General features: G+C 58.8%; 93 protein-coding genes and 1 tRNA gene (2 of these 94 cut by a window edge). 61 read left to right on the top strand and 33 right to left on the bottom strand.

All coding sequences use genetic code 11. The features are described from left to right. Positions 1 to 283 carry the 3' portion of a PH domain-containing protein gene (locus tag ASE98_RS20165; protein WP_060543090.1) on the top strand. The gene continues 86 nt to the left of window position 1, outside the view, so 283 of the gene's 369 nt are visible here — the last part of the coding sequence; its start codon lies beyond the left edge, outside the window; its stop codon occupies positions 281 to 283. Between the two features lie 263 nt (positions 284 to 546). Here ASE98_RS20165 and ASE98_RS20170 read toward each other — a convergent pair whose 3' ends face one another. Continuing rightward, positions 547 to 858 carry a DUF3077 domain-containing protein gene (locus tag ASE98_RS20170; protein ID WP_060543091.1) on the bottom strand — a complete coding sequence of 104 codons (312 nt, stop codon included), beginning with the start codon at positions 856 to 858 and terminating at the stop codon, positions 547 to 549. Positions 859 to 1,370: 512 nt separating this feature from the next. Here ASE98_RS20170 and ASE98_RS20175 point away from each other — a divergent pair. The 3 genes from ASE98_RS20175 to ASE98_RS20190 all read left to right on the top strand — a co-directional run bounded on the left by ASE98_RS20175 (position 1,371) and on the right by ASE98_RS20190 (position 6,711). Next, on the top strand, positions 1,371 to 4,514 hold the full coding sequence (locus ASE98_RS20175) for a metallophosphoesterase (protein ID WP_060543092.1): 3,144 nt from the start codon (positions 1,371 to 1,373) through the stop codon (positions 4,512 to 4,514). A 753-nt stretch (positions 4,515 to 5,267) separates the two neighbouring features. Then, positions 5,268 to 5,768: a hypothetical protein gene (locus ASE98_RS20185; protein ID WP_060543094.1), complete on the top strand. Its 501-nt coding sequence runs from the start codon at positions 5,268 to 5,270 to the stop codon at positions 5,766 to 5,768. 256 nt (positions 5,769 to 6,024) lie between these two features. Beyond that, positions 6,025 to 6,711 (top strand): hypothetical protein, encoded by a 687-nt coding sequence (locus ASE98_RS20190; RefSeq protein WP_060543095.1) that lies wholly within the window; start codon positions 6,025 to 6,027, stop codon positions 6,709 to 6,711. Between the two features lie 163 nt (positions 6,712 to 6,874). On the opposite strand, the gene ASE98_RS20195 is transcribed toward ASE98_RS20190, so the two are convergent. Both ASE98_RS20195 and ASE98_RS20200 read right to left on the bottom strand, forming a co-directional pair. After that, entirely contained in the window at positions 6,875 to 7,204 is a 330-nt protein-coding gene (locus tag ASE98_RS20195) for a hypothetical protein (protein ID WP_060543096.1), read from the bottom strand. Between the two features lie 161 nt (positions 7,205 to 7,365). Continuing rightward, a tRNA-Leu gene (locus ASE98_RS20200) sits at positions 7,366 to 7,450 on the bottom strand. A gap of 106 nt (positions 7,451 to 7,556) precedes the next feature. Between ASE98_RS20200 and queA the strand changes: the two genes are divergently transcribed. The 6 genes from queA (at position 7,557) to ASE98_RS20230 (ending at position 13,658) form a co-directional block, all read left to right on the top strand. Continuing rightward, entirely contained in the window at positions 7,557 to 8,621 is a 1,065-nt protein-coding gene (queA, locus tag ASE98_RS20205) for a tRNA preQ1(34) S-adenosylmethionine ribosyltransferase-isomerase QueA (protein WP_060543097.1), read from the top strand. Positions 8,622 to 8,635: 14 nt separating this feature from the next. Continuing rightward, entirely contained in the window at positions 8,636 to 9,751 is a 1,116-nt protein-coding gene (gene tgt / locus ASE98_RS20210; RefSeq protein WP_160387208.1) for a tRNA guanosine(34) transglycosylase Tgt, read from the top strand. Positions 9,752 to 9,794: 43 nt separating this feature from the next. Then, the gene (gene yajC / locus ASE98_RS20215) at positions 9,795 to 10,130 is read left to right on the top strand and encodes a preprotein translocase subunit YajC (RefSeq protein ID WP_007956696.1); all 336 of its coding nucleotides are present in this window, start codon (positions 9,795 to 9,797) and stop codon (positions 10,128 to 10,130) included. 64 nt (positions 10,131 to 10,194) lie between these two features. After that, complete coding sequence (gene secD / locus ASE98_RS20220; protein WP_060543099.1) at positions 10,195 to 12,063, top strand: protein translocase subunit SecD; 1,869 nt, start codon at positions 10,195 to 10,197, stop codon at positions 12,061 to 12,063. 9 nt (positions 12,064 to 12,072) lie between these two features. Further along, complete coding sequence (gene secF, locus ASE98_RS20225; protein ID WP_060543100.1) at positions 12,073 to 12,987, top strand: protein translocase subunit SecF; 915 nt, start codon at positions 12,073 to 12,075, stop codon at positions 12,985 to 12,987. Between the two features lie 119 nt (positions 12,988 to 13,106). Further along, positions 13,107 to 13,658 carry a glycine zipper 2TM domain-containing protein gene (locus ASE98_RS20230; RefSeq protein ID WP_060543101.1) on the top strand — a complete coding sequence of 184 codons (552 nt, stop codon included), beginning with the start codon at positions 13,107 to 13,109 and terminating at the stop codon, positions 13,656 to 13,658. A 242-nt stretch (positions 13,659 to 13,900) separates the two neighbouring features. On the opposite strand, the gene suhB is transcribed toward ASE98_RS20230, so the two are convergent. Next, positions 13,901 to 14,719 carry a type III secretion system regulator SuhB gene (suhB, locus tag ASE98_RS20235; RefSeq protein ID WP_016984379.1) on the bottom strand — a complete coding sequence of 273 codons (819 nt, stop codon included), beginning with the start codon at positions 14,717 to 14,719 and terminating at the stop codon, positions 13,901 to 13,903. A 146-nt stretch (positions 14,720 to 14,865) separates the two neighbouring features. On the opposite strand from suhB, the gene trmJ reads away from it, so the two are divergent. The 21 genes from trmJ to ASE98_RS20340 all read left to right on the top strand — a co-directional run bounded on the left by trmJ (position 14,866) and on the right by ASE98_RS20340 (position 34,325). Next, positions 14,866 to 15,636 (top strand): tRNA (cytosine(32)/uridine(32)-2'-O)-methyltransferase TrmJ, encoded by a 771-nt coding sequence (trmJ, locus tag ASE98_RS20240; protein ID WP_060543102.1) that lies wholly within the window; start codon positions 14,866 to 14,868, stop codon positions 15,634 to 15,636. Positions 15,637 to 15,638: 2 nt separating this feature from the next. Next, entirely contained in the window at positions 15,639 to 16,415 is a 777-nt protein-coding gene (cysE, locus tag ASE98_RS20245; RefSeq protein WP_060543103.1) for a serine O-acetyltransferase, read from the top strand. A gap of 238 nt (positions 16,416 to 16,653) precedes the next feature. Beyond that, the gene (gene iscR / locus ASE98_RS20250; RefSeq protein ID WP_003227911.1) at positions 16,654 to 17,145 is read left to right on the top strand and encodes a Fe-S cluster assembly transcriptional regulator IscR; all 492 of its coding nucleotides are present in this window, start codon (positions 16,654 to 16,656) and stop codon (positions 17,143 to 17,145) included. Between the two features lie 50 nt (positions 17,146 to 17,195). Beyond that, positions 17,196 to 18,410 carry an IscS subfamily cysteine desulfurase gene (locus tag ASE98_RS20255; RefSeq protein WP_060543104.1) on the top strand — a complete coding sequence of 405 codons (1,215 nt, stop codon included), beginning with the start codon at positions 17,196 to 17,198 and terminating at the stop codon, positions 18,408 to 18,410. A gap of 101 nt (positions 18,411 to 18,511) precedes the next feature. Beyond that, entirely contained in the window at positions 18,512 to 18,898 is a 387-nt protein-coding gene (gene iscU / locus ASE98_RS20260) for a Fe-S cluster assembly scaffold IscU (RefSeq protein WP_007974006.1), read from the top strand. Between the two features lie 34 nt (positions 18,899 to 18,932). Next, positions 18,933 to 19,256 (top strand): iron-sulfur cluster assembly protein IscA, encoded by a 324-nt coding sequence (gene iscA, locus ASE98_RS20265; protein WP_003227904.1) that lies wholly within the window; start codon positions 18,933 to 18,935, stop codon positions 19,254 to 19,256. Positions 19,257 to 19,264: 8 nt separating this feature from the next. After that, the gene (gene hscB, locus ASE98_RS20270; protein WP_060543105.1) at positions 19,265 to 19,786 is read left to right on the top strand and encodes a co-chaperone HscB; all 522 of its coding nucleotides are present in this window, start codon (positions 19,265 to 19,267) and stop codon (positions 19,784 to 19,786) included. Between the two features lie 51 nt (positions 19,787 to 19,837). After that, complete coding sequence (gene hscA / locus ASE98_RS20275; protein WP_060543106.1) at positions 19,838 to 21,700, top strand: Fe-S protein assembly chaperone HscA; 1,863 nt, start codon at positions 19,838 to 19,840, stop codon at positions 21,698 to 21,700. 2 nt (positions 21,701 to 21,702) lie between these two features. Then, complete coding sequence (gene fdx / locus ASE98_RS20280; protein WP_060543107.1) at positions 21,703 to 22,044, top strand: ISC system 2Fe-2S type ferredoxin; 342 nt, start codon at positions 21,703 to 21,705, stop codon at positions 22,042 to 22,044. 14 nt (positions 22,045 to 22,058) lie between these two features. Further along, on the top strand, positions 22,059 to 22,259 hold the full coding sequence (iscX, locus tag ASE98_RS20285) for a Fe-S cluster assembly protein IscX (RefSeq protein WP_060543108.1): 201 nt from the start codon (positions 22,059 to 22,061) through the stop codon (positions 22,257 to 22,259). Positions 22,260 to 22,347: 88 nt separating this feature from the next. After that, on the top strand, positions 22,348 to 22,773 hold the full coding sequence (ndk, locus tag ASE98_RS20290; RefSeq protein WP_024014216.1) for a nucleoside-diphosphate kinase: 426 nt from the start codon (positions 22,348 to 22,350) through the stop codon (positions 22,771 to 22,773). Positions 22,774 to 22,801: 28 nt separating this feature from the next. Then, positions 22,802 to 23,950 (top strand): 23S rRNA (adenine(2503)-C(2))-methyltransferase RlmN, encoded by a 1,149-nt coding sequence (rlmN, locus tag ASE98_RS20295; RefSeq protein WP_060543109.1) that lies wholly within the window; start codon positions 22,802 to 22,804, stop codon positions 23,948 to 23,950. A 12-nt stretch (positions 23,951 to 23,962) separates the two neighbouring features. Beyond that, complete coding sequence (gene pilW, locus ASE98_RS20300; RefSeq protein WP_060543110.1) at positions 23,963 to 24,721, top strand: type IV pilus biogenesis/stability protein PilW; 759 nt, start codon at positions 23,963 to 23,965, stop codon at positions 24,719 to 24,721. Then, the gene (locus tag ASE98_RS20305) at positions 24,721 to 25,770 is read left to right on the top strand and encodes a RodZ domain-containing protein (RefSeq protein WP_060543111.1); all 1,050 of its coding nucleotides are present in this window, start codon (positions 24,721 to 24,723) and stop codon (positions 25,768 to 25,770) included. The genes pilW and ASE98_RS20305 overlap by 1 nt, the downstream gene beginning before the upstream one ends. Before the next feature lie 3 nt (positions 25,771 to 25,773). Continuing rightward, on the top strand, positions 25,774 to 26,883 hold the full coding sequence (ispG, locus tag ASE98_RS20310; RefSeq protein ID WP_060543112.1) for a flavodoxin-dependent (E)-4-hydroxy-3-methylbut-2-enyl-diphosphate synthase: 1,110 nt from the start codon (positions 25,774 to 25,776) through the stop codon (positions 26,881 to 26,883). 39 nt (positions 26,884 to 26,922) lie between these two features. Then, positions 26,923 to 28,212 carry a histidine--tRNA ligase gene (gene hisS, locus ASE98_RS20315; RefSeq protein WP_060543113.1) on the top strand — a complete coding sequence of 430 codons (1,290 nt, stop codon included), beginning with the start codon at positions 26,923 to 26,925 and terminating at the stop codon, positions 28,210 to 28,212. Positions 28,213 to 28,253: 41 nt separating this feature from the next. Further along, the gene (locus ASE98_RS20320; protein WP_060543114.1) at positions 28,254 to 28,895 is read left to right on the top strand and encodes a tetratricopeptide repeat protein; all 642 of its coding nucleotides are present in this window, start codon (positions 28,254 to 28,256) and stop codon (positions 28,893 to 28,895) included. Beyond that, positions 28,888 to 30,039, top strand: a complete 1,152-nt coding sequence (bamB, locus tag ASE98_RS20325; protein ID WP_060543115.1) for an outer membrane protein assembly factor BamB — start codon at positions 28,888 to 28,890, stop codon at positions 30,037 to 30,039. Before ASE98_RS20320 ends, bamB begins: the two co-directional genes overlap by 8 nt. Positions 30,040 to 30,252: 213 nt before the next feature. Beyond that, positions 30,253 to 31,722 carry a ribosome biogenesis GTPase Der gene (gene der / locus ASE98_RS20330; protein WP_060543116.1) on the top strand — a complete coding sequence of 490 codons (1,470 nt, stop codon included), beginning with the start codon at positions 30,253 to 30,255 and terminating at the stop codon, positions 31,720 to 31,722. A 675-nt stretch (positions 31,723 to 32,397) separates the two neighbouring features. After that, positions 32,398 to 33,546, top strand: coding sequence for a pyridoxal phosphate-dependent aminotransferase (locus ASE98_RS20335; RefSeq protein WP_060543117.1), 1,149 nt, complete (start codon positions 32,398 to 32,400; stop codon positions 33,544 to 33,546). Further along, positions 33,534 to 34,325 carry an amidohydrolase gene (locus ASE98_RS20340; RefSeq protein WP_060543118.1) on the top strand — a complete coding sequence of 264 codons (792 nt, stop codon included), beginning with the start codon at positions 33,534 to 33,536 and terminating at the stop codon, positions 34,323 to 34,325. The genes ASE98_RS20335 and ASE98_RS20340 overlap by 13 nt, the downstream gene beginning before the upstream one ends. Before the next feature lie 189 nt (positions 34,326 to 34,514). On the opposite strand, the gene leuA is transcribed toward ASE98_RS20340, so the two are convergent. The 4 genes from leuA to ASE98_RS20360 all read right to left on the bottom strand — a co-directional run bounded on the left by leuA (position 34,515) and on the right by ASE98_RS20360 (position 39,834). Then, entirely contained in the window at positions 34,515 to 36,194 is a 1,680-nt protein-coding gene (leuA, locus tag ASE98_RS20345; protein ID WP_060543119.1) for a 2-isopropylmalate synthase, read from the bottom strand. Positions 36,195 to 36,696: 502 nt separating this feature from the next. Next, positions 36,697 to 37,518, bottom strand: a complete 822-nt coding sequence (locus ASE98_RS20350; protein WP_060543120.1) for a M23 family metallopeptidase — start codon at positions 37,516 to 37,518, stop codon at positions 36,697 to 36,699. Positions 37,519 to 37,521: 3 nt separating this feature from the next. Further along, the gene (gene xseA / locus ASE98_RS20355) at positions 37,522 to 38,901 is read right to left on the bottom strand and encodes an exodeoxyribonuclease VII large subunit (RefSeq protein ID WP_060543121.1); all 1,380 of its coding nucleotides are present in this window, start codon (positions 38,899 to 38,901) and stop codon (positions 37,522 to 37,524) included. Positions 38,902 to 38,943: 42 nt separating this feature from the next. Beyond that, positions 38,944 to 39,834 carry a LysR family transcriptional regulator gene (locus ASE98_RS20360; protein WP_060543122.1) on the bottom strand — a complete coding sequence of 297 codons (891 nt, stop codon included), beginning with the start codon at positions 39,832 to 39,834 and terminating at the stop codon, positions 38,944 to 38,946. 99 nt (positions 39,835 to 39,933) lie between these two features. Between ASE98_RS20360 and ASE98_RS20365 the strand changes: the two genes are divergently transcribed. After that, positions 39,934 to 40,701, top strand: coding sequence for a sulfite exporter TauE/SafE family protein (locus ASE98_RS20365; protein WP_060543123.1), 768 nt, complete (start codon positions 39,934 to 39,936; stop codon positions 40,699 to 40,701). A 193-nt stretch (positions 40,702 to 40,894) separates the two neighbouring features. Here ASE98_RS20365 and ASE98_RS20370 read toward each other — a convergent pair whose 3' ends face one another. Genes ASE98_RS20370 through ASE98_RS20380 form a run of 3 tightly spaced genes read right to left on the bottom strand, consistent with a single transcriptional unit; the run spans position 40,895 to position 43,278 of the window. After that, positions 40,895 to 41,290 (bottom strand): hypothetical protein, encoded by a 396-nt coding sequence (locus ASE98_RS20370; RefSeq protein ID WP_060543124.1) that lies wholly within the window; start codon positions 41,288 to 41,290, stop codon positions 40,895 to 40,897. Between the two features lie 8 nt (positions 41,291 to 41,298). After that, positions 41,299 to 41,727 (bottom strand): DNA polymerase III subunit chi, encoded by a 429-nt coding sequence (locus ASE98_RS20375; RefSeq protein WP_060543125.1) that lies wholly within the window; start codon positions 41,725 to 41,727, stop codon positions 41,299 to 41,301. A 60-nt stretch (positions 41,728 to 41,787) separates the two neighbouring features. Further along, entirely contained in the window at positions 41,788 to 43,278 is a 1,491-nt protein-coding gene (locus ASE98_RS20380; RefSeq protein WP_060543126.1) for a leucyl aminopeptidase, read from the bottom strand. Between the two features lie 393 nt (positions 43,279 to 43,671). Here ASE98_RS20380 and lptF point away from each other — a divergent pair, with 393 nt between their 5' ends. The 8 genes from lptF (at position 43,672) to pdxJ (ending at position 52,097) form a co-directional block, all read left to right on the top strand. Beyond that, positions 43,672 to 44,790 carry an LPS export ABC transporter permease LptF gene (gene lptF / locus ASE98_RS20385; RefSeq protein ID WP_060543127.1) on the top strand — a complete coding sequence of 373 codons (1,119 nt, stop codon included), beginning with the start codon at positions 43,672 to 43,674 and terminating at the stop codon, positions 44,788 to 44,790. Then, positions 44,783 to 45,844, top strand: coding sequence for an LPS export ABC transporter permease LptG (gene lptG / locus ASE98_RS20390; RefSeq protein ID WP_060543128.1), 1,062 nt, complete (start codon positions 44,783 to 44,785; stop codon positions 45,842 to 45,844). Before lptF ends, lptG begins: the two co-directional genes overlap by 8 nt. A 171-nt stretch (positions 45,845 to 46,015) precedes the next feature. Continuing rightward, positions 46,016 to 47,815, top strand: coding sequence for a translation elongation factor 4 (gene lepA / locus ASE98_RS20395; protein WP_060543129.1), 1,800 nt, complete (start codon positions 46,016 to 46,018; stop codon positions 47,813 to 47,815). A 5-nt stretch (positions 47,816 to 47,820) separates the two neighbouring features. Further along, the gene (gene lepB, locus ASE98_RS20400) at positions 47,821 to 48,675 is read left to right on the top strand and encodes a signal peptidase I (protein ID WP_060543130.1); all 855 of its coding nucleotides are present in this window, start codon (positions 47,821 to 47,823) and stop codon (positions 48,673 to 48,675) included. A 184-nt stretch (positions 48,676 to 48,859) separates the two neighbouring features. Continuing rightward, entirely contained in the window at positions 48,860 to 49,549 is a 690-nt protein-coding gene (gene rnc / locus ASE98_RS20405) for a ribonuclease III (protein ID WP_060543131.1), read from the top strand. Then, on the top strand, positions 49,542 to 50,444 hold the full coding sequence (gene era / locus ASE98_RS20410; protein ID WP_060543132.1) for a GTPase Era: 903 nt from the start codon (positions 49,542 to 49,544) through the stop codon (positions 50,442 to 50,444). The genes rnc and era overlap by 8 nt, the downstream gene beginning before the upstream one ends. A gap of 172 nt (positions 50,445 to 50,616) precedes the next feature. Beyond that, a complete protein-coding gene (gene recO / locus ASE98_RS20415) occupies positions 50,617 to 51,300 on the top strand; it encodes a DNA repair protein RecO (RefSeq protein WP_060543133.1) in 684 nt (227 codons plus the stop codon). A gap of 50 nt (positions 51,301 to 51,350) precedes the next feature. After that, entirely contained in the window at positions 51,351 to 52,097 is a 747-nt protein-coding gene (gene pdxJ, locus ASE98_RS20420) for a pyridoxine 5'-phosphate synthase (protein WP_060543134.1), read from the top strand. Between the two features lie 128 nt (positions 52,098 to 52,225). On the opposite strand, the gene mltF is transcribed toward pdxJ, so the two are convergent. Continuing rightward, positions 52,226 to 53,686, bottom strand: coding sequence for a membrane-bound lytic murein transglycosylase MltF (gene mltF, locus ASE98_RS20425; protein ID WP_082457595.1), 1,461 nt, complete (start codon positions 53,684 to 53,686; stop codon positions 52,226 to 52,228). A gap of 285 nt (positions 53,687 to 53,971) precedes the next feature. On the opposite strand from mltF, the gene purL reads away from it, so the two are divergent. Both purL and ASE98_RS20435 read left to right on the top strand, forming a co-directional pair. Further along, positions 53,972 to 57,868: a phosphoribosylformylglycinamidine synthase gene (gene purL / locus ASE98_RS20430; RefSeq protein ID WP_060543135.1), complete on the top strand. Its 3,897-nt coding sequence runs from the start codon at positions 53,972 to 53,974 to the stop codon at positions 57,866 to 57,868. 5 nt (positions 57,869 to 57,873) lie between these two features. Continuing rightward, positions 57,874 to 58,185, top strand: a complete 312-nt coding sequence (locus tag ASE98_RS20435) for a Nif3-like dinuclear metal center hexameric protein (RefSeq protein WP_060543193.1) — start codon at positions 57,874 to 57,876, stop codon at positions 58,183 to 58,185. Between the two features lie 94 nt (positions 58,186 to 58,279). Here ASE98_RS20435 and nagE read toward each other — a convergent pair whose 3' ends face one another. The 7 genes from nagE to ASE98_RS20470 all read right to left on the bottom strand — a co-directional run bounded on the left by nagE (position 58,280) and on the right by ASE98_RS20470 (position 67,085). Beyond that, on the bottom strand, positions 58,280 to 59,995 hold the full coding sequence (gene nagE, locus ASE98_RS20440; protein WP_060543136.1) for an N-acetylglucosamine-specific PTS transporter subunit IIBC: 1,716 nt from the start codon (positions 59,993 to 59,995) through the stop codon (positions 58,280 to 58,282). Between the two features lie 32 nt (positions 59,996 to 60,027). Next, positions 60,028 to 62,544 carry a phosphoenolpyruvate--protein phosphotransferase gene (gene ptsP, locus ASE98_RS20445; RefSeq protein WP_060543137.1) on the bottom strand — a complete coding sequence of 839 codons (2,517 nt, stop codon included), beginning with the start codon at positions 62,542 to 62,544 and terminating at the stop codon, positions 60,028 to 60,030. A 285-nt stretch (positions 62,545 to 62,829) separates the two neighbouring features. Beyond that, on the bottom strand, positions 62,830 to 63,840 hold the full coding sequence (locus ASE98_RS20450; protein WP_060543138.1) for an SIS domain-containing protein: 1,011 nt from the start codon (positions 63,838 to 63,840) through the stop codon (positions 62,830 to 62,832). Beyond that, a complete protein-coding gene (gene nagA, locus ASE98_RS20455; RefSeq protein ID WP_060543139.1) occupies positions 63,833 to 64,939 on the bottom strand; it encodes an N-acetylglucosamine-6-phosphate deacetylase in 1,107 nt (368 codons plus the stop codon). Before nagA ends, ASE98_RS20450 begins: the two co-directional genes overlap by 8 nt. Positions 64,940 to 64,953: 14 nt before the next feature. Continuing rightward, a complete protein-coding gene (locus tag ASE98_RS20460; RefSeq protein WP_060543140.1) occupies positions 64,954 to 65,685 on the bottom strand; it encodes a GntR family transcriptional regulator in 732 nt (243 codons plus the stop codon). A 295-nt stretch (positions 65,686 to 65,980) separates the two neighbouring features. Next, on the bottom strand, positions 65,981 to 66,484 hold the full coding sequence (locus tag ASE98_RS20465; protein ID WP_060543141.1) for a L,D-transpeptidase family protein: 504 nt from the start codon (positions 66,482 to 66,484) through the stop codon (positions 65,981 to 65,983). 49 nt (positions 66,485 to 66,533) lie between these two features. Continuing rightward, entirely contained in the window at positions 66,534 to 67,085 is a 552-nt protein-coding gene (locus tag ASE98_RS20470) for an NUDIX hydrolase (protein ID WP_060543142.1), read from the bottom strand. Between the two features lie 147 nt (positions 67,086 to 67,232). Here ASE98_RS20470 and ASE98_RS20475 point away from each other — a divergent pair, with 147 nt between their 5' ends. From ASE98_RS20475 to guaA, 8 genes are all read left to right on the top strand, one after another. Then, on the top strand, positions 67,233 to 67,832 hold the full coding sequence (locus tag ASE98_RS20475; RefSeq protein ID WP_060543143.1) for a CoA pyrophosphatase: 600 nt from the start codon (positions 67,233 to 67,235) through the stop codon (positions 67,830 to 67,832). Positions 67,833 to 67,901: 69 nt separating this feature from the next. Continuing rightward, positions 67,902 to 68,426, top strand: coding sequence for a gamma carbonic anhydrase family protein (locus tag ASE98_RS20480; RefSeq protein ID WP_060543144.1), 525 nt, complete (start codon positions 67,902 to 67,904; stop codon positions 68,424 to 68,426). Beyond that, positions 68,423 to 68,632 carry a DUF1289 domain-containing protein gene (locus ASE98_RS26165; RefSeq protein WP_082457596.1) on the top strand — a complete coding sequence of 70 codons (210 nt, stop codon included), beginning with the start codon at positions 68,423 to 68,425 and terminating at the stop codon, positions 68,630 to 68,632. The genes ASE98_RS20480 and ASE98_RS26165 overlap by 4 nt, the downstream gene beginning before the upstream one ends. A gap of 600 nt (positions 68,633 to 69,232) precedes the next feature. Next, a complete protein-coding gene (locus ASE98_RS20485) occupies positions 69,233 to 69,700 on the top strand; it encodes a VUT family protein (protein ID WP_060543145.1) in 468 nt (155 codons plus the stop codon). A 99-nt stretch (positions 69,701 to 69,799) separates the two neighbouring features. Next, a complete protein-coding gene (purT, locus tag ASE98_RS20490) occupies positions 69,800 to 70,981 on the top strand; it encodes a formate-dependent phosphoribosylglycinamide formyltransferase (protein ID WP_060543146.1) in 1,182 nt (393 codons plus the stop codon). 194 nt (positions 70,982 to 71,175) lie between these two features. Then, positions 71,176 to 71,724 (top strand): hypothetical protein, encoded by a 549-nt coding sequence (locus tag ASE98_RS20495; RefSeq protein ID WP_060543147.1) that lies wholly within the window; start codon positions 71,176 to 71,178, stop codon positions 71,722 to 71,724. Between the two features lie 230 nt (positions 71,725 to 71,954). Continuing rightward, positions 71,955 to 73,424, top strand: a complete 1,470-nt coding sequence (gene guaB / locus ASE98_RS20500) for an IMP dehydrogenase (RefSeq protein WP_060543148.1) — start codon at positions 71,955 to 71,957, stop codon at positions 73,422 to 73,424. Between the two features lie 99 nt (positions 73,425 to 73,523). After that, complete coding sequence (guaA, locus tag ASE98_RS20505) at positions 73,524 to 75,101, top strand: glutamine-hydrolyzing GMP synthase (protein ID WP_060543149.1); 1,578 nt, start codon at positions 73,524 to 73,526, stop codon at positions 75,099 to 75,101. Between the two features lie 260 nt (positions 75,102 to 75,361). On the opposite strand, the gene ASE98_RS20510 is transcribed toward guaA, so the two are convergent. After that, the gene (locus ASE98_RS20510; protein ID WP_162237407.1) at positions 75,362 to 79,708 is read right to left on the bottom strand and encodes a membrane-targeted effector domain-containing toxin; all 4,347 of its coding nucleotides are present in this window, start codon (positions 79,706 to 79,708) and stop codon (positions 75,362 to 75,364) included. Between the two features lie 32 nt (positions 79,709 to 79,740). Further along, entirely contained in the window at positions 79,741 to 82,755 is a 3,015-nt protein-coding gene (locus ASE98_RS20515) for a membrane-targeted effector domain-containing toxin (protein ID WP_060543151.1), read from the bottom strand. A gap of 209 nt (positions 82,756 to 82,964) precedes the next feature. Between ASE98_RS20515 and ASE98_RS20520 the strand changes: the two genes are divergently transcribed. Both ASE98_RS20520 and tadA read left to right on the top strand, forming a co-directional pair. Beyond that, the gene (locus ASE98_RS20520; RefSeq protein WP_060543152.1) at positions 82,965 to 84,341 is read left to right on the top strand and encodes a multicopper oxidase family protein; all 1,377 of its coding nucleotides are present in this window, start codon (positions 82,965 to 82,967) and stop codon (positions 84,339 to 84,341) included. Next, positions 84,341 to 84,838, top strand: a complete 498-nt coding sequence (gene tadA, locus ASE98_RS20525) for a tRNA adenosine(34) deaminase TadA (protein ID WP_060543153.1) — start codon at positions 84,341 to 84,343, stop codon at positions 84,836 to 84,838. Before ASE98_RS20520 ends, tadA begins: the two co-directional genes overlap by 1 nt. Before the next feature lie 131 nt (positions 84,839 to 84,969). Here tadA and cmoB read toward each other — a convergent pair whose 3' ends face one another. From cmoB to ASE98_RS20565, 8 genes are all read right to left on the bottom strand, one after another. Continuing rightward, a complete protein-coding gene (gene cmoB, locus ASE98_RS20530; RefSeq protein ID WP_060543154.1) occupies positions 84,970 to 85,926 on the bottom strand; it encodes a tRNA 5-methoxyuridine(34)/uridine 5-oxyacetic acid(34) synthase CmoB in 957 nt (318 codons plus the stop codon). Beyond that, positions 85,923 to 86,702 carry a carboxy-S-adenosyl-L-methionine synthase CmoA gene (gene cmoA / locus ASE98_RS20535; RefSeq protein ID WP_177336988.1) on the bottom strand — a complete coding sequence of 260 codons (780 nt, stop codon included), beginning with the start codon at positions 86,700 to 86,702 and terminating at the stop codon, positions 85,923 to 85,925. The genes cmoB and cmoA overlap by 4 nt, the downstream gene beginning before the upstream one ends. A 114-nt stretch (positions 86,703 to 86,816) precedes the next feature. After that, entirely contained in the window at positions 86,817 to 87,452 is a 636-nt protein-coding gene (locus tag ASE98_RS20540; RefSeq protein ID WP_060543156.1) for a lysoplasmalogenase, read from the bottom strand. Positions 87,453 to 87,454: 2 nt separating this feature from the next. Continuing rightward, on the bottom strand, positions 87,455 to 87,847 hold the full coding sequence (locus tag ASE98_RS20545) for a protease inhibitor I42 family protein (RefSeq protein ID WP_060543157.1): 393 nt from the start codon (positions 87,845 to 87,847) through the stop codon (positions 87,455 to 87,457). 180 nt (positions 87,848 to 88,027) lie between these two features. After that, entirely contained in the window at positions 88,028 to 88,486 is a 459-nt protein-coding gene (locus ASE98_RS20550) for a hypothetical protein (protein ID WP_060543158.1), read from the bottom strand. 445 nt (positions 88,487 to 88,931) lie between these two features. Next, complete coding sequence (gene lon / locus ASE98_RS20555) at positions 88,932 to 91,349, bottom strand: endopeptidase La (RefSeq protein WP_060543159.1); 2,418 nt, start codon at positions 91,347 to 91,349, stop codon at positions 88,932 to 88,934. Between the two features lie 316 nt (positions 91,350 to 91,665). After that, positions 91,666 to 94,074, bottom strand: coding sequence for a glucose/quinate/shikimate family membrane-bound PQQ-dependent dehydrogenase (locus tag ASE98_RS20560; RefSeq protein ID WP_060543160.1), 2,409 nt, complete (start codon positions 94,072 to 94,074; stop codon positions 91,666 to 91,668). 299 nt (positions 94,075 to 94,373) lie between these two features. Further along, positions 94,374 to 95,756 carry a carbohydrate porin gene (locus ASE98_RS20565; RefSeq protein ID WP_060543161.1) on the bottom strand — a complete coding sequence of 461 codons (1,383 nt, stop codon included), beginning with the start codon at positions 95,754 to 95,756 and terminating at the stop codon, positions 94,374 to 94,376. A 286-nt stretch (positions 95,757 to 96,042) separates the two neighbouring features. On the opposite strand from ASE98_RS20565, the gene ASE98_RS20570 reads away from it, so the two are divergent. Together ASE98_RS20570 and ASE98_RS20575 are read left to right on the top strand one after the other, a co-directional pair. After that, complete coding sequence (locus tag ASE98_RS20570; protein WP_007903672.1) at positions 96,043 to 96,273, top strand: VF530 family DNA-binding protein; 231 nt, start codon at positions 96,043 to 96,045, stop codon at positions 96,271 to 96,273. Between the two features lie 2 nt (positions 96,274 to 96,275). Then, complete coding sequence (locus ASE98_RS20575; protein WP_060543162.1) at positions 96,276 to 96,917, top strand: Pr6Pr family membrane protein; 642 nt, start codon at positions 96,276 to 96,278, stop codon at positions 96,915 to 96,917. Positions 96,918 to 97,191: 274 nt separating this feature from the next. On the opposite strand, the gene ASE98_RS20580 is transcribed toward ASE98_RS20575, so the two are convergent. Continuing rightward, entirely contained in the window at positions 97,192 to 97,977 is a 786-nt protein-coding gene (locus tag ASE98_RS20580; RefSeq protein ID WP_060543163.1) for a siderophore-interacting protein, read from the bottom strand. Then, complete coding sequence (locus ASE98_RS20585; protein WP_060543164.1) at positions 97,974 to 98,555, bottom strand: PadR family transcriptional regulator; 582 nt, start codon at positions 98,553 to 98,555, stop codon at positions 97,974 to 97,976. The genes ASE98_RS20580 and ASE98_RS20585 overlap by 4 nt, the downstream gene beginning before the upstream one ends. A 519-nt stretch (positions 98,556 to 99,074) precedes the next feature. Between ASE98_RS20585 and ASE98_RS20590 the strand changes: the two genes are divergently transcribed. From ASE98_RS20590 to ASE98_RS20620, 7 genes are all read left to right on the top strand, one after another. After that, the gene (locus ASE98_RS20590) at positions 99,075 to 99,560 is read left to right on the top strand and encodes a CS1 type fimbrial major subunit (protein WP_060543165.1); all 486 of its coding nucleotides are present in this window, start codon (positions 99,075 to 99,077) and stop codon (positions 99,558 to 99,560) included. A gap of 107 nt (positions 99,561 to 99,667) precedes the next feature. Beyond that, on the top strand, positions 99,668 to 102,190 hold the full coding sequence (locus ASE98_RS20595) for a TcfC E-set like domain-containing protein (protein WP_060543166.1): 2,523 nt from the start codon (positions 99,668 to 99,670) through the stop codon (positions 102,188 to 102,190). 17 nt (positions 102,191 to 102,207) lie between these two features. Beyond that, on the top strand, positions 102,208 to 103,446 hold the full coding sequence (locus tag ASE98_RS20600; protein WP_082457600.1) for a hypothetical protein: 1,239 nt from the start codon (positions 102,208 to 102,210) through the stop codon (positions 103,444 to 103,446). 51 nt (positions 103,447 to 103,497) lie between these two features. Further along, complete coding sequence (locus tag ASE98_RS20605) at positions 103,498 to 104,238, top strand: hypothetical protein (protein WP_060543168.1); 741 nt, start codon at positions 103,498 to 103,500, stop codon at positions 104,236 to 104,238. A gap of 45 nt (positions 104,239 to 104,283) precedes the next feature. After that, positions 104,284 to 104,769, top strand: a complete 486-nt coding sequence (locus tag ASE98_RS20610) for a CS1 type fimbrial major subunit (protein WP_060543169.1) — start codon at positions 104,284 to 104,286, stop codon at positions 104,767 to 104,769. 27 nt (positions 104,770 to 104,796) lie between these two features. Next, positions 104,797 to 106,059, top strand: coding sequence for a hypothetical protein (locus tag ASE98_RS20615; RefSeq protein WP_236707818.1), 1,263 nt, complete (start codon positions 104,797 to 104,799; stop codon positions 106,057 to 106,059). Positions 106,060 to 106,289: 230 nt separating this feature from the next. Then, positions 106,290 to 107,534, top strand: a complete 1,245-nt coding sequence (locus tag ASE98_RS20620) for a hypothetical protein (protein ID WP_060543195.1) — start codon at positions 106,290 to 106,292, stop codon at positions 107,532 to 107,534. A gap of 58 nt (positions 107,535 to 107,592) precedes the next feature. Here ASE98_RS20620 and ASE98_RS20625 read toward each other — a convergent pair whose 3' ends face one another. Continuing rightward, positions 107,593 to 112,641: an NEL-type E3 ubiquitin ligase domain-containing protein gene (locus ASE98_RS20625; RefSeq protein ID WP_060543170.1), complete on the bottom strand. Its 5,049-nt coding sequence runs from the start codon at positions 112,639 to 112,641 to the stop codon at positions 107,593 to 107,595. A 150-nt stretch (positions 112,642 to 112,791) separates the two neighbouring features. Beyond that, a protein-coding gene (locus ASE98_RS20630) for a transglycosylase domain-containing protein (RefSeq protein ID WP_060543171.1) crosses the window boundary here: on the bottom strand, positions 112,792 to 115,343 show its 3' portion. The gene runs 559 nt beyond the window's last position; only the last 2,552 of its 3,111 coding nucleotides appear in the window; its start codon lies beyond the right edge, outside the window — the gene reads right to left on this strand; it ends in the stop codon at positions 112,792 to 112,794.

Here is a 115,343-nt window from a genome sequence, read left to right on the forward strand (position 1 = left end):
CGAGCAAGTGATCGACGCCTACAAATCCATGCGCGATGGCGTAGTGTTCACCAACAAACGCATCATCGCCGTCAACGTCCAGGGCATCACCGGCAGCAAAAAAGACTTCACCTCGCTGCCCTACAAAAACATCGTCGCCTACTCCGTAGAAACCTCCGGCACCTTCGACCTGGATTCGGAACTGGAGATCTACTTCTCGTCCCTGGGCAAGGTGAAATTCGAATTCACCGGCAGGACGTCCATGGTAGAAATCTCAAAACTGATCTCCCAACACCTGCTCTGACCCGCTCTAATCGAAACCCCGAAACCCAGGGCTGACGCGCACCCCCCTGTGGGAGCTAGCCCTGCTGGCGATAGCGCCAGCCCAACCGCCCTCAATGCTGAGATGCACCGCAAACCCGCTCACACACCAGGGCTACCCGATGCCTGCCACTCACCACAACCCCTGTGGGAGCGGGCTTGCCCGCGATAGCGCCAGCCCAGCCAACACAAATGCTGGATCAGCCACCACCATCGCAAACAACCCACACCCCACAGGCCCAAACACTAAGCCTCAGCTTTCTCTCCCGCCTTTTTGGACACCAGCACACAAACCCGATCCCGCGTTAGCACCTTCACCGCGTCGTCCACCAACGCCTTGCTCATCGAAGTCAGATAATGCGCAGCCCAGGCATGGCGGTCGGTGTCTCTGGCGTAGGCAGCATCTTCAGTGAGCGTCTTGGCCAAGAACAGAAAATCGGAGGCCATGGACAACGCATCGCCGAGAGGAACCCCGCGAGTGACGTGGAACAGTGGTTGATCCGCACAGTAGATGGCGGGTGTCAGGCCGATGGTCTTGAGTTCGGGTTGTTCGGTCATTGGCCACCTCCGAGGATGGAGAGGCAATGGGGGAGGGGGTTACGCGATTGGGAATTGCGTAGAGGGGAAAGCCAAATTTCAAACGGATTGATACTGCGCATTATCCAACTCCTTGATATGAGGAGCTGCCACGTTCGTTACCACACGAATGGGTGAGAGCTGTGCGCAGGGTGGTAAACCGGGAATCAAGGAAACCGGCACGCCCGAGGGCGTCCCACGCACAGCCGCCATAACTCACGCCGCAGGCATAAAAAAAGCGCCTGATGACGTGATTGGGGCGCTGTAGCGCCTTGAATAACTCGGGTTACCACGCCCGGTCGCTGAATTGGCAGCGATATTGGAAGGGTATCGTGCGGACTTCTTTGCTGCAACCTTCGCAGGTTTCGAACCCAAACCCCCAAACGACAAAAAGTGACCTGTCCATTTTTTTTTAGTATCTGGATGCCTCTAGCGCTGACTCAACTCAAAATGGATAATGAGGGCATCTGGCCACCACGAAATCATGACGGAATATGAAAAAAATACTGCACATCTCAGATATTCACGCTAGTACCACTCCATTAAAAGGGCAGTCTCGACAGTTCCTAGAGAGATTGAAGGATGTTTTTTTGGATGATGTTGGATTTATTGAAAATTCAGATGCGCTAATAGTTTCTGGAGATCTAACCTACGCGGGGAAAAAAGAAGAATTTGAGTTGTGCAGGAATGAACTTATTGAACCTATTCGAGATGCTCTAAAGTTAAGAAATGAAGATATATTTTTTGTTGCTGGAAATCACGATACAGGTCGGGGGGAATTCAGCTTCTCAAATAAGAAAGCAATAAAAAGTCTGCGTAAAGATTACAGCGCTGACGAAATAAAAGAGCTTCAAGAGGAACTGCTGTCCAATCAGGAGAACCCTTGCACTAATTGGTTGGATTTCATAAGTAAGTTCTACAAGTACTCGCAGAATATTGTAGAAATAAAAGAACTCTATCAATGCTATAAGCATGGAAATGTTGGTATCGCCTGTTTGAATACAGGTTGGTCTGCGATTGGTGAACAAGATCGAGAGAATCTTTTTATTGGTGAGCACCAGATGGATGCCGCGCTAAAGAAAATTCGTGAATTTAAAGAGAAAATAATAATTATGCATCACCCTCTGGAATGGCTGCATCCAGAGGAGCGAAGGTTGCTTTCGGCAAAAATAACAAGTAATAAGATTTCCACTGTGTTTTATGGTCATATGCATGAATTTAATATTTTGCGAGAGTCGTCTTTCTCAGAAGACTTCGTAATGAAAATGCAGGCTGGTAGATTTGATCTGTCAGGAAAAGAGAAAAGTGGATACTCAATAGTAAGTGCTACACATACTGATAATCTTAAGTCAGGTAGGGTCTTATTTCGAAAATACGACGAAAGTGAAAAAAAGTTTTCGCCATGGATAGATAGATGCCCGAAAGGGCAGATGGATTATGAGGCGACACCCGCGGGAGGCTTCAATAGAGAAGCATTTGCTGAGGACTGTGGAAAAGCTTTAGATCGCTTTGATTTCGACTTGATGTGCAATACGGGGGTTGCTGAGTCTGAACGAAAACGCCTTTCGGACATATTTATTTGCCCTGCTATTAAACTCGGTGGTTATGAGATCGAAGAGGGCGGCGAAGAAAAGTATGTAGGGTTTGAAGAGTTAGCTAGATCTCGAGATAACTTCCTCTTGATTGGTGGCGAGAATTCTGGAAAGAGTACTATTCTAAAAAGCTTGCTCATGGACAAGCTTAAGAGTCAAGCAAGAGCGCAACTAGATGAAATTGCTTTTTATTTTGATTGTAAGGGTAAACAACTCCCATCAAAGCATCGCATCAAAACGACTTTGACGGAAATTTACGAATCTTTACCGAGCTCTAAGCTCTATATTGATACGCTGGGAAACAAAGTCATAACTGAGAATGCACTTCTGATCTTCGACGGAGTAGATGGGCTTTCTCAAAACTGCGTTGATGAGTTGATTTCCTTCCTTGCCGAGCATCAATCACCAAGATTTATCATTTCTTGCAAGCACGCTACAGCACAAGAGCTCGCAACAAAGTTGCGCACGAAAGTTTGCAGGAGGTTTGTGGAAGTAAATATTGGTGGAATGAAGCGCAGTCATCTAAAAGGCTTGGTTGGGAAGTGGTTGTCCAGTTCTACTAAGCAAAATTCTGTCGCAAAAGAGATTCTGAAAACTGTAGATAATGCAGGGATGCCTAACAATATTTTTGTGTATTCTATGCTTCTTTCTATATATGAAAGAAAGCAAGGTCACTTCTCGACTTACTTGCATGAGGCGGACCTTGTTGAGAACTTCATCGAGGTAATAATGCAAAAGCATTGTATTACAAGAGAGCGAGCTCCGCAGTACAAGGATTTGCTACGTCTTCTCGGTAGTATCGCTGATGTGATGGCCAAGAGGAAATTGTTTGCCCTAAAAGTATCTGAGGTAGACGCAATAATAGTTAAGTTTAATGGGGATATTGCACAAGACTTCCCCATTACAGCCTACTTGAATCCGATTCTGGCCAGTGGTGTGATAGAACTTTCTGAAGAGAAGTATCGATTTAGTCAGGCGTGCTTCTTTGATTACGTGTATGCGCGATACCTTAGTAATAAGAAAATATCGTACCCTGAGTTGCATGCGTCAATTAATTTTCTGCGTTTCAATAAGGTAATTGAATACATATCTGCTATTTCTAAAGAGGATACGGATCTTCTAGAATTTTGCCATCGGCTTACCAGTGATGCTTGGGCAATATGTGTTGAGTCAGAGAAAATTTCTAACCTGAAGACGGCAGGGGAAGAGCTTGAGGAAGCAGCTCAATCAGATATTCTCGACGAATTGAAAGAGGAGTCTATTGATAACGCTCTTAGTCATGAACCGCCTAAGGAACATGAGATTGATGAAAGAATGGATAGTGCAAGCCCTTTAAGAGAGTGCCCGCAAAACGGTGAATCCCGCGCAAACTGGGATGACCTGCACGGAGCGACACTGTTTCAGTCTTCACTTTCTCTCTATGCTCGTGTATTCCGAGCAGCGGAGCACGTAACTGATCGTTCGATAGCTGATCAGCATTTCTCCAGTGCACTCGATTTTTATCAGAAAACTATTGCGCTAAATACTCGGAAGTTTCAAGAGAAACTGCGCCCATTAGTCCTTAATAAACTAGTTGAGCATTCTAAGTATCAAGAGCTCCCGCAAGGGCATAGAAGAAAGGCTACGGAAAATATAGATGCCTTTCTTAATTTTCTCATTGCGACTTTTCCTAATTTTGCTGTGTCAATGATGGCTTCCGACCTAATAAACTCTAGGCAGACAGGTCGTCTCCGAGATAAGCGCTCAGGCTCATCCGACAACCTAGAGAGAATTATTATTACTTATGCACTCTGTGAGATTGACGGGGTTGATACTCTTAGTGAGATAAAGTCATTAGTCCCCGAAAAAAGCTATGAGTACTCTTCTGTTATTATGAAAATCATTGAGCTCTCTCATATGGACTTCACTCTTACCGATGAGGTAAGGGAAGATCTATTAAAGCATGCAAGGTCGCTCATGAAGAATAAAATCGCTAGGAAGCTAGTGAATGATCTTTCTGAGATATCGACAAAAATATCGGGTGAGCTCCTCGGAATAGATCCTTAAACCAGAATTCGACTTCACGGGGAGAAAAGGGGATGGATTTATTATTGGATGAGACGTGGTGACCAGCGCCGGTTTGTCCGTCGGGCACTCCGCTGTTTTTGGAAAAGGGGACAGATCTATTAGTGGATTAAGCTCGAAAATAAATCCGTCCCCATTTTTTCCCATTTTCTCATGTTTTCCTTGAGCTAGGATCACTATTGAATCTCGCCTGCTCCAGCCTGCTGTCAGGGGGGACTCAATGTATTTTTTGGACATTCGAAGATCCTAGACTAATGTCATGAGTGCAGTGCAATCCGTTGCTTTACTCATGAAATCACTTGCTCAAAGGAGCGACGATGGAACGCTATAGGAACCTGGGAGGAGACTCAAATGTGGCTGCATTTGAGATAGGGAATGGATCTATCACTGTCGAATTTATGGACCGGGCGCAGTACCTGTATACAGATCAGAGCGCGGGTCCTGGATCTATTGCAGAAATGCATCGATTGGCTAGAGCCGGTAGAGGGCTGAATAGCTACATTTCACGCGTAGTTAAGAAAGGCTACGCAAGGAAAATTCGCTAAGAACTGGTGTGCGCGACACGTTTTTCGAATCATGAAAACGTGTCCCGGAGTCGATAGCTAGGCAAAGCCGGATTGCTGCTTTAGTTCGGATGCTCAAATGTGAGCGAGGATCACAATTGAATCGTGCCTGCTCGAGCCTGCTGTCAGGCTACTTCGAACAATGGCATGAGGTAGTATTGCTACCTACTCAATGACCGTATTGGAACTCAAAGATTTGGATATCCCCTCACCATTTGCTGGCCTTCATCTTGATCGAGAGCTCGTTTGTGAGTTTTTCGCTGTTTTCTCACGGTTTGAGTTTTCGCTTAAGGAGACAGGGAATTGCCGGGAAATTCGACGTTTAGTTGAGCCCGCGTGGTGGGGGTATGCTGAAAAGGCGGCTGAGTTGGTGATCGTGGAACCGGGCTCGCCCCTTGAAGAAGCGATCAGTTATCTTTGTGACGATCCACCTTTGTTTCAGGTAAGCGCTCATCGGTGGGAGCACCGGGCTTTGCATGGTATTTGCAGGTTTGAGCAAGCTATAGATGCAGCAAAGCAAGTAAGGAACAATCTATTTCACGGTGGCAAACACACGCCACACTCACCACCAGGGCGGGATAATCGATTGGTGAAGTCATCCTTAACCATCCTGTATGCGTGCCTCGAGGCTGATGCGGAAATACGGGACGTGTACATACAAAATCAATTCTGAGCAGTTTAGAAGCTATAATTTTGCCGATCAGTGAGATCAAACCTTCACACGTAGCGATATTACACTGTGTGATCGAGGTATCGCAGAGGTTTACCTAGAAGTGAAAGATGTGCTCATAACTGAGTACATCCCGTTATTCGGCGATTTTACGGAAACTGTACGGAAACTGGGGCAGATTTATTATTCAGAAATGAAAACAAATCTTCCCCCATTCTTTTATTCATTCTTATTCAAGTAAACGGTGGCTAGAGGATACATGCGTAAACGTTTGGGTTTGATCGGTGGAGTCGTTACGGCCGTTTACTTGTTCGGGCTGGCTGCGGTGGTGTCGGGCCGCGTCTACACACTAATGATCATGCCTTTGAATGAGGTAGGTGATTTTCTTGCAGGTGCTTTTGGCCCGGTCGCGTTTCTCTGGCTTATTCTAGGCTTCCTGCAGCAAGGCAATGAACTGCGACAGGGCACCGAGGCGCTTAAGTTGCAGGCCGAAGAGCTCAGAAACTCTGTGGAACAGCAGTCGATTATGGCGGCGGCTGCCACCCAGCAGATCAATGCACAGCAGCAGGCGCTGCAACTGCAGTTGGAGGAAACAGAACGCACTTTTCGGGCGAATTTCGTTTTTGGCGGCGGGCCCTCGGTCAGCTCCAATCGCGGCGTAGGGTTCTATGCGGAAACAAGTATTGAGATCGGAGTCGCAAGGTCCGTTGCGCACGCAGTTGAGATAGCCATTGACCCACCTATTGGAGGAGTCAGTGAAGGAAAATTCGCAATTATTGACCTCAAACGCTCAATATCAATACCGGTAAAATTCATCACGTTGCCGGAAACGTCAGGGAATGTCTCAATTTCTTATGACGGTGCAGACGGAAAGCGTAGGAAAGAAAATTTCATATATACGACGTTGAATGGGCACCCTTGGGTCGCGATCAAGAGAGCAGATTAGCTGCGCGGCTTGAAGCAATATCTGATCCCCAAAGAACGGGATGCTGCCGTAATGCTTACGCTATCGTCTCGATATCAGGGAAAAGGGGACAGAATTATTATTGGACGGGCCCTGACGGCCGGCGCCTATCGGACGTTCCGGATTTTTAGGCAGTCCCTACAGTTCATTGAATGTCTTTCAGATAATCCTTGAGCACAACGAGCGGAGCATCAAGTAGCTCCATGGCCTGAACACTGGAAAACTCACCCGCCAACCTCCCCAACTCCCGCCCCAACGGCTTATCCACACCCCCAACAGCCTCCAACGCCAACCCCACACATTCACCCACCTTCACCTGAATCCCCTCAACATCCCCCCGCCGCACCAGCAGCTCAAACACATCCCGCTGGTAATCACTCATGACCAGGTCATCCCGCAAAATCGGGCTTGAACCTTCCGACTCATAAGCCAGCTTAAGGGAGAAGAGGGCGACGGTTTCCAGGTGCAATTCCATGGGGGGGAATCCTTGTGAAATGTTCCGGCGGTGCGGGTGGTGTGGAAGGGCAAGGGGCAAAAGCATCGCCAGCAGGCTGGCTCCCACAGGGTGTGTGGGGTGTCAGGGGCTTTATCGCAGGCGAAAAAAAAGGCCTTGCTAAGCAAGACCTTTCTTAATTTTGGTGCCCCGAGGGAGACTCGAACTCCCACTCCTTTCGAAAACGGATTTTGAATCCGCCGCGTCTACCAATTCCGCCATCAGGGCAATGGCCGCGGAGTATAGAGATGAGATAACCGTCGGTCAATCAGGTACATGGAGAATTTTTGATATTTCCGCTAGACTTCCCGGCCCTGCTAGACGACACCCCATCATGCGCGTTGCTGACTTTACTTTCGAGCTCCCTGATTCGCTGATCGCTCGCCACCCTTTGGCTGAGCGTCGCAACAGTCGCCTGTTGACCCTTGATGGGGTCAGCGGCGCCCTGGCACACCGTCAATTCACTGATTTGCTGGAGCATTTGCGCCCCGGCGACTTGATGGTGTTCAACAATACCCGGGTGATTCCGGCGCGGCTGTTTGGCCAGAAGGCTTCCGGCGGCAAGCTGGAAATCCTGGTGGAGCGGGTGCTCGACAGTCATCGCGTGCTGGCCCATGTGCGTTCCAGCAAGTCGCCCAAGCCTGGGTCGAAGATCCTCATCGACGGCGGTGGCGAGGCCGAGATGCTGGCGCGGCACGATGCGTTGTTTGAGCTGGGGTTCGCCGAAGAAGTGTTGCCGCTGCTCGACCGCGTCGGGCACATGCCGCTGCCTCCTTATATAGACCGCCCGGATGAAGGCGCCGACCGCGAGCGTTACCAGACCGTTTACGCCCAGCGTCTGGGCGCGGTGGCGGCGCCGACGGCGGGGCTGCATTTCGATCAGGTGCTGATGGAGGCGATTGCCGCCAAGGGCGTCGAGACCGCGTTCGTGACCCTGCACGTCGGCGCCGGCACGTTCCAGCCGGTGCGCGTGGAGAAGCTCGAAGACCACCACATGCACAGCGAATGGCTGGAAGTCGGCCAGGATGTGGTGGATGCCGTGGCTGCGTGCCGCGCTCGCGGTGGTCGTGTGGTGGCCGTGGGCACCACCAGTGTGCGCTCCCTGGAAAGTGCTGCGCGCGATGGCGTGCTCAAGCCGTTCAGTGGCGACACCGACATTTTCATTTTCCCGGGCCGGCCGTTTCATGTGGTCGATGCCCTGGTTACCAACTTTCATTTGCCTGAATCCACGCTGTTGATGCTGGTTTCGGCGTTCGCCGGTTATCCCGAGACCATGGCTGCCTACAAGGCCGCGGTCGACAACGGTTACCGCTTTTTCAGTTACGGTGATGCGATGTTCATCACACGTAATCCTGCGCCGACTGCCCCTAAAGAATCGGGCCCAGAGGAAACTGTATGAGTCGCACCTGTCGTATGTCTTTCGAGCTGCTGGCCACTGATGGCAAGGCTCGTCGCGGTCGTTTGACCTTCCCGCGCGGTACCGTCGAGACCCCGGCTTTCATGCCGGTGGGCACGTACGGCACGGTCAAGGGCATGCTGCCACGGGATATCGAGGCGACTGGCGCTGAAATCATTCTGGGCAACACCTTCCACCTGTGGCTGCGTCCGGGCACGGAAGTGATCAAGAAGCACGGCGACCTGCACGATTTCATGCAGTGGAAAGGCCCGATCCTGACCGACTCCGGCGGTTTCCAGGTGTTCAGCCTGGGCGCCATGCGCAAGATCAAGGAGGAGGGCGTTACCTTCGCTTCCCCGGTCGACGGCGCCAAGGTGTTCATGGGCCCGGAAGAGTCGATGCAGGTCCAGCGTGACCTGGGCTCGGACATCGTGATGATTTTCGACGAATGCACGCCGTACCCGGCGGATGAAGACGTCGCCCGCATTTCCATGGAGTTGTCCCTGCGTTGGGCCAAGCGTTCGAAAGAAGCCCATGGCGAGAACACGGCGGCGCTGTTCGGTATCGTTCAGGGCGGCATGCACCAGGACCTGCGCATGCGCTCCCTGGAAGGCCTGGACCAGATCGGCTTCGACGGCCTGGCCATCGGCGGCCTGTCGGTGGGCGAGCCCAAGCACGAGATGATCAAGGTGCTGGATTACCTGCCGGGCATGATGCCGGCTGACAAACCTCGTTACCTTATGGGCGTTGGCAAACCGGAAGATCTCGTGGAGGGTGTGCGCCGCGGTGTGGACATGTTCGATTGCGTGATGCCAACCCGTAATGCCCGCAACGGGCATCTGTTCATCGATACCGGCGTGCTGAAGATCCGTAACGCGTTCCATCGCCATGATGATTCGCCGCTCGATCCGACCTGCGATTGCTATACCTGCCAGAACTTCTCCCGCGCTTATCTGCATCACCTGGACAAGTGCGGCGAAATGCTGGGGAGCATGCTCAATACCATCCATAACTTGCGTCATTATCAAGTGCTTATGGCTGGTTTGCGCGAGGCTATTCAACAGGGTACATTGGCCGCCTTTGTCGATGCCTTCTACGCCAAACGCGGGCTTCCCGTGCCGCCTTTGGACTGAGTTTCCTGACCCCAAGATTCAACATTTGCAACTGGAGTGCTAAATGAGCTTTTTTATCTCTAATGCCATGGCTGACGCTGCTGCACCTGCGGCAGCCCCAATGGGCGGCGGCTTTGAGTGGATTTTCCTGGTCGGCTTCCTGGTCATCTTCTACCTGATGATCTGGCGTCCACAGGCCAAGCGCGCCAAAGAGCAGAAGAACCTGCTGAGCAGCCTGCAGAAAGGCGACGAAGTTGTGACCACCGGCGGCATCGCCGGCAAGATCACTAAAGTGGCCGACGATTTCGTCGTTCTGGAAGTTTCCGACACCGTCGAAATGAAATTCCAGAAAGGCGCCATCGCCGCCACGCTGCCAAAAGGCACGCTCAAAGCGATCTAAGTTTCAACTTCATATTCAATCGACGGGGCGCGCAAGGCGCCCCGCGTCATAAACGGGCGGCGTGATGCTGAACAAATATCCTCTGTGGAAATACATTCTGATCCTGGCGGTGCTGGCGGTCGGTCTGATTTATTCCGCTCCCAATCTTTATCCTGATGACCCGGCCATTCAGGTCAGCGGTGCAAGCACTGCGCTGCAGGTCAATCAGGCTGATCTGGACCGTGTGAGCGCTGCGCTCAAGGAATCCGGGATCAACGTCAAGGCTGCCACGCTGACTGCCGGCGGCAAGGGCGGGCTGATTCGCCTGACCAAGGCTGAAGACCAACTGCCGGCCAAGGACGTCGTGCGCAAGGCGTTGGGTGATGACTACGTCGTTGCACTGAACCTGGCACAAACCACCCCGCAATGGCTGCGTAACCTCGGGGCTCACCCGATGAAGCTCGGTCTGGACTTGTCTGGTGGTGTGCACTTCCTGCTGGAAGTGGACATGGACAAAGCCCTCGACGCACGCCTGAAAGTCTACGAAGGCGATGTGAAGAGCCTGTTGCGTAAAGAGAAACTGCGCTATCGCAGCCTGCCGCAACTCGACGGTGCCATTCAGCTGGGCTTCTCTGATGAAGCAACCCGCGAACAGGCCCGTACGATCATCCGCAAGAACTTCAACGATTTCGACATTGTTCCGGCCGACCTCAATGGTCAACCGGTGCTGCGTCTGGCGATGACCCCGGCCAAGCTGGCGGAAATCCGTGAATACTCCATCAAGCAGAACTTGACCACGGTACGTAACCGCGTCAACGAGCTGGGTGTTGCCGAGCCGATCGTTCAGCGTCAGGGCGCCAACCGCATCGTGGTTGAGCTGCCGGGCGTGCAGGACACCGCAGAAGCCAAGCGTATCCTCGGCAAGACGGCCAACCTGGAGTTCCGTCTGGCTGCTGAGCCTGGCGCTTCGAAGGCGACTTCCGAATCTTTCGAATTCCGTGAGGGCGGCCGTCCGGCAGCGCTGATCGAGCGTGGCCTGATCATCACCGGTGACCAGGTAACTGACGCCAAGGCTGGCTTCGGCGAGCAAGGCACGCCGGAAGTGAACATCCGTCTGGATGGTCACGGCGGCGAGCTGATGAACCGTGCGACCCGTTCCAACGTCGGTCGCAGCATGGCGGTGATCTTCATCGAGCAGCGTCCGGTCACCACTTACACCAAGCAAGTGGTCAACGGCGTCGAGAAAGACGTGCCGGTGCAGACGTTCAAGGAAGAGAAAAAGATCATCAGCCTGGCGACCATTCAGTCGCCGCTGGGTGCTCAGTTCCGCATCACTGGCCTGAACGGTCAGGGCGAATCGTCCGAACTGGCGCTGCTGCTGCGTGCCGGTGGTCTGGCTGCACCGATGTACTTCGCTGAAGAGCGCACCATTGGTCCAAGCCTGGGTGCCGACAACATCACCAAGGGTATCGATGCATCGCTGTGGGGCATGCTGTTCGTCTCGCTGTTCATCATCGCCATCTACCGCTTCTTCGGCATCATCGCCACTGTCGCACTGGCAGTGAACATGGTGCTGCTGCTGGCCCTGATGTCGCTGCTGGGTGCAACGCTGACCCTGCCGGGTATCGCCGGTATCGTATTGACCATGGGTATGGCGGTCGACGCCAACGTACTGATCTTCTCGCGTATCCGTGAAGAGATTGCGGCGGGCATGACCGTGCAACGGGCAATCAACGAAGGCTTCGGCCGGGCATTCACCGCGATTCTCGACGCCAACCTGACAACCTTGTTGGTCGGCGGGATTCTCTTTGCAATGGGCACCGGCCCCGTCAAAGGCTTCGCAGTGACCATGTCCCTCGGGATCTTTACCTCGATGTTCACGGCCATCATGGTGACCCGCGCGATGGTCAACCTGATCTTCGGCGGTCGTGACTTCAAGAAGTTGTGGATTTAAGGGGCTGCCATGTTACGTACAATCAACTTCATGGGCGTTCGCAACTTTGCGTTCGGCGTCACATTGTTCCTTACCGTGCTGGCCTTGTTCAGCGTCGCCACCAAGGGCATGAACTGGGGCCTGGACTTCACCGGCGGTACGCTCATCGAGCTGACCTACGAGCGTCCGGCCGACGTCTCCAAGGTGCGTGAGCAGCTGGTGAGCGCCGGTTATAACGATGCCATCGTGCAAAGCTTCGGTGCGACTACCGATTTGCTGGTGCGCATGCCGGGTGAAGATCCGCAGTTGGGCCACCAAGTAGCCGAAGCGCTGTTGAAAGTCGGCGGCGAAAACCCGGCGACGGTCAAGCGCGTCGAGTTCGTCGGCCCGCAAGTGGGTGAAGAGCTGCGCGACCAGGGCGGCCTCGGCATGCTGATGGCACTGGGCGGCATCCTGATCTACCTGGCTTTCCGCTTTCAGTGGAAGTTTGCGGTTGGCGCGATCGTGTCCCTGATTCACGACGTGATCGTGACCATCGGTATCCTCTCGTTCTTCCAGATAACCTTCGACCTGACGGTGCTGGCGGCGGTACTGGCGATCATCGGTTACTCGCTCAACGACACCATCGTGGTATTCGACCGGGTTCGTGAGAACTTCCGGGTGCTGCGCAAGGCCAGCCTGATCGAGAACATCAACATCTCGACCACGCAAACCCTGCTGCGCACCATGGCGACTTCGATCTCCACCTTGCTGGCGATCGCGGCACTGTTGTTCTTCGGCGGCGACAACCTGTTCGGCTTCTCCATCGCCCTGTTCATCGGTGTGTTGGCGGGTACCTACTCGTCGATCTACATCGCCAACGTGGTGCTGATCTGGCTGAACCTGAGCACTGAAGATCTGATTCCTCCGGTGAATACCGATAAGGAAGTTGACGACCGTCCTTGAAGGAAAATTCTCCTGGCGGTGTAGTCCAAAAAGGCGCGAGTTGAACTCGCGCCTTTTTTTGTGCTCCAAGGCTGGGAGAAGCGCGGACATGTTCCGCATGTGATGGTCAGGAGGTTCATGTGAACAAATCGATGCTGGTTGGTGCGGTTCTGGGTGCTGTCGGTGTGACTGCCGGGGGTGCTGTGGCCACCTACAGCTTGGTTAAAAGTGGCCCTGAATACGCGCAAGTGCTGGCTGTAGAGCCGGTCAAGACGCAAATCAAGACTCCACGTGAAGTGTGCAAGGACGTAACCGTCACCCGGCAGGCGCCGGTCAAAGATCAACATCAGATTGCCGGTACGGTGGTAGGTGCCCTGGCCGGTGGTCTGCTGGGTAACCAGGTCGGCGGTGGTAGCGGCAAGAAGATCGCCACGGTCGCCGGTGCTGTCGGCGGTGGTTATGCCGGTAACAAGGTTCAGGAAGGCATGCAGGAGCGTGACACCTACACCACGACCCAGACCCGTTGTAATACGGTGAACGACATCAGTGACAAGGTTGTAGGTTACGACGTGCGTTATTCGCTCGATGGCAAGGAAGGCAAGGTGCGTATGGATCGCGACCCGGGCAACCAGATTCCGGTGGACAAGGAAGGTCAGCTGATTCTGACGCAGAACGACCGGGTCACTAATTAACACCGCTTAAAAAGAAGCACCCTGCGGGGTGCTTTTTTGTGCCCGCAATTTATGGACCCCCCCAATCCCCTTGTAGGAGCGGGCTTGCTCGCGAATACGGTCCGTCATTCAAAATCCATGTTGGCTGACCCGCCGCCTTCGCGAGCAAGCCCGCTCCCACATTGGTTTTGTGGTGTGTCAGGGATTGAATCGCAGGCATAAAAAAAGCACCCCGCAGGGTGCTTTTTTCTGTCGCTGGAAGCTTAGCGCTTCAGCGAGGCCGGCAGGTGCGGCTGGATGGCCGTCAGGACTGCCTTGAAGCATTTGGTGTTGCCGGCAACGATGTGGCCTTTCTCAAGGAAATCGTGACCGCCGGTGAAGTCGCTCACCAGGCCGCCAGCTTCCTGGATCAGCAGGGCGCCTGCAGCCATGTCCCATTCGGACAGACCCGACTCCCAGAACGCGTCGAAACGACCGGCAGCCACGTAGGCCAGGTCCAGGCTGGCGGAACCGGCGCGGCGGATGCCGGCAGTCTGGCCAACCAAGGCGCGGAACATGCCCAGGTAGTTGTCGAGGTTATCCATCTGGTCGTCACGGAATGGGAAGCCGGTACCCAGCAGGGCGCCGTCCAGGCTGGTGCGGCCGCTGACGCGCAGGCGACGACCGTTCAGTTGGGCGCCGCGACCACGGCTGGCGGTGAATTCTTCCTGGCGAACCGGGTCCAGAACAACAGCGTGTTCCAGGCGACCGCGGTATTTGCAGGCGATGCTGACGGCAAAGTGAGGAATACCGCGCAGGAAGTTGGTGGTGCCGTCCAGTGGGTCGATGATCCACAGGTACTCTTCGCCTTCGATGCCGGTGCCAGCGTGCAGGCCGGTCTCTTCACCGCGAATCGAGTGATTCGGATAGGCCTTGCGCAGGGCGTCGATGATTTTCTGTTCGGCGGCGCGATCCACCTCGGATACGTAATCCTTGGCGTCTTTTTCGTCGACCTTGATGGTATCCAGGCGCTCGATGGAGCGGAAGATCAATTCACTGGCGCTGCGGGCGGCGCGCAGCGCGATATTCAGCATGGGCTGCATGGATGTGTCACCTAAGGTTGTTAAAGAAAGCCGGGCATTCTATCAGAAAGTTTCTACAGGAGAAGGACGACGTTCGCTTTCATGGCTTAACGGTAGCTCTCGCTGTAAGATTCTGCTCCCGATTATTGTGTTCGAGAGCGCCTCCCTTGCTGCAAAACATTCGTGTCGTGCTGGTCAATACCAGCCATCCGGGCAATATCGGCGGGGCTGCGCGTGCCATGAAGAACATGGGCCTGTCGCGGCTGGTGCTGGTCGAGCCCCGGCAATTTCCGCATCACGAGGCCGATGCCCGCGCCTCCGGTGCCGGGGATATCCTTGAAAACGCGCAAGTCGTCGCCACCCTGGAAGATGCCCTGGTGGGCTGCAATCTGGTGCTCGGCACCAGTGCGCGTGATCGTCGCATTCCCTGGCCGCTGCTTGATCCGCGCGAATGCGGGACGAAAGTGGTCGAAGAAGCCGCGGCGGGTGCGCAGATCGCGCTGGTGTTCGGTCGTGAAGATTCCGGCCTGACCAACGAAGAGCTGCAGCGATGTCATTATCACGTGCACATTCCATCAGACCCTGAGTTCAGTTCGCTGAATCTCGGGGCAGCGGTGCAGGTGTTGGGTTATGAAGTGCGTATGTCCTGGCTGGCCGCGCAAGGTCAGCCGACCAAGGTCGAGAAGGAAGAAGTGGCCTCCGTGAAAAGCGCCGAGCTGGCGACCATGGACGAGTTGGAGCGATTCTATGAGCACCTGGAGCAGACCCTGGTGGCCATCGAGTTCCTCGATCCGGAAAAACCACGGCACTTGATGGCGCGCCTGCGCCGGTTGTACGGACGCAGCTCGGTCAGCCGGGCGGAAATGAATATATTGCGTGGCATCCTCACGGAAACCCAAAAAGCGGCCCGTGGTGAGCTTCTAAAGCGGAAGGATTAATGATGTTCGAGCGTTTGCGTGAAGATATCCAAAGCGTATTCCACCGAGACCCGGCGGCGCGTAACGCTTTTGAAGTCCTGACTTGCTACCCCGGCATGCATGCCATCTGGATCCACCGTTTGTCGGCAATGCTGTGGCGCGCGGACCTGAAATGGCTGGCGCGGCTGGTGTCGAATTTCGGTCGCTGGTTGACCGGGATCGAGATCCATCCGGGGGCGAAGGTCGGTCGGCGTTTCTTCATTGACCACGGCATGGGTATCGTCATTGGCGAAACGGCCGAGATCGGTGACGACGTGACCATTTATCAGGGCGTGACCCTGGGCGGCACCAGCTGGAACAAGGGCAAGCGTCACCCAACCCTGGGTGACGGGGTGGTGGTCGGTGCTGGCGCCAAGGTGCTTGGTCCGTTCACTGTCGGTGCGGGTGCCAAGGTCGGCTCAAACGCCGTGGTGACCAAGGAGGTGCCGCCGGGCGCCACAGTGGTGGGGATTCCTGGGCGGATCATCGTCAAGCCTGACGAAGAGCTGGACGCCAAGCGCAAGGCCATGGCCGAGAAGATTGGTTTTGATGCCTACGGCGTGACTGAAGACATGCCGGACCCGGTGGCTCGCGCCATTAACCAGCTGCTCGATCATCTGCAGGCGGTCGATGGGCGTCTGGAGGGGATGTGCGGGGCGTTGAAGGATCTGGGCAGTAATTACTGTGCGAAAGATCTGCCTGAGCTGCGCGAAGAAGACTTCGCCTGTGTGAAGGACAAGGATCAGAGTCAGGCCAGCTAGACCGAGTCGACCCCTTCGCGAGCAAGCCCGCTCCCACATTTGAAATGCATTCCAATGTGGGAGCGGGCTTGCTCGCGAAGAACGATAACGCGCAATTGCTGGCTGTAACCGTCCAGCCTTTGCTATGATGCGCGCGCTCTTTTACGGGTAAACCTGACTAAAGTACTAGGTCTTATAGTTGACTTAAATACTCGGGAATTGCATACTCGTTTCATTCTGAACTCCGTGGTAATTGTCCATGCGACTGACTACAAAAGGCCGATACGCCGTGACCGCCATGCTAGACCTGGCGTTGCACGCGCAGCACGGGCCCGTGTCCCTGGCCGATATCTCCGAGCGCCAAGGCATCTCCCTGTCCTACCTCGAACAGCTTTTCGCCAAGTTGCGCCGCAGCAACCTGGTGTCCAGTGTCCGTGGTCCAGGCGGCGGTTACCAGTTGTCCCGCGACATGCAGGGCATCCAGGTCGCCCAGGTGATCGATGCAGTGAACGAATCGGTCGATGCCACCAAATGCCAGGGCCAGGGCGATTGCCATTCCGGCGACACCTGTCTGACCCACCACTTGTGGTGCGATCTGAGCCTGCAGATTCACGAATTTCTCAGCGGTATCAGCTTGGCTGACCTTGTCACTCGCCGTGAGGTACAAGAGGTAGCCCAGCGTCAGGATCAGCGCCGTTGCAACAGCAAGGCGCCACGCCTGGACAAGATTGAAGCGTCCGCCGTCGAATGACAGCCAAAGAGCTAGCGGCACGCCAGCCAGCCTGATTTAGGAGATAGTCCATGAAATTGCCGATTTACCTTGATTACTCTGCGACCACCCCGGTTGATCCGCGTGTAGCGCAAAAAATGAGTGAATGCCTGCTGGTCGACGGAAACTTCGGTAACCCGGCGTCCCGTTCCCACGTGTTCGGCTGGAAAGCCGAAGAGTCCGTTGAAAACGCTCGTCGTCAGGTCGCCGACCTGGTCAACGCCGACCCACGTGAAATCGTCTGGACCTCCGGTGCCACCGAGTCCGACAACCTGGCAATCAAGGGTGCGGCACATTTCTACGCCACCAAAGGCAAGCACCTGATCACCACCAAGATCGAGCACAAGGCTGTCCTGGACACCATGCGCCAACTGGAGCGTGAAGGCTTCGAAGTCACCTACATCGAGCCACGCACCGACGGTCTGGTCACCCCGGAGATGATCGAAGCCGAACTGCGCGACGACACCATCCTGGTTTCGGTCATGCACGTGAACAACGAAATCGGCACCGTCAACGACATCGCTGCGATCGGTGAACTGCTGCGTTCCAAGGGCATCCTGTTCCACGTCGACGCTGCTCAGTCCACCGGCAAGGTCGAAATCGACCTGTCGAAGCTGAAAGTCGACATGATGTCGTTCTCCGCCCACAAGACCTACGGTCCTAAAGGCATCGGCGCCCTGTACGTAAGCCGCAAGCCGCGCGTACGTATCGAAGCGACCATGCACGGCGGCGGTCACGAGCGCGGCATGCGTTCCGGCACCCTGGCGACCCACCAGATCGTCGGCATGGGCGAAGCCTTCCGTGTAGCCAAGGAAGACATGGCTGCCGAGAACTTGCGCATCAAGGCCCTGAGCGACCGTTTCTACAAGCAGGTCGAGCATCTGGAAGAGCTGTACGTCAACGGCAGCCTGACCGCCCGCGTTCCGCACAACCTGAACCTGAGCTTCAACTACGTTGAAGGCGAGTCGCTGATCATGGCCCTCAAGGACCTGGCAGTTTCTTCCGGTTCGGCTTGCACCTCGGCATCGCTCGAGCCTTCGTACGTACTGCGCGCCCTGGGCCGCAACGACGAACTGGCACACAGCTCGATCCGCTTCACCTTCGGCCGTTTCACCACCGAAGAAGAAATCGATTACGCCGCGCAGAAAGTCTGCGAGGCCGTTACCAAGCTGCGCGCTCTGTCGCCGCTGTGGGACATGTACAAAGACGGCGTCGATATCTCGAAGATCGAGTGGGCGGCACACTAAATATAGAAGCCGCCAGATACAGCTCCTGTAGCGACGCGGCGACTGACGCAAGCGTAGTTACAGGGCCTCAAGAGCGGCCCTGATGAGTGAGGATTAGAATCATGGCTTACAGCGAAAAGGTCATCGACCACTACGAAAACCCGCGCAACGTCGGCAAGATGGACGCGGAAGATCCTGATGTCGGCACCGGCATGGTCGGCGCTCCGGCGTGCGGCGATGTGATGCGCCTGCAGATCAAGGTCAACGACGCCGGCATCATCGAAGACGCCAAGTTCAAGACCTACGGCTGCGGTTCGGCTATCGCTTCCAGCTCCCTCGCCACTGAGTGGATGAAGGGCAAGACCCTGGATGAAGCGGAAACCATCAAGAACACCCAGCTGGCTGAAGAACTGGCCCTGCCGCCAGTGAAAATTCACTGCTCGGTACTCGCAGAAGACGCCATCAAGGCGGCGGTTCGCGATTACAAGCAGAAGAAAGGCTTGATCTGATTTTCGAGTTTTGGCGACGAGTAAGGAGTCACCGATGGCTATCAGCATGACAGAAGCGGCTGCCCGGCACGTGCGCCGCTCCCTCGACGGGCGCGGCAAAGGTGAAGGGATTCGTCTGGGTGTTCGCACCACGGGCTGTTCCGGCCTTGCCTATGTGCTGGAGTTTGTCGACGAGGTGGTCGCGGAAGACCAGGTGTTCGAAAGTCACGGCGAGAAAGTGATCATCGACCCGAAAAGCCTGGCCTACCTGGACGGCACCGAGCTCGATTTCGTCAAGGAAGGGTTGAACGAAGGCTTCAAGTTCAACAACCCCAACGTACGCGGTGAATGTGGCTGCGGCGAAAGCTTCAACATCTGAGGCTTGTCGTGGGTACTCCTTGTCATTTCGCTTTATTCGAGCTGCAACCGGGGTTCAATCTGGACCTCGACCAGTTGGCTACGCGCTACCGTGAGTTGGCGCGCAGCGTACATCCAGACCGTTTTGCCGACGCTTCCGAGCGCGAGCAGCGGCTGGCGCTGGAGCAATCCGCGAGCCTCAACGAGGCCTACCAGACGCTCAAGAATCCCCCCAAGCGCGCGCGTTACCTGCTCGCCTTGAAGGGTGGTGAGCTGCCCCTGGAGGTCACGGTGCATGATCCGGAGTTTCTGTTGCAGCAGATGCAATGGCGCGAAGAACTCGAAGACCTGCAAGACAGCGCCGATCTGGCGGGTGTTGCGGTATTCAAGCGCCGTCTGAAGGTCGCTCAGGATAAACTGAACGAAAGCTTCGCAGCCTGTTGGGATGATGCAGCGCAACGTGAGCAGGCCGAACGCCTGATGCGGCGCATGCAGTTCCTCGACAAGCTCACCTACGAAGTGCGCCAGCTAGAAGAGCGCCTCGACGATTAACCCAGTGCCGCTCCGGTCGCACGCCTGATATACAGATAAGACCTGATAACGATGGCCCTACTGCAGATCGCCGAACCCGGCCAAAGTCCTCAACCGCACCAGCGTCGTCTGGCTGTGGGGATCGACTTGGGCACTACCAATTCGCTGGTCGCTGCGTTGCGCAGTGGTCTTTCCGAGCCCCTGGCCGACGCAGAAGGGCGGGTCATCCTGCCGTCTGCCGTGCGCTATCACGCCGATCGCGTTGAGGTCGGCGAGTCGGCCAAGCTGGCTGCCGCCACTGATCCCCTGAACACCGTGCTGTCGGTCAAGCGCCTGATGGGTCGTGGTCTGTCCGACGTCAAGCAATTGGGCGAGCAACTGCCGTACCGCTTTGTCGGTGGCGAATCGCACATGCCGTTCATCGACACCATCCAGGGCCCGAAAAGCCCGGTGGAAGTCTCTGCCGATATCCTCAAGGTCCTGCGTCAGCGCGCCGAGGCTACATTGGGTGGCGAGCTGGTGGGTGCGGTGATCACTGTTCCGGCGTATTTCGACGATGCTCAGCGTCAAGCCACCAAGGACGCGGCCAAGCTGGCCGGCCTGAATGTGCTGCGCTTGCTCAACGAGCCGACCGCTGCCGCTGTAGCCTACGGTCTGGATCAGCATGCCGAAGGCCTGGTCGCAATTTATGACCTGGGCGGCGGCACCTTCGATATTTCGATTCTGCGCCTGACCGGCGGTGTCTTCGAAGTCCTGGCCACCGGCGGCGACAGCGCCCTGGGCGGCGATGACTTCGACCACGCGATCGCTGGCTGGATCATCGAGAGCGCCGGTCTGTCCGCCGATCTCGACCCGGGTGCGCAGCGTCAACTGCTGCAAACGGCCTGTGCCGCGAAAGAAGCGCTGACCAATGCCTCGTCGGTCGAAGTGGCTCACGGCGACTGGAAAGCCGAGCTGACCCGCGAAGCCTTTGATGCGCTGATCGAGCCGATGGTCGCTCGCAGCCTGAAAGCCTGCCGCCGTGCGGTGCGTGATTCCGGTGTCGAACTCGAAGACGTGCATGCCGTGGTCATGGTCGGTGGTTCGACTCGTGTGCCTCGTGTTCGCGAAGCCGTCGCTGAAGCCTTTGGTCGTCAACCTCTGACCGAAATCGACCCGGATCAAGTGGTGGCCATTGGTGCCGCGATCCAGGCCGATACCCTGGCCGGCAACAAGCGCGATGGCGATGAACTGCTGCTGCTCGACGTGATTCCGTTGTCCCTGGGGCTGGAAACCATGGGCGGCCTGATGGAGAAGGTGATTCCGCGCAACACCACCATCCCCGTCGCTCGCGCCCAGGACTTCACCACTTACAAAGACGGCCAGTCGGCCATGGCGATCCACGTGTTGCAGGGTGAGCGCGAGCTGATCAGCGACTGCCGCTCCCTGGCACGCTTTGAATTGCGTGGTATCCCGGCGATGGTGGCTGGCGCAGCGAAGATTCGCGTGACCTTCCAGGTCGATGCCGACGGTCTGCTCAGCGTTTCTGCCCGCGAGCTGGGTTCGGGCGTTGAGGCCAGCATCCAGGTCAAGCCGTCCTACGGCCTGACCGACGGCGAAATCGCCAAGATGCTCAAGGATTCGTTCCAGCACGCCAATGACGACAAGGTTGCCCGCGTACTGCGCGAGCAGCAGGTCGATGCCCAGCGCCTGATCGAAGCAGTGCAGGGCGCCCTGGAAGCCGACGGCGAGCGTCTGCTCGATGCCGAAGAGCGCATGGTCATTGAATTGCAGATGCAGGAACTGACCGAACTGATGAAAGGTTCCGATGGTTTTGCCATCGAGCAGCAGACCAAGCGTCTGTCGCAAGTGACCGACGCTTTTGCCGCCCGCCGCATGGACTTGACCGTCAAAGCCGCGCTGTCGGGACGCAACCTGAATGAGATTGAGGAATAACGATGCCGCAGGTCATTTTTCTGCCACACGAGAAGTTTTGCCCCGAAGGCATGGTTGTGGAGGCTGAGACCGGTACGTCCATCCTCGAACTGGCTCACGAACACCATATCGAGATGGAAAGTGCCTGTGGCGGCGTCTGCGCCTGCACCACCTGCCACTGCATCATTCGCGAAGGTTTCGACTCGCTGGAAGAGGCGGATGAGCTGGAGGAAGACTACCTTGATAAGGCTTGGGGTCTTGAGCGTGAGTCCCGTCTGGGCTGTCAGGCCAAGGTTGGTACCGAAGACCTGACCGTCGAAATTCCGAAGTACTCGCTCAACCACGCAGCCGAAGCGCCGCACTGATTCAAGGAATTGTCATGAGTCTGAAGTGGACTGATGTGCTGGAAATCGCGATCCAGCTGGCTGAAACCAAGCCTGATGTTGACCCTATGTCGGTCAACTTCGTCGATCTGCGTAAATGGGTGATGGAATTGCCCGAGTTCGACGACAAGCCTGAGCATTGTGGCGAAAAGATCCTGGAGGCCATTCAGGCCCACTGGATCGAAGAACGCGACTGAGCCACGCCGCAGGTTAGGCAATACCCGAGAACCCGCGTATAATTCGCGGGTTTAATTTTTCGTAAATTACCGTTTCTGGAGTTACACCATGGCTGTTCAACGTACTTTCTCCATCATCAAGCCTGACGCCGTTGCTAAAAACGTGATCGGCAAGATCACCACTCGCTTCGAAGACGCTGGCCTGCGCGTTGTAGCTTCGAAACTGAAGCAACTGTCCAAAGCCGAAGCCGAAGGCTTCTACGCTGAGCACAGCGAGCGCGGTTTCTTCGGTGACCTGGTTGCCTTCATGACTTCCGGTCCGGTTGTTGTTCAGGTTCTGGAAGGCGAAAACGCTATCGCTCGCAACCGTGAGCTGATGGGCGCTACCAACCCTAAAGAAGCTGCTGCCGGCACCATCCGTGCTGACTTCGCTGAATCGATCGACGCCAACGCCGTTCACGGTTCGGACTCCGAAGCCGCTGCCGCTCGCGAAATCGCATACTTCTTCGCAGCTACTGAAGTAACCACTCGCTAAGCATTGGCTTAAGAGTGAAGGTGAATCCATGACTACATCGACTGTAAAATCTAACCTGCTGGGGCTGACCCAGCTGGAAATGGAAAAATTCTTCGACTCAATCGGGGAGAAGCGTTTCCGAGCCGGTCAGGTAATGAAATGGATTCACCACTTTGGCGTCGATGATTTCGATGCCATGACGAACGTCAGCAAGGCCCTGCGCGATAAGCTCAAGGCCATTGCCGAGGTCCGTGGTCCGGAAGTGGTCAGCGAGGACATCTCCAGCGACGGCACCCGCAAGTGGGTGGTGCGCGTGGCGTCCGGCAGCTGCGTCGAGACCGTGTACATTCCCCAGGGCAAACGCGGCACCTTGTGCGTTTCGTCCCAGGCAGGCTGTGCCCTGGACTGCAGTTTCTGCTCCACCGGCAAGCAAGGCTTCAACAGCAACCTCACCGCCGCCGAAGTCATCGGCCAGGTGTGGATTGCCAACAAATCTTTCGGCAGCGTCCCGGCAACCGTCGACCGTGCCATCACCAACGTGGTGATGATGGGCATGGGTGAGCCGCTGCTGAACTTCGACAACGTCGTCGCGGCCATGCACCTGATGATGGACGACCTGGGCTACGGCATCTCCAAGCGCCGTGTAACCCTGTCGACCTCCGGCGTGGTACCGATGATCGATGAGCTGTCCAAGCACATCGACGTCTCCCTGGCGTTGTCCCTGCACGCACCCAATGACGCATTGCGTAACCAATTGGTGCCGATCAACAAGAAGTATCCGCTTAAGATGCTCCTCGAGTCGTGCCAGCGCTACATGTCCAATCTGGGCGAAAAGCGCGTGCTGACCATCGAGTACACCTTGCTCAAGGACATCAACGACAAGGTCGAGCATGCAGTCGAGATGATCGAGCTGCTCAAGAACATCCCGTGCAAGATCAACCTGATCCCGTTCAACCCGTTCCCGCATTCCGGGTACGAGCGACCGAGCAACAACGCCATTCGTCGGTTCCAGGATCAGCTTCATCATGCCGGTTTCAACGTTACCGTCCGCACCACCCGTGGTGAAGACATCGACGCCGCTTGTGGTCAGTTGGTAGGACAGGTGCTGGATCGCACCCGTCGCAGCGAACGTTATATTGCCGTGCGTGAATTGAACGCCGACAACGATATCGCTTCGAACGCTGCGAACAATAACTAAGAGAGGATCTCTATGTCCCTGCGCTTTGCGCTGCTGTTGCTGTTGGCCAGCCTCTGCGCTGGCTGTGTTCTTTCGGGTGATTACAACCCGCTCAAGACCAGCAAGGGCCGTGATGAAGCGCGCGAGGCATACGTGCAGCTCGGAATCGGCTATTTGCAACAGGGTATGACCGAGCGCGCCAAGGTCCCGCTGAAGAAGGCGTTGGAGCTCGATAGCGCCGACCCCGATGCCAACGCGGCACTGGCGCTGGTGTTCCAGGCCGAGATGGAGCCTGAGCTTGCCGACGAGCATTTTCGCAAGGCGCTGTCTTCACGCCCCGCTGATGCGCGTATCCTTAACAACTACGGCAGTTTTCTGTTCCAGCAGCAACGTTACAAGGACGCTTACCAGCGCTTTGAACAAGCGGCTGCCGATACCCTGTATCCTGAGCGTTCGCGGGTGTTCGAGAACCTGGGTATGACCGCGTCGAAGCTTGGGCAGCGTGATCTGGCCCAGTTGCAGCTGGAAAAAGCCTTGCGTTTGAATCGCCAGCAGCCACGTGCATTGCTGGAAATGGCTGAGTTGTCTTACGAAGACAGGCATTATGTGCCCGCCCGCGATTATTACGACCGTTTTAGCCTGCTTGCCGAACAAAATGCACGTAGTCTATTGCTCGGCGTTCGGCTGGCAAAAGTGTTTGAAGATCGCGACAAGGCCGCAAGTGCGGGCCTGCAATTAAAACGACTCTATCCCGGTACGCCGGAATATCAGCAATACCTGTCGGAGCAATGATGAAAGCGGCGCATCCCGAAGTTGTAGCAGCGAATCGCGTTAACCCAGGTGAAATCCTGCGCCAGGCCCGCGAAAGCAATGGCTGGTCGCTGGCCGAAGTGGCCCTCAAGCTCAACCTCACCACCACTTCCCTGAGCAATCTGGAAGCCGGCGCTTTCGACAAGCTGCCTGGGCATACTTTTGCCCGCGGTTATATTCGCGCCTATGCCAAATTGCTCGGCATGGACCAGGCCGTTCTGGTTCAGCAGTTCGACCAGTCCACCGGCACCGATTCCAAGGGCAGCAGTGTCCACAGCCTGGGCCGTATCGAAGAGCCTGTACGGGTTTCCCACACCATTTTGCGCATTGTCAGCCTGTTGCTGCTGATCGCGGTGATCGGTGGCGGGTTTGTCTGGTGGCAGGATCAGGCTTCGTTGCGCACCAAGGACCTGATCGGTCTGGCGCCGGAGCACGTCGAAGTCGAAGGCGCCGACGGCACTACCCAGATTCATCCGCTGGACGAGCCGGAAGACCAGGCCGTCGCGCAAGGTCAGGCAGAAGGCGAAACCTCGCTTGCCTTGCCGCAGGCCGAGACTTCCGAGCAGGCACCGGCCGACACTCAGGCTGCCGCACCTTCCACCGTGCCGACAGCACCGACCGCACCGGCTGCAGCACCTGTTGCGCCAACTCACAGCACCGCCCCGGTTGTGGCAACTCCGGCAGCCCCGGCTCCGGCAGTACCTGTGGTTCCGGCTCCGGTCGTGACTGCTCCTGTTGCTCCTGTTGCTCCGAGCACTCCGGCGCCTGCCGCGGCCGCCCCGGTTGCCGGCCAGGGCCAGGTTCAACTGCAATTCACCGCCGATTGCTGGACGCAAGTGACCGATGGCAACGGCAAGGTGCTGTTGAGCGGTCTAAAGCGTAAAGGCGATAGCGCTTCCCTCAGCGGCAAGCCACCGTTTGCCGTGCGCCTGGGCTTCGCCCGGGGTGCGCAAGTCAGCTATAACGGCCAGGCGGTCGATGTCGCTCCGTTCACCAGTGGCGAGACTGCTCGCCTGAAGTTGGGTCAATAAGTCATGCACGGCGAATCTCCAATCAAACGTCGCGAATCACGCAAGATCTGGGTCGGTAACGTACCTGTCGGCGGCGATGCGCCCATCGCTGTGCAGAGCATGACCAATAGCGACACCAATGATGTCGCGGCCACGGTTGCCCAGATCAATCGCCTGGAAGCGGCCGGCGTCGATATCGTGCGCATTTCCGTACCGGACATGGACGCTGCCGAAGCCTTCGGCAAGATCAAGCAACTGGTCAAAGTACCTTTGGTTGCCGACATCCACTTCGACTACCGCATCGCCTTGCGCGTCGCCGAGCTGGGCGTTGACTGCCTGCGCATCAACCCCGGCAACATCGGTCGCGAAGACCGCGTGCGTGCGGTGGTCGATGCCGCCCGTGACCGCGGGATTCCGATCCGTATCGGCGTCAACGCCGGTTCCCTGGAAAAAGACCTGCAAAAGAAATACGGCGAGCCGACCCCGGCCGCGCTGGTCGAATCCGCCTTGCGCCACGTTGAGCACCTCGAGCGCCTGAACTTCCAGGACTTCAAGGTCAGCGTGAAAGCTTCCGACGTGTTCATGGCCGTCGAAGCCTACCGCCTGCTGGCCAAGGAAATCGTCCAGCCGCTGCACCTGGGGATCACCGAAGCCGGTGGTTTGCGTTCAGGCACGGTGAAATCAGCCGTGGGCCTCGGTATGCTGCTTGCCGAAGGGATTGGCGATACTATTCGCATCTCGTTGGCGGCCGACCCGGTCGAGGAAGTGAAAGTCGGGTACGACATTCTCAAGTCCCTGCACCTGCGTTCCCGTGGTATCAACTTCATCGCCTGCCCGAGCTGCTCGCGGCAGAACTTCGATGTGGTCAAGACCATGAACGAGCTGGAAGGGCGCCTCGAAGACCTGTTGGTGCCGCTGGATGTTGCGGTGATCGGTTGCGTGGTAAACGGCCCGGGTGAAGCCAAGGAAGCCCATATCGGCTTGACCGGCGGCACGCCAAACCTGATTTACATCGACGGCAAGCCGTCGCAGAAACTGACGAATGACAATCTGGTGGATGAGCTTGAACGCTTGATCCGCGAGAAAGCGGCCGAAAAGGTCGAAGCTGACGCTGCCGTTATCGCACGTGGCTAAGCCGGGCTGAAAAGAGCCGAACGAATTTAAGGATTTAAAGTGAGCAAGTCTCTGCAAGCCATACGTGGCATGAACGACATCCTGCCCGATCAGACCCCCCTGTGGCGTCATTTCGAAGGCACCGTTTCGCGCCTGCTGGATAACTACGGTTACAAGCAGATCCGCATGCCGATCGTCGAGTTCACCGAGCTGTTCAAACGCTCCATCGGTGAAGTGACCGACATCGTCGAAAAAGAGATGTACACCTTCGACGACCGTAACGGCGACTCCCTGACCCTGCGCCCTGAAGGCACGGCGGCCTGCGTGCGTGCTGTGCTCGAACACGGCATCACCGGCGGTGGCCAGGTGCAGAAACTCTGGTACATCGGCCCGATGTTCCGCCACGAACGTCCGCAGAAAGGCCGTTATCGCCAGTTCCACCAGATCGGCGTCGAAGTATTCAACCTTGATGGTCCGGACATCGACGCCGAGCTGATCGTGCTGACCTGGCGCCTGTGGGGCGAGCTGGGCATCCGCGATGCGGTCAAGCTCGAACTCAACAGCCTGGGCACCAGCGAGTCCCGTGGCCGCTATCGTGAAGCGCTGGTCGAGTACCTCTCTGCACATCTGGACAAGCTGGACGAAGACAGCCAGCGCCGCCTGAAAACCAACCCGTTGCGGGTACTGGACACCAAGAACGCCGACACACAGGCGATCCTGGTCGACGCGCCGAAGATGGCCGACTACCTCGACGAAGAATCGCGCGTGCACTTCGAGGGCCTCAAGGCTCGCCTGGACGCTGCCGGCATTCCTTACGTGATCAACCCGAAGCTGGTTCGCGGCCTGGATTACTACAGCAAGACCGTTTTCGAATGGGTCACCGACAAGCTGGGTGCCCAGGGCACCGTCTGCGCCGGTGGTCGTTACGACGGTCTGGTCGAGCAGATGGGCGGCAAGCCGACTGCAGGCGTTGGTTTCGCCATGGGCATCGAGCGCCTGGTGCTGCTGCTCGAAACCCTGGAGCAGATCCCGCAAGAGATTTCCCGTCAGGTCGACGTCTACCTCTGTGCCTTTGGTGAAGAGGCCGAACTGGCCGGTCTGGCCCTGGCCGAGCGGGTACGTGATCAATTACCCAACCTGCGCCTGCAAGTGAATGCCGGCGCCGGCAGTTTCAAAAGCCAGTTCAAGAAAGCCGACAAAAGCGGCGCGCTGTATGCGCTGATTCTCGGTGACGACGAAATGGCCCAGCAAGTGGTAGGTTTCAAACCCCTGCGTGGCCAGGGCGAACAACAAAGCATTGCCTGGGATGCGCTTGCTGCACACCTGGCCACCTGCGTCGTGCAGGGTTGAAGCTGTCTGAACAGCCGATTTAGCGATTAAGGAGTATTGGGGTGTCGAGTACCGAAGACGAACATCTGGCGGATTTGAAGGATTGGTGGTCACGCAACGGCAAGCCCCTGGTCACTGGCGGCCTGTTGGCGCTGGTCATCGTGTTCGGCTGGCAGGCGTTCCACAAGTATCAGAACAATCAGGCGCAAGGCGCTTCGATTCTCTATCAGCAATTGCTGGAAACCACGCTGACGCCTGACGGCAAGCCTGATGCAGCGCGTGTCGCCGATCTGGCCGGCAAGCTCAACAGCGAGTTCGGCGGCAGTGCCTACGCGCAATACGGCAGCCTGTTCGTGGCCAAGGTCGCGGTCGACAGCGGCAAGCTGGACGACGCTGTCAGCCAGCTCAAAGCCATTGCCGACAAACCGGCCAACCCGGCGCTGGGCGAAATTGCCCGTCAGCGTCTGGCCCAGGTGCTGGGTGCCCAGAACAAGGCGGATGAAGCCCTGAAGCTGCTCGAAGGCGATGCCGACAAGGCATTCCTGGCCACTCGTGAAGAACTCAAGGGCGACCTGCTGGTGCAGTTGGGTCGTACTGAGGAAGCGAACGCGGCGTATCAAAAAGCCAAGGCGGCACTGTCGGATGAAGCGGCGGTCGGTGGCCTGCAAATCAAGCTGGACGATCTGGCCAAAGGGGATGCGTGACGTGATCCGTTGGAAACATGCAGCACTGCTGGCCCTGGCCATTTTGGCCGCGGGTTGCAGCAGCAACAGCAAAAAAGAACTGCCTCCGGCCGAGTTGACTGACTTCAAGGAAGAAGTGGTTCTGCACAAGCAGTGGAGTCGTTCGATCGGTGACGGTCAGGGCGAAACCTACAACATGCTGGTGCCGGCAATCGATGGCGAAACCATCTATGCCGCCGACGTCACCGGTGTGGTGATGGCGATGGATCGCAGCAATGGCGACGTCAAGTGGAAGAAAGATCTCGAACTGCCTGTGTCCGGCGCCGTTGGCGTGGGTTACGGTCTGGTCATGATCGGTACGCTGCAGGGCGAAATCGTTGCCCTGGACGCCATCAACGGTGAAGAGAAATGGCGCGCTCGCGTGTCCAGCGAAGTACTCGCACCGCCGGCCAACAACGGTGACGTGGTCGTGGTTCAGACCCAGGACGACCGTCTGATCGGCCTGGATGCGTCCACCGGTGATCGTCGCTGGATCTATGACAGCACTCCAGCGGTACTGACCCTGCGTGGCACCAGTGCGCCGATCGTGACCAACCGCCTCGCGGTGGCTGGCCTGTCGACCGGTAAAGTGGTTGCTTTGGATATCTCCAACGGCGTGCCGGTGTGGGAACAGCGTGTTGCGATCCCGCAAGGTCGTTCGGAGCTGGAGCGTGTGGTCGATATCGACGGCGGCTTGCTGCTGTCCGGCGGTACCTTGTACGTTGCCAGCTACCAGGGTCGCGTTGCGGCACTGGACCTGGAAAGCGGTCGCCAGCTCTGGCAGCGTGATGCTTCCAGCTATGCCGGTGTCGCCCAAGGGTTTGGCACCGTCTATGTGAGCCTGTCTTCGGGCACCGTTGAAGGCGTCGACGAGCGTTCCACCACAGCCTTGTGGAGCAACGACTCGCTGGCTCGCCGTCAACTGTCGGCTCCGGAAGTGTTTTCCAGCTACGTGGCAGTCGGTGACCTGGAAGGTTACCTGCACCTGCTGAGTCAGGTGGACGGTCGATTCGTCGGCCGCGAGCGCATCGACAGCGACGGCCTGCGTGCCCGTCCGCTGGTGGTGGGTGACACAATTTATGTGTATGGCAACAGCGGCAAACTGGAAGCCCTGACCATCAAGTAACGACTATGCTTGGGGTTTAACCCCAGGCAGCGGCTTTTCTGTAGGAGCGAGCAGGCTCGCGATGGACGTCAACGATAACGCTGGCAGTCTGATTAATCGCGGTGCCATGGCGTTTCTCGCGAGCATGCTCGCTCCTACAGATTGCTGCCCGAGCACCAGCCGCTGCCTAGCAGCGGCTTTTGTATTTTCTGAAATAACGAAGTGGAGAGCCGCATGGTTCCCGTAATCGCCCTGGTGGGCCGACCGAACGTCGGCAAGTCCACCTTGTTCAACCGCCTGACCAGGACTCGCGACGCCATCGTCGGCGACCTGTCCGGTCTGACCCGTGATCGCCAATACGGTGAGGCCAAATGGCAAGGGCGTTCCTACATTCTGGTCGACACCGGTGGTATCTCCGGTGACGAGCACGGTATGGACGAAAAAATGGCCGAGCAGTCACTGCTGGCCATTGAAGAAGCGGATGTTGTGCTGTTCCTGGTAGATGCCAAGGCCGGTTTTACCGCCGCCGACCAGATGATCGCCGAGCATTTGCGCAAACGTAACAAGCGTTCCTACGTGGTTGCCAACAAGGTCGACAACATCGACCCTGAAATGGCCCGCGCCGAATTCGCTCCGTTGGGCATGGGCCACGCGATTCCGATCGCAGGTGCTCACGGTCGTGGCATCACCCAGATGCTGGAAATCGCCCTGAGCGACTTCCCGAAAGACGAAGAAGAGCCGGAAGAAGGCGAGGAAGAGATCGTTGCCGAAGGCGAGGAAGCCAAGCGCATTCCTGGTCCGAGCGAAAAAGACGGGATCAAGATCGCGATCATTGGCCGTCCGAACGTCGGCAAGTCGACCCTGGTCAACCGTATGCTCGGTGAAGACCGGGTTATCGTGTACGACCAGCCGGGCACCACCCGCGACAGTATCTACATCCCGTTCGAGCGTAACGAAGAGAAGTACACGCTGATCGACACCGCTGGTGTGCGCAAGCGCGGCAAGATTCACGAAGAAGTCGAAAAGTTCTCCGTGGTCAAAACCCTGCAGGCGATCAAAGACGCCAACGTGGTGATCTTCGTGATGGACGCCCGCGAAGGCGTGGTGGATCACGACCTCAACCTGTTGGGCTTTGCCATTGAGTCGGGTCGTGCGCTGGTTATCGCGATCAACAAGTGGGACGGCATGACGCCGAGCGAGCGCGACTTCGTCAAGGTCGAGCTGCAGCGTCGTCTGTTCTTCGTTGACTACGCCGACATCCACTTCATCTCGGCCCTGCACGGCACTGGCGTGGGTAACCTCTACGCATCCGTACAGAACTCGTTCAAGTCTGCGGTCACCCGCTGGCCGACCAACCGCCTGACCCAGATTCTGGAAGACGCGGTCGGTGAGCACGCGCCACCGATGGTCAACAATCGCCGGATCAAGCTGCGTTATGCCCACCTGGGTGGCGCGAACCCGCCGATCATCGTGATTCACGGTAACCAGATCGAGAAGGTGCCGAAGTCTTACGTGCGTTACCTGGAAAACACTTACCGTCGTGTGTTGAAGCTGGTCGGTACGCCGATCCGCATCGAGTTCAAGGGCGGCGAAAACCCGTACGAAGGCAACAAGAACTCGCTGACCGACCGCCAGGTCAACAAGAAGCGTCGCTTGATGTCGCACCACAAGAAGGCCGACAAGAAGCGCCGCGACAAGCGCTGATTCAAGACCCACACTCCATTTTTGTGGTGGGGGGTATTGTGGTGAGGGGGCTTGTCGGACCGCCGCATCGCCCCGTTCGGCTGCGAAGCAGTCGTAAAACCTGCAATGCGGTTTTTTGACAGACCGCAGTGGATGGTTTCAGGGCGGCTACGCCACCCAACGGGGGCAAGCCCCCTCGCCACAAGGTGCTGATTYAAGACCYACACTCCATTTTTGTTGTGCGGGGTTATTGTGGYGAGGGGGCTTGCCCCCGTTCGGCTGCGAAGCAGTCGTAAAAGCTGCAATGCGGTTTTTTGACAGACCGCGTGGATGGTCTCAGGGCGGCTACGCCACCCAACGGGGGCAAGCCCCCTCGCCACAAGGTGCTGATTCAAGACCTACACTCCATTTTTGTKGTGSGGGGKTATTGTGGTGAGGGGGCTTGTCGGACCGCCGCATCGCCCCGTTCGGCTGCGAAGCAGTCGTAAAAGCTGCACTGCGGTTTTTTGACAGACTGCGTGGATGGTTTAGGGCGGCTACGCCACCCAACGGGGGCAAGCCCCCTCGCCACAAGGTTTTGTGTTTATCATCAGAAGGAGGGCGCCGGTTGGCGCCCTTTTTTTATGGGCGCCGGATGGGCTATCCTCGAACTCCCCCGCGCCGCCGTAGAGCCGGGTGTAGAGCAGGGAACCACCGATGATCACCAGTAAGCTGCCGAATGTCGGCATCACCATCTTCACTCAGATGTCTCAGCTCGCGGCACAAACCGGCGCGCTCAATCTGTCCCAGGGTTTCCCCGATTTCGACGCTCCGCAGGCCCTGTGTGATGCGGTCGGGCGGCACATTGCCAACGGCCATAACCAGTATTCGCCAATGACCGGTTTGCCGGCGTTGCGTCAGCAAGTGACGGCGAAGATCGCCCGCAACTATGGCGTCAATGTCGATGCCGACAACGAGGTGACGATAACCCCCGGCGCCACCCAGGCGATCTTCTGCGCGATCCAGGCGGTTATCCACAGCGGCGACGAAGTGATCGTGTTCGACCCGTGCTACGACAGTTATGAACCGGCGACTGAACTGGCAGGCGGGCGTTGCGTGCATGTGCAGCTCGGGCTCGATGATTTTTCCATCGACTTCCAGAAACTCGCTGATGCGATTACCCCGCGCACGCGGATGATTGTTCTCAACTCGCCGCACAACCCGAGCGGCGCGCTGATCAGCCGTGCCGAGCTGGATCAGTTGGCGGATCTGATTCGTAATCGCGACATCTATATCCTCAGCGACGAAGTCTACGAGCACCTGGTATTCGACGGTGTACCTCACGTCAGCGTGCTGAATCACCAAGAGCTGTATCAGCGTGCTTTCGTTGTCAGCTCCTTCGGCAAGACCTATCACGTCACCGGCTGGAAAACCGGCTACGTCGTCGCCCCACCGGCGCTGACGGCGGAGCTGCGCAAGGTGCATCAGTACGTCAGCTTCTGCGGCGTGACCCCGCTGCAATACGCCCTGGCCGATTTCATGGCCGAGCAGCCACAGCATGTCGAAGAGTTGCCGGACTTCTATCAGGCCAAACGCGATCTTTTCTGCGATCTGCTGGCGCCGTCGCGCTTCAAATTCACCCGTGTGACCGGCACCTACTTCCAACTGGTCGATTACTCGCAGATCCGTCCGGACCTCAATGATGTCGAGATGGCGCTGTGGATGACCCGCGAACACGGGGTGGCGAGCATTCCGATCTCGGTGTTCTACCAGACCCCGCCCGAAGGCCAACGCCTGGTGCGGTTGTGCTTCGCCAAGCGCGAGGAGACCCTGCGAGAAGCGGCGGAAAAACTATGCGTGATCTGAGTGCGTTACCCAACCTGACGGTCGCGTTGATCCAGACTTCCCTGGCCTGGCACGACCGCCAGGCCAACCTGGAGCATTTCGAGCCCCTGCTGGATGAAGCTCGTGGCGCGGACTTGATCATCCTGCCAGAGATGTTCACCACCGGTTTCTCCATGGAATCCGAGACCCTCGCCGAGGCGGAAAACGGCCCCACCAGCAAATGGCTGCGGGCCCAGGCGCTAAGGCTCGATGCGGTGATCACCGGCAGTGTCATCATTCAGGCCGCCGACGGCAGTCATCGCAATCGCCTGTTGTGGGCGCGCCCGGACGGCGAGGTGCTGCATTACGACAAGCGCCATCTGTTTCGCATGGCCGGCGAGCATAACCATTACACCCCCGGCGAGCGTCAGGTGCAGTTCGAGCTCAAGGGCTGGCGTGTACGCCCGCTGATCTGCTACGACCTGCGCTTCCCGGTGTGGAGTCGCGATGCCCAGGACACCGACCTGTTGCTGTACACCGCGAACTGGCCGGGCGCACGACGCCAGCACTGGAACCGCCTGTTGCCGGCACGGGCGATCGAGAACCTGTGCTATGTGGCGGCGGTCAATCGCATAGGCACTGACGGCAAGGGTTTTGCCTATACCGGCGACAGTCAGGTCCTGGATTTCCAGGGTGAGACGTTGCTCGGTGCCGGTGAGGCGGACGGGGTGTTCACGGTGGTGCTGAATGCGGCGGAGTTGGCGGCGTATCGCACGCGGTTTCCGGCGAACCTGGATGCCGATACCTTCGAGTTCACCTGATATTTTCACTGCCTGACAGGACCCCATCGCCAGCAGGCTGGCTCCCACAGTGGGCGGTGTTCACAACACAATACCCCTGTGGGAGCCAGCCTGCTGGCGATGGCGCCAGAACAGGCAACACAAAAATCCCAGACAAACAAAAAGGCCCCGAGATTCACATCCCGGGGCCTTTTGTGTTTCAGCGATGGCTTACGCCGCTTTAGCTTCCGGCTGGCTCAGCGAACGATTCAGCGCGCTGAACAGAGCCTTGAAGCTGGCGGTGGTGATGTTTTCATCGATACCCACGCCGTGGACCGCGCGTTCACCGTTCACCCGCAGTTCAATGTAGGCCGCAGCCTTGGCATTGGTCCCGGCACCGATCGCGTGCTCGTTGTAGTCCATGATTTCCACCGGGATCGGCAGGCCGGCCACCAGGGCTTCCAAGGCGCCGTTGCCCTTGCCGCGCCAGTGCAGGTTGGTCTCGCCCTGGCCTTTGCCGGCGACTTCGACTTCGACGGCACTGTTGCCGTTTTCTTCCTGCAGACGGTGGCTGACCAGCGCGTACGGGGTGTTTGCCTGCAAGTATTCGCTGTGCAGCAGTGCGTGGATCTGCTGGGCGGTCATCTCAAGGCCCAGGCGATCGGTTTCACGCTGCACGACCTGGCTGAACTCGATCTGCATGCGGCGCGGCAAGTTGATGCCGTATTCCTGTTCCAGCAGATAAGCGATGCCGCCCTTGCCCGACTGGCTGTTGACGCGGATCACTGCCTCGTAGCTGCGGCCAATGTCGGCCGGGTCGATCGGCAGGTACGGCACTTCCCACAGTGCATCCGGTTTCTGCTGGGCGAAGCCCTTGCGGATTGCATCCTGGTGCGAGCCGGAGAACGCGGTATGGACCAGGTCGCCAACGTACGGGTGACGCGGGTGCACCTGGATCTGGTTGCACTCTTCGACGACTTTGCGCACGCCGTCGATATCGGAGAAGTCCAGTTCAGGATGAACGCCCTGGGTGTAGAGGTTCAGCGCCACGGTCACCAGGTCAACGTTGCCGGTACGCTCGCCGTTGCCGAACAGGCAGCCTTCGACACGATCAGCGCCGGCCATCAGGCCCAACTCGGTGGCGGCTACGCCGGTGCCACGGTCGTTGTGGGTGTGCAGGCTGATGATCACGCTGTCACGACGGTTGATGTGACGGCCGAACCACTCGATCTGGTCGGCATAAATGTTCGGGGTCGCGCATTCGACGGTGGCCGGCAGGTTGAGGATCATCTTGTGCTCGGGCGTCGGGTTCCAGACTTCGATCACCGCGTCGCAGACTTCCTTGGCGAACTCAAGCTCGGTAGCGCTGAAGGTTTCCGGCGAGTACTCGAAAGTCCACTGGGTTTCCGGCTGCTGGGCGGCGTATTTGACGAACAGCTTGGCCGCGCTGACGGCGATTTCCTTGATCCCGTCCTTGTCCTGGTTGAAGACAATGCGGCGGAAGGAAGGGGAGGTTGCGTTGTACAGGTGAACGATGGCTTTCTTCGCGCCACGCAGGGATTCGAAGGTACGCGCGATCAGGTCTTCACGGCCCTGGGTCAGCACCTGGATGGTGGTGTCGTCCGGGATGTGGTTGCCTTCGATCAGGGTACGCACGAAGTCGAAGTCGGTTTGCGAGGCGGCCGGGAACGAAGCTTCGATTTCCTTCACGCCGACTTGCACCAGGGTTTTCCAGAAGCGCAGCTTCTTGACCGCGTCCATCGGCTCGATCAGCGACTGGTTGCCATCGCGCAGGTCGGAACTGCACCAGATTGGCGCGGCAGTGATGGTTCTCGATGGCCAGGTGCGGTCCGGGATATCGATGGTCGGGAACGCGCGGTATTTCGAAGACGGGTCTTTGAGCATGCTCATCGGGTAATCCTTATTGTGTGGGCCGAAAAAAGGCGGCCTGCCGGTGGATCAAATGTTCTTGGAATAACGCTTGGGACGAGGCACTGCGATTCAGCCCGGTAGTCGTGCGCTGACAAGGCACAGGCTGCGGTGCTGACGAAGCTGAATGAGGGTGTGAGAGGTTTTCATGCCTTCAACCCTAACCGCCGTGGTTGAGGATGGCAAGCAGTCGAAAAAAATTGAGAGGAATTCTCGTGGGCGAGTGTTTCTCGCGATTTTATTGCTTCAATTTTATTCGATTGTTGTGTTGTTTGCGCTAGGTTTGAGTGGTGCGCAATTAAGAAAAATGGGATTCAGGTCGGCGAGGCTGGGGGAACCTTGGATTTATCGGGTGATTCGACTGCCGTCTTCGCGGGCAAGCCCGCTCCCACAGTGGGCGATGGTGTTCATGGAATTTATGTACGCCTCCAGTCCCTGTGGGAGCGGGCTTGCCCGCGATCAGGCCATCAGTCTCACTAGAGATTTAAGGCTGGAACGCTCCGATAAAAATCGCCGGATCCACCCGCGCATCATTCAGGCTGATATTCCAATGCATATGCGGCCCGGTTGCCCGGCCGGTCGCACCGACTTTCCCCACCACGCCGCCACGGGCCAGTTGCTGGCCGACCTTCACGTCAATCTTCGACATGTGGCAGAACATGCTGATAAAGCCCTGGCCATGGTCGACAAACACCGTGTTGCCGTTGAAGAAGTAATTGCCGATCAGAATCACCTTGCCGGCGGCCGGGGTCTTGATCGGTGTACCAGCGCCCACGGCGAAATCCAGGCCTGAGTGAGGGTTGCGTTCTTCACCGTTGAAGAAACGGCGTACGCCGAACTTGCTCGACAGCGGGCCGTTGACCGGTTTGTCGAGCAACAGGTTGCTCGGAGTGTTCGGGCTGAAGGTGCGATAAGCGGCAACCTGCTCCGCCAATTCGCGCTCGATGCGCTTGAGGTTCTCCGGGTCCGGATTGACCTGCTGGGTGTTTTTCAGGGTGATGCGCTGTTCCGGGTATTTCTTGGCTCCGACCGTGAAACTCAGGTTGCGACCGCCGCTGCTGATGGACTGGGCACCCGGCTTGACCGTCAGCGGTACGCCGACAATCGCCAGCCAGTTGTTCTGTTCCTTGACCACCAGCACCGGTTTGCCCTGATAGCTGGCTTTCGGCGCTTGCACGGACGCGCCCAGGTCCACGACGGCCACGCCCCCCGGCACCGGCTTGTTCAACAGGCGGGTGATGTAGCTGTCGGCATGGGCGTTAAAGGTCAGGCACAGCAGTAGCAACGAAGCAAAAAAACGCGGCATGGATCAGTCCAGTAAAGAGAGGGTGACGGGCGTCAGGTGATTGTCTTCGACCCGCACCTGCAGTTCGCCTTCACCCAGCTTGGCCTTAAGGCGTTGGCCGGTATGAGTTTGGCCGGCGTTGCGGATTACGTTGCCGCGCTCGTCGAGCAAAATGCTGTAGCCACGGCCGAGGGTCGCCAGAGGGCTGACCACGTGCAACGTCTGCATCTGGCTTTGCAGTTGCAGGCGGCGGCTTTTCAAGCCCTCGCGGATAGCGCGGGGCAGGCGTTCGGCAAGGCTGTCGAGGCGTTGACGCAGCATCGCCAGTTGCCGACCGGGATGTTGCCCGGCCAGGCGGGTTTCGAGACGGATCAGCCGCTCGCGACGGGTGTTGAGACTGCGCTCGAAGGCGCGCCGCATACGCATGTCCAGATCGTCCAGGCGTTGTGCTTGCTGGCGCAGGCGTTCGCCCGGATGACGCAATCGGCGCGAGATACCTTCCAGGCGCAGGCGATCGCGCATCAGGCGATCGCGCATGCGCATTACCAGGCGCCGGTGCAAGCTTTCGACCCGGCGTACCAGATCGCTGGAGTCCGGAGCCAGCAGTTCGGCGGCGGCGGAGGGCGTTGGCGCACGTACGTCGGCTACGAAGTCACTGATTGAAACATCGGTTTCATGGCCGACGGCGCTGACGATCGGAGTCACGCAGGCATCCACGGCACGGGCCACGGCTTCCTCGTTGAAGCACCAGAGGTCTTCCAGGGAGCCGCCGCCCCGGGCCAGGATCAGTGCGTCAAAGCCACGGGCGTCGGCCAGTTTCAGGGCGCGGACAATCTGTGCGGTGGCTTCGCGCCCCTGTACGGCAGTGGGAATCAGCGTCAACTGCACCTGCGGTGCCCGGCGGCGGAACACGCTGATGATGTCGCGGATCACGGCGCCGGTGGGCGAGCTGATGATGCCGATGCGTTGCGGATGTGCCGGCAGCGGCACCTTGCGCTCGGCACTGAACAAACCTTCGGCGCTGAGCTTTTCCTTCAGCGCGTCGAAGGCCAGGCGCAACGCGCCGTCGCCGGCTGGCTCCACGGTATCGAGGATCAGTTGGTAATCGCCGCGGCCCTCGAACAACGAGACCTTGCCGCGCACCTTGACCGCCAGGCCGTCTTTCAACGCCTGGCGAACCCGTGCCGCGTTCTGCCGGAACAGCGCGCAACGCACCTGGGCGCCGCTGTCCTTGAGGGTGAAGTAGACATGGCCGGACGCCGGGCGGGCGAGGTTGGAGATTTCCCCTTCGACCCAGATATTGCTGAACACGTCTTCGAGCAGCACCCGCGCGCGGCCGTTGAGCTGGCTGACGGTGAGGACCTCGCGGTCGAGGCCGAGTCTCGCAAAGGGATCTTTAATCATGGGGCGCAGTTTAAAGGCATTTTCCAAGTGAATGCACGATCCCTATATGACCAAATGATCGATGAACTGTTGAACCAGCGTCGTTGGGTGTTTGCGGTATGCCAAGGCGACGCTGCTATGGCTGTCGGGGTCTGCCAGTGGCAGGAAATGGACGTCGGGTGGGGCAATGTCCTGCATTGATTCCGGCAAAAGGGCGATACCAAATCCCGCCTGGATTAATTGCAGTTGCGTGGTTTTACGCGACATCACCCGAGCTGCTTTGGGAAAGAAACCCTGGCGCATGCACAACTGGGCAGACAGGTAGCTAAGCCCTCCTCGTTGGGGGTGAGGGATGGAAATAAACGCTTCGTCACGCAACTGTCCCAGGTTGATTGGCTGCCCGGGTATGTCCCGGGCCAACCAGTGATCGGGCGGAACTGCTACCAGCAAAGGCTCCTCGTAAAGCCGCTCAATCTGTATTTCTTCGCACTGGCGGAGCACTGGCAAACGCAATAGCCCGATATCCAGTCGACCGTCTGCCAATTCTTGCAGCTGCGCTTCGGAAGACAACTGAGCGATGTCCATGGATACACCGGGATGATGTTCAAGATAATCGCTGACACTGCGTAACAGTCGGCCGCTCATGGGCACCGTGCTGGAATGACTCAGGCGTAAGGTACCGGTTTGGCCACTACCGATCTTGGTGGCCATTTCGCTGGCCTTGATCAGTTCGCTCAACAGATTTTTGGCTCGGGGTAAAAAAGCTTCCCCCGCAGGTGTGAGCTGGGGCCTGCGTGCAGTACGTTCAAAGAGCGGGGTTTGCAGGTGCGCTTCCATGTCCTTGATTTGTCGACTCAGCGCCGATTGGGCGATGAACAGACGCTCGGCTGCGGCCCCAAAACTGCCGCACTCAGCGATTTCTACGAAGTAACGCAGTTGCCGGATTGAAAGCACAAGACATGCCTTTTTGAGATGGGTGGGTGGCTTTGATGATATTAGTCGCAACGCTCGGCGATGGCTAAAGTCAGCGAACTTAAATAGAGGAACGCTGCAATGAGCGTATTGACGTTGCTGGGGCAATGGCCGTTCGGCGCCATGGACTGGCTGATCATCGGGGCGGGCATCGCCCTGGCTTACATCGTGTTCGGCATTGCCGGATTCGGCACTGCGCTGGTGGCCGGGCCGATTCTGATTCTGTTTATGCCGCTGTCGAAGATCGTACCGCTGCTGGTGTTGCTGGATTTCGTCGCGGCTTTCGGCAATCTGCTGCCTTCGCGGCGTGATGTGGCCAGGCCGGAGTTGCTGCGTTTGCTGCCGTGCATGGCGGTGGGCTGCACTCTGGGGGTGATTTTCCTGCTGAATCTCAAGTCGGATCTGTTGCTGTTGTTGATGGGGCTGTTTATCAGCGCTTATGCGATCTACAGCCTGGGTGTCAAAGCCCGGCCGACACAATTGTCCGCAGCATGGGCAGTGCCGATGGGTACGGTAGGCGGGATGTTTGGCGCGTTGTTCGGCAGTGGCGGTTTTTTGTATGCGATCTATCTGAACAGTCGTTTGTCCAAAGAGGCGGCGCGGGCGACCCAGAGTGCATTGATCAGTTGCAGCACCGTGGTGCGGTTGAGCCTGTTCGTGATAGCGGGTGTGTATGCCGATTTGCCGTTGCTGGCGCTGGCGTTGTGTCTGCTGCCAGCCATGGCGCTGGGGCTGTGGATCGGCCGACGGCTGACCATGAAGCTGTCGCGCGAGGCGTTCGTGCGCCTGGTGACCTGGCTGGTGCTGGCCAGCGGGATTGCCTTGATTGGGCGCTACTTGAGCACCTGAATACTATTTGTGGGTAGGGGGCTTGCTGTGGCGAGGGGGCTTGTCGGACCGCGGCACCGCCCCGTTGGGTGGCGAAGCCACCCCGGTTTTGTTTCAGTCAGATCAGGGTGCCTGAGTTTGCGACTGCTTCGCAGCCGAGCGGGGGCAAGCCCCCTCGCCACAGTAAGCCCCTCACTACAGTAGTTGCGTTCTGTCAGTCGTTGTACTGACTCAACAACCGCTCCAGCCGCGCATTGAGGCGGCGTTTGATCTCGGTTTCTATGTGCGGGGCGAAATCGTCGATCACGTCTTGCATGATCAATTGCGCGGCCGCGCGCAGTTCGCTGTCCAGATGCAGCAGGGCATCGGGATTCTGGCTGGCACCTGGCGCAGGTGCCGGTGCGGCCTCTGGTGCCGGGGCTGTCGGTACGACCGGTTGCGGCGGTTCGGTGACCGCATCGAACAACATGGGAATCTGTTCCTGGTCGCTGTCCTCGACCGTGTCGGTCAGCAGGGGCGGTTGCAGGTTGTCATCGCCGAGCAACTGGCGGATCGACTCGAGGTCGTCCAGCAGGTGCGCAGACTGTTGCAGCGGTTTTGGAGTGTCCATCGGAATGCTCAGAGTCGCTGTAGACGGTGATCTTGCAGAGGATAGCCCTGTTCGCGGTAGAAACGGAAACTCTCCCGCGCGGCCTGGCGAATCGCCGGATCTTCCACCACCACCTCCGCCACGCGGGCGAAACGCTGGGCGAAGGCCGGGACTTTCAGGTCAAGGTTGACCAGCAGGTCCTGGTGCTGACCGCAGTCGTCGCCAAAGCCCAGGCCGATCAAGCCCTCTGGTTCGCTTTCGACGGGACCATGGGGCACGAAGCTTTCGCCCTTGAACGCCCACAGACGTGCGTCGAGATCATCACGCTGGGTCGCGTCGCTGCAATGCAGGTAGATACGGTGGCCCATGCGCCAGGCTTTTTCGGTGAGCTTGCAGGCGAAATCGAGCCGCGCCGAAGGATCGGCGCTGGGCAGGATATAGAAGTCGACTTTGGTCATTGCGGTTCCTGAGCCCTGGGCGGCGTTGCTCGAACGCAACGCCGTCCAGGGTCATTGGTTTCAGGCTTTGGCGCGGTCCAGCAGGTACTGGGTCAGCAACGGAACCGGACGGCCAGTGGCGCCCTTGTCCTTGCCGCCACTGGTCCAGGCGGTGCCGGCGATGTCCAGGTGCGCCCAGTTCAGGTTCTTGGTGAAGCGCGACAGGAAGCAGGCGGCCGTGATGGTGCCGGCTTTCGGGCCGCCGATGTTGGCGATGTCGGCGAACGGGCTGTCCAGTTGCTCTTGGTACTCATCGAACAGCGGCAGTTGCCAGGCGCGGTCGTCGGCAGCCTTGCCGGCGCTGAGCAGTTGGCCGATCAGTTCGTCGTTATTGCCCAGCAGGCCCGACGTGTGGGAACCCAGGGCGACGATGCAGGCGCCGGTCAGGGTGGCGATGTCGATCACCGCTTGTGGCTTGAAGCGCTCGGAGTAGGTCAGGGCGTCGCACAGCACCAGGCGGCCTTCGGCGTCGGTGTTGAGGATTTCCACAGTCTGGCCGCTCATGGTGGTGACGATGTCGCCCGGACGCGAAGCGTTGCCGCTCGGCATGTTCTCGGCGCAAGCCAGGATGCACACCAGGTTGATCGGCAGCTTCAGTTCGAGCACGGCACGCAGGGTACCGAACACGCTGGCGGCGCCGCCCATGTCGTACTTCATTTCATCCATGCCGGCGCCGGGTTTCAGGCTGATGCCGCCGGTGTCGAAAGTGATGCCTTTGCCGACCAGTGCGTATGGCTTCTCGGATTTCTTGCCGCCGTTGTATTGCATGACGATCAGGCGCGGTGGCTGGGCACTGCCCTGGCCCACGGCGTAGAAGGAACCCATGCCCAGGTCCTTGATCTTCTTCTCGTCGAGTACTTCGACTTTCAGTTCCTTGAACTCTTTGCCCAGGCTCTTGGCTTGCTCGCCGAGGAAGGTCGGGTGGCAGATGTTCGGCGGCAGGTTGCCCAGGTTGCGGGTGAAGGCCATGCCGTTGGCGATCGCTGTGCCATGATTCACGGCGCGCTGCACTTCGGCCTGAGCGGCCTTGATGGTCACCAGGGTGATTTTCTTCAGGGCGCGCGGTTCGGCTTTCTGGCTCTTGAACTGGTCGAAGCTGTACTCGCCGTCTACCAGGGTTTCCGCCAGCAGGCGAGTCTTGCCATAGCTGTCGCGGCCTTTGACCACGACTTCATCCAGTGCCAGCACCGCATCGCTGCCGCCCAGGCCCTTGAGGGTGTTGAGGATGGCGGCGATGATTTTGCGGAAGGGGCGGTCACCCAGTTCATCGTCCTTGCCCACGCCCACCAGCAACACGCGCTCGGCCTTGAGGTTCGGCAGACTGTGCAGCAACAGGCTCTGGCCGACTTTGCCGGCCAGGTCGCCACGCTTGAGCACGGCGCTGATTGCGCCGCCGCTCAGTTCGTCGATTTGCCGGGCAGCGGCACCGAGCTTGCGGCCTTCGCTGACGGCCACTACCAGGGTGGCGGTTTTCAATGTTTCCGGGTTGACGCTTTTTACAACCAGTTCCATGTCCGGGTCCCTGCATTGTTGGTGAATGCGCAAGCGCCCGGCACTGGGTGTGCGTCGCTTGCTCATAAAATAGAAAGGCGCCAATGACTGTCGGCGACAAAGGCCGCAGTTTGAACCTCGCTACCGGCGCCTGACAACCCTCGGTTGTACTATTGTAGGAGCGAGCCTGCTCGTGAAGAACCCGAGACCGCTGCGGGGTTTCAGGTTCTACACATTATCGTTGGCGACATCTTGAGCAAGCTCGCGCCTGCGCCCGCACCAGTGCATTGCGCAGTGACAGGCGCGCTCAATCACAGGATAATGCGCAATCTTTTTCGGCGGCTCTGTCTTGTGGGCTGTCTGATACGTTTGCTTGTTTGGCCGCCTTAGCCTGACAACCCTGGAGTGTCTGGTTTGATTGTCTTCCGTTATTTATCCCGCGAAGTCCTGTTGACCTTGAGCGCCGTCAGCGCCGTGCTGCTGGTCATCATCATGAGTGGTCGCTTCATCAAATACCTCGCCCAGGCCGCTGCGGGCCTGCTGGATCCGGGCTCATTGTTCCTGATCATGGGGTTTCGTCTGCCCGGTTTCCTTCAGCTGATCCTGCCTCTGGGGCTGTTTCTCGGGATCCTGCTGTCTTATGGCCGGTTGTATCTCGAAAGCGAAATGACGGTATTGTCGGCCACGGGCATGAGCCAGCAACGCCTGTTTTGCATGACCCTGTTTCCAGCCACGCTGGTTGCACTGGTCGTGGCCTGGCTGAGCCTGAGCCTGGCGCCGCAGGGGGCGAATCAGTTTCAGTTGCTGCTCAACAAGCAGGACGCCCTGACCGAGTTCGATACCCTGGAGCCGGGCCGCTTCCAGTCCCTGCGTGACGGCACCCGGGTGACCTACACCGAGACCTTGTCGGATGATCGCATCAACCTGGGCAGTGTGTTCATTTCGCAGAAAAACATCAGTTCCGACAAGAAAGACCGGGGCATTTCCGTGCTGGTGGCTGAAAAGGGCCGTCAGGAAATCCGCCCTGACGGCAACCGCTACCTGATCCTCGACAACGGTTACCGTTATGACGGTAATCCCGGGCAGGCCGACTACCGGGCGATCAAGTACGAGGAGTACGGTGTCCTGCTGCCAAAACCGGATGTGAGCGACGAAGTCACCGATCGTGACGCGATGCCCACCAGTTCGCTGATTGGCAGCGATGACATTCGTTCCCACACTGAACTGCAATGGCGTCTGTCTCTGCCATTGCTGGTCTTCATCGTGACCTTGATGGCGGTGCCTCTGTCGCGGGTCAACCCGCGTCAGGGCCGATTCCTCAAGTTGCTGCCGGCGATTCTTCTTTATATGGCTTACCTGTCTATCCTGATTGCCGCTCGCGGCGCCCTGGAAAAGGGCAAGATCCCGACTTCGGTGGGGTTGTGGTGGGTGCACGGGATATTCCTGGCCATTGGCCTGGGCCTGCTCTACTGGGAAACCCTGTGCCTGAAGCTGGCGAGTCGTCGCAGCGCGCGGGAGGTGGCCCGTGGTTAAGCTCGATCGCTACATCGGTAGCAGCGTGTTCATGGCGATCCTGGCGGTACTGGGGATCATCCTCGGCCTGGCGACATTGTTTGCCTTCATTGACGAGATGAGCGAAGTCAGCGATTCCTACACCTTGGTCGATGTCCTGAGTTACGTAATGCTGACCGCACCGCGTCGTCTGTACGACATGCTGCCAATGGCGGCCTTGATCGGTTGCCTGATCGGCCTCGGCAGTCTGGCCAGCAACAGTGAATTGACCATCATGCGTGCCGCCGGCGTGTCGATCGGGCGAATCGTCTGGGCGGTCATGAAGCCCATGCTGGTGTTGATGCTGGTCGGTGTGTTGGTCGGTGAATATGTCGCGCCGGCCACCGAAACCGTGGCGCAGGCCAATCGCTCGCTGGCCCAGGGCAGTGGCGACGCACAAAGCGCCAGGCATGGCTTGTGGCACCGCCAGGGTGACGAGTTCATTCACGTCAACTCGGTGCAACCCAACGGTATCCTGTACGGCGTCACCCGCTATCGCTTCGATAACGAACGGCACATGTTGTCGGCGAGCTTCGCCAAGCGCGCGGAATTCGACACCGATCACTGGCAGTTGACGGATGTCACCACCACGCTGTTCCACGAAAAGCGTACGGAAGTGGTGACGGCGCCTGTCGAGCGCTGGGATGTTGCACTTAGCCCGCAGCTGCTGAGTACCGTGGTCATGGCGCCAGAGTCGTTGTCGATCAGCGGTCTCTGGGGTTACATCCACTATCTGGCAGACCAGGGGCTGAACAATGGCCGTTACTGGCTGGCATTTTGGGTCAAGGTGTTGCAACCATTGGTCACTGCCGCCCTGGTGTTGATGGCGATCTCCTTCATCTTCGGTCCGCTGCGCTCGGTGACCCTCGGCCAGCGGGTGTTCACCGGTGTCCTGGTGGGCTTCACCTTCCGTATCGTCCAGGATTTGCTTGGCCCTTCGAGCCTGGTGTTCGGTTTCCCGCCATTGCTGTCGGTGCTGGTTCCGGCCGGTATCTGTGCCTTGGCCGGGCTCTGGATGTTGCGTCGCGCCGGTTGATCCGGTGCTTTTGCGCCCTCGTTGTCGATAAAAAAACGCCCCTGCCGCAAGGCCGGGGCGTTTTTGTATGTGCCGTCTGACCTGTGAACGTGACGCTGGCACCGTGGATCAGGTACAATTCGCGGCTATTTTTCGGCGGGCTATGCCTGCAGCCTTTTTGAGTGTTGATCCGTGAGTGATTTGAGTCATATCCGCAATTTCTCCATCATCGCCCACATTGACCATGGCAAGTCGACGCTGGCCGATCGCTTCATCCAGATGTGCGGCGGCCTGGCCGAGCGCGAAATGGAAGCCCAGGTCCTGGACTCCATGGATCTGGAGCGTGAGCGCGGGATCACCATCAAGGCGCACAGCGTTACTCTGTATTACAAAGCCCGCGATGGTATCAACTACCAGTTGAACTTCATTGACACCCCCGGCCACGTTGACTTCACCTATGAAGTCAGCCGTTCGCTGGCGGCCTGTGAAGGTGCGCTGCTGGTGGTCGACGCCGGTCAAGGTGTTGAAGCACAATCGGTTGCCAACTGCTACACGGCGATCGAGCAGGGTCTGGAAGTGATGCCGGTGCTGAACAAGATCGACCTGCCACAGGCCGATCCGGACCGTGTGAAGGAAGAAATCGAAAAAATCATCGGCATCGATGCCACCGACGCGGTCACTTGCAGTGCCAAGACCGGTCTGGGCGTCGATGAAGTGCTCGAGCGCCTGGTCACCACCATTCCCGCGCCGACCGGCAACATCGAAGATCCGCTGCAAGCGTTGATCATCGACTCCTGGTTCGACAACTACCTGGGCGTTGTGTCCCTGGTGCGCGTACGCCACGGCCGCGTGAAGAAGGGCGACAAGATTCTGGTCAAGTCCACCGGCAAGATCCACCTGGTGGACAGCGTCGGTGTGTTCAACCCGAAACACACCGCCACCGTTGACCTGAAGGCTGGCGAAGTGGGCTTCATCATCGCCGGCATCAAGGACATTCACGGTGCGCCAGTGGGCGATACCCTGACCCTGAGCTCGACCCCGGACGTTGACGTACTGCCAGGTTTCAAACGCATTCAGCCGCAGGTCTACGCCGGCCTGTTCCCGGTCAGCTCCGACGACTTCGAAGACTTCCGTGAAGCGCTGCAAAAGCTCACCCTAAACGACTCGTCGCTGCAGTACACCCCGGAGAGCTCCGACGCCCTGGGCTTCGGCTTCCGTTGCGGCTTCCTCGGCATGCTGCACATGGAGATCATCCAGGAGCGCCTTGAGCGCGAGTACGACCTGGACCTGATTACCACCGCACCGACGGTAATCTTCGAGCTGCTGCTCAAGACCGGTGAGACGATCTACGTCGATAACCCGTCGAAACTGCCGGACCTGTCTTCGATCGAAGACATGCGTGAACCGATCGTTCGCGCCAACATTCTTGTGCCGCAAGAGCACCTGGGCAACGTCATTACCCTATGCATCGAAAAACGTGGTGTGCAGGTCGACATGCTGTTCCTCGGCACTCAGGTCCAGGTGACCTACGACTTGCCGATGAACGAAGTGGTCCTGGACTTCTTCGATCGTCTGAAGTCCACCAGTCGCGGCTATGCTTCGCTGGACTACCACTTTGATCGTTACCAATCGGCTAGTCTGGTGAAACTGGATGTGCTGATCAACGGTGACAAGGTCGACGCCCTGGCGCTGATCGTTCACCGTGACAATGCGCACTACAAAGGTCGCCAGTTGACCGAGAAGATGAAAGAACTGATTCCGCGGCAGATGTTCGACGTGGCAATCCAGGCCGCCATTGGTGGGCAGATTGTGGCGCGTACAACCGTCAAGGCGCTCAGAAAGAACGTATTGGCCAAATGCTACGGCGGTGACGTCAGTCGTAAGAAGAAACTGCTGGAAAAGCAAAAGGCCGGTAAAAAACGCATGAAGCAGGTCGGCAACGTGGAAATTCCACAGGAAGCCTTCCTTGCAGTGCTCAGGTTGGATAGTTAGGTCCTATGTCACTAAATTTCCCGCTGTTGCTGGTCATCGCCGTGTTCGTCTGCGGCCTGTTGGCGTTGCTCGATCTGCTTTTTCTGGCGCCGCGTCGTCGCGCCGCCATCGCCTCCTATCAGGGCAGCGTCAGCCAGCCTGATATCGTGGTGGTCGAAAAACTGAACAAGGAGCCGCTGCTGGTCGAATACGGCAAGTCGTTCTTTCCGGTGCTGTTCATCGTGCTGGTGCTGCGTTCGTTCCTGGTGGAACCGTTCCAGATTCCTTCCGGCTCGATGAAACCGACCCTGGACGTTGGCGACTTCATTCTGGTGAGCAAGTTTTCCTACGGGATCCGCTTGCCGGTGGTCGACAAGAAGATCATCGATGTCGGTGATCCGCAGCGCGGTGATGTGATGGTGTTCCGTTACCCGAGCGACCCGAACGTCAACTACATCAAGCGTGTGGTGGGCCTGCCGGGTGATCAGATTCGTTATACCGCCGACAAGCGTCTGTTCGTCAACGGTGAGTCGATCGCCGAGCAACTGGTCGGTAACGAGCCGGGTACCCTGGGCAGCGCCGCGCTCTACAAGGAAAAACTCGGCGTTGCCGAGCACCTGATCCGCAAGGAAATGACCCGCTACCGCGTCATGCCGGACCATTCGTGGACCGTGCCGGCCGGGCACTACTTCATGATGGGCGACAATCGCGACAACTCCAACGACAGTCGCTTTTGGGATGATCCGAGCATTCCCAAGGATCTGCTGGGCATGGTTCCCGACAAGAATATCGTCGGCAAGGCCTTCGCAGTCTGGATGAGCTGGCCGGAACCAAAACTCAGTCACCTGCCGAACTTCTCGCGGGTTGGCCTGATCAAGTAATCAAACACGGCGCTGTTGAACACAGCGCCGAATGCATTTCTGGAGTCGGCATATTCGGCGACAGAGGCATGAAAACAATGATATTCAGGAAGTAATTTTTGAACACAGCGTTAATTGTCCCAAGCCTGCGCCGCACCTCGGCGATGGCGGTGGAATCCAGCCACGAACTCAGCGTGGGTAAACCGTGAGCGCCTCCTTAAGCCGTCTCGAGCGTCAGCTCGGCTACACCTTCAAGGATCAGGAACTGATGGTCCTGGCCCTGACTCACCGCAGTTTTGCCGGGCGTAACAACGAACGCCTGGAATTCCTCGGTGACGCCATCCTCAACTTCGTCGCCGGCGAGGCTCTGTTCGATCGCTTCCCGCTGGCCCGCGAAGGCCAGCTGTCGCGTTTGCGCGCACGCCTGGTCAAAGGTGAGACCCTGGCCGTACTGGCCCGTGGATTCGATCTTGGCGATTACCTGCGCCTGGGCTCGGGCGAGCTGAAAAGCGGCGGTTTTCGCCGCGAGTCGATTCTGGCCGATGCCCTGGAAGCGTTGATCGGCGCGATCTATCTGGACGCTGGCATGGAAGTGGCCCGTGAGCGCGTGCTCGCCTGGCTGGCCGGTGAGTTCGAAGGCCTGACGCTGGTCGACACCAACAAAGATCCGAAAACCCGTCTGCAGGAGTTCCTGCAGTCTCGTGGTTGCGAACTGCCGCGTTACGAAGTGGTGGATATCCAGGGTGAGCCGCATTGCCGGACGTTCTTCGTCGAATGCGAAATCATCTTACTGAACGAAAAAAGCCGAGGTCAGGGTGTGAGCCGTCGTATTGCCGAACAGGTAGCGGCCGCCGCAGCACTGATTGCCCTGGATGTGGAGAATGGCAATGACTGATACAAACGCAACTCGCTGTGGCTATGTTGCCATCGTCGGCCGTCCCAACGTGGGCAAGTCCACGCTGCTGAACCACATCCTGGGTCAGAAGCTGGCGATCACCTCGCGCAAGCCGCAGACCACGCGCCACAACATGCTCGGTATCAAGACCGAAGGCGCTGTACAGGCGATCTACGTCGACACCCCGGGCATGCACAAGGGTGGCGAGAAGGCCCTGAACCGCTACATGAACAAGACCGCTTCGGCGGCGTTGAAAGACGTCGACGTGGTGATCTTCGTGGTCGACCGCACCAAGTGGACCGAAGAAGACCAGATGGTCCTCGAGCGCGTCCAGTACGTGACCGGTCCGCTGATCGTTGCGTTGAACAAGACCGACCGCATCGAAGACAAGGCCGAACTGATGCCGCACCTGAGCTGGTTGCAGGAGCAGTTGCCGAACGCGCAGATCATCCCGATTTCGGCGCAGCACGGCCATAACCTGGATGCGCTGGAGCGGGTGATTGCCGATCACCTGCCGGAAAACGATCACTTCTTCCCGGAAGACCAGATCACCGACCGCAGCAGCCGCTTCCTTGCCGCTGAGCTGGTGCGCGAGAAAATCATGCGCCAGATGGGCGCCGAGCTGCCGTACCAGATCACCGTCGAAATCGAAGAGTTCAAGCAGCAGGGCAAAACCCTGCACATCCATGCGTTGATCCTCGTCGAGCGTGATGGCCAGAAGAAAATCATCATTGGCGACAAGGGCGAGCGCATCAAGCGCATCGGCACCGAGGCGCGCAAGGACATGGAGCTGCTGTTCGACTCCAAGATCATGCTCAACCTGTGGGTCAAGGTTAAGGGTGGCTGGTCCGACGACGAACGCGCATTGCGTTCGCTGGGTTATGGCGACCTGTAACGCCGGTTTCTGATACACAGCAAAACCCTGTGGGAGCGGGCTTGCTCGCGAAGAGGATGTAACATTCAGCATTGATGTTGACTGGTACACCGCTTTCGCGAGCAAGCCCGCTCCCACATTGGTTTTGGGTTGCTTGTAAAACTGCGCTTCCCCATTGAGATCTGCGATTTCCATGTCCCAACCCATCCCCCAGCCCGCCTACGTCCTGCACTCCCGAGCCTACCGCGAAAACAGTGCGCTGGTGGATTTCCTGACGCCGCAAGGGCGGCTGCGGGCGGTGTTGCGCAGTGCGCGGGGCAAGGCCGGGACGTTGGCGCGGCCGTTCGTGCCGCTGGAAGTTGAGTTCCGCGGGCGTGGTGAGCTGAAGAATGTCGGGCGCATGGAGAGCGCCGGCATCGCGTCCTGGCTCAACGGCGAGGCGCTGTTCAGCGGTCTTTATCTCAATGAGCTGTTGATTCGCCTGTTGCCTGCCGAAGACCCTTTTCCTGCGGTGTTCGATCACTATGCCGCGACCTTGCTGGCCCTGGCCGAAGGCCGTCCGCTGGAGCCGTTGCTGCGGTCGTTCGAATGGCGCTTGCTGGATGATCTGGGCTACGGCTTTTCATTGATAACCGATATCCACGACGAACCCGTTGCGCCAGACGGCCTCTACCGTTTGCAGGTGGATGCGGGGCTGGAGCGGGTCTATCTGCTGCAGCCCGGGTTGTTCAATGGCGCCGAACTGCTGGCCATGGCTGAAGCCGACTGGAGCGCACCGGGTGCGTTGTCGGCGGCCAAGCGTTTGATGCGCCAGGCATTGGCCGTTCACCTGGGTGGTCGGCCTCTGGTCAGTCGCGAGCTGTTTCGCAAGCCGTAGTCTCCCCGTATGCTGTGCACCGAACTTTCTCTTCTTCTGGAGCGCTTTCCGTGACCACCAGCACCCGCATTCTTCTTGGCGTGAACATCGACCACGTTGCCACTTTGCGTCAGGCCCGAGGTACTCGTTACCCGGACCCGGTCAAGGCCGCGCTGGATGCAGAAGAGGCGGGCGCCGACGGCATCACCGTGCACCTGCGCGAAGACCGCAGGCACATTCAGGAGCGCGACGTGCTGCTGCTCAAGGACGTGCTGCAAACCCGCATGAACTTCGAAATGGGTGTCACTGAAGAGATGATGGCGTTCGCCGAGCATATCCGTCCGGCGCATGTCTGCCTGGTGCCGGAGACCCGTCAGGAGTTGACCACCGAGGGTGGTCTGGACGTGGCGGGGCAGGAGGCACGGATCAAGGCAGCGGTAGAACGCCTGGCGAAGATCGGCTGCGAAGTGTCGCTGTTCATCGACGCCGATGAGCGTCAGATCGAAGCGTCGCACCGCGTAGGCGCGCCGGCGATCGAACTGCACACCGGTCGCTACGCCGATGCGCAAACGCCGACCGAGGTGGCTGAAGAGCTCAAGCGCGTGGCTGATGGTGTGGCGTTTGGCCTGGCCCAGGGCCTGATCGTCAATGCCGGCCATGGCCTGCACTACCACAACGTCGAGGCGGTGGCAGCAATCAAGGGCATCAATGAGCTGAACATCGGCCATGCGCTGGTCGCCCATGCGCTGTTCGTGGGCTTCAAGTCGGCGGTGTCGGAGATGAAGGCGTTGATTCTGGCGGCGGCTGCCAAGGCTTAAAAACCAGCGCAAAAACCATGTGGGAGCGGGCTTGCTCGCGAAAGCGCAGTGTCAGCCAACAGAAATGTTGAATGTTGCACCGCATTCGCGAGCAAGCCCGCTCCCACATTTGATTTTGGTTGTCTGGACTAGAGCGGGGCAGGCTCTTGAGCCGGTTTGCTCTTGTCGATCCCCGGCACCAGCAGTTTGCCCTCGGCCACCTGATCGCCTTCCAGCTGTGGCTGCGTGACCCAGGTGAGGATGTCGTAGTAACGACGGATGTTCGCCACGAAATGCACCGGCTCGCCGCCGCGGGCATAGCCGTAACGGGTCTTGCTGTACCACTTCTTCTCGGACAGGCGCGGCAGGATCTTCTTCACGTCCAGCCATTTGTCCGGGTTCAGTCCTTCCTTGGCCGCCAGCTTGCGCGCGTCATCCAGGTGACCGCTGCCGACGTTGTACGCCGCCAGGGCAAACCAGGTGCGGTCCGGCTCCTGGATCGAATCGTCCAGCTGATCCTTCATATAGGCCAGGTACTTGGCGCCGCCCATGATGCTCTGCTTGGGGTCCAGGCGATTGGACACGCCCATGGCCTGCGCGGTGTTCTGGGTCAGCATCATCAGGCCGCGCACGCCGGTCTTGGAGGTCACTGTGGGTTGCCAAAGCGATTCCTGGTAACCGATGGCCGCCAGCAGGCGCCAGTCGACTTTCTCTTTCTTGGCGTAGGCCTTGAAGTGCTGCTCGTACTTGGGCAGGCGTTGCTGCAGGTGTTGGGCAAAGGTGGTGGCGCCCATGTAGCCAAGTACGTCGACATGCCCGTAGTAACGGTCCTTGAGGCGTTGCAGGGTGCCGTTCTTCTTGACCTTGTCGAGGTAGTCGTTGACCTCGTTGAGCAGGCTGTTGTCTTCACCGGGCGCTATCGCCCAGCTCTGGTCGCTGGCGTCACCGAGGTCGAAGGCGACGCGAATGTTGGTGAAGTACACCTGGTTCATCGCCACTTCGTTGGAATCGACCAGCGTGAGATCGATCTGACCTTCGTCGACCATACGAAGCAGGTCGACGACTTCGACTGCGTCGGATTCTTCGTATTCGATACCGGGATATTTCTGTTTCAGCTGCGCCAGTTGTTCGGCATGGGTGCTGCCCTTGAGCACCATGATTTTTTTGCCGACCAGATCCTTCGCATCGGTCGGGCGCGACTGGCCATTGCGATAAATGACCTGTGGGGTGACTTCCAGGTAGGAATGGGAAAACCGTACCTGTTTTTTCCGTTCCTCGCTGGTGACAAGGCCAGCGGCTGCCAGTACGGGGCCATTGGGCTGGCCTACCTGGTTGAACAGGTCGTCGAGGTTGTCGGCGGTCTCTATCTTGAGTTCGACCCCCAGATCGTCGGCGAAGCGCTTCACCAGCTCGTATTCGAAGCCGGTTTCACCGTTACGATCCTGGAAGTAAGTGGCGGGGCTGTTACGGGTAACCACCCGCAGCACACCATCCTCCTTTACACGCTCCAGTGTGTTGGGTTTATCAACACAACCCTGGAGCATCAGGAAGAGTCCGGTTGCGATCAGCCATTTGGCGTACCGCGGACGCAAAGCCGTTGGGGAAAACATCTGCGCAGTATACGCAAAGGACCACGGACGCCATATCTCGACAGTGAAGGGCCTATCTGCTAGCGATCGTAAAACAGGCCGAAACCCCGCAGGAATGGGCCTTTTATGCATTTTGATACAGTAAAAATAAGCTGTGGTGACACGCCCGGTTAACCTGACTCTCGGGGCAGAAACACAGATCGACACTCCAGTGCAACCGTGCGTAGCGTTTCGGGTGATGTCGCGGGCGGTTTAGGCTAGAATGCACGGCCTCAAAGCACACCCCTTCCCGAGGCTGTCCCGAAGATGTTGATCCTGCGCGGCGCTCCTGCCCTTTCTGCCTTTCGCCACAGCAAGCTCCTTGAGCAACTGAGCCAGAAGGTTCCGGCTGTCAGCGGCCTGTATGCTGAATTCGCTCACTTCGCCGAAGTTACCGGCGTCCTGACCGGCGACGAACAGCAGGTGCTTGCGCGCCTTCTGAAGTACGGTCCAAGCGTTCCGGTACAAGAGCCGACCGGTCGTCTGTTCCTGGTGTTGCCGCGTTTCGGCACCATCTCGCCGTGGTCGAGCAAGGCCAGCGACATCGCTCGCAACTGCGGCCTGGCGAAAATCCAGCGGCTTGAGCGCGGTATCGCGTTCTACGTGGCCGGCCAGTTCAGCGATGCTGACGCCCAACTGATTGCCGATGTACTGCACGACCGCATGACCCAGATCGTTCTGGGCAACCTCGAACAGGCTGCCGGCCTGTTCAGCCACGCCGAGCCAAAACCGCTGACCGCGATCGACGTGCTGGGTGGCGGCCGCGCCGCGCTGGAAAAAGCCAACACCGAGCTGGGCCTGGCCCTGGCTGAAGACGAGATCGATTACCTGGTCAACGCCTTCGTCGGCTTGAAGCGCAACCCGCACGACATCGAACTGATGATGTTCGCCCAGGCGAACTCCGAGCACTGCCGTCACAAGATCTTCAACGCCAGTTGGGACATCGACGGCGAGAGCCAGGAAAAAAGCCTGTTCGGCATGATCAAGAACACCTACGTGATGCACAGCGAAGGCGTTCTGTCGGCTTACAAGGACAACGCTTCGGTAATCGTCGGCTCCGTGGCCGGCCGTTTCTTCCCGGACCCTGAAACCCGCCAGTACGGCGCGGTGCAGGAGCCGGTGCACATCCTGATGAAAGTCGAGACTCACAACCACCCGACCGCGATTGCCCCGTTCCCGGGCGCATCCACCGGTTCCGGCGGCGAGATCCGCGACGAAGGCGCGACCGGCCGTGGTGCCAAGCCAAAGGCTGGCCTGACCGGTTTCACCGTGTCCAACCTGCAGATCCCTGGCTTCGAACAGCCGTGGGAAGTGCCGTACGGCAAGCCTGAGCGCATCGTTACCGCGCTGGACATCATGATCGAAGGCCCGCTGGGCGGCGCTGCGTTCAACAACGAATTCGGTCGTCCGGCCCTGACTGGCTACTTCCGTACCTTCGAACAATCGATCACCACCCCGCACGGTGATGAAGTCCGTGGTTACCACAAACCAATCATGCTGGCTGGCGGCATGGGCAACATCCGTGAAGAGCACGTCAAGAAAGGCGAGATCGTCGTTGGCTCCAAGCTGATCGTGCTCGGTGGCCCGGCGATGCTGATCGGTCTGGGTGGCGGTGCAGCTTCCTCCATGGCCACTGGCACCAGCTCGGCGGACCTGGACTTCGCTTCCGTACAACGCGAAAACCCGGAAATGGAGCGCCGTTGCCAGGAAGTCATCGACCGTTGCTGGCAGCTGGGCGACAAGAACCCGATCAGCTTCATCCACGACGTGGGTGCGGGCGGTCTGTCCAACGCCTTCCCGGAACTGGTCAACGACGGCGAGCGCGGTGGCCGTTTTGAACTGCGCAACATTCCAAACGACGAGCCGGGCATGGCCCCGCACGAAATCTGGTCCAACGAATCCCAGGAACGTTACGTTCTGGCGGTCGGCCCGGCTGACTTCGAGCGCTTCAAGGCGATCTGCGAACGTGAGCGTTGCCCGTTTGCCGTAGTCGGTGAAGCTACCGCAGAGCCGCAGCTGACCGTGACCGACAGCCACTTCGGCAACAGCCCGGTGGACATGCCGCTGGAAGTGTTGCTGGGCAAAGCCCCGCGCATGCACCGTTCGGTTGTTCGTGAAAACGAGCTGGGCGACGATTTCGATCCGTCGACCCTGAACATCGGTGAATGCGTCGAGCGCGTCCTGCATCACCCGGCCGTGGCCAGCAAAAGCTTCCTGATCACCATCGGCGACCGCACCATCACCGGCCTCGTGGCCCGTGACCAAATGGTCGGCCCGTGGCAGGTTCCGGTGGCCGACGTTGCCGTCACCGCCACCAGCTTTGACGTCTACACCGGTGAAGCCATGGCCATGGGCGAACGTACTCCGTTGGCTCTGCTGGACGCTCCGGCGTCGGGCCGCATGGCCATCGGCGAAACCCTGACCAACATCGCGGCGTCGCGCATCGGCAAGATCTCCGACATTAAACTGTCGGCGAACTGGATGTCGGCTGCCGGCCACCCGGGTGAAGATGCACGCCTGTACGACACCGTGAAAGCGGTCGGCATGGAGCTGTGCCCTGAGCTGGGCATCACCATTCCGGTGGGCAAGGACTCGATGTCCATGGCCACCCGCTGGAACGATGAAGGCGTCGACAAATCCGTCACTTCGCCAATGTCGTTGATCGTCACCGGTTTCGCGCCAGTGACTGACATCCGTCAGACCCTGACCCCGCAACTGCGCATGGACAAGGGCACCACCGACCTGATCCTGATCGACCTCGGTCGCGGCCAGAACCGCATGGGTGCCTCGATCCTCGCCCAGGTTCACGGCAAGCTCGGCAATCAGGCCCCGGACGTCGACGACGCCGAAGACCTGAAAGCCTTCTTCGCAGTGATCCAGGGCCTCAACGCTGACGGTCACCTGCTGGCTTACCACGACCGTTCCGACGGTGGTCTGCTGACCAGCGTGGTGGAAATGGCCTTCGCCGGTCACTGCGGCCTGAGCCTGAACCTCGACGGCCTGGCCGAAACCTCCGCCGATATCGCCGCCATCCTGTTCAACGAAGAACTGGGTGCCGTGATCCAGGTGCGCCAGGACTCCACTGCCGACATCCTCGCGCAGTTCAGCGCTGCCGGCCTGGGTGAGTGCGTGTCGGTGATCGGTCAGCCAATGAACAATGGCCAGATCAACATCACCTTCAACGGCGACACCGTGTTCGAAGGTCAGCGTCGTCTGCTGCAACGTCAGTGGGCCGAGACCAGCTACCAGATCCAGCGTCTGCGTGACAACGCCGACTGCGCCGAGCAAGAGTTCGACGTGCTGCTGGAAGAAGACAACCCGGGCCTGAGCGTCAAGCTCAGCTACGACGTCAACCAGGACATCGCCGCGCCTTACATCAAGAAAGGCATTCGCCCTCAGGTTGCCGTACTGCGTGAGCAGGGCGTCAACGGCCAGGTGGAAATGGCGGCGGCGTTCGACCGCGCCGGTTTCAACGCGATCGACGTGCACATGAGCGACATTCTGGCCGGTCGCGTCGACCTGAACGAGTTCAAGGGCATGGTCGCCTGCGGCGGTTTCTCCTACGGCGACGTACTGGGTGCCGGTGAAGGCTGGGCCAAGTCCGCGCTGTTCAACAGCCGTGCCCGCGATGCGTTCCAGGGCTTCTTCGAACGTAACGACAGCTTCACCCTCGGCGTGTGCAACGGTTGCCAGATGATGTCCAACCTCCACGAACTGATCCCGGGCAGCGAGTTCTGGCCGCACTTCGTGCGTAACCGCTCCGAGCAGTTCGAAGCGCGCGTGGCGATGGTACAGATCCAGGAGTCGAACTCGATCTTCCTGCAGGGCATGGCCGGTTCGCGTATGCCGATCGCTATCGCCCACGGTGAAGGTCATGCCGAGTTCTCCAGCGAAGAAGCCTTGCTGGAAGCCGATCTGTCCGGTTGCGTGGCGATGCGTTTCGTCGACAACCACGGCAAGGTCACCGAAAGCTACCCGGCCAACCCGAACGGCTCGCCGCGCGGGATCACTGGTTTGACCAGCCGCGACGGTCGCGTGACCATCATGATGCCGCACCCGGAGCGTGTGTTCCGTGCCGTGCAGAACTCGTGGCGTTCGGATGAGTGGAAAGAAGATGCTCCGCTGATGCGCATGTTCCGTAATGCTCGTGTGTGGGTGAACTAAGCACCGTGTACAAGCTCAGCTTTTTCGTTCCTGACAGTCATGTCGAGCGGGTTAAAAGCGCCGTATTCGCCGCCGGTGGCGGGCGGATCGGTGCTTATGACCACTGTTCATGGCAGGTGCTGGGCCAAGGCCAGTTTCGTCCAATGGATGGCAGCCAGCCGTTCATTGGCGAGGCAGGGCAGGTCGAACAGGTCGAGGAATGGAAGGTTGAGCTGGTGGTGGCGGATGAGTTGATTCGCCCGGTGGTGGAGGCTCTGAAGCAGAGTCACCCCTACGAGACACCGGCTTATGAGGTGTGGCGGTTGGAGGATTTCTGATTCCCTGGCTGCTGAAATGAAAAACCCGCTGAAAGTGATTTCAGCGGGTTTTTTCATGCCCAGGTTTTTTTGGGGCCCGCCAGGGAACCAGGATCTAAACCTTGGCGCTGACCTCACTGCGATTGATCAATGTTTCCAGCGTACCACTCAAAATCGGCGCCTTGTCGCCAATCAGCAGGTGCCAGATCCCTCCCTCCAGCTGAGTCACGCCATGGCAACCCAAGGCCTTCAACTCACTTTCGGACAAGGCTTTACCGTCAGCCAGTTGCAGACGAATGCGGGTCATTGCCACGCAATCCAGCTGCAACACATTGTCGCCACCGCCCAAGGCCTGCAGCCATTGTTGCGCTTCTGGAGTCGCGACGGCGACAGGTGTCGGTTCTTCGACCAGCGCCGCAGGCGTCGACACAATCGCCCGGTCCAACGCCGGCATCGCCAGGCGGATTTCATCGGCAATCGCATCGGCCATCGGCCCGACCACCACCTGCAAGCTTCCGCCCTTGCCCGGGCGCACCACGGCCATTGCGCCGAGTGCTTTCAATTCCGCGTCCGAGGCTTTGTTGCGATCCACCATGTCCAGACGCAAACGTGTGGTGCAAGCGCCGACGGTGATCAGGTTGGCAGCACCGCCCAATGCCTTGATGTAAGCACCGGCGCGCTCATTTTCGGTGACGGCTACCTGCTCGGTGGCAACGCTGCCTTCACGGCCCGGTGTCTTCAGGTCGAAGCGCCGGATGCAGAAATCGAACACCAGGTAATAGATCACCGCATACGCCAGGCCCACCGGGAACACCAGCCAGCCGTTGGTGGATCTACCCCAGCCAAGAATCATGTCGATAAAACCACCGGAGAAGGTGAACCCCAGGTGGATGTTCAGCGCATTGGTGACGGCCATCGACACGCCGGTCAGCAAAGCATGCAGCAGATACAGCAGTGGCGCGAGGAACATGAAGGCGAATTCGATGGGCTCGGTCACGCCGGTCAGGAAAGAAGTCAGCGCCATGGACAGGAAAATCCCGCCCATCACCTTGCGCCGTTCCGGCAAGGCATTGCGGTACATCGCCAGGCACGCGGCGGGCAGGCCGAAGATCATCATCGGGAACATGCCGGTCATGAACTGGCCGCCTTTCGGGTCGCCGGCAAAGTAGCGCGACAGATCGCCGGTCACCAGCGCGCCGGTGGTCGGGTCGGTGAAGTTGCCGAACACGAACCACGCCATGTTGTTGAGGATGTGGTGCAGGCCAGTGACGATCAACAGACGGTTGAACACGCCAAAGACGAACGCGCCGATACTGCCGCTCTCCATCATCAATGCGCCGAAAGCATTGATGCCGTGCTGGATCGGCGGCCAGATGTAACCGAAGACGACCCCCAGGCCCACCGCCGTGAAGCCGGTGACTATCGGTACAAAGCGGCGACCACCGAAGAACGCCAGATACTCCGGCAACTTTATGTCCTTGAAACGATTGTACAGCGCGCCGGCCATCAGGCCGCTGATGATCCCGGCGAGCATGCCCATGTTGATGCTCGAATCCAGCACCTTCAGGGTCGAGACCATCACCAGATAACCAATGGCCCCGGCCAGCCCGGCGGTACCGTTGTTGTCCTTGGCGAACCCGACGGCGATGCCGATGGCGAAGATCATTGCCAGGTTGGCGAAGATGACCTGGCCGGCGTCGTGGATGATCGCGATGTTCAGCAGATCGGTGTCGCCAAGGCGCAGCAGCAGGCCGGCAATCGGCAGGATGGCGATCGGCAGCATCAGCGCACGGCCGAGGCGCTGCAGGCCTTCGATGAAGTATTGGTACATGGCGGATCTCCCTGGATTCTTGTTGGCGTTGTTCAGCTCAGAGGCCAATGCTGGTGACAGGCGTGACGCACTGCAGCGGCGCTGCCGAGCTTGAGCAGACCCTGGCTGATGCGCCGGCATTCGCTGGCGTCGAGGTGCCGCACGCGATCCTTGATTTCACCGATTTGCACCGGGCTTACCGACAACTCGCTGACGCCCAGGCCGATCAGTACCGGCGTGGCCAGCGGGTCAGAAGCCAGCGCGCCGCAAACGCCAACCCAACGCTTGTGCACTGCGGCACCGGCGCAGGTCTGGGCGATCAGCCGCAGCAGCGCCGGGTGCAGCGCATCGACCCGCGAGGCGAGGCCGGCGTGGTCGCGGTCCATGGCCAGGGTGTATTGCGACAGGTCGTTGGTGCCGATGGACAGAAAGTCCGCGTGTTCGGCCAACTGCTCGGCAAGCAACGCGGCCGCCGGGACTTCGATCATCACGCCCAGCTCCGGGCGTTCACTCACGCCCAGCTCAGTGCACAAGGCCTCGAGGCGCTGGCGGATGTGCAGCAACTCGTCGACCTCCGTCACCATCGGCAACAGGATTCGGCAGCGAGACAGCGCACTGACGCGCAGCAGGGCGCGCAGTTGTTGATCCAGCAGTTCAGGTCGAACCTGAGCCAGACGAATGCCGCGCAGGCCCAGCACGGGATTGGCCTCGGCAGGCAGCGGCAGGTAATCGAGTTGCTTGTCGCCGCCGACGTCGATGGTGCGGATGATCACCGACTTGTCGCCCATAGCGTCGAGCACCGCTTGATAAGCACCACGTTGCTCTTCTTCGTCCGGCGCGGTGTTGCGGTCGACGAACAGGAATTCGGTGCGCAACAGGCCGACGCCATCGGCGCCATTGGCCAGGGCATCCGCTGCCTCGGCGCTGGACGCCACATTGGCAGCCACTTCGATCTGCACGCCGTCGAGGGTGAGTGCGTGGGTGTGTGCTTGAGATTGTTGCAGCGCGCGACGTTGCTGGCGGTCAAGTTGCGCTTGCTGCACGACGGCAATGCGCTCGTGGTCAGGGGCCAATTCGAGGCGACCGCCGTCGGCATCCAGCACCACGGCTTGGCCCTGTTGCTGATCAAGCAGCGTCGAGCCCAGCGCAACCAGGCACGGCAAACCTTTGCCACGAGCGAGAATCGCCACATGGGACGTCGCGCCACCTTCGGCCATGCACAGCCCGGCGACGCCTTGCTGGCTCAGTTGCAGCAGGTCGGACGGGGTCAGTTCCTGTGCGGCGACGATGGCGCCTGGCGGAACGTCGTAGTGCCAGGTTGCGCCGAGGAGGGCGCGCAACACCCGTTGCTTGAGGTCGCGCAGGTCGTTGGCGCGCTCGGCCAACAGCGCACTGCCGAGTTGCTGTAGCACCTCGCACTGCACGTCGATCGATTGGCTCCAGGCGTGAGTCGCGGCCATCCCCTGGTGGATGGAGGCGTTTGCGGCATCCAGCAACGCCGGGTCTTCGAGTAGCGCGAGGTGCGCAGCGAAGATGGCTTCTTCGTCGGTGTTCTTGTGTTTTTTCGCTTGGGCCAGGGTGGTGTCGATTTCACTGCGTACCACGCTCAGCGCGGTATCGAGGGCGTGCAGTTGTTGCTCTGGATCGTGGTTGCCGGCGTCTACCGGCAGGCTGATGGTGTTCAAGCGAAACAACTGACCGCCGACCAGGCCGGGCGCGGCGCAAACGCCGTGCAGCACGCCCGCTTCGGCGGCACGCGCACGCTGGGCAATCGGTGCCGGCGCGGCTGCGTGAGTGTCTTCGGCGAGCGCTGTGGATAAAGCTGAGAGTAACGCTTGCAGAGCGGCTTGGGCATCCGGGCCCTGGCAACTGACCTGAACTTCTTCCTGCTCGCCAATGGCCAGGCCCATCAACCCGATCAGGCTGTCGCAGGTTGCCGATTTGCCGGCGAAGTGCAGCTGCGATTTGCTCTTGAAGCCTTGGGCGGTCTGACGGATCAACGCGGCCGGCCGGGCATGCAAACCACCTCGATGGGCGATGCGGACATGTCCGTGGATCTCTTCGCCGCCCATGTCCACTTCGGCCTGGGCGCCAGATGTTTGTCGACGAATGATGTGCAGCAACGGCTCGCCGACCCTCACCGATTTCAGGGTGATTGGCCGTGCCTGGAATTGCTCGCTGTTGGTCAGGATCAGCAAGCTGACCAGGCTTTTGCACTGCTGCGCGACCTTGTCCAGGTCGTAGCGCAACAGCGGTTGGCCGTTGACCACGCGCGCGCCTTCCTTGACCAGCATCGAGAAGCCCTGGCCTTGCAGTTCGACCGTATCGAGACCCAGGTGCAACAACAGTTCCGCACCGTTGTCGGCACGCAACGTGACCGCGTGGCCGGTGCGCGCTACGTGCACCACCACGCCGGCGCAGGGGGCGTGAAGGGTGTCGTTCAACGGGTCGATGGCGATGCCGTCGCCCATGGCGCCGCTGGCGAACACCGGGTCCGGGACTTTGGAGAGCGTGAGCACCGGACCGCTGAGCGGGGCGCTTAAGGTCAGCTCTTTATTGTTGTTATGCATGGCTCGGTCTCATTAAAAAACAACAGTTCGGAACAACGCGCTTTTCTGTGGGGGCGAACCTGTTCGCGATGGATTCAAGAACGTCGCGGGGTGTCAGGTTTTCCGTGTAATCGTTAACGTCCATCGCGAGCATGCTCGCTCCTACAGGGGAATGCGGTTGACTGTAGGRGCGAACCTGTTCGCGATGGATTCAAGAACGTCGCGGGGTGTCAGGTTTTCCGTGTAATCGTTAACGTCCATCGCGAGCATGCTCGCTCCTGCAGGTCATTCAAATCGTCATTCGATTCAGTGGGTGCGCGTGACTTTGCTCAGGTGCCGCGGTTGATCCGGGTCCATGCCGCGAGCTACGGCCAGGCCGGCGGCCATCACGTAGAAACTCTGAATGGCCAGAATCGGGTCGAGGGCCGGGTGTTCGGCGCGGGTCAGGGTCAAGTCGCGCTCGAGCACATCGTCCGGTGCAGCCAGCAGGACTCGAGCGCCGCGCTGGCGCATGTCGGCGGCCAGGCTCAGCAGGCCGGCCTGTTCGGCACCCCGTGGGGCGAAGACCAGCAGCGGGTAGTTGTCACCGATCAAGGCCATTGGCCCGTGACGGACTTCGGCGCTGCTGAAGGCTTCGGCCTGGATCGCCGAGGTTTCCTTGAACTTGAGCGCCGCTTCCTGGGCGATGGCGAATCCGGCGCCACGGCCGATCACCATCAGCCGTTGGCAATCGCGCAAGGCCTCGATGGCCGGGCTCCAGTCCTGCTGCGCGGCATCGCGCAGGCCGGCAGGCAAGGCCAGTCCGGCTTCGAGCAATTCGGCGTCTTCTTTCCAGTGGCCGATCAAACGGGCGCTGGCGCTGAGGGTGGCGATGAAACTCTTGGTTGCAGCGACGCTGCTTTCGGTGCCGGCGCACAGCGGCAGGCTGAATTCGCAGGCGGCTTCCAGCGGCGAGTCTTCGGCATTGACCAGGGAAATGCTCAAGGCGCCACGCTTGCGCAGCAGACGCAAGCTGTTCACCAGGTCCGGGCTCTGTCCCGATTGCGAGAACGCGAACGCAACCTGACCGCTGACCTTCAAGGGTGCCTGCTGCATGGTGACCACCGACATCGGCAACGACGCCACCGGGATGCCCAGCAACTGCATGGTCAGATAGGCGAAATAGCTGGCGGCATGGTCCGAGCTGCCACGCGCCACGGTCATGGCGACTTGCGGAGGCTGTCGGCGCAGGCGCCCGGCGATCTCGATCATCTGCGGGTCGAGTTGTTGTAGCTGAGCCTGCACGGCCTGGAACGAGGACAGCGCCTCTTCAAGCATTTTTGAAGTCAATGTCTTCTCCTTCGACCATGACGGCGGTCAGTGTGAGTGAGCGATCGAGCCGCACGCAGTCGGCCCAGGCGCCTGGTTGCAGGCGTCCGCGATCGGTGATGCCGAGGTAGTCGGCGGGGAATTGCGACAGGCGTTGCGAAGCTTCGGCGATCGGCAGGCCGATCTTCACCAGATTGCGCAGGGCCTGATCCATGGTCAGGGTGCTGCCGGCCAGGGTGCCGTCGGGCAGGCGCACGCCGCCCAGACATTTGGTCACGGTGTGGCTGCCGAGCTTGTATTCACCGTCGGGCATGCCGGCGGCGGCGGTCGAGTCGGTGACGCAATACAGGCACGGGATCGAACGCAGGGCGACGCGGATGGCGCCGGGGTGCACGTGCAGCAAGTCGGGAATCAGCTCGGCGAATCGGGCATGGGCCAGGGCGGCGCCGACGATGCCCGGTTCGCGGTGGTGCAACGGGCTCATGGCGTTGTAGAGATGAGTAAAGCTGCTGGCACCGGCCTCCAGCGCGGCCACGCCTTCCTCGTAGCTGCCAAGGGTGTGGCCGATCTGCATACGCACGCCACGGCTGCTGAGGTTGCGAATCAAGGCATCGTGACCGGCGATTTCCGGGGCGATGGTGATCACCCGGATCGGCGCCAACGCCAGGTATTCTTCGACTTCGGCCAGCAGCGCGGTGTGGGCGAAATTCGGTTGGGCACCGAGTTTGCCCGGATTGATGTACGGGCCTTCCAAGTGGACGCCAAGCACCCGGGCGCAGCCTTTCGGCCGCTGTTCACAGAATTCGCCGACGGCCTTGAGCACGCCGCAAATCTCTTCGCTCGGCGCGGTCATGGTGGTGGCCAGCAGTGCCGTGGTGCCGAAGCGCACGTGGGTCCTGGTGATGGTTTCGAAGGCCGATGCACCTTCCATGATGTCTTTGCCGCCGCCACCGTGAACGTGCAGGTCGATGAAGCCCGGCAGCAGATAGGGCAGGTCGTTTTGCGCCGGATCGCAGGGCTCGCCTTCGATCGACACGACTTTGCCGTGTTCGTGGACCAGTCGGCCGCGAACCCAGCCGTGGGCGGTGAGGATGTTGTCTTCGGACATGATGGGCTCTCGGTTTAACGACGAAGCTCGGCAACGAAGTCGTAGTAGTCGTTGCGGCAATAAGTGTCAGTGACTTCGATCGGCGTGTTGTCTTCCAGATAGCCAACCCGGGTCATCAGCAGCATGGCGGTACCGGGGGCGATGCCGACCAGCGCGGCGAACTCGTCCGAGGCATTGATCGCCTGGATGTGCTGCAAGGCGCGAACCACGGGTTTGCCGATGCCGTCGAGGTATTCGTAGAGGGAGTCACCCACGGCTTGCGGTTTGGCAATGATCGAGGCGGGCAGGGTGCTCATCTCGATCGCCATCACCGTGTCATCGGCCTTGCGCAGGCGTTTGAGGCGCGCAACCTTGTCGTTGGGCGAAAGCCCCAGGCGGATCAGTTCTTCGTGGGTGGGCAGGGTGATTTGCCGCTCCAGCCATTGCGAGCCGGGTACGAAACCCTTGAGGCGGAGCATTTCGCTAAAGCCCGAAAGGCGTGACAGGGGTTGCTCCAGGCGCGGTGTGATGAAGGTGCCGGAACCCTGGTTGCGGCGGATCAGCCCCTGTTCGAACAGCACTTCCAGTGCCTTGCGGGCGGTAACGCGGGAAATGCCCAGCAACTCGCTGAGGTTGCGTTCCGAAGGCATGGCCTGTTCGGCTTTCCACTGGCCGGCATGGATCGCCGCTTCCAGATTGCGTGCCAGTTGCAGGTAAAGCGGCGTCGGTTGGGTGTCGTCGGGCTTTAGGGCCTGGAGGTCGTTCATGGCTGGTGTCCGCGGCGGATATTGGAGTGTTTTCGCCAGTGAGTGCAGCGAAAACTAATACCACTTGAATACCATGTCAACGCACCGGGCTAGCGGGTGGCGCAGTAAATCCGGCCTCATTTGGCTGCGTGGAAAGGTGTTGGTTTGAAGTGGTATTAGGGGAGGGGGTTTTTAAAGCAAATATCGCAGCCTTCGGCAGCTCCTACAGGGGGCAATGGTATTCACCCTGCAGGCGCTGCCGAAGGCTGCGATCTCTTGAATTATTTTTTTCGAGGGCGACCAACGGTCGTAAGCATTACGGTCGGATTTCGATCATCGTGCCGTCCGGCACCAGGTTCCAGACTTCGCGCATGTCCATGTTGCGCATGGCGATGCAGCCGTCGGTCCAGTCCAGGGTATGGAACAGGTCTTCAGGGGTGTCCTCGGTGTCCGGGGTACCGTGGATCATGATCATGCCGCCGGGCTCGACGCCTTCGCGGCGGGCGCGGGCAGAGTCGCTGATGTTCGGATAGGAGACGTGCATCGCCAGGTTGAAACGATCGCTGACCTTGCGCCAGTCAACCCAGTACAAACCTTCCGGCGTACGTTTGTCGCCCTCCATCAGCTTGGGGCCCTTGGGACGTTTGCCCAGGGAAATGCGATAGGTCTTGAGCGGCTTGCCGTCATTGATCAATTGCAATTGATGGGCGGACTTGAGAACCAGAATTTTCTCGATGACTTTGCCGTTGTAGGTTTCCGTGGCCGAAGCCTGGGTTACCGCAACGAACGACAAGCAGAGCAAGGCAAGCAACCAGCGCATTGAAACGATTCCCCAGAGGTGTCGCGACTATATATTTATAGGTGTTTTTTTAAGTGATGGCAGGCTGAGCGAGCGGCGGGATCGATTCGGACCGTACGGGATAGACCTCGGTCCGCCGGTCAGCGAAGAAGCATTCTAAGGTACGACCCACCGTGCGGAAAGCCAGGTCGGACCAAGGGATGTCGGCTTCTTCGAAAAGCTGCACTTCCAGGCTCTCGGGGCCGGCCGCAAAGTCCAGGTCCGCCAGTTCAGCCCGGAAGAACACATGCATCTGGCTGATGTGCGGTACGTCGATCAGGGTATAGATGCTCAGGTTGCGCACCCGGGCGCAGGCTTCCTCGGCGGTTTCGCGAATTGCCGCCTGTTCGATGGTCTCGCCGTTTTCCATGAAACCGGCGGGCAGGGTCCAGTAACCCCGCCGTGGCTCGATGGCGCGGCGGCACAGCAATACCTTCGAACCCCAGGTCGCCACGCAGCCGGCAACGATATTGGGGTTCTGGTAATGAATCACATGACAGCTGTCGCAGACGAACCGCAGGCGTGAATCGCCTTCGGGAATGCGCTGGGTCACCGGATTACCGCACTGGCTGCAAAATTTCATGCTTGGTTTCCTGAATGCTGCGCCTATCTTGGCGTGCACCGGTGTCTGTCGGCAAGTTGTCGTTTCGCGACATGCGCCTGTTCGGGGGCTTGGGCGAGCGCAATGATTGGTGCATGATGCAGGGTAAGGCACTGATCGAGAACACTCATGCTGGACGAGCTACTGCATCGGGTAAGCAACCACACTCCGCACACGCTGGAGACCGACCTGCGTTTTCCCGAGGCCGCGGTGCTGGTGCCCATCACCCGCAGTGACAAGCCCGAACTGGTGCTGACCCTGCGTGCCAGTGGGCTCTCGACCCATGGCGGCGAAGTCGCCTTCCCCGGCGGGCGTCGTGACCCTGAAGACCCCGACCTGGTCTTCACCGCCCTGCGCGAAGCCGAGGAAGAAATCGGCCTGCCTCCGGGCCTGGTGGAAGTGATCGGCCCGCTCAGCCCGTTGATTTCCCTGCATGGCATCATGGTCACGCCCTATGTGGGCGTGATTCCGGACTTCGTCGAGTACCGGGCCAACGATGCCGAGATCGCCGCGGTGTTCAGCGTACCGCTGGAGTTCTTTTGCAATGACCCGCGTGAACATACCCACCGCATCGATTACCAGGGCCGCAGCTGGTATGTGCCCAGCTATCGCTTCGGCGAGTACAAGATCTGGGGGCTGACGGCGATCATGATCGTCGAGTTGATCAACCTGCTGTATGACGCGAAAATCAGCCTGCACCAGCCTCCCAAAAGCTTTATCCATACTTGAGCCATCGTTCGAATGGCCTGAACCTGATCGCTACCAATAAAAGCCGGCCTGAGCCCTGAGGACAACGAGATGAAATACCGCCTGGGCGACGCCCGCGTCGAAACCCACCCACAGAGCTGGGTCGCGCCCAATGCCGTGCTGGTGGGCAAGGTCAAACTGGAAGAGGGCGCCAACGTCTGGTTCAACGCCGTGCTGCGGGGCGACAACGAGTTGATCCTGATCGGCAAGAACAGCAACGTCCAGGACGGTACGGTGATGCACACCGACATGGGCTTCCCGCTGACCATCGGCACCGGCGTGACCATTGGCCACAATGCCATGCTTCACGGCTGCACCGTCGGCGACTACAGCCTGATCGGCATTAATGCGGTGATCCTCAACGGCGCGAAAATCGGCAAGAATTGCATCATCGGCGCCAACTCGCTGATCGGCGAGGGCAAGGAGATCCCCGACGGTTCGCTGGTCATGGGCTCGCCTGGCAAGGTGGTGCGCGAATTGACCGACGGGCAGAAGAAGATGCTTGAGGCCAGTGCTGCGCACTATGTGCATAACTCCCAGCGTTATGCCCGGGATCTGGTTGAGCAGGAAGAATGAGCGCGACCGAACGACCGGTGCCATCGCCCTGTGTGAATATTTGTGCGTTGGATGACGATGATATTTGTACCGGTTGCCAGCGTACGGTTGAGGAAATCACCCGCTGGAGTCGAATGAATAATGACGAGCGGCGGGCGGTATTGGGGTTGTGTCATGAGCGGGCGAAGGCGAGTGGGCTGGTCTGGATGTTGCCTTCGAAGTCCTGACTCAACTGCAAAAGCCCCTCACCCTAACCCTCTCCCGGGGGGAGAGGGAACTGATCGAGTTGGATGCTGGGGTTACGCCGACCTGAGATATTGAGTCGAACTCAGGTTTGAGAAGCACAAAAAGCCCCTCACCCTAACCCTCTCCCGGGGGGAGAGGGAACTGATCGAGTTGGATGCTGGGGTTACGCCGACCTGAGATATTGAGTCGATCTCAGGTTTGAGAAGCACAAAAAGCCCCTCACCCTAACCCTCTCCCGGGGGGAGAGGGAACTGATCGAGTTGGATGCTGGGGTTACGCCGACCTAAGATATTGAGTCGAACTCAGGTTTGAGAAGCACAAAGAGCCCCTCGCCCTAACCCTCTCCCGGGGGGAGAGGGAACTGATCAAGTTGGATGCTGGGGTTACGCCGACCTGAGATATCAAGCCAAACTCAGGTTGGAACAGCACGAAGATCGGCTCCCTTTCCCCCTCTCCCCCTTGGGAGAGAGGGCTGGGGTGAGGGGGTGGCTCTTGATCTTTGCAATGCATCGCACCACACCGGGTATTGGTCCACCCCCACCCCCTGAAGTACCCTGTGCGCCAAATTGACAGGTACCCCCATGCTCTTCCTGATCGCTTACATCGGCAGCGTCGTGCTGATCAACTATGCCTTTTCCACAGCCCCGCACCTGGACATCATCTGGTCGGCCTGGGGCGGCCTGGTATTCATCTTGCGCGACATGGTGCAAACCCGCTTCGGCCATGGCGCCCTGGTGGCGATGCTGGCGGCGCTGGTGCTGTCCTATATCACCTCCGATCCTTCTATCGCCCTGGCCAGCGCCACGGCGTTCGCGGTGTCCGAGTGCATCGACTGGCTGGTATTCAGCATCACCAAACGGCCGCTGCACGACCGCCTGTGGATAAGTTCGGCCCTGAGCATCCCCATCGACACCTTCATTTTCTTCGGCATGATCGACGCGCTGACCCCCGGAGTGATCCTCACTGCCCTGGGGTCGAAGTTCGCCGGGGTCACGGCCGTATGGCTGATCATGGCCTGGCGCCTGCGCAAACAGGCCATCGTCAGCTGAAGCCAAACCCCGCGGTTCATGTAAAATGCCGCGCTTTCTCCCATGGGAAGTGTGCCAGGCGCCGCGTCCCTCGATGATCCGCTTCTTGAGGACCTTCAGATGACCCGTATCGGAACTCCATTGTCGCCCACCGCGACCCGCGTATTGATGTGTGGCTGTGGCGAGTTGGGCAAGGAAGTGGTGATCGAGCTGCAACGCCTGGGCGTTGAAGTGATTGCCGTGGACCGTTACGCCAACGCGCCGGCCATGCAGGTCGCCCATCGCAGCCATGTGATCAACATGCTCGACGGCGCCGCCCTGCGTGCGGTCATCGAAGCCGAGAAGCCGCACTTCATCGTGCCGGAAATCGAAGCCATCGCCACCGCGACCCTGGTGGAGCTGGAGTCCGAAGGCTTCACCGTGATTCCGACCGCGCGTGCTGCGCAGTTGACCATGAACCGTGAAGGCATCCGTCGCCTGGCCGCCGAAGAGCTGGACCTGCCAACCTCGCCGTACCATTTTGCCGACACCTTCGAGGACTACAGCAAGGCCGTCGAAGACCTCGGTTTCCCGTGTGTGGTCAAACCGGTCATGAGCTCATCGGGCAAAGGCCAGAGCCTGTTGCGCAGCATTGATGACGTCAAGCAGGCCTGGGATTACGCGCAGGAAGGCGGTCGCGCCGGCAAAGGCCGGGTGATCGTTGAAGGTTTCATTGATTTCGACTACGAAATCACCCTGCTGACCGTGCGTCACGTCGGCGGCACCACATTCTGCGCGCCGGTCGGCCATCGTCAGGAGAAGGGCGATTACCAGGAGTCCTGGCAGCCGCAGGCCATGAGCCCGATTGCCCTGGCCGAATCCGAGCGCGTGGCCAAAGCGGTCACCGAGGCCCTGGGTGGTCGCGGTCTGTTTGGCGTCGAGCTGTTCATCAAAGGCGATCAGGTGTGGTTCAGCGAGGTTTCGCCACGTCCACATGACACTGGCCTGGTCACCCTGATCTCCCAGGACTTGTCGCAGTTCGCCCTGCACGCACGGGCGATTCTGGGCTTGCCGATTCCCTTGATCCGTCAGTTCGCGCCATCGGCTTCGGCAGTGATCCTGGTGGAAGGGCAGTCGACCCAGACCGCATTCGCCAACCTGGGCGCCGCGTTGAGCGAGCCGGATACCGCGCTGCGACTGTTCGGCAAGCCTGAGGTCAATGGTCAGCGCCGCATGGGCGTTGCCCTGGCCCGCGACGAGTCGATCGAAGCCGCGCGCGCCAAGGCGACCCGTGCTGCGCAGGCGGTGGTTGTAGAGTTGTAAAAACCACTCTGGCGGGCCTATAACTTCTATGGGGCCGCCACAATTTACTGTAGGAGCGAGCCGGCTCGCGATGGACTCAAAAGCACCGCGGGGAACCAGCCCCCCGCGTTATCGTTAACGACCATCACGAGCCTGCTCGCTCCTACAGGGGTTGTTGATCGACTACCCTTTATGAAAGCCCCAGGCCTGTACCCATGAATTCCCAAAGCATCATCGTCCCTAAAATCTCCACCCTGCCGGTGCACGAACCCCGGGCTCGGGCTGTCGTGCGCTGGCTGGTGCGCAAGAACATCATCGAGGAAGAACTGAGCACCTGTGGCCGCACCGGCAATCGCATGGCCCACGCCATCGGCGACGGTGCCCGCGCGGTGGTCCTGCGCCCGGAGGCGTTGCCGTTCGGCGAGCCGGTCAACGGCCTGGAGATCGTCACCAAGCGCTGCATTTATACGCCGGCCAAAGGTTTTCTTGAGGAGGCGGGCTGCGCCGAGTGCCGCAAGGAAATCGGCGAGGCACTGTTCGAAAGCCTGGAAGACTGGATGCCGGGCCGCACGGACAACTTCACCTGCCCCGAATGCGGGCATGAAGATGACATCAACGGCTTTCTGTTTTTGCAGGAATGCGGGTTCTCCAACCTCGGGTTCATTTTCAATAACTGGGCCGAGGCCGGGTTCAAACAGAGCTTTATCGACGAGTTTGCCGATTGGCTCGATCAGCCCGTCAGTTGGGTCAAAGTCGAACTCTGATGATCTTGTGGGAGCGAGACTGCTCGCGATGGACGTGAACGATAACGCGTGTTGTCTGGAAACAAACGCCGCCTTCACGTTCATCGCGAGCAGGCTCGCTCCTGCATGTTATTTGGCGTCAGATACCCCGTCGATCACTGCATCGATAATAGATAGAGTTTTACATTGAACCCGAGAGGGTGTCTGACTATAATGGCGCGCTTCCATTTTCCCGCTCGGGAGCCCCCGCGATGCTGCGTATCAGCCAAGAAGCTCTGACATTCGACGACATTCTCCTAGTGCCCGGTTATTCCGAGGTGCTTCCTAACGAAGTCAGTCTCAAGACCCGCCTTACCCGTGGCATCGAGCTGAATATCCCCCTGGTTTCCGCTGCCATGGACACCGTCACTGAAGCCCGTCTGGCAATTGCCATGGCTCAGGAAGGTGGTATCGGCATCATCCACAAGAACATGACCATCGAGCAGCAAGCTGCCGAAGTTCGCAAGGTCAAGCGTTACGAAGCCGGTGTGGTCAAGGACCCGATCACCATCGAGGCCGATGCCACGGTGCGTGAACTGTTCGAACTGACCCGCATGCACAACATCTCCGGCGTTCCGGTACTGCACAATGGCGACCTGGTCGGCATCGTGACCTCCCGTGACGTGCGATTCGAGAACCGTCTGGAAGCCACTGTCCGTGAAGTGATGACGCCTAAAGAGCGTCTGGTCACGGTCAAGGAAGGCGCTGACAAGAACGACGTTCGTGAGCTGTTGCACAAGAACCGCATCGAGCGCGTGCTGATCGTCGACGACAAATTCGCCCTCAAAGGCATGATGACCGTCAACGACATCGAAAAAGCCAAGGCTTACCCGCTGGCCAGCAAGGACGATCAAGGTCGTCTGCGCGTTGGCGCTGCCGTCGGCACCGGTAAAGACACCGGCGACCGCGTTGCCGCCCTGGTCGCTGCCGGCGTTGACGTGGTGGTGGTCGACACCGCTCACGGTCACTCCAAAGGCGTGATCGACCGCGTTCGCTGGGTCAAACAGAATTTCCCTGAAGTGCAGGTGATCGGCGGCAACATCGCCACCGGCGCTGCCGCAAAGGCCCTGGCCGAAGCTGGCGCCGACGCAGTCAAGGTCGGTATCGGCCCTGGCTCGATCTGCACCACCCGTATCGTCGCCGGTGTCGGCGTGCCGCAAATCAGTGCCATCGCCAACGTTGCCGCTGCCCTTGAAGGCACCGGCGTACCGTTGATCGCCGACGGCGGCATCCGTTTCTCCGGTGACCTGTCCAAGGCCATCGTCGCCGGTGCCTCCTGCGTGATGATGGGCTCGATGTTCGCCGGTACTGAAGAAGCACCGGGCGAGATCGAACTGTTCCAGGGTCGTTCGTACAAGGCTTATCGCGGCATGGGTTCGCTGGGCGCCATGTCCCAGGCTCAAGGCTCCTCCGACCGTTACTTCCAGGACTCCTCGGCCGGTGCCGAGAAGCTGGTTCCGGAAGGCATCGAAGGGCGTGTTCCGTACAAGGGCACCCTGAGCGCCATCATTCACCAGCTGATGGGCGGCCTGCGTTCCTCGATGGGTTACACCGGCAGTGCCGACATCGAAGAAATGCGCACCAAGCCTGAGTTCGTGCGGATCACCGGCGCTGGCATGGCCGAGTCCCACGTTCACGACGTGCAGATCACCAAAGAAGCGCCAAACTACCGCGTAGGTTGAGCCTTCAAGCAACAAGCTAAGCAACCGGGGCTGTTTTATTCAGCCCCGAGTTGTTTCTGAATCACGACTGTTTCTGAATGACTTAGACGAGACTGAATCATGGCCCTCGATATTCACGCTCACCGCATCCTGATCCTCGACTTCGGTTCCCAGTACACCCAACTGATCGCCCGCCGCGTGCGCGAAATCGGCGTGTACTGCGAACTGCACCCGTTCGACATGGACGAAGATGCGATCCGCGAATTCGCGCCTAAAGGCGTCATCCTCGCCGGCGGCCCAGAGTCGGTCCACGAAGCCGACAGCCCTCGCTGCCCGCAGGCCGTGTTTGACCTGGGCGTACCGGTCTTCGGTATCTGCTACGGCATGCAGACCATGGCCGAGCAACTGGGCGGCAAGGTTGAAGGTTCCGAGCTGCGTGAGTTCGGTTATGCCCGCGTAGACGTAGTCGGCAAGAGCCGTCTGCTCGACGGCATCGAAGACCACATCGACGCCGATGGCCTGTTCGGCCTCGACGTATGGATGAGCCACGGTGACAAGGTCACCAAGATGCCGGAAGACTTCCACATCCTGGCCAGCACCCCGAGCTGCCCGATTGCCGGCATGTTCAGCGACGAGCGTCGCTACTACGGCGTGCAGTTCCACCCGGAAGTGACCCACACCAAGCAGGGCGGTCGCATCCTGTCGCGCTTCATCCTCGACATCTGCGAGTGTGAAGCCCTGTGGACTCCGTCGAAGATCGCTGAAGACGCCATCGCCCAGGTTCGCGCCCAGGTCGGCACCGACAACGTCCTGCTCGGCCTGTCCGGCGGTGTGGACTCGTCCGTGGTTGCCGCGCTGCTGCACAAAGCCATTGGCGACCAGCTGACTTGCGTATTCGTCGACAACGGCCTGCTGCGCCTGCACGAAGGCGAGCAGGTTATGGCCATGTTCGCCGAGAACATGGGCGTCAAGGTCATCCGCGCCAACGCTGAGGACCAGTTCCTCGACAACCTGGCCGGCGAAGCCGACCCGGAGAAGAAGCGCAAGATCATCGGCCGCACCTTCATCGACGTATTCGATGCCCAGTCCAACAAACTGGACAACATCAAGTACCTGGCGCAAGGCACCATCTACCCGGACGTGATCGAGTCGGCTGGCGCGAAAAGCGGCAAGGCTCACGTGATCAAGTCGCACCACAACGTGGGCGGCCTGCCGGAAGAAATGAACCTCAAGCTGGTTGAACCCCTGCGCGAGCTGTTCAAGGACGAAGTCCGTCGTCTGGGCCTGGAACTGGGTCTGCCGTATGACATGGTCTACCGTCACCCGTTCCCGGGCCCGGGCCTGGGTGTGCGCATCCTCGGTGAAGTGAAGAAGGAATACGCCGACCTGCTGCGTCGCGCCGACCACATCTTCATCGAAGAACTGCGCAAGGCCGACTGGTACCACAAGGTCAGCCAGGCATTCGTGGTGTTCCAGCCGGTGAAATCGGTGGGCGTGGTTGGTGATGGCCGTCGTTACGCCTGGGTCGTGGCCCTGCGTGCCGTGGAAACCATCGACTTCATGACCGCGCGTTGGGCACACCTGCCTTACGAACTGCTGGAAACCGTCAGCGGCCGAATCATCAATGAAATCGAAGGCATCTCCCGCGTGACTTATGACGTGTCGAGCAAGCCGCCGGCGACCATTGAGTGGGAGTGATCCTGCACCCATTCGGGTGACTTGAGCGCTGACACAAACAAGCCGTGTGAAATCTGATTTCACACGGCTTTTTTTTATGTTTTTGATGGCGTTTCGGAGCATACAGAAGTACGTCGGTATACGCGTTTCCCTGTAGGAGCGAGCCTGCTCGCGATGGTCGTTAACGATAACGCGGGGAGTCTGATTCCCCGTGGTGCTCTTGAGTCCATCGCGAGCCTGCTCGCTCCTGCAGTTGTCGACCGCATTCTCCTGTTTCGCAATCAAAGCGGTTTTGACCAGCCGGCCAAGGTCAGCTTCATCTCTTTGAGTGCCTGCAGAAGTGCGGCCACGCTTTCAAAGCGTTTGCCATCGACCGAGGGCCACGAGGGGCGCTCAATGTAGTAACGGCCGGACTCTTTGATGATCGGTGTGGATGTAACGAAGTTGTTGCGGCCGCGATGAACGATCTGGATGCCGGTGTTACCGGGTTCACGTTTCAGGGTGAACATGCCCGGACGAGACAGCAATGTGTCGATCTGCGCTTCAGTCTTCGGTAACCATGGGGTCTCGATCTGCAGACGTAGATCGCCTTTTACGAAACCTTCGGATTTACCCGGTTGATTGCGCAAGCTTCTACCCGGGTCGGGTTCAATACCGGTGGACAAACCTTCGGCCACATCTTCGACGCGCACCCCCAGGACACCTTCCAGTTCGCTGACCCCCGCGACGCCCGCAAAGGTATTGGAGTGAGCGTTGCCCATCAAAGCCACCCACTTGTGGGCACCGCGCGCTGATTGATCGGCGCGGATGATGATTCGGGCATGGAAATTCATCATTTTAAGCCGTGCTGTCACATCACTCACCCCCATACCCGACACCCGATAGCTGGCCGCGCTATCGATGGCCTGGATGCGAATGCCATGTTTGTTGGCTTCGCGGACCACGGCGAGAAAGGTGTATCGCTCAAGAGGATCCGTCAGTTGGCCGGCGTCCAGTTCTGTCAGGTAAGCTTCCAAGTCCCTGGGCATGACCGACGTTTCGGCGAAGGCATCCAGTCCTGTTTGATGGAAATCAGTAAGCAGATGTTCCATGTACAGGGTCTTCACATCCTGCTCGGCCAAAGCCTGCATGTTGTCGATCAGAAACTGCTTGCTGCCGATGTCGGCGTGACTTTCGCCGATGACCAGTCCCTCGCTTTCTTCGAAAACGGTGCGAATAAAATCACCTTGGGCGATGTGCGGATCCAGTGACGGGATATCAGGTCGCGGCGCAAGTTGAGGGTCTGCATAGAAGCGCGCAGCCTCTTCATACAGGCGCTTTCTGACGGCCTTGAAATGCTCGAAGGCCTCGGTTCGGGTCCTGGTCCCTATGCTGTCGATCAGCAGGTCGTCTTCGAGCCCGGCCGCTACATTTTTCAAATCGGCCCGCCATTGCAGAGCGACATCATAGGGGGAGGTCACCAGCGGTGTTTTTGCCGCAGGCGAGGCGGGATCCAGGGGCACGGGTACGTCGGGTGAGGCGACAGTCTCACCGTCACCCAGCGCCTCGCCCGGTTTGGCCTGAGGGTCGATGCGCACCCGGATTCGGGTCATGCCTTGCTCTTCCAGGGCATCGCTCAGTAGCTCGATATTGTCGAAGTGACGGTCACTCAACGACCATCGCGGATGGACGATGAACAGTCCGCCCCTGTCCTTTTGAATGTCGGTTGTCACTAGGGCGCCACTTTTGCTGCGGTGAGTCAGTTGGGGTTTACCGTCGACGTCCTGGACGGTGAACATGCCCGTATCGGGAAGGGCCTGCTCCATTGTGCGGGCGGTAGTGACGGGTGGCTGGCCGTGCAGGCGCAGACGCCAATCGCTTTTGACTTTGCCCAATGGACGATCAAACTCATCCAGCAGGCTTTTGCCGGGATCCTGTTCAAGGCCAATGGTTTTGCCGACGGGTACGTCTTCGATACGCAGCCCCGGCGTGCCTGTCAGCTCGCTGAGGCCGGCCACCTCATCGAACGTATTGACTCGCGTCTCGTCCACCAGCGCCACCCATTTGTGCGCACCTCTGGCTGTCTGATCAATGCTGATGATGGTGTCCGAAAAGTAGTTCTTCATTTTGTGGCTGCTGGTGAAGGTCGTGTGCTCCATTCGGGGAAATCTGGAGCTCGCCACGCAATCGATCGCCTGAACGCGGATATGGTTTTTCTGTGCGGTCCTGACCAGTTGCTGGTAGCCGTAACGCCCTGCCAGATCGGTGCCCTTGTTCACATCGAGTTTGCCAAGGTAGCGTTCGAGCGGCTCTGGCATTTTGCCCGTGTCATGGAAGACGTCCAGATCGGCCTGATGGATGTCGGTCAGCAGCCGGTCGAGGTAAAGCGTCTTGACCTTCTGTTTGCCCAATATCTGCATGTTGTCGATCAGCAGTTGCTGGCCGCCAATGCTGCCGCTTTCCTGTCCGAGCACCAGGCCCGGTGCGTCCGCCAGCAGGCGTTTGACGATGTCTTTGCTCGCTGTAGAAGGTTTGATGGGTGCAATGGCAGGCCGGGGCGGTAAGGACGGGTCGGCATAGAAGGTGATGGCGTCATCGTACAGACCGCGACGCAAGTCCCTGAAAGCCTGAAACGATCGCTCGCTGGCGTCTGTGGCGTCCAGCGGGAAGGTTTCGCTTCGGCCCTCGGCTAGCGCTGTCATTGCCGCTTTTGATTGTTCCGGCAGTTCATAGGAGGTCGGCGCTATTTCGACCTTGGGCAGGGGTGAAGGGCTTTGCCCCCAAGGCTTGAGCCCGAAAATTTTGCCTCCGCCACTGAGTCCCGTCCCCGCCTCCGAGCGGGGAACAGGTTCCCATTGCAACGCTTCGTTCTGTCGCACTGGAACATTGCGATAAAACGAGTACGGATTGGCCGGATCGATAATCACCCAACGCTTCATTTGCCCGACATAACGCACCTGATAGAAGCCATCCTGACCGGAGCGACGCATATAGATGTAGGTTTTGCCAGAGGGGGTCAGAATGATGTTGCGCATTTTCTGATCAACGAAGTCCTGGCGGGTCGCTTCGCTAATCTCTGTCTTGAAGGCATCGAGATAGTCCTGGGGTTCAGGCGGCAATATCCGTTGCGGGACGATCTCTTCAAGTTTGGGGATCGCGGCGCGGGCGATGGCACTTTCGCTCAACTGTTCCTCGGGGGCGAAGAACGCATCAGCCTCGGCAATTTCCGGTAACCGCCCGCTGCCTTTGATGAACGTGGCGTTGAACAAGGTATCGATGGCCGCAAAAATGGCGCCGGTTACGCCGGCCTTACGCTCGCCGGGCGTTTTGCCGTTGATGGCCTGGTCGATGTTCAAGCCGACGTTGGCGATGCCCGCGCCGACCACTGCCAGGGCCACTGGCCAGCCGACGGCCGCCAGAGGGCCGAACATACGGCCAAAGGCATTGAGGTAGCCCACCCAGAGTTTTTTGCGCAGGTCACCGTTGGAATGCAGCATGTAGTTGCAGTCGCTGATCATGCGGGCATGCACCGCATCGCTCAGGAAAGTGAAAGCATCCTGGTTCACCGAGTCGCTGGCATGGTCGATCAGATGATGGTCATTGGAGTGCCAGGCGTTGAACAACAAGTCCAGTACATGGGTGAGCCCGACATTTTCGCTGTGGGGTTCGCGAAACAACCACACAACCAGGCTGGAAACCGGCTTGATCACGGGGTTTACGCTGGCGAGCCAGTCCAGCTTCGACAGCTGGCGCGTCGGCGCGTCTTGCGTGATGTCGTGGTCAGCCACTTGAAAGTGCGCCATGAAGCGCTGGCGATCAGAGGAGTCCTTGATCGCGGACAAGATCCACCAGTGCAGATCGCGCGGTGTTTGCAGGGCATGAAAGCCCCAGATCTCACCCGGGACGTACAGAATCTGGCGGCCGCTCTGATCAATGATGCAAAGGATGTCGGTGGCGACAAAGTCCCCGACTTTCAACAGGGTCACGCGTAGTTCATTGCTGACGGGTGCCTCTGACTCCAGCATCTGAAGGGTCACCGGCCAGCTCACATTACTGGCGACGGCCTTGATCACGGTTTTGAAGTTCTCGTCGGACAACCGGCCGCCTTCGCGGTCTTCCATGGCCTTGGCGAGAAATGTGCACTTGGCCAATGCCCGATAAGTCTTGCCGTATTTTTTCCAGAACGAGGCGATTTTGTTTTTATAGCGGTCGGCGAAATTGATCGCCCAAAACTCCTTCAATACCTCGTTGCCATGCAGGCGCACTTCGTTGGTTTCGTTGTAATTGCCTGCATCTGCCCCGGCGCTGTAGAAGCCGCCATAAAGGTCCAGCAGATCGGCGTTGTCCTGGTCCTGGACATTGAAACGCTGGATGACCAACTGGGGCAGGGTCATGCTTTGCCAGGGCTTCTCGTAGAGGTGTTCCCAGCCGGTAATGGTTTTCGAACTGCTTTGGGCAAGGTGGAAACGATGGTAATAAACCTGCTCCGGCTCAAGGTGGGTGATGCCATGCTTGAGCAGAATGTCACTGGCGATGCCCCGGGCCATTTCGTACATATCGGGGCAGGCTTCAACCAGTGCGGGAACCAGCGATTTGATAGCCCGCAGGTCGCTTGCATCGGGCAGTACAGCGTTTTCAGTGGAGTTCACAGTGTCGTCCTTGAACATTGTTGGAAACCCTTTCAAACGGGAACGCGGCTTTGCAGGCTCATGCCCATCTGGCTCAGTTGCTCTGCCATTCTCGGCACGCTGGCGAACGCAATGTCGCTGACCATGGGCCATGCCGGCCGGTGAATGAAAAACCGCCCGTCAACCCGTTGTTGCACCGGTGTGCGAACGAGCATGCCCGCGTGACTGCGATGCACCAGCTGGTAATTTCCTGCCGTTTTTTCGAACAGGTACATGCCCCGACGATGCAACAGGTTTTCCAGCTCATGCGGGTGCCAGGTCAGCGGTGTGGCGTCCACTTTCAGGCACAGGTCAGCGAAGAGAGTGTCTTGGTCGCCGCGCATTTGACCGCCATTGGGAAGCGGGCCTCGATTCACGTCGATACCCGAATCAATAGCGACGCCTGTCGCTTCACCGGGATTGACTTCCTCTATGCGCAAGCCAATGCCGCCCCTTAGTTCGCTGACGCCTGCGACGCCTCTGAAGGTGTTGGTGTTTTCGGCGCCGGTCAACACAATCCACTTACCGGGAATGTTGATGAGTTCGTCCGCGGTCATGATGGTTTGCGCCAGGTGATTGGCGATCATCTGCTCCTCGATCGGTGTCAAAGGAGTGTTCATTTTGTAGCTCGTCACACAATCCAGAGCCTGTACGCGCACGCCGTGCTGTCTGGCCACCTGAACCAGTTCCAACTCATTGAATCGACCGGTCGGGTCGGTGCCAAGGTTGGTCAGGTAACGCCTAAGATCATTGGGCATTTCTCCGGTCTGGAAGTAACTATCGAGCTCGACCTGAGCGAAATCATTGAGCAGGCGACGCATGTAAATAGTCTTGGCGTGCCTGGCCAGTGCCGGCATGTTTTCAATCATCAAGCGCATGCTGGTGATGCGATCCAGGCTTTCACCCACGACCAGACCGGGGGATGCTTCAAAAATGCCATCGATCAGCTCGGTCATTGGCATGTCGGCCGTGACGGCGGGTATTGCCGGGCGTGGAGGCAAGTTGGCCCAGGGCAGATCGCTGAAAAATTTCCGCGCGGCAGTGAACAGAGTGGTGCGTTTACCGAGGAAATACTGTGCGTACGGATCCTGTATAGCGCCGCCGGGTGCTATCCGTACATGGGTCTCGCGCAGATTCAGCGCCCACTTTTTCAGCGATAGCTGCTGTGCTGGCTCGGCATCGTACACAGTGGTCACGTGACGCCAGGAACGCGATGTCGAGGGTTGTGGCTCGGGCAAGGACGGCAGTGGCTCGCGCGCTTCCATCTCAATGTCGACCGCGCACTCTTTGCCGACGCACTGGCCACCGCCATTGAGCCTGAGTGAGCGCATCCGCTCCCACTGCCCTTCGGCATTCAGGCGAACCGGCAACGAGTGAACGAACTGGTTGGGTCTTTGCGGGTCAACGATCGCCCAGTAACCACCGCCCCTGGAGTCTGCGAAGTAGCGTACGTAATAGGGATTGTCATTCAAGAGGATGGCGTAGGAGGGGTCAGTGTCGAGCCGGTAGATCCCGCGGAATTTTTCCGGTGTGCTCTCCGGAATCAGGCTTTCGAGCAATTCATTGCATTGATATTTGGCGGGCACCTCAGGTGCGGCAGCCGTTTCAGGCGGCACCGGCAAGGATGTTTCAGTAGGCGGCGGCGCTGCTGTATCGATTGGCGCTGCCGACTCCTTCAGCTCGGCCATTTCAGCGGCCTCGACTGCCTCCGCCTCGCTACCCACCTCCAGCAGTGATCCGCTGCCTTTGAGGAATGGCACATTGAACAAAGCATCGATAGCACTGAGGATTGCGCCGATAATGCCTTCTTTGCGCTCGGCAGAGGTCTTGCCGTGAATGGCCTGGTCAATGTTCAGGCCTGTGTTGGCAATGCTGGCACCAATCACTGGCAGCGCCACCGGCCATCCCACAGCGGCCAACGGACCAAATACCCGTAGCCCGGCGCTCAGGTAGCCGATCCACAATTTCTTGCGTACATCGCTGTTGGAGGTCAGTGACAGGCTGGCTTCGGCGAACATGGCGTTCCTGGCCGAATCCTGCAGCCAGGTAAACGCATCACCACTGACCAGCTGGTTTTTCTGGTTGATCAGGTGATGCTCTGATTTGCCCCAGGTGTCCACCAATTGGGTCATGAGGTCGGTAATGTTTTCGGTTATCTCGTGACGATCGGCCAAGGCAAAGTGGCTCATGAACGCCTGGCGCGGTCCATCCTCGTTCATTTGCTCCAGCACCCACCAATGCATGGCCGCTTCGTTCTCCATCACCTCAAACACCTTCGCGCTACCGGGTAGATAAAGGATTTGCCGACCCTTGGCATCGACGATTCGCAACGCGTCGGTGGCCACATGACCGTCGACATCCAGGGCGCGCACATCGTGGTTCACCGGATGTGCCGATTGCAGCGCCTTCAGGCTGACGGGCCAGGTGACAGGGCCTATGACGGCGTCGACGACGCACTGGAAGTCATCGCCGGCCAGATGCTTTTGGGCGAGGGCCTGAATCGCGTTACTGAGAAAGTTGCACTTGGCCAGCGTGCGAAAATCGTCGCAGTGCCCGTCCCAGAAGGCGCTCAGTTTTTCGTGGTAAAGCGTGCTGAAGTCGATCTTCCAGAACGCCTTCAGCACCTCGTTGCCGTGCAGGCGCACTTCGTTGCTCTGGGTGAAATCCTTGGCGTTCGGCCCGGCCGTATAGAAACCGCCGTAGAGGTCCAGCAGATCGGCATTGTCCTGGTCGGTGACGCGAAAGCGCTGGATCACCAACTGAGTCAGGGTCAGGGACTCGTAGGGCTTTTCATCGGTGTGCTCCCAGCCGGTGAACGACGTAGCGCTGCTCTGGGCAAGCTTGAATCGATGGAAGTAAACGAGGTCCGGATCGACATCCGCCAAGCCCTGACTTTTCAGCAGGTTTTTGGCAATTTCATGGGCCGTGTCCTGCAAGCTCGGGCAGGAGAGTACGACGGTCGCGGCGATGGATTTGAGTGCCGCCTTGTCTGCGGCATTTGGCTGCGGGCGGATTTCGGGTGAGTTCATGCTCTGTTCATCCTTGAGAAACGGCCGTTGAAGATGGCTCATTCGCTCAACGGAAATGCACTACATATGTATCGCGGATGAGCGGGTGGTTTCGAACAACCCTGCGGCCATCCGCCGCCCCGCCCTTACTGTTTCGCAATTGCAGGTGTATCGTATTCGCCTTTTATGGCCCCTTGGGCCTGCAGTCGATATGAGAGGTAGTTGAGTTAATGTCCTTTACCCGTCGCCAAATCCTCGGTGGCCTGGCCGGTCTTGTTGTCGTTGGCGTCGGTGCGGGGGGCGCGTCGCGGTACTGGCTGGGCAAGATGGCCGACGCCAACGCGGGTCACGACTATGAGCTGATCGCAGCACCGCTGGATGTCGAACTGGTGGCCGGGCACAAGACTCAGGCCTGGGCGTTCGGGCCGTCGGCGCCGGGCACCGAGTTGCGGGCGCGTCAGGGTGACTGGCTGCGGGTGCGTTTCATCAACCATCTGCCGGTGGCCACGACTATCCACTGGCATGGCATCCGCCTGCCGCTGGAGATGGATGGCGTGCCTTACGTCTCACAGCTTCCGGTATTGCCGGGTGAGTACTTCGACTACAAATTCCGTGTGCCGGACGCCGGCAGCTTCTGGTATCACCCGCACGTGAACAGCAGTGAAGAACTGGGGCGCGGGCTGGTCGGTCCGCTGATCGTCGAAGAGCGCGAGCCTACCGGTTTCAAGTACGAGAAAACGTTAAGCCTGAAGAGCTGGCACGTCGATGAAGAAGGCGCTTTTGTCGCGTTCAGCATTCCCCGCGAAGCGGCCCGTGGCGGTACGGCGGGGCGTCTGTCGAGTATCAACGGCGTCCCGCAAGCGGTGATCGAGCTGCCAGCCGGGCAGATCACCCGGGTGCGGCTGCTCAACCTCGACAACACCCTGACTTATCGCCTGAACATCCCCGGTGTCGAAGCGCAGATCTACGCCCTGGATGGCAACCCCATCGAGCCGCGGCCACTGGGCAAGGAATACTGGCTCGGCCCGGGCATGCGTATTTGTCTGGCGATCAAGGCGCCGCCGGCCGGTGAAGAGCTGGCGTTGCGCAACGGGCCGGTGCGCCTGGGCACCTTCCGTTCGGTAGCCAATACTGATGCGCCGACCGAGTGGCCGCCGGCGCTGCCGGCCAACCCGGTCGCCGAGCCGGACCTGGCCAATGCAGTGAAACTCAACTTCAATTTCGAGTGGGTCGGCTCGGTGTCGTTAAACGTCGACAACGGCAAGCCGCCAAGCCTGTGGCAGATCAACGGCAAGGCTTGGGACATCACCGACAAAACCTGCAGCGACCGCCCGATTGCCAAACTGGAAAAGGGTAAAAGCTACATTTTTGAATTGAAGAACATGACTCAATACCAGCATCCCATCCACCTGCACGGCATGAGCTTCAAGGTGATTGCCTCGAACCGGCACAAGGTCATTCCGTACTTCACCGACACTTATCTGCTGGGCAAGAACGAACGCGCCCAGGTGGCCCTGGTGGCGGATAACCCGGGGGTGTGGATGTTCCACTGCCACGTGATCGACCACATGGAAACCGGCCTGATGGCCGCTATCGAGGTGGCGTGATGCGTCAGATTCGGCCCGCCGCCATCATCGACCGTAGCCGTGATCGCGACTTCATGCGTGAGGCCCTGGAACTGGCTGCCCAAGGCGCCGCCCTCGGCGAAGTGCCGGTGGGCGCGGTACTGGTGCAGGACGGTGAAGTCATTGGTCGAGGCTTCAATTGCCCGATCAGTGGCAGCGACCCGAGTGCACACGCCGAGATGGTCGCCATTCGCGCTGCCGCCCAGGCTGTGAGCAACTATCGCCTGCCAGGCAGCACGCTGTACGTGACCCTGGAGCCGTGCAGCATGTGCGCCGGGCTGATCGTGCATTCGCGGATTGCGCGGGTGGTGTACGGCGCGCTGGAGCCCAAGGCTGGGATTGTGCAGAGCCAGGGGCAGTTTTTTACCCAGGGTTTTTTGAATCACCGGGTGTTGTATGAAGGCGGGGTGTTGGCGGAGGAGTGTGGGGCGGTTTTGAGCGAGTTCTTCAAGGCCCGCAGAGCCAAATCTTCAGACTGAACACTGAACTGATGTGGGAGCGGGCTTGCTCGCGAAGAGGGTGTGTCAGTCGACATGGTTGTTGTCTGACACACCCTCTTCGCGAGCAAGCCCGCTCCCACACTTTGATCTCCATTGATCTGGAGAATGGGTTACTTGCGGGCCACGATGACCGCACGCATCGGTGCCGGCAGCCCTTCAATGGTCTTGCTGTGATCTTCCGGATCAAGAAAGTCGCTCAGCGACTGGTACTTCATCCAGTCTGTCCCGCGCTGTTCCTCGACCGTGGTCACGCTGACATCCACGCACTTCACATCGGTGAACCCGGCACGACGCAACCACAACTCCAGCGCCGGCACTGACGGCAGGAACCAAACGTTACGCATCTGCGCGTAACGGTCTTCCGGCACCAGCACCTGATGTTTGTCGCCTTCGACCACCAGCGTCTCCAGGACCAGCTCGCCACCCTTGACCAGGCAATCCTTCAGCGCCAGCAAGTGCTCGATCGGCGAGCGGCGGTGGTAGAACACGCCCATGGAAAACACCGTGTCGAAACCCTCAAGGTTCGGCGGCAGGTCTTCGAACGGGAAGGGCAGGTGCCAGGCATTCGGCTCGGACAGGTAACGCTGCACCGCCTGGAACTGACAGAAGAACAGCCAGTTCGGATCGACGCCGACCACGCTGTCGGCGCCGGCGCCGAGCATGCGCCACATGTAATAGCCGTTGCCGCAGCCGACATCGAGAATGCGCTTGCCCTTCAAGTCGAGGTGCGGGGCGACTCGCGACCATTTCCAGTCCGAGCGCCATTCGGTGTCGACGTGCACGCCGAACAGGTCGAACGGCCCTTTGCGCCATGGCGACAGGCCCATCAGCGCGGTACGCATTTGCGCTCGGGTCTCGTCGCTGCAATCGGTGTCCAGCGTCAAGCCATTGAGCAGGTCGACTTCGCTTGGCTGAATCTTCGGCAGGGCGTCCAGCGCGCTCTGCCAGCGCTCCAGGTCGCCATGACCTTTTTCCATTTTCTTGTCGAGTTGTGCTTGCAGGGTGTTGGCCCATTCGGCCAGCGGCGTGCCTGCCAGACGGCGGGCGAGGGGAGACAGATCAATCATGGCAAGGCAATCAACGAGGCAAAGTTAAGACACTGGAACCACGGCACGACTTTCGAGAACCCGGCGGCCAGCAGGCGTTCGCGGTGTTCTTCGAGGCTGTCGGGCTTCATGACGTTTTCGATGGCGCTGCGCTTCTGGGCAATTTCCAGTTCGCTGTAGCCGTTGGCGCGCTTGAAGGCGATGTGCAGGTCAGTCAGCAGCGCGTGTTCCTGCTCGTCTTCGAAGCGCAGTTTTTCCGAGAGGATCAGCGCGCCGCCGGGCAACAGCGACTGGCGGATGCGCGACAGCAATGCAGTGCGCTGGTCGGGGGCGATGAATTGCAGGGTGAAGTTCAGCGCCACCACGGATGCCGGTTGAAACGCCAGGGCCAGAATGTCACCTTCGATGACCTCGACCGGCAGCAACTCCTGGAACATCGAGTCCTGGCCGTTGAGGTACTCACGGCAGCGCTCGACCATGGCCGCGGAGTTATCCACAGCGATGACCCGGCAACCGTCGGTGCGCACATGTCGGCGCAAGGCCTGGGTCACGGCGCCAAGGGACGAGCCGAGGTCATAGAGCACGCTATTGGGCTGGGCGAACTGCGCGGCGAGCACGCCGAGGTTTTCCACAATGGTCGGATAACCCGGCACCGAGCGCTTGATCATGTCCGGGAACACCCGCACCACGTCCTCGTTAAAGGCGAAGTCAGGCACCTGGGCCAAAGGCTGGGCGAAAAGGCGATCGGGTTCTTTGCTCACGGCGGTTCCAGCGGCGTAGGTGGAAAAGGCCGGCATTTTAGCCAAGTTGGCGCGCGGATGCGCGGGTTGTCTGATAAACCGCCTGACTTACGCACATGCAATGCCAAGAGGGCAATTGTGGCGATCCGACAAGCCCCCTCACCACAGGGGTCAACGCGGTTTCTGAGAGAACGCCGAAGCAGTAATCCCCCATTGCCCCAGCCAGTAGCTGAGGATGATCACATAGGGCGCCGCATCAAACGGCACCACAAACCGGCTGATGCCAATCACGCTGTCCGAGAACACAAACGCCACCGCACCACCAGCCGCCAGCAACGCCGAGCGCTTGGGCACATCAGTGCCCAAGCGAGCCAACGCGCGCCAGAGCATCGCGCTGATGGCCAGGCCGTAGACGATCACCGGAATCAACAACGGCCCCAATCCATGGTTGATCAGAATCCCCAGCAGCACGGCACCCACACCGAGGGCGACAACCAGCGGCAGCACCGCCAGACGCCGGCAATCGCTCAAGTACGCTTTCAGATAAGCCAGGTGAGCGACCAGAAACGCCCCCAGACCGAACACGAACAAATCCCCCGGCCACGCCAGCAACACATCGCCGAGCAGGGAGAAGATCAGGCCGAGGCTGATCCAGCGTCGATAATCGCCGGGCGGTGCATCGTGCAGCCAGCCGAGCAAGGCTAGCACCGGCAAGGGTTTGACCAGCAGGCAGAGCAAGTCGGCATGCACACTCAAGCCATAGAGAAAAGTCACCGCGCCCATCAGCGCCAGAATCAGCCAGCCCATGGTCAGTTCACCGAAATCGCGCAGTCGAAAACCTCTACCGGCAGCACTTCCGGTGCCCAGGGTTGCTGCGAGGTCAGGCGCAAACGCCCGGTCCCGGTCGCAAACGCCTGGAAGCGCCAGGTCGATACACCGGCAGCACCGACGATACCGGCATCTTCCGGATTGCGGTAAACCTCTGGCCCCAATGTGTGTAAGACGCCACCGGCGGAATCCTGGATTGCCCAGCGGTAACCCGTGCTCGGGTTGCTTGGCAGGGTAAGGATCAGGGTCTGCCCGCTGGTGAGTTTCACCGGGCACCCGCTTTGTTTTTCGACCGTCACGTTTTGTTTCGGTTGAGAGGCACAAGCGGTCAGCAGGGCGAGACCTATGGGCAGCAGCAGACGGCGTGGGGACATCAAAGCAGGCGCTCCGGAATTGGCGACGAACGGCGAGCATAACCGAAGATGAGACAAAGTGTGACAGTCAACCAAAATGGGTAGTGAGCGGGCTCCACATAGCAGGAGGGCGAAAATCCCGTTCAATCGGGATTATCGCGAGAAAGAAATGGGGGATGTTAATGGACCAGTGCCGTTCGGTTAATCTGCAAGAGAAAAGCAGAACTCGCTTTCGCAGGTAAATTCTTCGCCCTGTCGGTCCTTGAACAGCATAACGATTGTACCGGAGTACTGTTGTTTTTCAGCGTTCACCACCAGGGTAATGTCGCCCTGCAATGCCCAGTGGCTGGTATAGGTTGGGAAATTCTCGGTGTACGCCACTTCTATCAATTGGCCCGGAGTATTGAGTGGGTAGATGCCTGACTGGATAGTCTTGGGCATGTAAATATCGAAAGCCCGGTCGAGCGGGGTGTATTTTTCACCCGCCTTGAAAATGGCGATGATTTCCCGGCTTCCGACGCTGGCGAAAAACTCTTCGGAATTGAAGTTTTCCCGACCCTGCAGGGTGGCATCCAAGTGGTTATTCAGGCAGCAACGGTGAAACTTGATGTCGTCGTTAATGTATTCATCAACAAGGCTTCTTCGGTACTTGATATCCATGGTTGGCTCTCCAGGTTGTGTCACGAATAGATGATTGAATCTGGAATATATCGAGCGCGAGTGGCCGGAGGTACTGTCTGAACTGGCAGGGTTTCAAGTAACTTGCTAATCGGTGTGTCAGGGTCACTGCCAGGACTGACAGAGTTTTATATTGATATGGAGTCGTGATTGCGTTCTCTTTTGTGAATGATTATAAAATCAGGAACTGAACATTGAGGATGCAGAGGTGCAAAAGGAATGCCGCATGGCAGGGCAGACCTGCTATCGATCGTTAAAGAAGATGCGTAAGAGCACGCCCACTTCGGGCGTCGTTGCGACGACGGTTCTTTAGGCGGCATGCCAATCTGAAAAGAGCGCGTTATCGTTAACGCCTATTGCGAGCAGCTCGCTCCTGCACGTTCAGGAACATGCTCCCCCATTGCGAGGGAGCAATCAGATGGCGAAGTCAGAACAATATCTTCGCCACATCCGCAAAGCGCTTGGCGAAATGCACGGTTATCCCTTCTTTCAAATAATCGGGCAATTCCTCAAAATTACCCCGGTTCGCCTCCGGCAGAATCAACTCGAAAATCTTCTGCCGCCGCGCCGCAATCACCTTCTCGCGCACCCCACCAATCGGCAGCACATGCCCGGTCAGCGTCAGTTCGCCGGTCATCGCCACGCCTTTTTTCGGCGGTTGATTACGTGCCAGCGAGAGCAGGGCGCTGGCCATGGTTACGCCGGCGCTCGGGCCGTCTTTCGGGGTGGCGCCTTCCGGTACGTGCAGGTGCACGAAGGCTTCGTCGAAGAACTTCGGATCGCCGCCGAATGAGTTCAGGTTCGAACTGACGTAGCTGTAGGCGATTTCCGCCGACTCTTTCATCACATCACCCAATTGCCCGGTGAGCTTGAAGCCGCGGTTGAGGGTGTGGATGCGCGTGGCTTCGATCGGCAGGGTCGCACCGCCCATGCTGGTCCAGGCAAGGCCTGTGATCACGCCGATACCCGACAGGACCTGCTCGTTGCGGAATACTGGTTTGCCGAGCGATGTTTCGAGGTCTTTGGGGCCGAGTTTGATCACCGCTTTCGGTTCGTCGAGCAGTTTCATCACCGCCTTGCGCACCAGTTTGCCGAGGTTTTTTTCCAGCTGGCGCACCCCGGCTTCACGGGCATAGCCGTCGATCAGGGCCTTGAGGGCGCTGTCGCTGATGCTCAGGCTGCCTTTGGACACGCCGGCTTTTTCCAGCTGCTTGGGCCACAGGTGACGCTTGGCGATGGCGACTTTTTCTTCGGTGATGTAACCCGACAGACGAATCACTTCCATACGGTCGAGCAGCGGGCCGGGGATCGAGTCCAGGGTGTTGGCGGTGCAGATGAACAAGACCTTCGACAGGTCCATCCGCAGGTCCAGATAGTGGTCGAGGAATTCGACGTTCTGTTCCGGGTCGAGGGTTTCGAGCAGTGCAGAGGCGGGGTCGCCCTGGTAGCTTTGGCCCATCTTGTCGATCTCGTCGAGCATGATCACCGGGTTCATCACTTCGACGTCTTTCAACGCCTGTACCAGCTTGCCCGGTTGCGCGCCGATGTAGGTACGACGGTGGCCCTTGATCTCGGCTTCGTCGCGCATGCCGCCGAGGCTGAAGCGATAGAACGGCCGGCCGAGGGATTCGGCGATGGATCTGCCGACGCTGGTTTTGCCCACGCCCGGCGGGCCTACCAGCAATACGATGGAGCCGCTGATTTCGCCTTTGTAAGCACCCACGGCGAGGAACTCGAGGATGCGGTCCTTGATGTCATCAAGGCCGGCGTGGTGTTTGTCCAACACCTTGCGCGCGTGTTTGAGGTCGAGTTTGTCCTTGCCGTAAACACCCCATGGCACCGAAGTCGCCCAGTCAAGGTAGTTGCGGGTGACCGCATACTCGGGCGAACCGGTTTCGAGCACCGAGAGCTTGTTCATTTCTTCTTCGACGCGCTTCTGCGCCTGGGCGGGCAGGACCTTGCCGGTCAGCCGTTGTTCGAACTGTTCGAGGTCGGCGCTACGGTCGTCCTTGGTCAGCCCCAGCTCCTGCTGGATGACCTTGAGCTGTTCCTTGAGGAAGAACTCGCGCTGATGTTCGCCGATCTTGCGGTTAACTTCGGCGGAGATTTCCTTTTGCAGGCGCGCGACTTCGACTTCCTTGCGCAGCATCGGCAGGACTTTTTCCATGCGCTTGAGCATCGGCACGCAGTCGAGCACTTCCTGCAGGTCGCTGCCGGTAGCGGAAGTCAGGGCGGCGGCGAAGTCGGTCAGCGGCGATGGATCGTTGGGGCTGAAGCGGTTGAGGTAGTTCTTCAGCTCTTCGCTGTACAGCGGGTTGAGCGGCAGCAGTTCCTTGATCGCGTTGATCAGCGCCATGCCGTAGGCCTTGACCTCGTCGGTAGGCTCGGTGGGCTGGTGCGGGTATTCGACCTCCACCAGATAGGGCGGGCGATGGTGCTTGAGCCAGGATTTCAGGCGCACACGGGTCAGGCCCTGGGCGACGAACTGCAATTTGCCGTTCTCACGGCTGGCGTGGTGCACCTTGACCAGGGTGCCGTAGAGCGGCAAGACCGAGGTGTCGAAATGGCGCGGATCTTCCAGGGGCGTGTCGACGTAGAACAGGGCCACGCAATGATGCTCGGACTTGGCCACCAGATCGAGGGTTTCAGCCCAGGGATCTTCGTTGACGATGACTGGCAGCACCTGGGCCGGAAAGAACGGCCGGTTGTGGATCGGGATGATGTAGACCTTGTCCGGCAGATTCTGGCCTGGCAGCGCGAGGCCTTTGCCGGTGGCGTGGTGCGTGGCGTTTTCCGGATCGGCGTACTCGGTAGGAGCTTCGGGGAATTCTTGCTGGTCGCTCATTTGGGCACCTGCGCAATGGGTATGAGTCTTAGATGGGGCAGGTTGGCGGTGGTTTCAACGGTCATTTTCTGCAAGCGGATGTTTCGACGGTGTGTTCAGCAAGGGGACAGGTTAGTTGAACCATAGGCGGTACAGGATCAAATGTGGGAACGAGCCTGCTCGCGATGACGGTATGACAGCCAGCCTTGTAGTGACCGGTGGACCGCCATCGCGAGCAAGCCCGCTCCCACAGGGGCCGGTGGTGCTCTTGAAAACTGCGTCGACAAAAAAGGCGGCTTCCTTACGGAAGTCGCCTTTGTTTTACTGCCGTTGAATCTTACTCGGACAGTTTGTAAGCAATCACATAATCACCCTGTTTGGTGCCCAGCGATCCGTGACCGCCGGCGACAACGAGCACGTACTGCTTGCCGTCCTTGCCGGTGTAGGTCATCGGTGTGGTTTGCGCGCCGGCCGGCAGGCGGCCTTCCCACAGTTGCTTGCCGTTTTTCACGTCATAGGCACGCAGGTACTGGTCAAGGGTGCCGCTGAGGAACGCCACGCCACTGGCGGTGGTGAAGGTGCCGCCCAGGCTTGGTACGCCCATGCTCAGGGGAATCGGAACCGGCGAGCTGTCGCGTACGGTGCCGTTCTTGTGTTTCCACAGAACTTGCTGGGTAGTCAGGTCGACCGCGGCCACATAACCCCACGCCGGCGCCTGGCACGGCAGGCCCATAGGCGACAGCAGTGCTTCGAGAACTACACCGTATGGCGCGCCTTTGTTTGGCTGCACGCCTTCGGTCTCGCTTTTGCGCGGGCCCTGGGCGGCGATTTCGGCGGCCGGGATCATTTTCGATTTGAACGCCATGTAGCTCGGGTTCATGAAAGCAATCTGACGCACCGGGTCAACCGAGATGCCGCCCCAGTCGAACACACCGAAGTTGCCCGGATACACGATCGAACCCTGCAGCGACGGCGGGGTGAACGGGCCGTCATAGCGCATGGATTTGAAATCGATCCGGCAGATCAACTGGTCGAACGGCGTGACGCCCCACATGTCGCGTTCCTGCAACGGTGGTGGCATCAGGTTGAGGTCGGATTTGGGCTGGGTCGGCGAGGTGCGATCACCTTCGACAGCGCCTTGCGGTACTGGCACTTCGTTGATCGGCACAATCGCCTTGCCGGTGCTGCGGTCCAGCACGTAGATGCTGCCTTGCTTGGTCGACGCCAGCACGGCCGGTTTCACACCGTCGGCGGTTTTCAGGTCCATCAGGGTCGGCTGGCCGCCGACGTCCATGTCCCACAGATCGTGGTGGGTGAACTGGAAGTGCCAGCGCACCTGGCCGGTGGCGATGTCGAGGGCGGTCAGGCCGGCGGCGTGCAATTCCGATTCAGGCGTACGATCGCCACCGAACTGGTCCGGGGTCTGGTTGCCCATCGGCAGGTAGAGCATGCCGAGTTTTTCGTCGACGGCGAACATGGACCACATGTTCGGCGAGTTGCGGGTGTAGACCTCGCCTTCGGCAATCGGCGTAGTGTCGTCCGGGTTGCCGCTGTCCCAGTTCCACACCAGTTTGCCAGTGTGTACGTCGAAGGCACGGATCACGCCGCTCGGCTCGTCGGTGGAGACGTTATCGGTGACGTGGCCGCCAATCACTACCAGGTCTTTGGTGACCGCAGGTGGCGAGGTGGAATAGTAGCCGCCGGCGGTGAAGCCGCCGATGTTGGCGCGCAGGTCGACCTGGCCTTTGTCGCCGAAGTCTTCGCACATCTTGCCGGTGTCGGCGTTGAGGGCGATCAGGCGGGTGTCGGCGGTCGGCAGGAAAATACGCCGTGGGCAGGCGTTGGCCGGTACCGCGCTGGCGCTGCCGGTCGGGCTTTGTTCGGAGGCGTAGACGGCGTCATCGTGATAGGTCACGCCACGGCAGGTCATGTGTGCCCAGCCCTTGAAGTTCGCCGCGTTCTGCGTCGAGAGCTTCGGATCGAAGCGCCAGATTTCCTTGCCGGTATCCGGGTCCAGGGCGATCACCTGGCTGTGCGGCGTGCACACATAGAGCATGCCGTTGACTTTCAGCGGGGTGTTTTCGGCGGTGGTTTCACCCGGGTCGTTCGGCCCCGGCAAGTCGCCGGTGCGGTAGGACCAGGCCTCTACCAGTTTGTGCGCGTTCTGCGGGGTGATCTGTGCCAGTGGCGAGTAGCGGTCGCCGTGGGCGCTGCGGCCGTAGGAGTTCCAGTCACCGTCGGGCATGGCCGGGGCGGTGTTGGTCATGCCCGGTACGCTGTCGCGGTCCAGTTGGCCTTTGATTTCGCCAGGATGGGTGAACTGGCTGGCCAGTGCGGCGGCACCGGCAATCACCACGGCCACGCTCAGGGCGCCAGTGCCGATCGGCGCAGCGCCTGCAACGAGCAGCGGGCGACGCAACCATGGCAGCAGCATGACGATGCCGAGGGCAAACAGCAGGGCCAGACGAGGCACCAGTTGCCACCAGTCGAGGCCGACTTCCCACAGGGCCCAGACGGTGCTGGCGAACAGCACCAGTGCGTAGAGGCCCAGCGCAGCGCGGCGCGCGGCGATCAGCAGAACGCCGGTCAGGGCCAGGCCGATACCGGCCAGCAGGTAGTACAGCGAGCCGCCGAGCATGCTCAGCTTGATCCCCCCGGCCAGCATGGCCAGGCCCATTAGCAGAAGCAGTATGCCGAGCAGCGTCGGCAACAGACGGCTTCGACTCAAGGCACCATCAGTGCTCATAGTGTGATTCTCCGTGATGTTTCAAGTAGTCCCGTACAAGTTCACTGTAGATGACGATCTTGTGCGGGCATGGTTCAGACAAAACCCGTTTGGGTGATACACCCTTGCAGGCGCTGCCTCTGTGGCGAGGGACTCTGTGGCGAGGGGGCTTGCCCCCGCTGGGTGGCGAAGCCGCCCCAAATCCATTCACTGCGGGTTGCCAAACAGTCCGCGATGTCTGATTTACGACTGCTTCGCAGTCGAACGGGGCGGTGCGGCGATCCGACGAGCCCCCTCGCCACAAAAGTCTTATGTGAGTTTTAGAACGACGACTGGACCTTGATCCCGCCAATCAGCGCGTCATCGACCTGGTCCACACCACCGGGATGGCGGATGTATTGCAGGTTCGGGCGCACGGTCAGCCAGTTGGTGACGTGTACGCCGTAATAGAGTTCGGCGCTGTATTCGGTGTCCTGGGGTGGCAGGTAGGACGGGTCGTCGTAGTCGAAAACAACGCGGGCCTGGTTGCTCGCCTCGGCGTTCTTGCGGTAGGCCGGGTTGACGTGGACCCGGGCCATGGCGAAGCCAATGTCGTCCCTGGCGCGGGCATCCAACAGACCTTTGTAGACCACGCCCGCCTGAACGTAGTTGTCGATGGCGTTGGTCTTCTTGTCGTGCATCGTGCCGTTGGCGAACACGCTGAGGCCGCGCGAATGGTCGCTGGCAACGCTGGTCAGTTGCTGCTGCACGCCGAGCCACATGCCGTGTTTGCTCGACGCGCTGCGGTAGGCCTCGCCAGTCAGGGCGGCGGGCTGGCCATTGCTGTCCTTGTAGACATCCTTCGCGTCAGCGTTGCTGTAGTAGTAACCGGCGCGGTACTCGCCCGGCAGGCCATTGAGCTTGGGCGTCCACACCAGTTCCACCGGCAGGACCGCGCCCTGGGTGCCGCTGCCACTGAGCTTGAAGCCGTTGTCGCGATCGAGGTTCGAGGGGTTTTGCTCATACACGCCAACCTGCGCGTACAACTCGGGTGTCAGGTGATATTTGGCCCGCATTGCCCACTGGCTCACCGGCCAGTTGTACCAGATGTCGCCTGCCCAGTTGCCGACCTGAGAGCCGCAAAAAGCAAGGTTCTGAAAGTCGCAGGGAAAGCTGTTGAAGTCTTCGCCTTCACCGAAACGGCCGACCTTGATGTCCAGTTGCTGATCGAAAAATTTCTGCTGATACCACATCTGCGTCAGGCGCCAGGTCTGGCCACGGCCCCAGACTTCCTGGGCGGAGGTGAAGCCGCCAACCCGCGGATCGTTGATGCGGTCGTTGCTGATGTTGTTGCCGCTGCGCTCGGTGATGGTCAGCTGGAATTCGGCGTCGTTCCAGCCGAGGATTTTCTGCAGGTCCAGGTGTGTACCAAGGCCAAACTGGTCGCTGTAGCGGGCAGTGCGATCGTCGTCGTAGCCGCCGTGCAGATTGCTGCCCATTTCACCGGTGTAATCGACTTTGAAGTCGTAGCCTTTTTCCGCAAGCGCGGTGCGCGTGCCGTTCCAGTCACCGAGCATCCACGACGAATCGCTATCGAAAGCCGGGGTCGCCTGAACGCAGGTGACCAAGCCCAGTGCGGTGAATCCGCCGACGAGGTTCAGGGCTTTTCGGCTGGCAATAGTCGTAGAGACAGCGCTGTCTCGTGAGGTTTGAAAATAACGCATAGGGAAGAAATTCTTGATCTTTTTCTGAGGATGAACTGAAAACAACAGGAACGAAGCGGCTGGCGGAAGCGTTTCAGCAATGACGGCCGCAAGGATAATGTTCTGTTACAAATAGCGAAAGAGCTTTTACCGAGATGCATCCTTTCGGGATTGGTAACAGTGAGCAGAAAAAGATCGTCGGGGTCACCTACATTTAAACGCAGAACACACAGAGCCCTTCCACCGGAACACCCCCTCGGCTAAGGTGCGCGGCTTCCAATTCCTACTTCGCTTGAAGGCCCCCGGCATGACCGAACAGAACAACAACCCGCTACACGGCGTGACGCTGGAGCAGATCCTCAACGCCCTGGTTGAACACTACGAATGGTCGGGGCTGGCCGAGCGCATCGATATCCGCTGCTTCAAGAGTGACCCGAGCATCAAGTCGAGCCTGACCTTTTTGCGCAAAACCCCGTGGGCGCGGGAGAAGGTCGAACGCTTGTACGTGAAGTTGATGCGCACCAAGCGTCCGCTCTGAACATGCTCAACCAGTCTGTGGCGCGGCGTCGCTTTGTTGCCGTGGCCAGCCTCCTCGGCTGGGCGGGATTGAGCATTCAGATGTACCTGATTTTCTATGCGCGCTGGAGTATCGAAGCCAGCCTGATCGGCGGCCTGGTGAGTTTTCTCAGCTACTTCACCGTGCTGAGCAATACCCTGGTGGCGACGGTACTGACCTGTGAACTGACGTCCCGTGAGTCGGCCGCGCGCCGCTGGTTCCTGCAGCCGTGGGTCAGTAGCGGCGTTGCCGTGAGCATTGCCGTGGTCGCCCTCGGGTACAACCTGCTGTTGCGCCATTTGTGGCACCCCGAAGGCTGGCAATGGCTGGCCGATGAGCTCCTGCACGTGGTCATGCCGCTGCTGTTTCTGGGCTATTGGTGGTGCTGTGTCGGCAAAGGCACGTTGCGCTTGCGGCACATCGGGTTGTGGGTGATTTATCCGCTGGTGTACTTCGGCTACTCGCTGCTGCGCGGGCATGTGCTGGCGGTGTACCCGTATCCGTTCATTGATGTCGAGAAGCTGGGTTATCCACAGGTGTTCATCAATGCCGGCGGGTTGTTGGCGGGGTTTGTGGTGATTGCTTTGCTGGTGATTGGCCTGGATCGGTGGCAGCGTAATCCTTGAATCAACTGGCCTCCTGTGGGAGCCGATACACCGAGGAACCTTGAGCGAGCATGCTCGCGATGGACGTGAACGATAACGCGGGCATCCTGAGCGCCAACGGCGCCCTCGGGTTTTTCGCGAGCATGCTCGCTCCTACAGGGTGGCGGCCAGACACTCATCACCCAAAGCCCAAAAATCCTTGTAGGAGCCGGCTTGCTGGCGATGGCGTCCGAATGGGCGGTGCAAAATCAAGACCGTCATCGCTGGCAAGCGAGCGCCTACAAAGGTTTTGTGTTTATTCGTCGCTGGTGTCGTCCAGGCGCCAGTAGCCAGCCGCTTTGACGAACTGCTCATCCAGCCCATGTTCATCCAGCAGCACGCGGCGGATCTGGCGTGAAACCTTGCTCTCGGTCGCGACCCAGGCGTACAGCTTGCCGCCGGGGACCTGAACCTGGCGCACCGTCCTCAGCAAATGATCATTGCCGCCTTCGCGCAGCACCCAGATCACATTGACCTCGGCAGCGCTGTGCAGCTCTTGCTGCTCCTTGCCGTTTTCAACTTCAACAATCACCAGGGCACGCCGGTTGGCCGCCAGGCTTTCGAGGCGTCGGGCGATGGCGGGCAGGGCAGTTTCATCGCCGATCAGCAGATAGCTATCGAACATATCCGGCACGATCATCGACCCCCGTGGCCCACCGATGTGCAGGAACTGGCCGGGTTGGGCCTGTTCGGCCCAAGTGGAGGCGGGGCCGTCACCGTGCAGCACGAAGTCGATATCCAGTTCCAGCGTGTCGAGGTCATAACGTCGCGGGGTGTAGTCGCGCATGGCCGGCATGGGGCCGTTGTCTTTGCCTGCACCCAGTACCAGGGTGTCGAGTGCCGCCTGTTGTGCTGCGTCCTGGGGGAACAGCAGCTTGACGTGGTCGTCCGTGCCGAGGCTGACGAAGCCCGCGAGCTCCGGTCCGCCGAGGGTGATCCTGCGCATCCGTGGGGTCAGGTCGACCACTCGCAGCACCTCCAGGCGCCGGCGTTTGATTTCGTGCATGACCCGGTGAATGGCTTGCGTATCGGCAACAGTCATTCGGCTTTCTCCTGGCTGGCTTGAACGGCAGGGCCGTCGACTATGGCTTTGGCGGTGTCGTTGAGCAGGTCGCGCACTCGCAGGATTTCTTCCGGGCTCCAGCGCCCATGGTGCATCTGCAAGGCGTGGCGCAGGTTGTGCACCGCCTCGTGAATTTCCGCCGGGCGATCGTGGCCGCGCAATGAGCGCTTGCTGACTTCGATGCGCATGCGCACGCCATCCAGGGCAATCGCCTGGTCGCTTAATGAGCGACGTCCGGCGTCGGTAATGGCATAGCGTTTTTTCCCGCCGTCGGCATCGCCCTGAATCATTTCGCTTTCTTCCAGAAAGGTCAGGGTCGGGTAGATCACCCCGGGGCTGGGGCTGTACGCACCGTCGAACATGCTTTCGATCTGGCGGATGAGGTCATAGCCGTGGCAGGGCTGTTCGGCGATCAGTGCTAGCAGCAGCAGTTTCAGGTCGCCGGGGGCAAACACCCGCGGGCCGCGTCCACCGCGTTCGCGACCGGGCCCGGGGCGCTTTTCGAAGCCGTCGCGGCCATCGCCGTGTTCGCGGTGTTGAAAATGATGGTCTCTCATTTTGTGCCTTCTCTCGTCGTGTTTAGATACAACGTAAGATATATCTTAAGAGATGATCAAGACATTTTTGACGACAGGTTCGCGTATCCCAATGAGTGGTGGCTCGATGAAACGATCTATTGCACCAAGGAAATTTCATGCAACCCGGCGGATTTTTCGCACGAGGATCATTTTTGGAAGAATTAAAGCTATTACTCTAATAATAATTGAGTATATATTCTAAAAATAGATGTCGACCCCGCGTTAACTGGATCAAATGGCTGTAAGGTTTTATTCGAAAAACTGTCTGTAGGTCGTAACTTACAGTCACTGTTTTCTATTTTGATTTTTTGTATCTTTTTCTCTCAGGGCGTGAGGTTGTTTAACTACGCGTCCGTGGGAAGTTGCCTGCTTACTTTCAGGAAGAGGAAGTTGATGATGCCCCGGCGTTGAACGTTCAGTTGAAAGCGGCTTCCGACAGGGGCGCATCGTTCGAACGTTCAATGAACCGAAACCATCCAAGAAAACAGGTATTCAATGATGTTCAAGAAAATCGCAATCGCCGTCCCGATGACAGTCCTGGCTCTGAGCGCTTCCATGGCTTTCGCTGCCGAGCCGATTAATCAGGTCATTAACATCAAGGCGTTCGTTCCGACTTCAGTGTTCAATGTTGCACCGCAAAACGATGACTTCGGTCGCGACGAAACCATGAAGCTGCAAGGCAATGGTGATCTGACCAGTGTGCGCGGTATCTTCAACTTCAAACACACAGACCCTAAAGGTGCAATCAATGCTCTGATTGATGGCGATGCGGCGCTGTATAACGGCCGTGACAGCATTCCATTGAAAGTCAAGATTGGCACCGTTGAGTTGGGCACCACCAGTGCTGAAGTCGTCAACGAAACGGAGTCGGTAGCGGGCATTCAGCGGGAAATGGTCATCACGGCTGCCACGCCAACCGCCACTCAGACAGGTGACTACAGCACCAGTTTTGCCGTTGTATTCGAACCTGTACTGAAGCCGTAATTGCACGCTGTTCTTGAATAAAGCTTTTTATTCAACGGTCTTGCCTGCTTGTCATCGATAGATGACAGGCAGGCGCCGACTTCTCATGTAAAACGAGTATTCAGATCATGTTCCCGATGACTCCCATCGCGGCAGCGCTTGCACTTTTTTTATGTGCCGGTGCCATCGCTGCACCCACTAACAACGCCAATACGCCACGCAGCTTACTTGCTCAGGCCAAAGGCTTGCCGGCGGAATTCGAAGAGCACTTCTTTGATGTGCCATTAGCGGTTCGGGTGGAGCGTGATCAACAGTTTGTCGGTGAGGCGATGATCGTTTTGACCAAGGATGATCGTGTCACTTTGCTGGAGTTCACCGACGTTGGTGACAGCCAGATTCCCGCCAGTGAGCGTGAAGTCTGGGCCACGTACCTGAAACAAGGCGTTGCCTTGGGCGCCTGTCAGGGCCGTTGCCCGGAGCAGATGCTGGCGGTGCATTACAACCTGCAGAATTCGCTGGTGTCGATCGCCACCGAAAATGCCGAGCGCGATGTCGAGGCCCCGCGCTATTACGAACTGCCCGAAGACGGTAGCACCGGCCTGATCGTGCGTAACCAGTTGAACCTCAACGGTGGCCAGGACCAGGACCTGGGCGGGCGTTACGGCCTGGAAGCCAGCAGCAGCCTGGGCAACTGGACCCAGCGCGCGAACCTGCAACTGGCCCGGCTCGGTGGCCCTGACGACAAGCTCTACCACGCGGTTCATGAATTTTATGGCCAGCGTGAGCTGCAGGGCAGTTTTTTGCGTCTGGGTTATTTCACGCCCAACTCCGAAGGGCTGAGCCGTCAATTGCGTTCATTCGGTGCCAACCCCGACACAGCGGTGGGCCTGATGTACGGCAGTTCCGACAGCCTGGCCATCAATACGCCCAAGCCCAGCGTTTACCCGATCTACGTTACCGCCAACCGCCAGGCGTCGGTGGAAATCTATCGCAATGGCGTGCTGGTCAACACCCAGGCCGTCAATGCCGGCCTGCAAACCCTTGATACGCGCAAGCTGCCGGGGGGCATCTACGAAGTCGAAGTGCGCCTGATCGAAGACGGTCAGATTACCTCCACCACCCAGGAACTGGTGTACAAGCCCAGCAACTGGCGCAACTCCGATGAGCGCTGGCGTTACAACCTGTTCGCCGGTCAGGAAAGCAAACTGCTGAGCAACTGGGATGAGCAATCCTATGGCGACATGACGGCGGGCGCAGCCATCAATTACCTGCTGCATCCACGGGTGATTGTGGGGCTGTCGGGGCGACAGTTGCAGGGAAAACAGCAATACGGATCGTCGATTGACTGGACCCTGGCCAACAACACCAGCCTGTACGGCAATGTTTATCAGACCCAGGACCACGGCACGGGAATGGATCTGCAGGCCAATTACAGCTATGGCTCCGGTAACCTGTTTGCCACGCACAATCGCAGTTGGCTGGACACCACCAACACCTATGAGACCTTGCCGGATGGCACTCGGGTGCGTCAGCGCAACGTATTTGTCGGGCAGACCAGTAACACCTCGCTGGCGATCAATCATCGGCTCAGCAGCAAGAATTCACTCAACGGGCGGGTGTCCTACAGCGAGGGCAATACCGAAGGGGTCGCTCTCGATCTGGGCTGGACACAACGCACCGTGCTGTTGGGCAGCGATGCCAACTGGCGCTTCTCAGTGTTCGACCGGCCGGGCAGTTACAGCAGCGGTGACGAACGCAATCGCGGGGTCGACCTGAGTATCAGCATTGCGCTGGGCGGGCCGGGTGAACAATGGTCGGGCAGCATCGGCACCCGCACGGCCCGGGAGGGCGGGCGCGACAACAATGGCTCGCTGTCTTACCGCAAGTCCCTGGAAAACCACGTGCTGCAAAGTGTCTCGGTGACGGCGCTGGCCGACACCTATGGCGTCGGGTTGTCCGGCCTCAGCAGTTTTCAGGCCGATGCTTTCAATGGTGATGCCTTCCTTCAGCGTTCTTCCTACAACGGCAACTACACCGGTGGCTTGAACCTCGACAGCACGGTGGCCGTGGGCGGCCAGCACATGGTCATGACCAGCCAGCAACACGCCGGTGGCGCCGGGATGATCATTGATGTGGAAACTGACATCGATGAAATCGCCCTGCGTGCCGACGACCTTAGTGGCGGCAGCGCGACCTTGCGCCCGGGTCGCAACTACGTGCCGTTGACGGCCTACAAAAACAGTTCGGTCAGCTTCGACTTCGAAGGCAATCACGTGCCGTCGGCGAGTATCCAGCCGCCGCGTACCCGCTATCACCTGAACAAGGGCGGGGTGGACTACCGCAAGATCACCGTGAGCAAAACCCTGACCGTGCTCGGTCGTCTGCTCGACCCGCAAGGCAAGCCGCTCAAGGGTCACCACGTCATCAATCACGCCAGCCGCGGCGTGACGGAAGTGGACGGGTTCTTCTCCATGGAAATGAACGCCAGTTCACCGACCCTGGAAGTGCGTCGTGGTGATCAGTTGTTATGCCAGTTCCGGCTCGATACCGCCAATGCGCGCAGTGAAAGCAATGTGTTGATGATCGGGGATTTGCGTTGTTCTCCGGACACATTGGCCGATACAGCGAATAAGTCTGAGGCCGCTGGCTAATGGATGGCTGGAAGCAGATGATTAAATTTCAATTGATAGCCTTAATCGGGCTGTTGTCGGCGGCGTCGGCGATGGCGGAAGTTGTGCACATAACAGCGAAGTTTGCGCCGGATCCATCAAGGCCTCATGTTAATGTTTTCGAAAATACAACGCCGAATAGTGGTTACTGTGGAATTTATCCACAGACGTGTAATTCTCCGCATTATAAAATATTCAGCGTCGGAACAAATATTGAGTTTAATTCAGTCAGGCCTATCCCGGCAAAGCATACTAATCCGCGTGCCGGAGCCACATTCAAAGTTCCTGCCAGCTGGAAAATTGTTCCTGTTAAAGATGAGTTGGGTCGCGATGCCAGCGCAGTTGAATTAAGAGTTGCGGGTTTTGGTGGTACCTACAAACTGAGTAAACGAGTGCAAGAACTGATCGGGGAGGAAATCCCTCTATATCCAGCACTTAATAAATTGTGGGAATTTGGTGACTGGGGTATTGCTCCAACCGGATGTAATGAAACTGCAGGTGGTGCTCACGTCACTGACACAGAGCATGATTTTTTTTGGCTGAGCCCGGTTGAAAGGTATTGCTCCAATCAAGCCAGGTTTGAAGTGCCGCAATTCGCCTATCGGGATTTTAGTTTTGCCTACCAGATTAAAACTCCTAACCCTTTGAAAATGGCACCCGGAATATACACCGGAAGTGTTGTTTACACGGTCGGCCCCCATCTTGATTTTGATTTTGGCGACAACATGCAGCCAACGGATAGCATTATCCAAATTGATTTCACCCTCACGGTCGATCATGTATTCAACATCGAGATTCCGCCGGGAGGACATAAAGTGGTCTTGCTGCCGGAGGGGGGATGGCAGGCCTGGTTGAATCATGGTCGAAAGCCCACACGTTTGTTTCGTGATCAAACCTTCAATGTCTGGATGTCCACACCCTTCAAAATGAAATTGGAATGCAGCGAGCCTTTGGGTGATACCTGTGCATTGCAAGATGGAAAGGGCGATACCGTTCCGCTGAATATAAACGTCAGCCTTCCCAATGGTCTTGTTGACGCAAGTGGCAGTTCAGTCACTCGCCGCCCGTTATTGTTAAGTGGCAGCGGTACAGAACGTTTCGAACCGAATATTTACGTCGATCGAAAACCTGGAACGCTGCACTTTGAAGTCACCAAAGAGGGCGTGGCCCAAATGTTGAAGTTTCCCGGTCACAGCTACTCCGGTGAAGTCACTGTTATTTGGGATTCGGAAGTCTGATCACCGCACTGATCAGGTCTGTTCACCGTTTATTACCATGAGGTCAGGAAAATGAAAGCTCGATGGGCATTGTTGTTTGCAGGTTGGTTGCCGTTGCTGGCAAATGCCGCCCCCCAAATTAACGTCGGCACGGTTTACGACTACCTCGACGGCGACAAAAGTACCTACTTGAAACGGGTATTCAACGGCGGTGATGCCACCGCTTTCGTCAAGGTCAACATCCTGGAAATCATCTACGACGCCGATGGCACCATGCGGGAAATGCCGCTCGTCAATCAGGCCGAAATGAATGCCCGCGAGGGGCTGATGGCCAGTCCCGCGCGGTTGATCGTTCCGGCCAATGGCATGCAGGGCACGCGTCTGGTGTTCATGGGCGAGCGTGAGAAAGAGCGTTATTTCCGAGTGCGCTTCGTGCCCGTAGTGCCGGAACAGGAAGACGAGTTCGCCGTGTCCGCCGAGGAGCGCGATGAATACAAAAAGGGCTTGTCCGCCGGCGTCAACGTGCTGGCCGGGTACGGCACGGTGTTTTTCGTGCGCCCCACCGAGACTCGCTTCGACAGCGCAGTCAATGACGGCCCCGGCCAGTACCGCATCCACAACCAAGGCAACTCTGTGGTGGTGATCGATGAGTTCAGGGACTGCTCGGCCAAGAACGAAAACGAATGCCAGCCCACCACCAAACATCACATTTTGCCGGGCCGCACCTTCGAGTTCGACAAACAGAGCGGTCGTGAGTATCGCTTCACAATGATCGAAGGCAAGGCCACGAAAGTGGTGGAGCTCAAGGGCTGACACTCGCTGCGCAAGTGCCCTTATTGACTGTGTCAGGTGACAAAAATGTTCAAGGCAACTCTCGTAACCCTATCGCTGGCGCTGCTGTCGCTCAGCGGCACCGTGAATGCAATAACCGAACGGGAAACCTTCGAGGTGTCGGTGACCATCCCCTCGGCGGAGTTCTACGTAATCCCGTCGGAACCTGACTGGATTCATCAGGAGCAGGCACTGCCCTTCAATTCGGTGTCGGGCCGCTTGACCCCGTTGCGCAAGAACTTCGACGTGAAAAATACCAACGGCGGTATTGCCGCCCGGCTCAGTGACGAGCCGTATCTGAGCAACGGCCGGGACAGCGACAACATTCCCCTGGTCGTGACGTTCAACAGCAAGCGCCTCACCGTGGATGCCGATGAAGTGGTGTCCGAACTCGATGGTCGACTCGGCAAGCGTGTGGGCCTGGAAGTGGCAGCAGCTGAAGTGCCGGAGGGTTACAAACCGGGCAGTTACTACGGCAGCGTGCACATGATTTTCGAAGCGCTGGCGCCTTGAGGCTGTAATCCAGATGGAATCAATAGTATGAGTATTTGGTACTCGATCGCAAAACGCCTGACCGGGTTGTCACTCGCCGCGTTAGGGTTGTGCGGTTCTTTGTCGGCGGGAGCGGCTTCGACTGAGATTACCGCAGTTTTCAAGCCCGACCCTGCCAACCCGATGCAAAACCGCTTCGTCAACACGACGCCCAACAGTCAGTTTTGCCATCATTTTGTGGTGCTGTGCAAGCCCAGAAACATGTTCAGCCTGATTGTTCAGGGCGTGCCTTATGAGCAGACGACTGGCGGGCCGGTAGAAGCCAATCATACGAATCCGCGCCTCGGTGCCTATCTAAAAGTACCGTCTGAGTGGCGGCAGATTTCGGTTGTGTCTGACACCCCCGGCAGTAAACCCGAAATTGTCGAAGTACGTATTGCCGGTATTGGCGGTCGACATGATCTGTATGCCAACGCGACGGATTTGACAGGCGGCATTGGTGATAGCGCCTTGTGGAGTATCGGTCGTTGGAGTAATGCGCCTTCACCCTGTATAGGCTCCGGTTTTATTACCGGGACGGATTACTTCGTCAACTTTATGTGGCTTGTTCCGGAAAATGCCGGCGCTTGCTTCACTCAGGCCAAGTTCGCTATTCCGAAGTTTCTCTATCGCTACATTGAGTTCGCTTACGAGCTGCGTACCCCGAATCCTCTGGGAATGAGTACAGGCACTTATCGAGGCAGCATTCCGTACACGATGGGGCCGAGCGGAGACTTCGACTTTGGCGATCTGGTACTGCCCAAGGACAATCTCTTGATGCTGAATTTCACCCTGGAAGTTCAGCATGAACTCAAGGTTGAAGTTCCGCCGGGTGGCAATCGCGTTGAGTTGGTTCCCCCGGGTGGCTGGCAAGCCTGGGTGAACAAGGGCCGTAAGCCTGAGCGATTATTCCGTGATCAGACATTCAATATCTCGGCCAGCTCGCGCTTCAAGATGAGGCTGGAATGTGATTACAACCATGGCAACAACTGCGCGTTAGGTGGGGCCTCGGGTGTCGAGAGAGTCCAACTGAATGTCAGCGTCAGCCTGCCAAGCGGTTTAAGTGACGCGAGTGGTGCTCCTGTCGAACGCCGCCCATTGTTGCGCGATGGCAGCGGTACCGAGTTATTCCAGCCGTCTTTTTACGTGGAGCGAAAACCGGGAACGCTGCATTTCGAAGTTGATCCCCGCGACGTGGAGTGGATGCTCGATCCCTGGCAATCAAAAAAATATTCCGGAAATGTGACGGTGATTTGGGATTCGGAAGTTTAACCAGGCGCACGTTATTGCCTGTCGTTCAACGAGCTTCAGGACAATGAAAACCTTCAGTCCCAGCCCATGCGCGCAGTGCTGATAATTGGGGATTTGTGTTGCAGCCCGTCAATCCTGGCCCAATTCACCGATGCCGTGCCGAGAACCGGCTAATAAATGCCACACAATTTATGAGCGCCAAAAAAATGATGAATTTATTAACGGTCCATTTATTAACGGTCCATTTATTAATGGTCCCATGGCGGCGCACGGCAAGAACGATTTTCATCGGTGTCTGCCTTAGCATTTCTTCGTTGCAGGCCGGGGCAGCGGTCAAACAGATCACTGCCACTTTCAGCCCTGATCCAAGCAACCCGCTGAGGAACGAATTCAGGAATACGACGCGCAATCAAGGGTTTTGCAATAACTATCCAGCCATCTGTGAGACGCACGGTATTTTCAGCCTGAGAATGTTCAATAGTTCTACTTTGAATGGCCCCATCGAGCCGAACCATTCAGATGTGCGAAAGGGCGCGATGTTAAAGACGCCAGCGGCTTGGCGCGTCCTGACCGTGAGGGAACGTAACACCGGCGAAGAGGTGGCGCTGGAAGTTCGCATTGCCGGGATGGGCGGTGTTTACGACGTAAGCGACGATGTGAGGGCCCTCACGGGCAGTGCGACTGTTACAGCAGGTCATTCGCTGTTGTGGGGAAGTCGTTGGAGTAGCGTGTCGCCTCCTTGTAGAAGCATAGGCAGGGAAAGCTACTACGGTGCTAGAGGCTTTGAATTTTTTTGGCTGACGCCTGAAGAAGCGGTGTGTGCCAAGCAAGCCAGGTTTCAGATCCCTGGTCTTGGCTACCGGTATCTGGACTTCACCTACGAACTACGCACGCCAAATCCACTGCAAATGTCCACGGGGATATACGAAGGAACGCAGGTATATTCGGTAGGCCCTGGTGGCGACTTCGATCTGGGGGACATCGTTGTACCCTCGGACGGAGTTCTTCAACTCGATTTCACCCTGAGCGTTGAACACACCCTCAAAGTCGACATTCCACCAGGAGGTAATCGGGTAGAACTGGTACCACAGGGCGGCTGGCAAGCGTGGTTGAATAACAGTCGCCAGCCGACACGGCTGTTTCGCGACCAGACCTTCAACATCTCGGCCTCGTCACGTTTCAAGATGAAGCTGGAGTGCGGGCAGGAAATGGGCGACACCTGCGGTCTGCGTAATGCCGACAATCATCAGGTGCCCATGCAGATCAGCGTGAGTTTACCCAACGGCTTGACCCGCGCTGACGGCTCACCCGTCAACCGCCAGCCATTGGTGCTGAGCGGTTCGGGCACCGAGTTGTTTCAACCGGGTTTCTATGTCGATCGCAAGCCCGGCACCTTGCATTTCGAGGTGGGCGGGGACGATACCAAGGAGATGCTCAAACATGGCGGTAGCCAATATTCCGGCACCGCCACGGTAATCTGGGATTCGGAGGTGTGAGGTCACCGTCCTGAAGGCAAGGTATCCAGTTTCAGGACGATGACGGGGTCGCGGGTGGTTACGCCCCGACTCTTGCCAGCGCTTGACGGGTCAAGGTTCTGCTCAGGGCCTTCTCTTCATCCGCCATTTCGAGGGTCAGCGTTGCATAAGTCTCATCGGTCATCGGGTTACCGGTGAGGACCGTATCTTCGGGTACCGGCCATTGACCGGCGAGCTTGATCAAATTGGCCTTCAGCGGTGCTTGCTCCGCTTCGGGCAAGTTGCGCGCGTCTGCCCATGCCTGCTGTGCTTCACGCAGATCTTCGAGCAGGCCCACTTTCAGTTGGAACGCCTTGGTATTTTGATTGAGCTGGTGCGCAAAGGTCTCCTTCAGGTAATCGGTCCAGAACGGCTGGTCCAGCATCAAGTTCACCAGGCCATCAGCCCGTTCGTCATTGATGATTTTGTCGTAGGCCTGGTCAATCATCTCATCGCTGACCCCGGCGATTTCCCGGTAACGCATCTTGTAGGATTGCCAAGGCAGATCCAGACGCGGGGCAAGCCCGGTTTCATAGGCCAGGTGCACTTCCACTTCATCAGGGTCGCCGCCGCGCGACTTGATATCCTCTCGCGCGATTTCGCTCACCTCGCCCAGGCGGGCAGCGCCTTTTGCCACTTTGACCAGGGCAGTCTGCAGCTCTTCGGCCGAGGTCGAGTATGAGTACGCCTCCGAGACAAGTACCTTGATCCCCATGTTGTTGAACAGCTGGGCACCGGCATCCGCGCAATTGGTGGGGAACAGGGCCATCTCGAACATCTCGTCGCGCACTGTGTCGTCGAGGTAAGCGGCGTCGACCATGCGCCAGACCCTGTCGGTAAGCTGCTGGCGCGGCTCACCGTCTGCCAGATAGTCCGCCGAGGTCACAAGGCCCTCGATGACCGAGAAGAACCCGCTGGAGTTTTCCTCGCCGGCCAGATCGTGCCAGGCTTCTACCCGGTAGGCACCAAGACCTGCATGACCTGTTGCATGGTCTATATCTTTGGGGACTTTCCACTTGGTCAACTCAGCTTCGATTCGAGCGGAGGTGTAGAAGTCCGGATTGATGCCTACCGACTTTCGATAATCTCGAAAAGTGGCGCGTAGCTCGTCAGAAATGTTTTCGGTAAAGATGCGGGTTCGAGCGATGATGAACGCTTGCTCCGAACCCGGCTGCACCGTTGGAATCCGAGTTATGGGGTTATCCAGCATGTCCAGGAAAAAGCTCCTGGGCCGCCGCAAACTGAAGAGGCCCTCAGGCCAGCCGGTACTGCCCGTATTGTTCAGGCTCAGCACTTTCAATCGTGGCATGCGTGCGACATTCACCGAGGCTCCCAGCGGGTTTGCGTCCAGGCGCAAGGTTTCCAGACGGGTCAGGTTGGCGAGGCGCTCGACGTCAGCGGCAGCAAGTCGAATTTTGTTGCCGGTAAGGCGCAGGGTTTCGAGCAAAGGCATCCTGCCGATGCCTTGCGGTAGCTGGGTCAATTTGCACTGTCGGGCGCTCAAATGGCGCACGTTCGGGAAGTCCTTCAGCAGTCCGCTGGATTCTGCGCCAAACGTGGCATCATCCAGATTCAGCGTGGTGATCTGTTCGAAATATGGGCGCAAATTTGGCAGTTTTTTCCACCACAACTCGAGATCTTTCGAGAACCCCGGGTCTGTCGAGAGATCCAGTGTGTAGCCGCCCTCTGGATGCAAACTGCGCCTGCCGAAAGCTGTGCTTTTGCGTTCGAAGCATTTGATCAGTTGGTTCTTGATGTGCTCGCCACCCTCGCGGCTGAACTTCTGGCGACGGGATGGAGAGTCTGTGTGGGGCGACTGCCAGATTTCTAGCTGCTCGCGCAGATCATTTAGTTCCGTTTTCAAACGTTTGAGGGACTCGATTGCATCGCCCCTGGCGTTGAGTGACTGGACGAAGGTCTGAACCTCCCTATCGTTGAAATCGGGATAGAGATCCCTCACGCGTTCCTGCAATGTGACGCTTTTCTTTGACAGCGAGGGGCCGCGTAACAGCAGGAGGTCCTCGCGCTTGGCAAGCGGCGACGGTTGTCTTTGATCAAGCAGCGTGCGTCGTTCGCTGGCAGTTTCGGTTTTCACCATGACCCATTGCTTGAACAGGTTGGCTTCGCCGGTGTTGTAGCCCAACGCCCGGCGTTTGTCCTCGGGCAACGCCTGCAAAAGGGCTTGAAACAGGTCGGTGGCCTCGTGCAGTTTCGTGCCGGTGCTGTCGTGTACCTCGTAGCGGTTGTCCTTGTTCCTGACCAGAATGCGCACCGTCGCGGCATCCTCTGCCCCGGCGCTGTTGCGCAGCGTGCCGTCGAAGCTGTCGTCACGGATTTCAATGCGCAGTTCGCTCAGCGAGTCGCTGTGCACTCGCAAGGCACCGAGCGTCAGGCGTTCGGTATCGGCGTTGATCAGTGAGTCACGGTAAAAGCCCTCAGAGCCGCGGGCGGTCCGGGTTTCCAGTTGCAGTTCATAGGCCCTGCGCTTGAGGCGCAAAGGCAGGCGCCCTTGGTCGGTGATGATCTGCAATTCGCCCTGGGAAGCCTGGGCCAGCAAATTTTTGATGCCTTGTTGAGGAATGTCGGGATATTTGTCCCTGACCAGCTGCGTCATTTTTTCTGTGGCGTGTTCGCGGCTGGCGTAATCCTCGTTGAACAATTTCGTTCGATCGCTTTGCGCCACACTGGCGATCCGTTTGCGCAGTGCGCCGGTTCGCACCTCGAGGGAGGCCGGGAGTGAGTCGGCCGGAAGGTCGAGAATGATCGACGTGCCATTTTCATCGAGGGTTGCCATGACGGTTTTCAGCAGTTCGCCGTTGAGTAACTGCCGTTCCTGAAGCTGAACAACCAGCCGCTTGCCTGTGCCAGCTTGGGTGCCGGTGTACTCCCAGATGGTTTTGGACTCGCGGTCGATGATGCGCATCGAGGCTTTTTCGGGCCACATGCCATGGGCGGTGAGGACCTGCATTTGGGTGACGGAATCGGCCTTGCCATAAACAACCGGGTCGTCACTGTTCATTTGATCGATGAACGTTTGAATGTCCTGATCGACATCCAGGCGGGCGATCGTATCGGTCAGCAAGACGGGCGGATGCTGGTTTTCGACGTACATTGCACGCAACTCGCCAGGGTCCGTTGCGCTGATCTGGCGGGCGGTTTCGAGCTGCGCGTCGCTCAGACTCTCCACGGACGGACCGATCCGGCGCAGCAAGGTGGCGTTGTCCCAGGTGCGCGGCTGTTCGGTTTCGAGCACATAAGCCCCTGCACCGTTCAGGTCAACGCGGGGCTGGTAAGCATCACCGCGTTTGGGATGCCGCAGGTACTGTTTGCCGGTTACGGAATCTTTCCCGACCTCGTATTGCTTGTCCGCCACCTGCAGAATCTGTTTGCCTTCGTGAGTGTACAGGCCGTTGGCATCAGGTTTTGCAGCCACCGGCAGATCGCTGTTCAGTCGCTCATAGGGCGCGAGGTCGGGGTTCCACAGGCGTGTCGTGCCCGTACCTGATGTAACGGGGAGCATACCGTCGACGAACGCAGACGCTTTTGCCACCAGGACTTGGCCGATAAAGGCGCCGGCACCGATGGCAGCCATTTGGGCCGCCTCGTTCAATACGCCGATCAGGTGTTCGGTGGCCTCCACCCAGTGCCCCTCGGCCAGATCGACCACCCCGTCGATGACTTCGGTGCTCACTTGATAAGCCGTGTAGGCCAGCATGAGTTCGCCGATGACCGGCACCAACGGTGTGACGACCATCAGCGCGGCGTTGAACAGATCCGATACGATCTTCAGAAAGTTGTCCCACCACGCTTTGCGCGCCTCGCTGTCGGCATCGGCGGTGGACACGGCAATGTCACGGGCGTCCCTGAGCACTTTGTCGATTTTGCGTAGATACAGTTGCTCGGCGAGGTCGCCGGTGCGTGAAATCCGCCGGTATTGCAGGTCGGGTTGTTTGACCGGCGTTTCACGCCAGGTCGGGCGTTGGTCCAGCGGATCCTTTTTATGCCAGGTCAGGGTGTTGAGGTGCTCTTCGACTTTCGCGAAGAAATGCCCACGCAGGTTATGGTCGACGAACTGACTGAAAAACTGGCGGTAGCTCATCTGTGAAGAGGCAGACACCCTGTTTTCACGCAGCTGAGTGCTCAGTTCAGTGACGAAGTGAGCTGATGATTTGTATTCCTTCAACGGGTGATCGGGGTCATTGGGGACGTACACGATGATCGGGTAGAGGTCGGGAAGCAGCCTGTCGGCCGTGCCGAAAACCACGATGCCGGTCAGCGTCGTTTCCAACAAGCCCAGGGCGCCATGCCCGATGACCTTGCCGTTGCGCACCGTTTTTTCTGTTCCCGCCAGCATTTGTGTGACGACCCGGTGCGCATCCTGGTTGATGTCGCCCTTGATCAGCGCCAGGGCGGCAGCGGCGGTCAGCGCGGCCTTTTCGCAGGCGATAAGTGCTGCTTTGAGAGGTTCCCGAACAATGATGAGGGGTGACTTCAATTTGTCTTGCAGATGCTTACTGTATTGGCTGCCGATATCCAGTTCCCGGCACAGATCCTGGAACTGCTGGATGCTCATCTTGTTTTTGATCGATTTGATCTCGAACTGCCCGTTGGCGTCAGGCTCAGTGATGAACGCGCAATCGTCTTCGAAGGTTTCACCGGCGGCGAAGTTATGCAGCGCGGCATCGAGCAGTGAAACGGTTCGGGTGGTGACGCCGCCGGATGTATCGATGACCCACCAGTCGCTGTTTCTCGCGATGTACAAGCGCAGGAAGGTGGTTCGCACGTCATCCTCGACGCCATATTTTTCCAGGAGCCTGGCCTGCAGAAGGGGGGCGGCAAATGCGTAGACGTCCTGCACGCTCGTGAAAAACTGATCCACGATGCTTTGCGTGATCCAGGCCTGCTTGTTGGCTTCTCGCAATTGGGCGTCGCGGGTGTGCCATTTTTCGAATTTCAGTTTGAGTCGGGTCAGGACTTCGGTTCTGTGCGGCGGCGCCGTCTGGAAGCAGTCGCTGATCCGGGTTTTGATGAGGTCGTAGTGTTTGCCTTTATCCAGATCAGTGGGTTGGGCGGGAAGTAATGCAGACATCGTGATCATCCTTGAGTCTCGATAAGAATGATCAGCCTATCTCCTCAGGCGCGGAATAAAAGCTTGAATTCCAGCGCTTTAATGGCCGCTTGTGCGGCCAAAGGATTGAAAAACAGCATCAGAAAAATACGTATATACCGCCACGGATGCTCATTGGCGCGCCACCTGGGTCGGCTGGCATCCGGTGTGGCTGTTCGGCTGCAGGTACGGCGTCAGAATCGGCGCCATGCCCTTGAGCACTTGCACCGGCAGCGCTGAGGTAAAGGTGAAGCTTTCGGCGGAGCGCCCCGGAACAAAGGCGGTCAGCGTGCCGAAATGGTTGTCGCCGATGTAGAACACAAACGTGGCCGTACGGTTGAGCGATTTGGAACTGAGGATTCGTCCGCCGGAACCGATGGCTTCGATGCGGTTGTCGCCGGTGCCGGTCTTGCCGCCCATGGCCAAAGGCGTGCCGTCGGGCAGTTTGAAACTGCCGGCCACGCGCTTGGCCGTACCGGCATCCACCACCTGCGAAAGCGCATCGCGCATGGCCTTCGCCACCTCGGACGGCATCACGCGTTTGCCGACCTGCGGGTCGTTGATCATTTTGGTTTCGTACGGTGTGTCGGCGGCGAAATGCAGGCTGTCGATACGCAGGGTCGGCATGCGTATGCCGTCGTTGAGGATGGTCCCGATCAGTTCGGCCAGGGCGGCAGGGCGGTCGCCGGAGCTGCCGATGGCGGTGGCCAGCGAGGGCACCAGGTGGTCGAACGGATAGCCGACATTTTGCCAGCGCTGATGGATGTCGAGGAATGCTTCGATCTCCAGCATGGTGCGGATGCGGCTGTCGCGGGCGCCTTTGTGCCGGCTTTTGAACAGCCAGCTGTAAACTTCCTGGCGTTCGAACTGGCTGGCCTTGACGATTTCGCTCCACTCAGCCTCTGGGTGGTGCAGCAGATAACCCATCAGCCACAGATCCAGGGGGTGAACCTTGGCGATGAAGCCCTGATCCGGCAGATCGTAAGCGCCGGGGCTGTAGGATTGATAGAGCCGTTGAAGGCGCTCATCGGTGAGTTTTTCGGTGAGCTTGGCACCCTTGAGGTGCGAGCGTACGAAGCCGTTGAAACTTTCCTGGGTGGCCTGTGGCAACAGGTAGCGATGCACCGCGGCCAGGCGGATCGGGGTCGGACGCATGGCGTCGAGGAAGGTGTCGAGCCGCGCCTGGGTATCCTTGTTTTTGTACTTTTTCCAGAACTTCAGCAGAAACGAAGTGCCTTCGCGGTCAGCGAACGAGGCCAGGTATTCCTGGCGCCTGGGGTCGCGATCGTCCTTGAGCAGTTCGGCGCTGTTGTTGGGGCCCGAATAGGTGGTGTAGCGCACCAGGTCGCGCATCAGGCGAATGAACGGCAGGTTGATCGATTCACGCAGGGCGTCGCGCAGGGTGGGAATGCGGGCGTTGTCTTCCTTGCGAAAGTTATTGAACGTGTGCAGGCCGCCACCGGTGAAGAACGCTTCGCCGGGGCTGGCAGAGTACTTGCGGTCCAGGGCAGCGCCGAGCAGGGTCGGCAGGCTGCGGTCCTTGTTCTCGATCATGTAGTCGACGACCCAGCGACTCAGGCGGTCCTGAACCGGCACCTCGACCTTCTTCAAATCAGCAATGGCCATTCCTGAATATTTGTCGTGCAGTTCGGCGATGATTTGCAGGTAGGTGGTCATCACGCGCATTTTTGCGGTGGAGCCCAGCTCCAGTTTGCTGCCTTCGTTGATGTCGAACGGTTGGTCGGTGCTGTCGGTCTGCACCCGTACGCGCGAGCCGTCCGGGGTCAGTTCGAACAGGGTGAAGCTGTAGCGCACCTGGGTGGTGGTGGTTGGTGTGAGCAAGCGTTCGCCCATCAAGCCGATCTGCGTGGCAAAGGCCGGGTCGGCAAGGTGTTTGAGGTATTCGGTGGTCTGGGTTTGCAATTCACCCTGCAGGGTGCTGGTGGCGGAGAGATCGAGACGGTCGAGGTCGTATAACGGTCGGTTGAGCATGCCGGCCAGGCGACTTCGCGCAACGCTGATGCCCTTGTTGGTCTCGATCGGTTGAATGGTCGGCTGGGTCGCCCAGTCGCGGTAAACCACCTTGCTGGCCAGGGCAGCGGCGGCGAACTGCGCATCGATCACGCCATTCTGCGCCAGCAGGCGAATGTGACTGTTGGTGAGGTCGGCCAGTTCATCGTGGCCCTTGGTCAGGTAATGGGAAGGGCGGCGCTGGGCGATCATCAATGACAGCACCTCGCGCAGGGCCAGGCCTTTGTCCGCCATGGTTTTCGGATCGGTCGCGGTACTGGCCAGCGCCTCGTTGGCCTGGTTGAAATCGGAGCCGTACCACACGCGCAAACCTTCGGCCATACCGTGCACTTCACCGTGCCCCGGTACCGCCGACAATGGCACGCTGTTGAGGTAGTCGCGCACGACGTTCTGCCGCGCTTCGAGGGTTTGCGGCCCGGCCTGATAGGCGCGCACGGTGGCGGAGATCATCTGGCGGATTTTCTCCGCGCCGCTGACCGTCAAGCCATCGGGCGAGTGCCGGTATTTTTCCAGTTGGGTGGCCAGGGTGCTGCCGCCGGCAGACTGGCCGGGCACGTGCAGCAACTTGGCGACCTGGGACCAGGCGGCCATGCCGAAGCGTGGCCAGTCCACGGCAGGGTTGGCCTGCGGCTGTTTGGGGTCGAGCAGGAAGC

It is taken from the genome of Pseudomonas sp. Leaf48 (assembly GCF_001421885.1).
Lineage (GTDB): Bacteria > Pseudomonadota > Gammaproteobacteria > Pseudomonadales > Pseudomonadaceae > Aquipseudomonas.

Coding starts and splice junctions, on each gene's coding strand:
- ASE98_RS20170 (WP_060543091.1), bottom strand. CDS start 858: ATGACCGAACAACCCGAACTCAAGACCATCGGCCTGACACCCGCCATC.
- ASE98_RS20175 (WP_060543092.1), top strand. CDS start 1,371: ATGAAAAAAATACTGCACATCTCAGATATTCACGCTAGTACCACTCCA.
- ASE98_RS20185 (WP_060543094.1), top strand. CDS start 5,268: ATGACCGTATTGGAACTCAAAGATTTGGATATCCCCTCACCATTTGCT.
- ASE98_RS20190 (WP_060543095.1), top strand. CDS start 6,025: ATGCGTAAACGTTTGGGTTTGATCGGTGGAGTCGTTACGGCCGTTTAC.
- ASE98_RS20195 (WP_060543096.1), bottom strand. CDS start 7,204: ATGGAATTGCACCTGGAAACCGTCGCCCTCTTCTCCCTTAAGCTGGCT.
- queA (WP_060543097.1), top strand. CDS start 7,557: ATGCGCGTTGCTGACTTTACTTTCGAGCTCCCTGATTCGCTGATCGCT.
- tgt (WP_160387208.1), top strand. CDS start 8,636: ATGTCTTTCGAGCTGCTGGCCACTGATGGCAAGGCTCGTCGCGGTCGT.
- yajC (WP_007956696.1), top strand. CDS start 9,795: ATGAGCTTTTTTATCTCTAATGCCATGGCTGACGCTGCTGCACCTGCG.
- secD (WP_060543099.1), top strand. CDS start 10,195: ATGCTGAACAAATATCCTCTGTGGAAATACATTCTGATCCTGGCGGTG.
- secF (WP_060543100.1), top strand. CDS start 12,073: ATGTTACGTACAATCAACTTCATGGGCGTTCGCAACTTTGCGTTCGGC.
- suhB (WP_016984379.1), bottom strand. CDS start 14,719: ATGCAGCCCATGCTGAATATCGCGCTGCGCGCCGCCCGCAGCGCCAGT.
- cysE (WP_060543103.1), top strand. CDS start 15,639: ATGTTCGAGCGTTTGCGTGAAGATATCCAAAGCGTATTCCACCGAGAC.
- iscR (WP_003227911.1), top strand. CDS start 16,654: ATGCGACTGACTACAAAAGGCCGATACGCCGTGACCGCCATGCTAGAC.
- ASE98_RS20255 (WP_060543104.1), top strand. CDS start 17,196: ATGAAATTGCCGATTTACCTTGATTACTCTGCGACCACCCCGGTTGAT.
- iscU (WP_007974006.1), top strand. CDS start 18,512: ATGGCTTACAGCGAAAAGGTCATCGACCACTACGAAAACCCGCGCAAC.
- iscA (WP_003227904.1), top strand. CDS start 18,933: ATGGCTATCAGCATGACAGAAGCGGCTGCCCGGCACGTGCGCCGCTCC.
- hscA (WP_060543106.1), top strand. CDS start 19,838: ATGGCCCTACTGCAGATCGCCGAACCCGGCCAAAGTCCTCAACCGCAC.
- fdx (WP_060543107.1), top strand. CDS start 21,703: ATGCCGCAGGTCATTTTTCTGCCACACGAGAAGTTTTGCCCCGAAGGC.
- iscX (WP_060543108.1), top strand. CDS start 22,059: ATGAGTCTGAAGTGGACTGATGTGCTGGAAATCGCGATCCAGCTGGCT.
- ndk (WP_024014216.1), top strand. CDS start 22,348: ATGGCTGTTCAACGTACTTTCTCCATCATCAAGCCTGACGCCGTTGCT.
- rlmN (WP_060543109.1), top strand. CDS start 22,802: ATGACTACATCGACTGTAAAATCTAACCTGCTGGGGCTGACCCAGCTG.
- pilW (WP_060543110.1), top strand. CDS start 23,963: ATGTCCCTGCGCTTTGCGCTGCTGTTGCTGTTGGCCAGCCTCTGCGCT.
- ASE98_RS20305 (WP_060543111.1), top strand. CDS start 24,721: ATGAAAGCGGCGCATCCCGAAGTTGTAGCAGCGAATCGCGTTAACCCA.
- ispG (WP_060543112.1), top strand. CDS start 25,774: ATGCACGGCGAATCTCCAATCAAACGTCGCGAATCACGCAAGATCTGG.
- bamB (WP_060543115.1), top strand. CDS start 28,888: ATGCGTGACGTGATCCGTTGGAAACATGCAGCACTGCTGGCCCTGGCC.
- der (WP_060543116.1), top strand. CDS start 30,253: ATGGTTCCCGTAATCGCCCTGGTGGGCCGACCGAACGTCGGCAAGTCC.
- ASE98_RS20335 (WP_060543117.1), top strand. CDS start 32,398: ATGATCACCAGTAAGCTGCCGAATGTCGGCATCACCATCTTCACTCAG.
- ASE98_RS20340 (WP_060543118.1), top strand. CDS start 33,534: ATGCGTGATCTGAGTGCGTTACCCAACCTGACGGTCGCGTTGATCCAG.
- leuA (WP_060543119.1), bottom strand. CDS start 36,194: ATGAGCATGCTCAAAGACCCGTCTTCGAAATACCGCGCGTTCCCGACC.
- ASE98_RS20350 (WP_060543120.1), bottom strand. CDS start 37,518: ATGCCGCGTTTTTTTGCTTCGTTGCTACTGCTGTGCCTGACCTTTAAC.
- xseA (WP_060543121.1), bottom strand. CDS start 38,901: ATGATTAAAGATCCCTTTGCGAGACTCGGCCTCGACCGCGAGGTCCTC.
- ASE98_RS20365 (WP_060543123.1), top strand. CDS start 39,934: ATGAGCGTATTGACGTTGCTGGGGCAATGGCCGTTCGGCGCCATGGAC.
- ASE98_RS20370 (WP_060543124.1), bottom strand. CDS start 41,290: ATGGACACTCCAAAACCGCTGCAACAGTCTGCGCACCTGCTGGACGAC.
- ASE98_RS20375 (WP_060543125.1), bottom strand. CDS start 41,727: ATGACCAAAGTCGACTTCTATATCCTGCCCAGCGCCGATCCTTCGGCG.
- ASE98_RS20380 (WP_060543126.1), bottom strand. CDS start 43,278: ATGGAACTGGTTGTAAAAAGCGTCAACCCGGAAACATTGAAAACCGCC.
- lepB (WP_060543130.1), top strand. CDS start 47,821: ATGTCACTAAATTTCCCGCTGTTGCTGGTCATCGCCGTGTTCGTCTGC.
- era (WP_060543132.1), top strand. CDS start 49,542: ATGACTGATACAAACGCAACTCGCTGTGGCTATGTTGCCATCGTCGGC.
- recO (WP_060543133.1), top strand. CDS start 50,617: ATGTCCCAACCCATCCCCCAGCCCGCCTACGTCCTGCACTCCCGAGCC.
- mltF (WP_082457595.1), bottom strand. CDS start 53,686: ATGTTTTCCCCAACGGCTTTGCGTCCGCGGTACGCCAAATGGCTGATC.
- purL (WP_060543135.1), top strand. CDS start 53,972: ATGTTGATCCTGCGCGGCGCTCCTGCCCTTTCTGCCTTTCGCCACAGC.
- nagE (WP_060543136.1), bottom strand. CDS start 59,995: ATGTACCAATACTTCATCGAAGGCCTGCAGCGCCTCGGCCGTGCGCTG.
- ptsP (WP_060543137.1), bottom strand. CDS start 62,544: ATGCATAACAACAATAAAGAGCTGACCTTAAGCGCCCCGCTCAGCGGT.
- ASE98_RS20450 (WP_060543138.1), bottom strand. CDS start 63,840: ATGCTTGAAGAGGCGCTGTCCTCGTTCCAGGCCGTGCAGGCTCAGCTA.
- nagA (WP_060543139.1), bottom strand. CDS start 64,939: ATGTCCGAAGACAACATCCTCACCGCCCACGGCTGGGTTCGCGGCCGA.
- ASE98_RS20460 (WP_060543140.1), bottom strand. CDS start 65,685: ATGAACGACCTCCAGGCCCTAAAGCCCGACGACACCCAACCGACGCCG.
- ASE98_RS20465 (WP_060543141.1), bottom strand. CDS start 66,484: ATGCGCTGGTTGCTTGCCTTGCTCTGCTTGTCGTTCGTTGCGGTAACC.
- ASE98_RS20470 (WP_060543142.1), bottom strand. CDS start 67,085: ATGAAATTTTGCAGCCAGTGCGGTAATCCGGTGACCCAGCGCATTCCC.
- ASE98_RS20475 (WP_060543143.1), top strand. CDS start 67,233: ATGCTGGACGAGCTACTGCATCGGGTAAGCAACCACACTCCGCACACG.
- ASE98_RS20480 (WP_060543144.1), top strand. CDS start 67,902: ATGAAATACCGCCTGGGCGACGCCCGCGTCGAAACCCACCCACAGAGC.
- ASE98_RS26165 (WP_082457596.1), top strand. CDS start 68,423: ATGAGCGCGACCGAACGACCGGTGCCATCGCCCTGTGTGAATATTTGT.
- ASE98_RS20485 (WP_060543145.1), top strand. CDS start 69,233: ATGCTCTTCCTGATCGCTTACATCGGCAGCGTCGTGCTGATCAACTAT.
- purT (WP_060543146.1), top strand. CDS start 69,800: ATGACCCGTATCGGAACTCCATTGTCGCCCACCGCGACCCGCGTATTG.
- ASE98_RS20495 (WP_060543147.1), top strand. CDS start 71,176: ATGAATTCCCAAAGCATCATCGTCCCTAAAATCTCCACCCTGCCGGTG.
- guaB (WP_060543148.1), top strand. CDS start 71,955: ATGCTGCGTATCAGCCAAGAAGCTCTGACATTCGACGACATTCTCCTA.
- guaA (WP_060543149.1), top strand. CDS start 73,524: ATGGCCCTCGATATTCACGCTCACCGCATCCTGATCCTCGACTTCGGT.
- ASE98_RS20515 (WP_060543151.1), bottom strand. CDS start 82,755: ATGAACTCACCCGAAATCCGCCCGCAGCCAAATGCCGCAGACAAGGCG.
- ASE98_RS20520 (WP_060543152.1), top strand. CDS start 82,965: ATGTCCTTTACCCGTCGCCAAATCCTCGGTGGCCTGGCCGGTCTTGTT.
- tadA (WP_060543153.1), top strand. CDS start 84,341: ATGCGTCAGATTCGGCCCGCCGCCATCATCGACCGTAGCCGTGATCGC.
- cmoB (WP_060543154.1), bottom strand. CDS start 85,926: ATGATTGATCTGTCTCCCCTCGCCCGCCGTCTGGCAGGCACGCCGCTG.
- cmoA (WP_177336988.1), bottom strand. CDS start 86,702: ATGCCGGCCTTTTCCACCTACGCCGCTGGAACCGCCGTGAGCAAAGAA.
- ASE98_RS20540 (WP_060543156.1), bottom strand. CDS start 87,452: ATGGGCTGGCTGATTCTGGCGCTGATGGGCGCGGTGACTTTTCTCTAT.
- ASE98_RS20545 (WP_060543157.1), bottom strand. CDS start 87,847: ATGTCCCCACGCCGTCTGCTGCTGCCCATAGGTCTCGCCCTGCTGACC.
- ASE98_RS20550 (WP_060543158.1), bottom strand. CDS start 88,486: ATGGATATCAAGTACCGAAGAAGCCTTGTTGATGAATACATTAACGAC.
- lon (WP_060543159.1), bottom strand. CDS start 91,349: ATGAGCGACCAGCAAGAATTCCCCGAAGCTCCTACCGAGTACGCCGAT.
- ASE98_RS20560 (WP_060543160.1), bottom strand. CDS start 94,074: ATGAGCACTGATGGTGCCTTGAGTCGAAGCCGTCTGTTGCCGACGCTG.
- ASE98_RS20565 (WP_060543161.1), bottom strand. CDS start 95,756: ATGCGTTATTTTCAAACCTCACGAGACAGCGCTGTCTCTACGACTATT.
- ASE98_RS20570 (WP_007903672.1), top strand. CDS start 96,043: ATGACCGAACAGAACAACAACCCGCTACACGGCGTGACGCTGGAGCAG.
- ASE98_RS20575 (WP_060543162.1), top strand. CDS start 96,276: ATGCTCAACCAGTCTGTGGCGCGGCGTCGCTTTGTTGCCGTGGCCAGC.
- ASE98_RS20580 (WP_060543163.1), bottom strand. CDS start 97,977: ATGACTGTTGCCGATACGCAAGCCATTCACCGGGTCATGCACGAAATC.
- ASE98_RS20585 (WP_060543164.1), bottom strand. CDS start 98,555: ATGAGAGACCATCATTTTCAACACCGCGAACACGGCGATGGCCGCGAC.
- ASE98_RS20590 (WP_060543165.1), top strand. CDS start 99,075: ATGTTCAAGAAAATCGCAATCGCCGTCCCGATGACAGTCCTGGCTCTG.
- ASE98_RS20595 (WP_060543166.1), top strand. CDS start 99,668: ATGTTCCCGATGACTCCCATCGCGGCAGCGCTTGCACTTTTTTTATGT.
- ASE98_RS20600 (WP_082457600.1), top strand. CDS start 102,208: ATGATTAAATTTCAATTGATAGCCTTAATCGGGCTGTTGTCGGCGGCG.
- ASE98_RS20605 (WP_060543168.1), top strand. CDS start 103,498: ATGAAAGCTCGATGGGCATTGTTGTTTGCAGGTTGGTTGCCGTTGCTG.
- ASE98_RS20610 (WP_060543169.1), top strand. CDS start 104,284: ATGTTCAAGGCAACTCTCGTAACCCTATCGCTGGCGCTGCTGTCGCTC.
- ASE98_RS20615 (WP_236707818.1), top strand. CDS start 104,797: ATGAGTATTTGGTACTCGATCGCAAAACGCCTGACCGGGTTGTCACTC.
- ASE98_RS20620 (WP_060543195.1), top strand. CDS start 106,290: ATGGTCCCATGGCGGCGCACGGCAAGAACGATTTTCATCGGTGTCTGC.
- ASE98_RS20625 (WP_060543170.1), bottom strand. CDS start 112,641: ATGTCTGCATTACTTCCCGCCCAACCCACTGATCTGGATAAAGGCAAA.